This is a genomic window from Cupriavidus sp. 86D6 (genome assembly GCF_057815095.1).
In genome coordinates this window covers 622413-735499 of the sequence record NZ_JBYPSB010000002.1, presented here as the reverse complement: position 1 = coordinate 735499, position 113087 = coordinate 622413, and the positions used below count along the sequence as shown (strand labels likewise).

Below are 113087 nucleotides of genomic sequence, written 5' to 3'. Positions count from 1 at the left end.
AACTGCGCGCATTGCTCTGGAGCCTGCCGGCGGCCAGTTCCTCCGCCGTTGGATGGACGATGTCGAACCGCACCCCGTCCCATTGCCAGCCGTCGCCGCTCGCGCAAGGCTGCCAGTCGGCACCTTCGGCTCCCGCCATCAGCCGATGCCCGGGCGGTGCCGCCGTCAGGCGAGATCGGACAGGCACCGCCTGCATGACATCGCGCACGCCCCCGGCATGGTCGGCATCTTCGTGGCTGACCATCAGCGCGTCCAGCCGGCGCACCCCCGATGCGCGCAGGAACGGCACGACGACCTGTCCTCCGGCACTGGTGCCCGACACGTAGGCGGGCCCGGCGCCATACAGCAGCGCATGTCGGCGCGTTTCCACCAGCACCGCCGTGCCCTGCCCGACATCGAGCGCCGTTACGCGCATCTCGCCTTCGGCCACGGCTACGCGCCCGGCCATCAGCATCGGCACCATCAGGCCCGCGCCAACCCAGCGTGGAACCGGCCGCGCGATCTGCGGGCAGCCCTTGCGAGACCGCAGCATTTGCGGCCACACGGGCCGTCGCGGCACCAGCAACAGCCAGACCCCGCCGACGGCCAGCGCCGTGCGCCACCAGCCCGGATGCGCGGCCTCCCAGACCGCCCATGCCGGCGCGGCCAGCCACCCCAGACCGCTCACCAGCCACGCCAGCGCAGTGTGCGCCACGGCCAGCAACGGCGCGGCGAACGCGCCCGGCAGCACGGCCCCGGCCAGCGCCAGCGGCGTCACGAGCAGGCTTACCACCGGAATCGCCACCGCATTGGCCACACAGGACACCAGAGACACCTGACCAAACAGCAACAGCGTCAGCGGCACGAGCCCGATGGTCACGGCCCACTGCGTACGCGCGGCATTGACGATGCCGGCCCGCAGCCGGGCCATGCGTCCGCCGGCGCCCTTCTCCGCCGGCGTGGGCCGGCTGTCTTCCGGACCGTCGCGCGCATGGAGAAAAATCACCGCCACCGCACCGAAGGACAGCCAGAATCCCGGTGACATGACCGCCCAGGGGTCAATCGCCACCGCCATGCCGGCGGCCCATGCCAGCACCACCGACAGTGGCGTCGCCCGGCCGCTCCACAACGCCAGGGCAGCCACGACGAGCATCGCCACGGTGCGCAACGCCGGAATCTGCATGCCGGCAATCAGGCCGTAGCCGAGCGCGGCCAGCACGGTCACGGCCAGCGCCGCCTGCTGCGCCGGCCACACCAGCGGCAACGGACGGCGCAGCCGCCGCCCCAGCCCGAACGAATGCCGCCACAGCATGCGCGCCAGGGCGCCCGCCGCGCCAGCAATCATGGTGATATGCAGGCCCGAGATACTGACCAGATGCGAAATGCCGGTGCGCCGGAAGATGTCCCAGTCCGCCTGCGCAATGCCGCGCTGGTCGCCAATCACCAGCGCGATCAGCACGGCACCGTAGCGGGCGTCGGGCGGCAAGGCGGCACGCAGGCGATCGCGCAGGCCGGCGCGCCACATCGCGACGCGCACGGGCCACGGCACCGGCCCATCAGCGCCCAGCGCGGCGGCGCCGCGCACGTAGCCCGTGGCATGCACGCCTTCCCCCAGCAACCAGTACGCATAATCGAAGCCGTGCGGATTCGCCAGCCCGCGCGGACGGCGCAGGCGTACGGTCAGGCGGTACCGTCGGCCCGGCCGTAGCGCATCGATCGGCGGCGATGCGTCGCGCGCAGCGGCGTCGCCGGACGCCTCGTCGCGCCACGTCAGCAGCAGCCGCGCCGGCAGCGACTGCCGCGCCGGGCCGTCCGGCCAGTGCTCGACGCGGAACAGGAAACGTGTGCCATGCGGTACGGCATCGGGCAGCCCCGCAACGATGCCTTCCACCACCAGGTCCTTGCCCGCCATCTCCGATGGCAGCCAGCGTGCGATGCGCACGTCCGCGCGCCATGCGGACCAGCCCACGCCGATCAGCAGCGCCAGCGCGGCGCCCAGTGCCAGACGCCCCTGCGGCGCCCATCGGCCACGCCAGCGTGCCAAGGCCCATGCCGCACCGGCCAGTCCCATGGCAACCCCACCACCGGCCAGCCATTCGGCGCGGCCCGGCAGCATGCCCTGCTGTTGCAGCAGCCAGCCCCCCAACACAAACGCCAGCAACAGCAAGCGCATGAAGCCCCCGGATCGATGTCACGAAGGGGGCTTTGTACCGTGCAAAGGCAGGGGAAAACGTGTCCGAATGATGCGCCGGTGTGTCAAAACGTTAAATCTGCATCGCACCGGGCGGTGTGGCGCCAGAAATGGCGAAACAGCGATGACTATCGCGGCGCCATGAGGTCCGCGAACGCGCCCAGGCGGGGCAATGCGGCGACCGCATTGCGCCACATGATGTGCGCCAGCTCGCGCTCCGGCATGCCGCGTAATTCGGCCATGACGCGTGCCACGCCGGCCACCTCGCCGGGCGTGTTGCGTGCCTTGTGCTGTTCGCCGAACTGGTCGTCGGACAGCCATGCCGGGGCGATATCGGGCGCATCGGTTTCCAGCACGATGGCCTCGATGGGCAGCTCCGTGGCCAGGCGCCGGATCTGCCTGGCGCGCGAGAACGTCACGTTGCCGCCGAATCCAAGTTTCATGCCGTGCTCGACATAGCGGCGCGCCTGCTCGTGGCTGCCGTTGAAGGCATGCGCGATGCCCTGCCGCACGCCCGCGCGGCGCAGGCCGGCATAGACCTGATCCTGCGACTTGCGCACGTGCAGCAGCACCGGCAGGTCGAATTCGCGGGCGATCTTCAGCTGTTCGGTGTAAAGCCAGGTCTGGTGCTGGGCGTCCAGACCCGGCACGAAGAAATCGAGCCCGATCTCGCCGATGGCGACCAGGCGTGGATCATCGATCGATGCCGCCACCTGTTGGCGCAGCGCGTCGAGGTCGGCCTGCCCGGCGCCCGGCGTGCACAGCGGATGGATGCCCAGCGCGTAGACGCAGCGCGATCCCTCGCCGGCCAGCGCACGCACGGCGTCGAAGTTCGACACCGACACGGCCGGCAGCACGATGCCCGAGATGCCGGCCGCCAGCGCCGCTTCGATCACGTGCTCGCGGTCGGCGTCGAACTCGCGGGCGTCCAGATGACAATGGGTGTCGATCCACATAAGGCGGCGCGGGTCAGCGTTCCTGGTGCAGGTGCCCGTCGCGCAGCCTGAACACGCGGTCGCAACGGCCGGCCAGGTCCATGTCGTGCGTCACGATCACGAAGCTCGTGCCCAGCGTGCGCGACAGGTCGAGCATCAGGTCATAGACGCCCCCGGCGGTGTGATCGTCCAGGTTGCCGGTGGGCTCGTCGGCCAGCACGCAGGCCGGCTGCCCCACCAGCGCCCGCGCAATGGCCACGCGCTGGCGCTCGCCTCCCGACAGCTCGCCGGGACGGTGTTTCGAGCGGCCGCCCAGGCCCACGCGCTCCAGCACGGCCTGGGCCGCCTCGCGCGCCTGGCGCTCGGTCTGGCCGCGGATGCGCATCGGCATCGCCACGTTATCCAGTGCCGTGAACTCGGGCAGCAGGTGGTGGAACTGGTAGACAAAGCCCAGCGAGCGGTTGCGCACGATGTTGCGTTCCTTCTCGCGCAGCGACGTGAACGGCTTGCCCAGAAGCGCCACGCGGCCGGCGTCGGGGTTGTCGAGCCCGCCCAGCACATGCAGCAGCGTCGACTTGCCCGACCCCGATGCCCCCACGATGGCCACCTTCTCGCCGGCATTGACGCGCACGTCCACGCCGCGCAGCACCTCCACATCGAGCCCGCCCTGCTGGAACCGCTTCGTCAGCCCCTCGGCCACCAGCACCGGCGAGCCGCCGGTCTGGATCGACGCGGCAGGCACGGCCGCCACGTCCGGAATCAGCGTCGTGTCACTCATAGCGCAGTGCCTCCGCGGGATTCACGCGGGCAGCGCGCCAGCTGGGGTAGAGCGTGGCCAGCGTGGCCAGCACGAAGGAAATGATGCCGATGGTGGCGATGTCGTTCACGCGGGGGTCCGAAGGCAATTCGCTGATGAAATAGATGTCCTTGGGCAGGAACTGCACGTGCAGCACGCGTTCGATGAACGGCACGATCACGTCGATATTGGTTGCGATCAGCGTGCCGCCCAGCACGCCGAGCACCGTGCCGATGAAGCCGATGGCCACGCCCTGCACGATGAAGATCTTCATGATCGAACGCGGCTGGGCCCCCATCGTGCGCAGGATGGCGATGTCGGCCTGCTTGTCGGTCACGGTCATGACCAGCGTGGACACCAGGTTGAAGGCCGCCACGGCGATGATCAGCGTCAGGATGATGAACATCATGCGCTTTTCGGTCTGCACGGCGGCAAACCAGTTGCGGTTCTGGCGCGACCAGTCCCGCAGATACAGATCGCCGGACATGGTGGTGGACAACGCCTGCGCCACCTGCGGGGCGCGCTGCATGTCCTGCAGCTTGAGCCGCACGCCGGTCGGCCCGTTCTGGCGGAACAGCAGTTCGGCGTCTTCCATGTTGACCAGCGCCAGCGCGCTGTCGAATTCATAGTGACCCGACGAGAACACGCCCACCACGGTGAACTGCTTCAGGCGTGGCAGGATGCCCGCCGGCGTGATGGTGCCCTGCGGCGCCACCAGCGTGACCTTGTCGCCCACGCGCACGCCCAGGGCGTTGGCCAGTTCGCTGCCCAGCGCGATATCGAAGCCGCCCGGCACCAGCGCGTTCATGCTGCCGGCCCGGAACTGGCTGCCGATGTCGGATACCTTCGGTTCCTGGCTCGGGTCCACGCCGCGCAGCAGCACGCCGCGCACGGCGTCGTCGCGCGTGAGCATGGCCTGCGCCGCCACATAGGGCGCGGCGCCGATCACTTCCTGGTTGCGCTCGGCCTCGGCGGCGGTCTTCTGCCAGTCCTGCAGCGGCCCCGCCCCGATCACCTCGATGTGCGACAGCACCGACAGCATGCGGTCGCGCACCTCCTTCTGGAAACCGTTCATGACCGACAGCACGACGATCAGGGCGGCCACGCCCAGCGCGATGCCCAGCATCGAGATCATCGAGATGAACGAAATGAACGTGTTGCGGCTGGCGCGCTTGCTTGCGCGGGTGTACCGCCAGCCGATCTGCCACTCGTAAGGAAAGTTCAAGAGGAATCCTGTTGTTCTGGAACGCGTCGGCGCCAATTTTGCCACCCCGGGGTGACGGAAGACTGGCGCCGGCCAGCCGGAAGTTTACAATCTCGGCAACCATGATGACGCACCTGACCCTGATTGTGCCTTTTTCCGTCCCGCCTGGCGCCGGCGACGACGCCACGGACGATGTCGTCCCCGGCGCGCTGCTGCGCCAGTTGGAGTTGCCCGCGCTCGGAAAGTTGCTGACGCGCGCCACCCCGGGACCCCGGGAAACACACGACGACCCCTACCTGCGCACCCTGCCCCAGGAACGCTGGCTAGCCGGCCGCGCCGGCCTGGATACCGTCCAGGTGCCGACTGCGCCCTTTATGCGCCTGGCCGACCGCGCCGCCGCCGGCCTGCCCGCCGATGCCAGCCCTGACGCCGACACGGGCTGGGCCTGCCTGCAGCCGGTGCATATCCATGCCGCTCGCGATCATCTGGTGCTGATGCACCCTGACCAGCTCGACATCCGCGCCGACGAGGCCGACGCGCTGCGCGCGGCCATCGCCGAACTGCTCGATGAAACCGGCATCCGGCTGGAGGCGCCGCAGCCCGCCCGCTGGTACGTGCCGGACGGCATCTTCGGCGAACTGACGGCGACCACGCCGGTGCGCGCCACCGGCCGCAATATCGATATCTGGATGCAGGCCGGCCCGCGCGCGCGCGAATGGCGCCGGCTGCAGAACGAGATCCAGATGACGTGGCACGGCCATCCGGTCAACGATGCCCGCGAGACCACGGGCCGCCTGCCGGTCAATTCGGTCTGGCTGCATGGCGGCGGCAAGGCGGGCACCGCCCGCAAGCTGGCCGACACGGTACTGACCGGCGACCCGTTCATGGCCGGCCTGGCGCTGGCCGCCGGCAGCCGGGTTGGCCCGCCGCCGGCCCGTTTTGCCGAGGTGGCGAACGCGGAAGGCAGCGTCATGTGCCTGCTGGACAGCGCCACCGAAGCCCATATTGCATCCGACTGGGGCCTGTGGCTCGAACGGATGCATGCGCTGGACGCCGAGTGGTTCCAGCCCGTGCTCGATGCGCTGACCGCCGGTCAGATCCAGGCCGTCACGATGGTGCTGGGCGGCGAGAACCACTTTGCCGAATTCACGGTCACGCGGGCCGACCTGCGCAAGTTCTGGCGCGGCCTGGGCGCGCGCGGCGACTGGCGCGCACTGCTGTCGAACCTGGCCATGGCCGCCTAGCCGCCTGGCCGCCCGAACGCCACCGGAACGAAGATCATGACCCGGATTGCCATCCGCTCCTATTCCGACGACCACGCCAGCGTCCTGGCCGCCGCCGGCCTGCACCCCACGCTGGCGCGCATCCTGTCCGCGCGCGGCGTGCTGGACCCGGCCGAACTGGCCACCGAACTGCCCGGACTCGTGCCCCCTTCCGCCATGAAGGGCATCGACCACGCCGCCGCTTACCTGGCCGACGCCATCGCCGCCCAGCGCAAGCTGCTGATCGTGGCCGACTACGACTGCGACGGCGCGACGGCCTGCGCGGTGGGCGTGCGCGGGCTGCGCATGCTGGGCGCGCGCGTGGACTACATCGTGCCGAACCGTTTCGAGTACGGCTATGGCCTGACGCCCGAGATCGTCGAACTGGCCGCGCAGCAGCGGCCAGACGTGATCGTGACGGTCGACAACGGCATCGCCAGCGTCGATGGCGTGGCGGCCGCCAACGCGCGCGGCATCGACGTGGTGGTGACCGATCACCACCTGCCCGGCGCCGTGCTGCCCGACGCTGCCGTGATCGTGAATCCGAACCAGCCCGGCTGCGAATTCCCGAGCAAGAACCTGGCAGGCGTGGGCGTGATGTTCTACGTGCTGCTGGCGCTGCGCGCCGAACTGCGCCAGCGCGGGGTCTATACCAAGGACACCCAGCCGCCGCTGCAGACGCTGCTGGACCTCGTGGCGCTGGGCACCGTGGCCGACGTGGTGAAGCTCGACGCCAACAACCGCATCCTGGTGGCGCAAGGCCTGAAGCGCATGCGCATGGGCCGGATGCATGCCGGCGTGGCTGCCCTGTTCCGCGCCGCCGGCCGCGAAGCCCAGCGCGCCAATACGTTCGACCTGGGCTTCGGGCTGGGGCCGCGCCTGAATGCGGCGGGCCGCCTGGCCGACATGTCGCTGGGCATCGAGTGCCTGCTGACCGACGACGCCAACCGCGCCTGGGAAATCGCCCAGGAACTGGACGGCATGAACCGCGAGCGCCGCGATATCGAGGCCGGCATGCAGCAGGAGGCGCTGCAGATCCTGGAGCAGCCGCTGGCCGGGCTCGATCCGGCGTCACGCTACACGGTGAGCGTGTTCCACGAGACCTGGCACCAGGGCGTGATCGGCATTGTCGCGTCGCGGCTCAAGGAAAAATTCCACCGCCCGACCATCACCTTCGCGCCGGGCGACGAGGAGCACATCAAGGGTTCTGGCCGGTCGATCCCTGGCTTTCACCTGCGCGATGCGCTGGATCTGGTGTCCAAGCGCCATCCCGGCCTGCTGGTGAAGTTCGGCGGCCACGCCATGGCGGCCGGCCTGACCGTGCGCGCGAAGGATTTCGACACCTTCGTGGCGGCCTTCGAGGACGTCGGCCGCGAATGGCTCAACGAAGAGCAGCTGGCCCGGGTGATCGAGACCGACGGCGATATCGACGACGGCTGCTTCAGCCCCGAATTCGTGACCCTGCTCGAAGGCCAAGTGTGGGGCCAGGGGTTTCCGCCGCCCACGTTCTCGGGCGAATTCGAGGTACTGCGCCAGACCGTGCTGAAGGGCAAGCACCTCAAGCTGCAACTGGGGCGCGGCAGCCAGCGTTTCGACGCGATCTGGTTCAACCACGCCGACGCGCTGGACGGCGCCAGCGCACTGGTGGCCTACCGGCTCGACAACAACACCTTCAATGGCGTGACACGCGTGCAGCTGGTGGTGGAGCACGCCCAGTAGGCCGGGGCGACAGTCATCCGGCCCGTCCGAAGGCGGCGGGCCCCGGCCGTTATCCGCGCGGCGGCAGGTAGAGGGCCGGATTCACCGGCTTGCCGTTGCCGCGCACCTCGAAATGCAGTTCGTTGTCGCGGCTCATGGTGCCGATTTCCTGCCCGGCCGAAATCCGGTCGTTTTCCTTGACCAGGGGGCGGTCGAGATTGCCGTACACGGTCAGCCAGTCGTCGTTGTGCTTGATGATGACCAGCTGGCCATAACCGCGCAGCGTACCCACATGGATCGCCCAGCCCGGCGCCGCGGCGCGCACCTTGCCGCCAGCGGGCACTTCGATACGCAAGCCTTTTTCCGCCGGCGGCGCGAAGCTGCCGGCCACGCGCCCATCGGCAGGCCATTGCAGACGGATGGTGCTGGCGGGCGGCTTCGACGGCGTGGTGTCGGGGGCGGCGGCGCGCTGGCCGGAAGTGGCGGCGGGCTTGTCGGTGGCCTTGGCGGCCGAGATCCCGGCACCGGCCGGCGGCTTGACGCGAATCAGCTGGCCCACTTCGATCTGGCTAGAGTCCGAAATGTTGCTCCAGCGCGCCAGATCGGCCACCGAGCGGTTGTGGCGCCGGGCGATCGAATACAGCGTGTCGCCGCGCTCGACGCGGTAATAGCCCTCGGGCGCCGGCTCGCTGGGCGTGGTGCCGCAGGCGGCAAGCATGGCGGCCAGCGAGATCGCGGCCAGGCGCCCAAGTGTGCGCCGGCGCGCACCTTGCGGGCGCGGCACGTCGTGATGGACTGCGTGGATTCCTGTCATGCGTACGGGGAAACTCCTGATCGTGGCCGCTATTGTCGCCGAAGTTGGAACGGAACCTTGCGGCGATAAGCGGGGAAAGTCACGCAATAGACCGTTCGCCATGCGAACGGTTCAGCCGGGCGTAGGGCAGGCACCCAGTCCCGGCTGCAAATCCGGCTCGCACGCCGGCCGGTTTCGCGGCGCCGATCCGCTATAATTCCACGTTTTGCACGCGCAGAATTACCAGGAATATCAATGGAAGCAGAACGCCTCAACGCCATCTCCGGTGCCATCTCCGATCTCCGTTCGCGAACGGAAGATCTACGGGGGTATCTTTGACTACGATGTCAAGGAAAACCGCCTAGACGAAGTCAACGGACTTCTGGAAGACCCGGACGTCTGGAACAACCCCAAGCGTGCCCAGGACCTGGGCAAGGAAAAGAAGGCGCTCGAAGCCGTCGTGCAGACGCTGGGCAAGCTCACCGCCGACCTTACCGGCGCGGAGGAGCTGTTCGAGCTCGCGCGCGAGGAAGGTGACGACGAGACGCTGGAATCGATCGACGCCGACGTGCAGGGATTCGAGGCGATCGTCGCCGACATGGAATTCCGCCGCATGTTCTCAGGCGAGATGGACCAGGCCAACGCCTTTATCGACATCCAGGCCGGCGCCGGCGGTACCGAGGCGTGCGACTGGGCATCGATGCTGCTGCGCCAGTACCTGAAGTACTGCGAGCGCAAGGGTTTCAAGGCCGAGGTGCTGGAAGAGTCCGAGGGCGACGTGGCCGGCATCAAGAGCGCCACGATCAAGATCGAGGGCGAATACGCGTTCGGCTACCTGCGCACCGAGACCGGCGTGCACCGCCTGGTGCGCAAGTCGCCGTTCGATTCGTCGGGCGGCCGCCACACGTCGTTCTCGTCGGTGTTCGTCTACCCCGAGGTGGACGATTCGTTCGAGGTGGAAGTCAACCCGGCCGACCTGCGCGTGGATACCTATCGCGCATCGGGCGCCGGCGGCCAGCACATCAACAAGACCGATTCGGCCGTGCGGATCACGCACATCCCGACCGGCATCGTCGTGCAGTGCCAGAACGACCGTTCGCAGCACCGCAACCGCGCCGAAGCCATGTCGATGCTCAAGTCGCGCCTGTACGAGCATGAAATGCGCAAGCGCCAGGCCGAGGCCGACAAGCTCGAAGCCGGCAAGACCGATGTGGGCTGGGGCCACCAGATCCGCTCGTACGTGCTGGACCAGAGCCGCATCAAGGACCTGCGCACCAACGTTGAAATGTCCAACACGCAGAAGGTGCTCGACGGCGACCTCGACCCGTTCATCGAGGCCAGCCTGAAACAGGGCCTGTAACACCGGCAAGACTGCCACCGCAGCCGTGCCGCCATGCCCGCCCCGTGCCGGCATGGCGGCACGGCAAATACCAAGAGTCTCCATCCCGAAGTCGCCGTTTCATCGAACAAGGTCCACGTCATGACCACCGGAACGCCCCGCTCCACCCATCTCTACATCGTCACCGGCGCCTCGCGCGGCCTGGGCGCATCGCTCGTGCGTGCGCTGCTCAAGCCGGGCAACCGCATCATCGGCGTGGCGCGCAGCCGCAACACCGACCTCGAACGCGAAGCCTCGGCCAGCGGCGTGCCGGTGGCGTGGCACCTGCAGGACCTGTCGCAGCCCGGCCCGTCGGCCGGCTGGCTGTCCAGCGTGCTGGAAGCGGTCGACGATGCGCCGGCCAGCGTGACGCTGATCCTGAACGCGGGGGTGGTGGCGCCCATCGGCCCGATCACCGAACTGCACGAAAACTCGCTGGTGCCGCATCTGCAGACCAACCTGGTCACGCCGATGACGATGACCGGCGCGTTCATCGACGCCACCGCGCGCTTCGACTGCCCGCGCAAGGTGCTGGCCATCTCGTCGGGCGCCGCGCGCAACCCGGTGCCGGGCTGGAGCGCCTACTGCGCCGGCAAGGCGGGCCTGGACATGTTCATCCGCTCGGTCAATGCCGAGTACGCGGGCCTGGCCGACGATCGCGCGGTACGCGCCGTGGCGCTGGCGCCGGGCGTGGTGGACACGGGCATGCAGGAAACCATCCGCGGCGCCGATTTTGCCCAGGTGCAGCGTTTCCGCGACCTGAAGGCGAATGACCAGCTGGCGTCGCCCGACGATGTCGCGCAACGCATCGCCGCCTATCTGGAACGCGCCGACTTCGGCAAGACCGAACTCGACGACATCCGCAACTATTGAACTGAACCATCGCGCAAGGCCCCGTGGCCTGCACGACCGAAGCTGACACCATGACCGAACCGACCCGCACGCCTGCCGCCGCACCCGCCGACGCGCCTGCCGTAGACGAGAACAAGATCATTGCCGAACGGCGCGAGAAGCTGCAGGCCCTGCGCGAGCAAGGCGTGGCCTTCCCGAACGATTTCCGCCCGACGCACCAGGCCGGCGCGCTGCACGCGCAGTATGGCGAGACCGACCAGGCCGCGCTGGAAGCCAGCCCCGTGGAAGTGTCGATCGCCGGTCGCATGATGCTCAAGCGCGTGATGGGCAAGGCCAGCTTTGCCACCGTGCAGGACGGCAGCGGCCAGATCCAGTTCTACATCACGCGCGACAAGGTGGGCGAGGACGTCTACGCGGCGTTCAAGCACTGGGACCTGGGCGACATCATCAGCGCGCGCGGCGAGCTGTTCCGCACCAACAAGGGCGAGCTGTCGGTGCAGGTGCGCGAACTGCGCCTGCTGTCAAAGAGCCTGCGCCCGCTGCCGGACAAGTTCCACGGCCTGGCCGACCAGGAAATGAAGTACCGCCAGCGATATGTGGACCTGATCGTCTCGCCGGAAACGCGCGACACGTTCCGCGCCCGCACCAAGGCGATGTCGTCGCTGCGTCGCCATATGTCCGATGCCGGCTTCATGGAAGTCGAAACGCCGATGCTGCACCCGATTCCGGGCGGCGCGGCAGCCAAGCCGTTCATCACGCACCACAACGCGCTGGACATGCAGATGTTCATGCGCATCGCACCCGAGCTGTACCTGAAGCGCCTGATCGTGGGCGGCTTCGAGCGCGTGTTCGAGATCAACCGCAACTTCCGTAACGAAGGGGTGAGCCCGCGCCACAACCCCGAGTTCACGATGATGGAGTTCTACGCGGCCTACACGGACTACCGCTGGCTGATGGACTTCACCGAGAACCTGATCCGCCAGGCCGCCATCGACGCCAGCGGCAGCGCCGTGCTGAACTACCAGGGCCGCGAGCTGGACCTGTCCAAGCCGTTCCATCGCCTGACGATCTGCCAGGCGATCCAGAAATACGCCCCGGAATATACCGATGCCCAACTGGCCGACGCCGACTTCCTGCGTGCCGAGCTGAAGGGCAAATTCAAGATCAACACCAGCGCGCCGCAGTTCCTGAACGCCGGCGTGGGCACGCTGCAACTGGTGCTGTTCGAGGAAACGGCGGAGTCGCAGCTGTGGGAGCCGACCTACATCGTCGACTACCCGGTGGAAGTGTCGCCGCTGGCGCGCGCCTCGGACACGCAGCCGGGCATCACCGAGCGGTTCGAGCTGTTCATCACGGGGCGCGAGATCGCCAACGGCTTCTCGGAACTGAACGATCCGGAAGACCAGGCCGACCGCTTCCGCAAGCAGGTCGAACAGAAGGACGCCGGCGACGAGGAAGCCATGTACTTCGACGCCGACTACATCCGCGCGCTCGAATACGGCATGCCCCCGACCGGCGGCTGCGGCATTGGCATCGACCGCCTGGTCATGCTGCTGACCGACAGCCCGAACATCCGCGACGTGATCCTGTTCCCGCACCTGCGGCGCGAAGACTGATCGGCAGGCGCAGCCAGCCTGCGCCATGTCTGGTTCCCCACGCCTGCCTGGGCGTGGGGCGCTCCCAACACCTCCCGACTTGCCGGCTGTTACAGACGCCCGCGCACCTTCCCCCTACCCTCGCCGTAACCTTTTGATTTTCCGGCAGATTTGTGGCTACAGATCCTTACAAAATCAAACGGAAACAGAATCGTAATTCGGCCAGACTTTAGGTATCCACCCCTTCAGGGTGACTTGGAGAACAAGAAATGTCTGGTCGGGAAACCCTCCCCGCCCTGCCGTCGCAACGCCGCCTGAACCCGCTCGTGGGCGCGGCCGCCGTCGCACTTGTGGTGGCCAGCCTCACGGTGGTCGCAGCCGTAACGGGCGTGCTGCCGATTACCAAGGCCACACAGGCGCCGGCCGAGGCTTCGTACAGTTCGTACAGCAGCGCATCCGGGGGCTCGTACAGCGGCAATCAAACCGGCACCCAGCCCGTCATGAACGAGCCGCCGCCGCTCACGAGCCAGCCGGCACCGGGATCGACGACGCGGCCACCCGCCTATGACGCTCGCCAGGCTCAGAACAACATGGCGCCGCCGCCGGCCCAGCCGATGCAGCAGGCCCAGGCTGAAGAAAAGCCGGCCGCCCGGCCCAGCCATACGGCCGGTCATGTGACAGGCGTGCAGGTCGTGGAAGCCGAAAAGCCGACCAGCGGCCTGGGCGCCGTTGGCGGTGCCGTCGTGGGCGGCCTGCTCGGTAACCAGATCGGCTCGGGCAATGGCCGGATCCTTGGCACCGTGGCCGGCGCGGCTGCGGGCGGCTTCGGCGGTAACTACGCCGAGAAGAAGCTGAACACCAACAAGTCGTACCGCGTCAGCGTGAAGATGGACGACGGCTCGCGCCGTACGTTCACGTACCAGAATCCTCCGGGAGTCGAAGTGGGCCAGCGCGTGCATCTGGAGCGCGGCGTGCTTGTGACTGGCTGACGCCCGTCGGATTCGGTGCCGCCCAGGCGAGCCCGATCCCGACACAAACAAAAAAGCACGGCGTGACAGCCGTGCTTTTTTGCTTCATTTGCCTTGGATCAACCGGACTTATTCCGCTTCCTCGATCCACGCTTGCTGGATGGCCTCCAGGATCTTCTCGCCCGAGCGTTCCGGCAGATCGCTGAAACCGTCCAGTTCCAGCACCCACTGGCGCAATTGGGTAAAGCGCACCGTTACCGGGTCGACGTCAGGAAACTTGTCGTACAGCGCGGCGGCGATATCGTAGGTATCTGTCCATTTCATGGGAAAACTCCTCGCGCGGGCCTTAGTGGCCTTCCTTGGCGTGATTGATCGTGTACTTCGGGATTTCGACGGTCAGATCCGTGTCCGCGACGATGGCCTGGCACGACAGGCGCGAATTGGGCTCCAGGCCCCACGCCTTGTCCAGCAGGTCTTCCTCTTTTTCCTCGGCATCTTCCAGCGAGTTGAAACCTTCGCGCACCACCACGTGGCACGTGGTGCAGGCGCACGACTTCTCGCAGGCGTGCTCGATGTTGATACCGTTGTTCAGCAGCGCGTCGCAGATGCTGGTGCCGGTGCCGGCCTCGAAGACGGCGCCCTCGGGACACAATTCGACGTGGGGCAAAACGATGATCTGTGGCATGTGATTCCTGTTTTCTCTCTCTAGGCAGGTGAGCGGCGTGTGACTCAGCCGAGCTCCTGCACCTTCTTTCCGGCCAGCGCGCTCTTGATCGAGCGGTCCATGCGGCGGGCGGCAAATTCGTCGGTGCCGTGCGACAGCTGCTCGACGGCCGCCTTGATCGCGTGGTGGTTGTCACCGCGCGCGATATCGGTCACACGGGCCATCAGCGCATCCACGGCCGCGCGTTCGTCGGCCGACAGCAGGTCGCCATCGACTTCCAGCGCACGCGCGGTGGCCTCCACCAGCCTCGCGGCCTCGACGCGTTCCTCGGCCAGCGCGCGGCTCTTCATGTCGTGCTCGGCCTCGCGGAAGCTCTCCTGCAGCATGCGCGCGATATCGTCGTCGGCCAGCCCGTACGACGGCTTGACCGATACCGACGCTTCCACGCCCGAATTGGTCTCGCGTGCCGACACCGACAGCAGCCCGTCCGCATCGACCTGATAGGTCACGCGGATGCGCGCCGCGCCCGCCACCATCGGCGGAATGCCGCGCAGCTCGAAACGCGCCAGCGACCGGCAGTCGCTGGCCAGCTCGCGCTCGCCCTGCAGCACGTGAATGGCCATGGCGGTCTGGCCATCCTTGAAGGTGGTGAATTCCTGCGCACGCGCGACCGGAATCGTGCTGTTGCGCGGGATGATCTTCTCGACCAGGCCGCCCATCGTCTCCACGCCCAGCGACAGCGGGATCACGTCGAGCAGCAGCCAGTCCTCGCCCGGCGCATGGTTGCCGGCCAGCAGGTTGGCCTGCATGGCGGCGCCCAGCGCCACCACCTTGTCCGGGTCCAGGTTGGTCAGCGGCTGCTGGCCAAAATAATCGCCCACGGCCTTGCGGATGGCCGGCATGCGTGTGGCACCGCCCACCAGCACTACACCCTTGACATCTTCGGGCGTCACGCCGGCATCGCGCAGCGCCTTGCGCACCGGGGCCAGCGTCTTCTGCACCAGGTTGGCGGTGATGGCGATGAACGTTTGCGCGTCCAGCGGCAGATGCACGATCTCGCCGGTGGTCAGCACGGCGTCGATCACGGTGCTGTCGCTGGCGGACAGGGCTTCCTTGGCGGCACGGGCGCGCATCATCAGCAGGCGCGTGTCCTCGGCCGACAGCGGCTGCAGGCCGGCCTGCTCGACCACCCAGCACAGCAGGCGCTGGTCGAAGTCGTCGCCGCCCAGCGCCGAATCGCCGCCGGTGGACATCACCTCGAACACACCCTTGGTCAGCTTGAGCACCGAGATATCGAACGTGCCGCCGCCCAGGTCGTACACGGCGTAGATGCCTTCGGCGGCATTGTCCAGGCCGTAGGCAATGGCGGCTGCGGTCGGCTCGTTGAGCAGGCGCATCACCTCCAGGCCCGCCAGTTGCGCGGCATCCTTGGTGGCCTGGCGTTGCGCGTCGTCAAAGTATGCGGGCACCGTGATCACGGCACCCACCAGTTCGTCGCCCAGCGAATCCTCGGCACGCTGGCGCAGCGTGGCCAGGATCTCGGCCGACACTTCCACCGGGCTCTTGATGCCGGCCGCGGTCTTCAGCTGCACCATGCCCGGCGCATCGACAAAGTCGTACGGGCTGTGCTCGATATTGGCCACGTCACGCAGGCCACGGCCCATGAACCGCTTCACGGAAACGATCGTGTTCTTGGGGTCGCGCACGGCCTCGTCCTGGGCCTTGAAGCCGATATGCGCGTTGCCGTTGGGCAGGTAGCGCACCACCGACGGCAGCAGCGAGCGGCCATCGTCGTCGGGCAGGACTTCGGGAATGCTGTTGCGCACGGCGGCCACCAGCGAATTGGTGGTGCCAAGGTCGATGCCAACGGCCAGCCGGCGCTGGTGAGGCGCGGGCGACATGCCGGGTTCGGAAATCTGGAGCAGTGCCATGAGAATCTTCTAATCTTCGAGCCGATCGATCGCCTCGCTGGCGTCGTGTTCGATCTTCTCGATAAACATCAGCTGGCGCGCGGCGGCGCCGGCGGCTTCGTTGTCACCGGCATCGAGCAGCGCGCCGAGTGCCGCGTGGCGCTCGCGCTTTTCCTGGCGCAGGTCGCGCAACAGGCTGTCGAGCTGGTCCACGTCGCGCGCCTGCGTCGCGTCCTGCAGCGCCTCGCGCCATTCCATCTGCTGCATCAGGAATGCCGGCGCCATTGCCGTATTGCTTTCGGCCTGGATGTCCACGCCGCGCAGATGCAGCAGGTAGATGGCCCGCTTGAGCGGCTGGCGCAGCGTGCGGTATGCCTCGTTGGCATGCGCAGCCCACTGCATGGCCACGCGCCGCTCGGCATCGCCGGCATTGGCAAAGCGGTCAGGGTGCGCCTGCGACTGGACGGTGCGATAGGCCGCGTCCAGCGCGGCTTCGTCCACTTCGTATTGGGCAGGCAGCCCGAACAGCGAGAAAAAATCGTCTTTCAAAGCGCGTCTTTCCAAAACATTCACAACAAAAAGGAGCGGTCATGCCGCCCCTTGTCGTGTCGCCGCCCTCGCATCGGTTGCCGATCCGGGTGCGGCACGGGTGATCAGACCCGGAACGACTCGCCGCAGCCGCACTCGTCCTTGACGTTCGGGTTGTTGAACTTGAAGCCTTCGTTCAACCCCTCGCGTGCGAAGTCCAGTTCGGTACCGTCGATGTACGGCAGGCTCTTCGGATCGACGATCACCTTGATGCCGCGCGTCTCGAACACCTGGTCTTCCGGCTGCAGTTCGTCCACGTACTCCAGCTTGTACGCCAGGCCCGAGCAGCCGGTGGTCTTCACGCCCACGCGCAGGCCCAAGCCCTTGCCGCGGCGTTCCAGGTAGCGGGAAACGTGTTTCGCCGCCTTTTCGGTCATCGTGATCATCTTTGCCTTGCTGTCGAAACGCCGCGCGCGATACCGCACCGCACGCGGCCATACCAACCCGTCTGAAGCGGACCGCGCCGCTCAGGCAGCCTTCTGCTCGGCGCCGCCGTGCTTCTTCTTGTAATCCTCGACGGCCGCCTTGATGGCGTCTTCGGCCAGGATCGAGCAGTGGATCTTCACCGGCGGCAGCGCCAGTTCCTCGGCGATCTGGGTGTTCTTGATCTCCAGCGCCTGATCCACGGTCTTGCCCTTGACCCATTCGGTCACCAGCGACGACGACGCGATGGCCGAGCCGCAGCCGTAGGTCTTGAACTTGGCGTCTTCGATCACGCCCGCCTCGTTCACCTTGATCTGCAGCTTCATCACGTCGCCGCAGGCCGGGGCGCCGACCATGCCGGTGCCCACCGCGTCGTCGTTCTTGTCGAACGAACCGACGTTGCGCGGATTTTCATAGTGGTCGAGAACCTGGTTGCTGTAAGACATTTTGGTTACCTCTGACGAATCTTTATGGGGTTCTTGTTGTTGCCGTGGACCGCAATCAGTGCGCAGCCCACTGGATCGAATTCAGGTCGACGCCGTCCTTGAACATCTCCCACAGCGGCGACAGGTCGCGCAGCTTGCCGATCTTGTTCCTGAGCAGCTCGACGGTGTAGTCGATCTCGGCTTCGGTCGTAAAACGGCCAACCGTGAAGCGGATCGAGCTATGCGCCAGCTCGTCGTTGCGGCCCAGGGCGCGCAGCACGTACGACGGCTCCAGCGACGCCGACGTGCAGGCCGAACCCGACGACACGGCCACGTCCTTGATGGCCATGATCAGCGATTCGCCTTCGACGAAGTTGAAGCTGACATTCAGGTTGTGCGGCACCCGGTGTTCCATCGAACCGTTCAGGTACACCTCTTCCATCGACGACAGGCCATTCCACAGGCGGTCACGCAACATGCGGATGCGCTCGTTCTCGGTGGCCATTTCCTCGCGGGCCAGGCGGAACGCCTCGCCCATGCCGACGATCTGGTGCGTGGCCAGCGTGCCCGAACGCATGCCGCGCTCATGGCCGCCACCGTGCATCTGCGCCTCGATGCGCACGCGCGGCTTGCGGCGCACGTACAGCGCGCCGATGCCCTTCGGGCCGTAGGTCTTGTGGGCCGAGAACGACATCAGGTCGCACTTGAGCGTGGACAGGTCGATCGCAACCTTGCCGGTGGCCTGCGCGGCATCGCAGTGGAAAATGATGCCCTTCTCGCGGCAGATCTCGCCGATCTGCTCGACGTCCTGGATCACGCCGATCTCGTTGTTCACGAGCATCACCGACACCACGATCGTGTCCGGGCGGATCGCCTGCTTGAACACGTCCATGTCGATCAGGCCATCGTCCTTGACGTCGAGGTACGTCACCTCGAAGCCCTGGCGCTCCAGTTCGCGCGTGGTGTCCAGCACGGCCTTGTGCTCGGTCTTCACGGTGATGATGTGGCGGCCCTTGCCCGAGTAGAAATTGGCCGCGCCCTTGATGGCGAGGTTATCCGACTCGGTCGCACCCGACGTCCACACGATCTCGCGCGGATCGGCACCCACCAGCGCAGCCACCTGCTCGCGCGCCTCTTCCACCGCGCGCTCGGCATCCCAGCCGTACGCGTGGCTGCGCGACGCCGGATTGCCGAACTGCTCGCGCAGATAGGGAATCATCTTGTCCGCCACGCGCGGGTCCACCGGCGTGGTGGCCGAGTAATCCATGTAGATCGGGAAATGTGGGGTGGTGCTCATCTTATGACTGCCTTATAGGGATCACTAATCGCGTACTGCCTACCGATAGTTTAATGCAGGTGCCGCAACCTTGCTCAGGACTGCGCGAGGCTGAACACCGAGTTGACCACGCGGGCGCGCGCCGGCTTTTCCTGCTTCTCGGCCTTGCTGCGCGACACGGTGACGGGCTGCTGCGCGGCGTCTTCGCGCATGTCGTGCAGCACGGCAGGCTGCCGGGCACGTTGCTGGTCAACGAGATTCTTCAGCGATACGGAGTCCAGGTACTCGACCATCTTCTGGTTCAGCGTGGCCCACAGCTCATGGGTCATGCAGCGCCCGGATCCGTCATCTCCGTTACACTTGCCCTTCCCACCGCACTGGGTGGCATCGAGCGGCTCGTCCACGGCGATGATGATGTCTGCCACCGTCACGTCCTCGGCCTTGCGCGCGAGGCTGTAACCACCGCCCGGACCGCGTACGCTCTCGACGATCTCGTGACGGCGCAGCTTGCCAAACAGCTGCTCCAGGTACGACAGCGAGATCTTCTGGCGCTGACTGATGCCTGCCAGCGTGACAGGACCCTGATCCTGGCGCATGGCCAGGTCGATCATGGCGGTTACCGCAAAGCGGCCTTTGGTAGTCAGTCTCATGATGCTCGGGGAGAGGGAATACTTGAGAATTTCGCTCGAGTTTAAGATATCCCGACTAAATCAGTCAAGTACCCCATCCCGCAACGCACTATTCCACGCCCCATAACGATCGCGCTGGCGCAGCTTCGGAAAACGGCCATGCAAAGCCAGCCGGGTTGATTTCCCGCATGGCATATCGGGCAATTCCTGTAGCCCTGCTCACGCCAGTTGGCGCCGCAACATGTCGATCACGCCGTCGCAGGCATCCTCGATGTAGTCCAGCACGCGCTCGAAGCCGTCACCTTCGCCATAGTACGGATCCGGCACTTCCTCGACTCGATAACGCGTGGCAAAGCTCATCAGCAGGCGCAGCTTGTCGGCGCCGACCCCGGGAAGCAGCCGGCGTAGCCCGGCCATGTTCTCCAGGTCCATGGCCAGCACAAGATCGAAGCGATCGAAGTCGGCCACGTCCACCTGACGGGCCCGCAGCGCCGAAAGGTCATAGCCGCGCTGCAACGCCGCGCGCTGACTGCGGGCGTCGGGCGCCCGGCCGACGTGGTAGCCATGGGTACCGGCGGAGTCCAGTTCGACCCGGTCCGACAGGCCGGCGGCCTGAAGCTTGGCGCGCAGCACGCCCTCCGCCGTTGGAGAGCAGCAGATGTTGCCCATGCAGCACATCAGGATGGCGTATTTTTTCATCGATGCGATTTTACCGTCATGCACACCGTCGAAAACCCACGCCAGGCGATAGCGTCGCCAGCGGCTACAGCCGCTCGGCCAGCAGCTTGCCGCGCGCGAATCCGGCTGCCTCGGCGTCGGTGGGCGACTTGTAGTGCTCTGACGTCGGCGAGGTTTCCACCAGCGTGTCGGCCGCGCGAATGTTCGTGCCCTTGCGGCACACGCGAACCGTGTAGTCCCATTCGATGGGCGACCGGGGTTTCACCAGCACCTGGATCTCGTGCGTTTCGAAAACCCTCTTTTTCCATTCACTGCTATAGGACATCAGTGTCTCCTGGCGTGCCGGCCTTCTTCGGGCGTGATTGGGGGCTGATTCGGGGTTCAGCTCACCTCGCCGGCATCTATTGTCCGCATGGCTTCGGCTTCCGCCAGCGCAAGGGCTGCCTCTGGCGTATCGGCCGAGCCGGTCTCGGTTTCAAACGTGGGCCCGCCGGGTTCGCCGAACGCATCGGAAATGGTCAGTACCCCGGCGAAACCGCCGCCCGCATGCGCAACGGCACGGGCAACGACCGTATAACCACCATATTCGAACTGTGTCACCATGGCACACTCCCTGGTTCGTGATCGGGCGTCCCGCGCTGGGCGGATTGCCTAATCACTATAGGATGCCGTGGCGCACCATGCCCATCGAGGGCCGATCAGGTCTTCCCTCAGCTTGACGGCGGCAGCAGATGGTCGCCTTCGGCACCGGCCCCGAACACCTGTGCACGCAGCTTGGCCAGCTGGTCGCGCACCTGGGCCGCCTTTTCGAACTCCAGGTTCTTGGCGTGGTCGAGCATCTGCTTCTCCAGACGCTTGATTTCCTTGGCCACCTGCTTTTCGCTCATGTCCTCGTATTTCGCGCGTTCCGCGGCGGCGGTCAGCTCGGCCTTGACCTCGTCGGCGTCGTACACGCCATCGATGATGTCCTTGATCCGCTTGACCACGCCGCGCGGCGTAATGCCGTGGGCATCGTTGTGCGCGATCTGCTTGGCGCGGCGGCGCTCGGTTTCCTGGATCGCCACCCGCATCGAATCGGTCATGCGGTCGCCGTAGAGAATCGCGGTGCCATTGACGTTACGGGCGGCCCGCCCTATGGTCTGGATCAGCGATCGCTCCGCACGCAGGAAGCCTTCCTTGTCGGCATCGAGGATGGCCACCAGCGACACTTCCGGAATATCCAGGCCCTCGCGCAGCAGGTTGATCCCGACCAGGACGTCGAACGTGCCCAGGCGCAGGTCGCGGATGATTTCCACGCGCTCGACCGTATCGATGTCCGAATGCAGGTAGCGCACCTTGATGCCGTTTTCGGACAGGAACTCGGTCAGCTGCTCGGCCATGCGCTTGGTCAGCGTGGTCACCAGCACACGCTCGCCGGCCTGCAGCCGCAGGTGGATCTCGCTGAGCAGGTCGTCCACCTGCGTGGTGGCGGGCCGCACATGGATGATCGGGTCGACCAGGCCGGTCGGCCGCACCACCTGCTCCACCACTTGCCCGGCGTGCTCCTTCTCGTAGTTCGCGGGGGTGGCGGTCACGAAGACCGCCTGGCGCATCTTGCGCTCGTATTCCTCGAACTTGAGCGGCCGGTTGTCCAGCGCGGACGGCAACCGGAAGCCGTACTCCACCAGCGTGGTCTTGCGCGCCCGGTCGCCGTTGTACATGCCGTTCAACTGGCCGATCAGCACGTGCGATTCATCCAGGAACATCAGCGCGTCGGGCGGCAGGTAGTCCACCAGCGTCGGCGGCGGCTCGCCCGGCTTGGCGCCCGACAGGTGGCGCGAGTAGTTCTCGATGCCCTTGCAGAAGCCCAGCTCCGACAGCATTTCAAGGTCGAAACGCGTGCGCTGCTCCAGCCGCTGCGCCTCGACCAGGCGGTTTTCCTTGTAGAAGAAGTCGAGCCGCTCGCGGAGCTCCACCTTGATGTCCTCGATCGCCCGCAGCACGGTCTCGCGCGGCGTCACGTAGTGGCTCGACGGGTAGACGGTGAAGCGCGGAATCTTCTGACGGACGCGGCCCGTCAGCGGGTCGAAGAACTGCAGCGAATCCACCTCGTCGTCGAACAGCTCCACACGCACGGCCATCTCGGCATGCTCGGCCGGGAAGATGTCGAGCGTGTCGCCGCGCACGCGGAACGTGCCGCGCTGGAAATCGGTCTCGTTGCGCGTGTACTGCATGGCGATCAGCCGCGCGATCACGTCGCGCTGGCTCAGCTTGTCGCCGGTACGCAGCGTCAGGATCATCTGGTGGTATTCGCTCGGATTGCCGATACCGTAGATCGCCGACACCGTCGCCACGATGATCGTGTCGCGCCGCTCCAGCAGGCTCTTGGTGGCCGACAGCCGCATCTGCTCGATATGCTCGTTGATCGACGAGTCCTTTTCGATGAACAGGTCGCGCTGCGGCACATAGGCCTCAGGCTGGTAGTAGTCGTAGTAGCTGACGAAGTATTCCACCGCGTTGCGCGGGAAAAATTCACGGAATTCCGAATACAACTGCGCCGCCAGCGTCTTGTTTGGCGCAAATACGATGGCCGGCCGGCCCATCCGGGCGATCACATTGGCCATCGTGAAAGTCTTGCCCGAGCCGGTCACGCCCAGCAGCGTCTGGAACGACAGGCCGTCCTCGATGCCCTCCACCAGTTGCCGGATCGCCTCGGGCTGGTCGCCGGCGGGCGGATACGGCTGGTACAGCTGGAACGGCGAGCCCGGAAACGTGACGAATTTGTCTTCGTCCAGGGGCGGGGCGACTTCAGCGAGATTCGTCATAAACGTAGGGAAAAACCTGAGGGAAACTGGCGGGATACGCTAGAATCTGGGGGTTGCGCGGATCGGTTCAAGCCCGGTTGGCCATAGTTTGCCGAAGGGATACTGTCAGCTTCTGTCAGTAGTGACAGGAAGTCAGTCAGGAGCCCGTCGCCGGTGCCGCCGCAGCCACAGCGCAGTTCGAAGCATTCTACGCCCTCCGTTTTCTTACACAGCTGACCACGAGATCCCAAATGAGTTTGTTTTCTGCCGTCGAGATGGCCCCGCGCGACCCGATCCTGGGCCTGAATGAAGCATTCAATGCCGATACCCGCGCCACCAAGGTGAATCTGGGCGTTGGCGTGTACTTCACCGACGAAGGGAAAATTCCGCTGCTGCGCGCCGTGCAGGAAGCCGAAAAGGCCCGCCTGACCAGCGCCACCCCGCGCGGCTACCTGCCCATCGAAGGCATCGCCGCCTACGACCAGGCCGTGCAGACCCTGCTGTTCGGCAAGGATTCGGCCCTCATTACCGAAGGCCGCGTCGTGACGGCTCAGGCACTTGGCGGCACGGGCGCCCTGAAGATCGGCGCCGACTTCCTGAAGCGCCTGTACCCGGACGCATCGGTCGCCATCAGCGATCCGAGTTGGGAAAACCACCGCGCGCTGTTCGAATCCGCCGGTTTCCCGGTGGTCAACTACGCCTACTACGATGCCCCCTCGCACGGCCTGAACTTCGCCGGCATGGTGGAATCGCTGAAGTCGTACCCGGCCAACACGATCGTCGTGCTGCACGCGTGCTGCCACAACCCGACCGGCGTGGACCTGAACGACGCCCAGTGGAAGCAGGTGGTGGAACTGGTCAAGGAACGCAACCTGATCCCGTTCCTGGACATGGCCTACCAGGGCTTTGCCGAAGGCATCGAGCCGGACGGCGCCGCCGTGCGCCTGTTTGCCGAATCGGGCCTGCCGTTCTTCGTGTCGAGTTCGTTCTCGAAGAGCTTCTCGCTGTACGGCGAGCGCGTGGGCGCGCTGTCGATCGTCACCACGGGCAAGGAAGAAGCCCAGCGCGTGCTGTCGCAGATCAAGCGCGTGATCCGCACGAACTACTCCAACCCGCCGACCCACGGCGGCACCGTGGTGGCTACCGTGCTGAACAGCCCAGAACTGCGCGCCATGTGGGAGCAGGAACTGGCCGAAATGCGCGACCGCATCAAGCTGATGCGCAACGCACTGGTGGACAAGCTGGCGGCCAAGGGCGTACCGGGCGACTTCTCGTTCGTGAAGGCCCAGCGCGGCATGTTCTCGTACTCGGGCCTGACCTCGGCGCAGGTGGACCGCCTGCGCACCGAGCACGGCATCTACGCCGTCGGCACCGGCCGCATCTGCGTGGCGGCGCTGAACAGCCGCAACATCGACGCCGTGGTCAACGCCATCGCCGCCGTGTACTAAAAAGCAACACCTGACCCTGCGTCAACGGCAAAAGGCGACCTGGAGGCCACTCGGGTCGCCTTTTTTGTCATTGTCAGGCGGTGTCATCCAGATTTAGCGCCAATGTCCTATTGTCTTCCCCGCTTGCCGGCGTAACTTGGAAGCGTATGCTGCAAAGCACGATCGTTCGATTGCGGGCATAATCCGTTGCGCGACAAGCACTCGCGACAAGAAAGGCTAGACAGGTACCGGCATGCTTTACCAACTGCATGAATTCCAGCGTTCGATGCTGAACCCGCTGACCGCGTGGGCCCAGGCGACCGCCAAGACGTTTACGAATCCCCTCAGCCCCCTTTCGCTGATTCCGGGCGCGCCCCGGATGGCGGCGGGATACGAGCTGTTGTACCGGCTCGGCAAGGAATACGAGAAGCCGGAGTTCGGCATCAAGAGCGTGCGCTCGAATGGCCGCGAGATCCCCATCGTCGAACAGACCGTGCTGGAAAAGCCGTTCTGCAAGCTGGTGCGGTTCAAGCGGTATGCCGACGACCCCGAGACCATCAAGCTGCTCAAGGACGAGCCGGTGGTGCTGGTCTGCGCGCCGCTGTCGGGCCACCATGCCACGCTGCTGCGCGACACCGTGCGCACGCTGCTGCAGGACCACAAGGTCTACGTGACCGACTGGGTCGATGCCCGCATGGTGCCGGCCGAGGAAGGCGCGTTCCACCTGGCCGACTACATCTATTACATCCAGGAATTCATCCGGCATATCGGCGCCGACAAGCTGCACGTGATTTCGGTCTGCCAGCCCACCGTCCCGGTGCTGGCCGCGATCTCGCTGATGGCGTCGGCCGGCGAAAAGACGCCGCGCACGATGACGATGATGGGCGGCCCGATCGATGCGCGCAAGAGCCCGACGTCGGTCAACTCCCTGGCCACCAACAAGTCGTTCGAATGGTTCGAGAACAACGTCATCTACACGGTGCCGGCGAACTATCCGGGCCATGGCCGCAAGGTCTATCCGGGCTTCCTGCAGCACGCCGGCTTCGTGGCGATGAATCCGGACCGCCATCTGTCGTCGCACTATGACTATTACCTGAGCCTGATCGAGGGCGACGCCGACGACGCCGAAGCGCACGTGCGCTTCTACGATGAATACAACGCGGTGCTGGACATGGCCGCCGAGTACTACCTCGACACGATCCGCGAAGTGTTCCAGGAATTCCGCCTGGCCAACGGCACGTGGGAAATCGACGGCGACCCGGTGCGCCCGCAGGACATCAAGGGCACGGCGCTGCTGACCATCGAAGGCGAGCTCGACGACATCTCGGGCGCGGGCCAGACGGCCGCCGCGCACGACCTGTGCGCAGGCATCCCGAAAACGCGCAAGCAACACATCACCGCGCCGAAGTGCGGCCACTACGGGATCTTCTCGGGCCGCCGCTGGCGCGAGAATATCTACCCGGAACTGCGCGACTTCATTCGCAAGTACTGAGCGTAGCCCGGCCCCGCCCGGGGCCGGCATGGCAGAACGCCCGCGAGATCCTCGCGGGCGTTCTTGTTTCTGGCCGATCGGCTATGCCGCTGAGCGATGTCTCAGCGATTGGTCAGGTACGACAGCAGCATGTCGGTATGCAGGTCGGCAAAGCGCGCGTGTTCTTCCTCGGTGGCCACGTCGCGGCCGATGACGGCACTGATCGTGTACCGGTTCGACAGCACGTAATAGCCCAGCGCCGAAATGGTCAGGTAGAACTGCGGCACGTCGATGTTGTCGCGGAACACGCCCTGCTGCTGGCCGCGCCGGATGATGTCGGCCAGCACGTCCACCACCGGATTGATCAGCTGATGGAGCTGGGCCGACTTCTTCAGATGCCGGGCCTCATGCAGGTTCTCGCTGTTCACGAGACGGATGAACTCCGGATGCGCGTAGTACCAGTCCCAGACGAAGCGGGCCAGCGTGCGCACCCCCGCCACGGGGTCTTCGTCGGTGATATGCAGCTGCTCCTCGGCCGCGCGAAACTCGGCGTACTGTTTTTCGAGCACGGCCAGGAACAGGCCTTCCTTGCTGCCGTAGTAGTAATAGAGCATCCGCTCGTTGGTCTCGGCGCGGCGTGCGATCTGGTCGACACGGGCACCCGCCAGCCCGCCCTTGGCAAATTCCTCCGTGGCGGCGGCCATGATGCGTCGGCGCGTGCCTTCTGGGTCCCGCTTGGTTTTTGGCTCGTTCGACATGAATATCTGATCTGTCAGTTGCGCGGATTATGGCACAGCCCGCCACCTCGTCCGGGCTCCTCTTCCCGTTCGGGTGACGGCGAATCATCGCCTTTTCTGCACCGCGGCGAAATCGGGGATAATCCTTGCCGCACACACGTCCGCAGAGGCGTGCAAGATGCCAGTCGTCCCCCTGATTCCGTGTTGCCGTCGTGATCCGTTCCCCCTCGTCCATAGCCGGCGAAGCCAGCCTGGCAGACCGCCTTGAAGCCCTGCTGCCGCAAACCCAATGCACCAAATGCGGGTTCGACGGCTGCCGCCCCTATGCCGAAGCCATGGCCGCGGGCGAGGCGGCAAGCAACCGCTGCCCGCCGGGCGGCGCCGAGGGCATCGTGCGGCTGTCGGCCGTGCTGGGCGTCGCGCCCCAGCCGCTGGACCCCGAACGCGGCGTCGAACAGGCCCGTGCCGTGGCCCGTATCGACGAATCGCTATGTATCGGCTGCACGCTGTGCATCCAGGCCTGTCCGGTGGACGCCATCGTCGGTGCGGCCAAGCAGATGCATACCGTGCTGCCCGACTGGTGTACCGGCTGCGACCTCTGCGTGGCCCCCTGCCCCGTCGATTGCATCGCGATGATTCCGGTCACGGGCGCGAAGACGGGCTGGGCCGCCTGGTCGCAGGAACAGGCCGATGCCGCGTACGCCCGCTATCAGTCGCGCAAGATGCGTCTGGTGCGCGAGCGCGAGGAAAACGACGCCCGCCTGGCCGCCAAGGCCGCGGCCAAGCTGGAAGCCCTGGAGGCCGAAGCCGCGGCCAGCGAGGCGGAACAGGCCGCGCAGGCGCGCAAGAAGGCGATCATCCAGGCCGCCATCGAACGCGCGCGCCAGAAGGCGGCCGCCGTGCAGCCCCGCAACACCGACAATGTGTCGCCCGCCGTGCAGGCGCAGATCGATGCCGCCGAAGCGCGCCGCGCGAAATGGGGCCAGGCCAATCAGGCCAATCAGGCCAGTCAGGCCAATCAGGCCGACCAGCCCGGCCAGGAATGCCAAAGCCCGGACGGCAGCACCGCGCCCGGAGACCCCAGCAAGAACGACGATTCCCGCTCATGAATCCCGCCAAGCGCCTTGCCATTTTCGAAACCTTGCGTGAGGTCAATCCCACCCCGGAAACGGAGCTCGAATACAGCTCGCCGTTCGAGTTGCTGATCGCGGTGCTGCTGTCCGCCCAGGCCACCGATGTCGGCGTGAACAAGGCTACGCGCAAGCTGTTTCCGGTGGCCCATACCCCGCAGCAGATCCTCGATCTGGGCGAGCCCGGGCTGATCGAGTACATCAAGACGATCGGTCTCTACAAGACCAAGGCCAAACACGTGATGGAAACCTGCCGGATCCTTGTCGAGCAGCATGGCGGCAAGGTGCCGCCCGTGCGTGAGGCGCTGGAGGCCTTGCCGGGCGTCGGCCGCAAGACCGCCAACGTGGTCCTGAACGTGGCGTTCGGCCAGCCGACGATTGCCGTCGACACACATATCTTCCGCGTGGCCAACCGCACCGGGCTGGCGCCGGGCAAGAACCCCGATGCCGTGGAGCAGAAGCTGTTGAAGGTAACGCCGACCGAGTTCCTGCACGACGCCCACCACTGGCTGATCCTGCACGGCCGCTACGTCTGCAAGGCACGCAAGCCCGAATGCTGGCATTGCGCCATCGAGCCACTCTGCGAGTTCAGGCCGAAGACCCCGGCACCGAACGTTTAGGCAGGGTTCGGCCCCTTCAGGACCAGCGCCAGCTGCAAGGCGGTGCGCGCCACGGTATCCACGTCCGGCGTGTAGCCGTTGCGGATCCAGTACAGCGCCACATGGACGATGCCGCCCGCCACGCCGGCGGCCAGCATCGGATCCACCTTCGCCCCGGGCGGCAGCAGCGTCCGGGCCATCAGTGCGCCAAAATCGCATAGCGATACCGCCAGCGCCTCGTCCACGAGCCTGCTGACCCCGCGGATCTCCACCAGGAACACCCGCGCCGAGCGCGGCTCGCACTGCAGCGCCCCGAAATAGGCACGCAGCATCGCCAGCACGCGATGCTCGCCGCTGCCGCCCGCCTCTTCTCCTGCCCTTGCCAGCGTTTGAAGCAGGCGATGCGTGACCGTTTCATACGATGCCAGCAGCAATGCCTCGCTGTTGGCGAACGATTCGTAGAAGTAGCGTTCCGTCAGCCCGGCGGCCTCGCACACCGCCTTGACGGTGGCGTTCTGGTAGCCGCGCTCGCCGTAGACCTGCACAGCGGCGGCAATCAACTGCTCGCGCCGCTGGGCGCGGCGCTCTTCGGCCTCGGCGCCGCGGTAGCGGCGGGCGGGAGATAGCTCTGTGGTCATGGCGGCCATTATGACATTCCCTATTGTCAGATGGCTTCTGACAACCTATGTTGTCAGAATACCCACTCGCCCCCGGTAGCCGTCATGCGCCCTCAAAGTCCTGATGACGATGTTCTGGATGTCCTGATCGTTGGCGCCGGCTTGTCCGGCATCGGCGCCGCCCGGCAACTGCAGCAGCGGTGCCCGGACAAGCGTTTCGCCATCCTGGAAGCGCGCGACGCCATCGGCGGCACCTGGGACCTGTTCCGCTATCCGGGCATCCGCTCCGATTCCGACATGTACACGCTGGGCTACCGCTTCAAGCCCTGGCGCGGCGCCAAGGCTATCGCGGACGGCCCGTCGATCCTGGCCTACATCCGCGAGACGGCCGAAGAAACGGGCATTACACGTCACATCCGGTTCGGCCACAAGGTCGTGGGCGCCGCCTGGCGCAGCGACGAGGCCTGCTGGACGATAGACGCCGACCGCCGCGCCGATGGCAGCCGCCAGCGCCTGCGCGCCCGCCTGCTCTATGTCTGCGCGGGCTACTACAGCTATGCCGAAGGCCACCGTCCGGATTTTCCGGGCGAGCAGGAATTCCGCGGCCGGATGGTCCATCCGCAGTTCTGGGACCCGTCGATCGACTATGCCGGCAAGCGCGTGGTGGTGATCGGCAGCGGCGCCACGGCCGTCACGCTGGTACCGGCCATGGCCGAGACCGCCGCCCATGTGACGATGCTGCAGCGTTCGCCCACCTATATCGTGACCCGCCCCGGCGAAGACCCCATCGCGCACAAGCTGCGCCGCATGCTGCCCGAGCGCCTGGCCTACCGCGCCACGCGCTGGAAAAACGTGCTGCTTGGCATGTTCTTCTTCCAGCTGGCGCGCCGCCGGCCAGCCAAGGTAAAGGCGCGCATCGTGGGCATGGCCGCGGCGCAGCTGACGCCGGGCTTCGATGTGGGCACCCATTTCACGCCGCGCTACAACCCGTGGGACCAGCGCGTCTGCCTGGTGCCCGATGGCGACCTGTTCCGCGAAATCCGCAATGGCCGCGCGTCGGTGGTGACCGACCAGATCGACCGCTTTACCGCCGACGGCATCGTGCTGAAGTCCGGCCAGACGCTGCCTGCCGATGTGGTGGTCGTCGCCACCGGGCTGAAGCTGAACATGCTGGGCGATATCGCGCTGACCGTCGATGGCCAGGCGCGCCGCCCGTCCGAATCGCTGGCCTACAAGGGCATGATGCTGGGCAATGTGCCCAACCTGGTGCTGGCGTTCGGCTACACCAATGCGTCATGGACGCTCAAGGCCGATCTCACCGCCGAGTACGTCTGCCGTCTGCTACGGTTCATGGACCGGCGCGGCTACCGCATGGCGATGCCCGAGGTCGATCCGACCGTGCAGACCGTGCCGTTCCTGGATTTCTCGTCCGGCTACGTGCAGCGCGCGGCGTCGGTGCTGCCCCGGCAGGGCCAACGCAAGCCGTGGCGCGTGTATCAGAATTACCTGATGGACATGCTGACCATCCGGCATGGCCGCATCGACGATGGCGTACTGCGCTTCGACCGCGTGGCGGCCGCGCTGCCGACCAACGATCCGATTGCCGAGGCTCAATCTTGAACATATTTCTTGCGCTGATCGCCGTGGTGGTGGCCCTGGCCGCCGCCCTGCTCGTCCTGCTGTTCCTGTTCACCCGCCAGACGGTGCGCAAGATCGAGGCCGGACTGCCGCCCACCGGCCGCTTCGTCGATGTACCCGGCGCCCGCCTGCACGTCGTCGAGCAGGGCCAGGGCCAGCCGCTGCTGCTGGTTCACGGGCTGTCCGGCCAGCTTGCCAACTTCGCTTACGGGATGGTCGAGCCGCTGGCGCGCGATTTCCGCGTGGTGGCCGTCGACCGGCCCGCCGCAGGCTGGTCGACGCGCACGCCCGGCGCGCCGGCCGACCTGCGCGCCCAGGCCGATACGCTCGCCGCGCTGATCGACCGGCTCGGGCTCGAAAAACCGCTGGTGGTGGGCCATTCGCTCGGCGGCGCCATTGCGCTGGCGCTGGCCACCTACCATCCCGAGCGCGTGGGCGGGCTGGCGTTGATCGCCCCGCTGACCCATCCGCCCGAGGAAATCTCGCCGGTGTTCAAGGCCATGACGATTCCGAGCGCGGCCATGCGCAAGCTGATCGCCTGGACGCTGCTGATCCCCATGTCGATCCGCAATCGCGAGCAGGTCATGGATATCGTCTTCGGCCCCGATGCCGTGCCGGCCGACTTCCCCGTGCGCGGGGGCGGACTGCTGGCACTGCGGCCCGGACATTTCCTGGGCGCGTCCGAAGACCTGATCGGTGCCGCACACAGCCTGCCGCCGCTGGTGGCGCAATATGGCGACCTGCGCGTGCCGGTCAGCATCCTGTTCGGCCGCGAAGACCGGATTCTGGACTACCGCAAGAATGGCGAAGCCTTCGTCGCCAGGGTGCCCGCCGCCCGGCTGACGCTGGTGAGCGGCGGGCATATGCTGCCGGTCACCGCCATCGATGCCAGCGTCGATTTCGTGCGCAACGCGGCCGCCCGCCTGCGCGAGCCGGCAACCGCCTGACCCGCAGCCCCCACCGAAAGGACTCGCCATGGCTTCCTCCACCGGTTACAACCCCTACAGGCGCGACCTGGGCACCGCGTTCCAGGCCATCCGCAAGCTGCTGGCCGACGGCAACGACACCGAACAGGTGTTCAAGATCATGCGCGCGCTGAACGGCCCGTCGATGCCGCGCAACTTCAGCCGCCTGCTTTCCACCCCCGACGGCCGGCGCATGGCCTATCAGCGCATCGAACTGGCGGAAAAACTATCCGATCCGGACTATGTGGCCCGCTTCGCACCGGGCACGGTGGGTGCCGCGTATCGGGCCTTCCTGGAAAAAACCGGCTACAGCGCCGATGGCCTGGCCAAGGTGTCGAACCTGAACCAGGAGCCCATCGTCGAGGACGCCTATATGTGGTTTGGCCGGCGCACCCGCGACGTCCATGACATCTGGCATGTGCTGACCGGCTATCGCGCCGACGAGAGCCTGGGCGAAGCGGCGCTGGTGGCGTTCAGCTACGCGCAGACCGGCGGCAAGGGCTGGGCCTTTATCGCCATCGCGGCATCGCTGAAAAGCTGGCGCGTGACGCGCAGCCTGGCCTTCGCCCGCGCGGTGCTCGAAGGCTACCGGCACGGCCGCCGCGCCGCCTGGCTGCTGGGCGAGGACTACGAAACACTGCTGAACGAACCGTTCGACGCGGCACGTGCGCGGCTGGGCATTGCCGAGCCGGTGCGCTACCAGGCGTGCAATCCGGCGCAGGAGTGGTCGGCCTGAGCCGGCCCATCGGCACGCCGCCCCATCGGGCAACAAAAAAGCGACCCGAGGGTCGCTTTTTTGTTTGCGGGCCAACTCGCTGGAAGCCCGGATCAGACGATGCGGCAGGCTTCGTCGAACGACAGGCGCGGCAGGCGCGGATGCAGCTTGTCGGCCTCGCCATAGCCCAGGTTGATCAGGAAGTTGACCGACCACTTGCCGTCGGGGAAGAACGCGGCGTTGACCTTGCCGGCATCGAAGCCGCCCATCGGGCCGCAGTCGAGGCCCAGCGCACGGGCGGCCAGGATGAAGTAACCGCCCTGCAGCGAGCTGTTCATCAGGGCATCGCGGGCAATCTTCTCGTCGTTGCCGGCGTACCAGGACCGCGCGTCGGCGTGCGGGAACAGCTTCGGCAGCTGGTCGTGGAACGCGTTGTCGAAGGCGATGATCGCGGTGACCGGCGCCGAACGCGTCTTTTCCACGTTGCCGGCGGACACGCACTCCACCAGGCGGGCCTTCTGCTCGGCCGACTTAACGAACACGATGCGGGCCGGCGAGCTGTTCGCTGCCGTGGGGCCAAACTTCATCGCTTCGTAGACCTGCTTCAGCAGCGCATCGTCCACATGCTTGTCTTGCCACACGTTATGGGTGCGGGCTTCGGTGAACAATTGTGCGATGGCGGCCTGATCGACGGATTTCATTGCGCGTTTTCCGGGTTTTGTGAAGGAAGGAAGCGCGATTGTACCCAAGCGAGGGCCATCGGCCCACAAGCGGTTTGATGAATCCGTTCAATTCCGTTCGTCGGCCGCATCGAGCGGCGGCGTGCCGCTGGCGCGGCGGGTGAGCCAAAGGACACCCAGCAGGATCAGCCCGCCGCCCACGGCCTGCGCGGCGCCGATATGCTCGCCCAGCAGCGCGGCGGCCAGCGCCACCGTGACGACCGGTTCCAGCGTCGACAGCATCGACGCCTTCGACGCCCCCAGCTTCTGCAGGCCGGCGAAGAACGTCAGGATGGCCAGCACCGTCGACACCAGCGCGATGGCCACCAGCGCCAGCCAGCCGCCGCCCGTGGACGGAAACTGCGGCGGCACGCCGGCACCGGTGCGCAGGATGCCGACCGTCACATAGACCAGCGCCGCCGCCGAACAGATCACCGTGGTCGTGGCGATGGCATGGATGCCCGCCGTCACGCGCGCGCCCACCACGATGTAGACCGAATAGATCACGGCAGCCGCCACGCCCAGCGCGATGCCGAGCGGCTCGCCCTCGCCACCGCCCACGGTCAGGCCCGCGCCGACCGAGCACAGCACCAGCGCGATCACCGCCGCCGTGGCCAGCCGTTCCTTCAGAAACACCGCCGCCAGGATCGTCACGAACAGCGGATAGAGATAGAGCAGCAGCGCCACCAGGCTGGCTTGCGCATGGTTCAGCGCCGTGAAGAAGCAGTAGGACTGGCCGACGTAGCCGATGCCGCCCATCGCGGCCAGCGCCAGCACGCGCCGCCATGGCGGCAGGGCGATGCCGCGCGTGCGCATGACGAACGCCATGGCGATGGCCGCCACCACGAAGCGCACGGCCAGCAGGCCATAGACATCGGCACCCTGCGGCGTAGGCGAATCGCGCGAAGATGGCCATGGCGCCAAAGGCGCTGGCCGACAGCGCGATCAGCAGCACGCCGGCGAGCGTGTCGCGGGCGTGGCCCAGGGTGCCGGTGGCGGAGACGGTCATAGGGGCGAACGGAATCCGAAAGCTCGCATTCTACTCACGCGGCGGGCTGCCCCGGCAGCATTCGGACCGCTGCACTACAATAGCGGCCATCATGTTCAATCCCTCACGAGAAGAAGTCCGCCGTTTCTTCTGCGAAGCCTGGCAGAAGCGCGTCGCGGGCAATGTCCTCACGCCGCTTGAGGCCATCGCGGTCGACTGGATCGACCAGCATCCCGAATACCACGACCAGCTCGACGATGCCGAAGGCGCCGTCGCACGCGACTACACGCCCGAAGGCGGCCAGACCAACCCGTTCCTGCACCTGGCGATGCACCTGTCGATCTCCGAACAGGTGTCGATCGACCAGCCGCCCGGTATCCGCGCCGCGTACGAGGCGCTGACCCGCCGCCTGGATTCGCCGCACGCCGCCCAGCACGAGATCATGGAAGCGCTGGGCCAGATGCTCTGGAATGCCCAGCGCAACGGCATGCCGCCCGACGGACAGGCCTACGTGGACGACATCAAGCGCCGCGCTGCAGGCTGAGCGTCCGACAAACACCGACAAGCGCCTCGGGCGCCGCATGCTAACCTCTTGCGGTCGCAACTCCCGGCCATGCCCGCCCTGCCCGACCCCGTCGGTCGTGCCTTCCGGTGCGGCGTGCCGTTGTCCCATGCCATTTACCCTTCCCGTGCGCCCTGCCCGGCGGCGTGCCGCTAGCCGGCCTGTGTCTGCGCTGGTGTCCGCGCTGGCATCCTCGCTGGCATCCTCGCTGGTCATGGCGGGCGCCGTCATGGTGCCGATGGCCGCCCACGGTGCCGTGGCGCTGTTGCAGCCGCCGCGCCAGATCGACGGCACCCGGCCACTGACACTGACGCTGCTGGTCACTGCCGATGCCGATACCCGCCGCTACGCCGTGCCCGATTCGCTGCAGGTGACGGCCTCCGGGGACCTGGCCGCCCCGATCCGCATCGCACTGACGCGCGTGGGCGGGGGGCCCGCTGTGCTGAACCTGCGTCCCGGCGAATCCCGTACGATCAGCTACCGCGCCGAATGGCCGGCCGACCTGCGCGGCCAGGTGCGCCTGGACGTCACCGGCATCGACGCCGCGCCGGTTCTGGTGACGCTCAACCGCGCGCCGGTGCCGGGCCAGACGGCGCCCGCGACGTCGCAAGCGCCCCAGGCGGCCACCGCGCCTGCGGCTTCCGCCCCGGAGGGCAAGCCGCCTGTCACGCCCATCGTCACCGCGGACAACAACGCCCCGGCGCCCGCCCCTGCCGACCTGCGCGATGCCCAGCGCCTGTCGTTCAACGAGCCGATGTACCTGATGTTCGGCGCGCACGACGGCGCCAACGCCAAGTTCCAGATCAGCTTCAAGTACCGGATCTTCGAAGGCAAGGACCCGAATTCCAAGTCGGTGCTGGACAACCTCTACTTCGCCTACACGCAGTTCTCGCTCTGGGACCTGGCCGGCGACTCGCGCCCGTTCAAGGACACCAACTACCGGCCCAGCCTGTATTACTACCTGTCGGATACCGGCGTGAAGAACAGCGTGCTGAGCCGCCTGTCGGTCGCCACCGGGTTCGAGCACGAATCGAATGGCCGCTCCGGCGACGAATCGCGCGGGATCAACACGCTGTTCGTCAAGCCGACGATGTATTTCGGCGATCAGACCGACTGGCACTGGCGCGTGGCGCCCAAGCTCTACGCCTATGTGGGCAAGAGCGACAACGAGGACATCGCACACTATCGCGGCTACATGGACCTGAACATCGCCTACGGCAAGCCCGATTCCTGGGAGCTGGCCGCCACGCTGCGCAAGGGGACCCGCAAGGGCTACGGCAGCGTCGATACGCAGCTGACCTACCCGCTGGCGCGGCTGCTGCCGGGCACGGCGGGCTTCCTGATGGCCGGGTTCTTTTACGGCTACGGCGAGAGCCTGCTCTATTACAACCAGAAGACGCCGTGGCAGTTCCGCATCGGGTACGCGCTGTCGCGCTGAGCGCGCGAATTCGCCCCCGCGTGACGACGGTCAACCCGCCAGCGGCTTGCCTTCGGCCTTGAGGCGCGCATTGCCGACCGCCGCCGCGAACTGGCCGTAGCCGTGCCAGCCGGTGGCGCGCCCGAGCTTCTTGCCCCTGTGGAAGAACATGAACACGGGAATGCCATGCAGGCCGAAGCGGCGGCCCAGTTCGGGATGCGCGTAGACGTTGGTGTGCAGCCAGCGCAGGTTCAGCACGCGCAGCTTGTCGGGATCGGCCAGGATGGCCTTCTTGGCCATCTCGCAATTGAAGCAGTCCACACCCCAGAAGAAAACGCAGACCAGGTCGTCGCCTGCCCCCGCGATGGCGGCATCGATGGTGTCGGGGCCTACCGGCTGCATGCCGAGCGCATCGAAGGCCCGGTGATCGAGGTGGGGTGCGTGGTGAGGGTCTTGCGCGTCGGACATCGTTGGGGACCTCCGGAAACAACAACGCCCGGCAACCTTGCGGCCACCGGGCGTCTTTCAGACGATTACATCGAAACAGCTCAGCGCGGCGCCGAGACGGTCACCAGCGCGGGACGCAGCACGCGATCGGCAATCGTATAGCCGCGTTGCAGCACTGCCACCACGGTGTTGGGTTCCTGTTCGGACGGCACCATCGAGATGGCCTGGTGGCGATGCGGATCGAACTTCTCGCCGACCGGATTCACCTCGACGATCTTGCCGCGCTCGAAGGCCGCGGCCAGCTGACGCGCCGTCAGCTCCACGCCTTCGCGCATCTTGGCCAGGTCGCCGGTGTTGTCGGCCAGCGCAGCCTGGAGGCTGTCCATGACCGGCACCAGATTGTCGGCGAAGTTCTCGATGGCGAACTTGTGTGCCTTGGCGATCTCTTCCTGCGAACGGCGGCGGATGTTCTCGCCCTCGGCCGTGGCACGCATGAACAGGTCGTAGGTTTCCTTGACCTTGGCTTCCAGCTCGGCCACCTGCTGGGTCAAGCGTGCCACGTCGTCGGGACCGGCGGCCGCAGCCTCGGGCGCCGGCGCTGCCGCGGCGTTGGCCGCCTGCTGCGTGTTCGTATCTGGCGTCTGATTCTGTTCTTCCATGTCGATTCGTATCAAAAATGCAAAACCTCGGCCCGCAACGTCTGCGGACCGCGGGGTGGATCGGATGCCAATCGGCAAGTCTAGCCGCACATGGCGCCACGCTTCCAGTTTTTCAAGTGTGCGGGTTCAGAGACCCCGAAATACGCCGTTACAAAGGCCTGTTTGATGCAATCCCCTGTTCATTGATTTGCTGCAACGCAAACACTAAGATTCAATGCAGGAAAAAATGACAAAAATAACGGGAGCAGAAAGGTGGATCAATTTGGTGCATCTTCGGGACGCTTCGCCATGCACAAGCTACCAGTCGTGACGTTCTGTGTCGTCGCCGTTCTGTCGGCGATGACGGCCTTTATCTGTCTGTCCGAAGCGGTGGCGCCACGCGACACCGAGTATGGCAGCGGCAAGGCCGTATTCAAGCACTACCTCGTGCAGTACGTCCGTTAACCCCCGCCCTCACACCGCCCGGCCGCGGCAGCCCTGCCGTGACCGGATCGCTGACATTTCCGATTTCCTACCCTCTGAAATTGTCGATCCTGCGCCGGTCGCGCTTGGTCGGGCGCCCCTGCAGTTCCGCGGTCGGCTCCGGCTGCATGCGCCGCCGATCAGACTCCGCCTGGCGCCGGGCCTGGCTTTCCGGGGTTTCCTCATAAGTACTCTGGGCGATGGGCGCTGCGCCGCGCGACGCCGGCACGCCCTTCACCACCACCTCCCAGCGCTGCTGATGGGCTTCGAGCACCACGGTATCGCCGGGCTTCACTTCCCGTGAATTCTTGACCGGCTGCCCGTTGACCGTCACCCGGCCACGGTCCACCGCCTCGGCCGCCAGCGAGCGGGTCTTGAAGAACCGCGCGCACCACAGCCACTTGTCGATGCGCATCCGCGCACCCGCCTCGAAATCCACTTGCATCGTCAAATCCTTCCTGACGGCTTGCCCGCCGCCATGGCTTTCCTTCAGGCCGCCGCGCCGCGTGCCTGGGCACGCCCGCGCCGCGCTTCCAGTTCGTGCGGATGGGGTATGGACAGCGGCCAGCCCTGCAGATGCTGCAGGGCAATGTCGGCCAGACCGGCGATCCAGGGCTCGGCATCATTCAGGCATGGAATGAAATGGAAGTCCTGCCCGCCTGCCACCCGGAACTCGCTCTGCCCTTCCATCGCAATTTCCTCAAGCGTCTCGATGCAGTCTGCCGGAAAACCGGGGCAGAACACATCCACCCGTTGTGTGCCAACCCGGCCCAGTTCCGTCAGCGTCGGTGCGGTATAGGGTTGCAGCCATTCGGCCTTGCCAAAACGGGACTGGAACGTCACCTGGTACTGGCCCGGCTGCAGGCCCAGCGCCTCGCCAAGCAGGCGGCCGGTCTTCAGGCATTCGCAGTGATAGGGGTCGCCCAGGTCCAGCAGCCGGCGCGGCAGGCCGTGGAAGGACAGGATCAGCTTGTCGCCCCGCGCAAAGTCAGGCACGCCATGGCGGGTCCAGTACGCCCTGACCTGGGCATCCAGCGCCGCGATGTAGGCGGGATGATCGTGAAAGTGCTTGATCAGCCGCACTTCCGGCTGATTGCGCCATCCGGCCAGCACACGGAACAGCTTGTCGAACGCGGTGGCTGTGGTAGTGCCCGAGTACTGCGGATAAAGCGGCAGCACCAGGATCTGTTCGGTGCCCTGCCGGCGCAGCGCCTCCATGACCGAGCCGATCGACGGATTGCCATAGCGCATGGCGCAGGCCACGGTCACATCATGACCGAGCTTGTGCATCAGCAACTGCAGCGCATGCGCCTGGCGCTCGGTGTGGACCAGCAGCGGCGATCCGGTCATATGCGCTTCGCGCAGCCAGATCGATTCGTACTTCATGGCCGACGCCCGCGAACGGAACGGCAGGATCAGCCCATGCAGGATGGGCAGCCAGGCCAGGCGCGGGATCTCCACCACGCGCGGATCGGACAAAAACGCCTTCAGATAGCGGCCCACCGCCTTGGGCGTGGGGGCGTCGGGGGTGCCAAGGTTGATCAGCAGGATCGCGGTGCGCGGCGGCTGGCCGTGCTGGTATGCCGGTTCAGGCGAAAACGTCATGGGGTTTCCGTTTCGGATGCCGGGGCGCTGGCAATCGGGAATGGGGTCGGGAGCATGCAATGGTAGCCGGCCGGCGGTGCCCGGCCCGTAAGGACAGACACCGGCACCGCATCAGGAGTTCTGGCTCAGCGCGCTCGACAGCAGCCGGGCCGTGATGTCGACGATCGGGATCACCCGCTCGTAGGCCATCCGCGTCGGTCCGATCACGCCCAGCGTGCCGACGATCTGGCCATCGACCCCGTAGGGCGCGGTAATGACGGCCATGTCCTCCAGCGGCACCAGCTGGCTTTCGCCGCCAATGAAGATCTGCACGCCCTGCGCGTGGCTGGACACGTCCAGCAGCTGCAACAGGCTGGTCTTGTGCTCGAACACGTCGAAGAGCCGGCGCAGCTTGTCCATGCTCGACGACAGGTCTTCCACCTCCAGCAGCCGCCGCTCGCCCGAGATGACCACCTGCTCGGTATTGTCCTCGGCCATCGCGCTGCTGCCGGCCTCCACGGCGGCCTGCATCAGCGACGACATGTCTCGCCTTAGCGCCTGCAGTTCGCCGCGCAGATGGTCGCGCACGGCATTGAAGCTCATGCCCGCGTAGTGGGTGTTGAAGAAGTTGGCGGCCTCGATCAGCTGGGCCGGGGTGTACGACAGTTCGGTCTGGATGATGCGGTTCTGCACGTCGCCCTCTGGGCTGACGATGATCAGCAGGATGCGCTTGTCCGACAGCCGCATGAATTCCACCTGCCGGAACGCCTGGGCGCGCCGTGGCGTCATCACCACGCCGGCAAAGCGCGACAGGTTCGACAGCGTATGGGCCGCCGCCGTGATCATCCGCTGCGGGCCCAGTTGCTGGCTGGCCATCTGCCCCTGGATCTCGTCCTTCAGGCCGGCCAGTTCGGCGTTCAGGCCGGGCGGACCTTCCAGCGGGCGCGCCGTCAGCATCGTGTCGACGAACAGCCGGTAGCCGCGGGGCGTGGGAACCCGGCCGGCCGACGTATGCGGGCTGGCAATGAAACCCATTTCCTCGAGGTCCGACATCACATTGCGGATGGTCGCCGGCGACAGGTCCAGACCCGAGTACTTCGACAGGGTCCGCGAGCCCACGGGCTGCCCCTCGGCGATGTATCGCTCGATCAGGGTCTTGAGCAGCGTTTTAGAACGTTCGTCCATGATGCTGGGGATTTTAATCAAAACTGGCCCGTTCGGGCGTCCGCCCGCGCATGGCGGGCGCACGATCGCTGTCGGCCGGCAGGTGCCGCCGGCACCCGTTCCGGCGGCGCCGGGCCGAAGCTGGCAATGGGCATCCCGGTATGTTCTAATCCCGCCATGTCTGCCCCCTCAAAGACCAGCGCCCTGCGCGCTCCGTTCAAGACCGTCGCCCTGGTGGGCAGGCATTCGACCGCCGGTATCGAAGGCCCGCTGGAAGAACTGGCGTCCTGCATCTTGCGCAATGGCCAGGATGTGGTGTTCGAGCGCGAGACCGCCATGGCGACCGGACTGACCGGCTATCCGGTGCTGAGTCCCGACGAAATCGGCCGCGAGGCCGACGTCGCCGTGGTGCTCGGGGGCGATGGCACGCTGCTGGGCCTGGCCCGCCAGCTGGCCGGCCACGAGGTGCCGGTGATCGGTGTCAATCATGGCCGGCTGGGCTTCATGACCGACATTCCGCTCGAGGACGTCACCCGGACGCTGCCCGAAATGCTGGCCGGCCGCTACGAGGCCGAATGCCGCATGCTGCTGGAATCGCGCGTGATCCGCGACGATGCCGTCATTTTCTCGGCGCTGGCGTTCAATGACGTGGTGGTGAACCGCTCGGGCATCTCGGGCATGGTGGAACTGGCCGTCTCCGTGGACGGTTATTTCATGTACAACCAGCGTTCGGACGGCCTGATCGTGTCCACGCCCACCGGCTCCACCGCCTATGCGCTGGCCGCCGGCGGCCCGATCCTGCATCCCACGCTGTCGGGCCTGGTGCTGGTGCCGATCGCCCCGCACGCCCTGTCGAACCGGCCGATCGTGCTGCCGCACGACGCCGAAGTCACGATCGAGGTAGCCAGCGCGCGCGATGTCAGCGTCAACTTCGACATGCAGTCGCTGGCGTCGCTGCTGCCGGGCGACCGGATCGTCGTGCGCCGCTCGGCCAAGACCGTCAACCTGCTGCACCCGCTGGGCTACAACTACTACGCCACGCTGCGCAAGAAGCTGCACTGGCACGAGTATCCGACCGAAGACAACCGGCTCTGAGCCCGCCCTTCCCCGTATCCCGCCTGACGCCACCAACCGCCCAAGATGCTGCGCAGCCTGTCCATCCGCGATTTCGTCATCGTCGACACGCTCGACCTCGACTTTTCGGCCGGATTCACCGTATTTACCGGCGAAACCGGCGCCGGCAAGTCGATCCTGATCGATGCGCTGGCCCTGGTGCTGGGCGAACGCGCCGATGCCGGCGTGGTCCGTGAAGGCGCGGCGCGCGCCAGTATCAGCGCCACGTTCCTGACCCATCCCGCGCTGGATGCCTGGCTGGCCGAGCGCGAACTGGCCGGCGACGACGACACCGTGCTGCTGCGCCGCACCGTCGATGCCTCGGGCCGCGGCAAGGCGTTCATCAACGGCGCCGCCGCCACGCTGGCGCAGCTGCGCGAGGTGGGCGACCAGCTCGTGGACATCCACGGCCAGCACGCGCACCAGCAACTGCTGCGCCCGGACGCCCAGCGGCACCTGTTCGACGCCCACGCCGGGCTGACCGAGCAGGCCGGCGCGGTGGCCGAGGCCTGGCGCGCCTGGCGTGCCGCGCGCGCGCAGCGCGAAGCCGTGGAACACCAGTCGCGCGAGATGCAGCTCGAACGCGAGCGGCTCGAATGGCAGGTGGGCGAGCTCGACAAGCTCGCGCCGCAAGCCGGCGAGTGGGAAGAGATCCAGGCCGAGTACAACCGCCTGTCGCATGCGGCCGGCCTGATCGACGGCAGCCGCGCGGCGCTCGACGCGCTGTCCGAATCCGATGGCGCCGTGGCGTCGGTGCTCAACGGCGTGGTGCACCGGCTGCAGCAGCTTGCCGATGTCGATGCGGGCCTGCGCGACGTGCTGGCCGCCCTGGAACCGGCGCTGGTGCAGGTCGAGGAGGCCGCCCATTCGCTGACCCGCTACGTGGACCGGCTCGAACTCGACCCCGAGCGGCTGCAGGCCGTGGAAGAACGGATGCAGGCGCTGCACACCACGGCACGCAAGTACCGCCTGCCGCCGGAGCAGTTGCCCGACGAACTGCTGGCCCGCAAGCAGCAACTCGACGACCTGCAGGCCGCCCAGGACATCAACAAGGTGCTGGCGCGCGAAGCCGCCGCCCGCGCCGCCTACCTGACGCTGGCGCAGCATCTGTCGGCCGCCCGCAAGGTGGCCGCCGCCGCCCTGTCGGCCGCCGTCACGGATGCCATGCAGGGGCTGTCGATGGCCGGCGGCACATTCGCCGTGGCCCTGCACCCGCTCGAAGAAGGCCAGAGCCACGGGCTGGAACAGGTGGAATTCCTGGTCGCCGGCCACGCGGGCGTCACAGCGCGGCCGCTGGCACGCGTGGCATCGGGCGGCGAACTGGCCCGTATCAGCCTGGCGATCTCGGTGATCACCAGCGAGGCCGCGCCCACCCCGACCCTGATCTTCGACGAGGTCGACACCGGCATCGGCGGTGCCGTGGCCGAGGTGGTGGGCCGTCGCCTGCAGGAACTGGGCCGTTCGCGCCAGGTGCTGTGCGTGACGCATCTGCCGCAGGTGGCCGCGCAGGCCGGCGCCCATCTGCTGGTCAGCAAGGAAAGCAAGACCGACAAGGCCGGCGCGGTCACGCGTTCGCGCATCCGCCTGCTGGATGCCGAAGGCCGCGTCAGCGAGACCGCGCGCATGCTGGGCGGCGCCACGGTCACGGCCACGACGATGCAACACGCCGAAGAGATGCTGGCGCAGGGTGCCCGCGCCGCGGCGCAGGCGGCCAATGCGCCGCGCGAAGGCGGCGGCAGGAAGCCGCGCCGCGCGGCGGGCTGAGCCCCATCGCCCGTGCAAACCGGCCCCCACGCAAACCAGGACAGGAGTTTCAAACCGATGACCCATGGCAAGCTGCCATCCACCCGCCGCACCACGGTTGGCCCGGTGGTTGTACCGACCGCCGGCCGGTTCGCCCGTCACCTGGGTGCCTCCGTACTGGTGGCGCTGGGCCTGACCGCGCTGACCGCCGTGTCGGGCTGCGCTTCGGAATCGAAGTCGTTCGCGCCGCCGCGCGGCAGCATTACTGACGACCGTGCCATCGGCGACATCCTGGTCAAGTTTGCACCGCCGGAGGTCACGGCATCGGAGGATGCCGGCAAGCTGCTGGCCGAGGTGCAGGGTCCGGTGCGCTACGTCGTCAAGCGGCCGATGTCGGGCGGCGTCTGGCTGGTGACGGCGATCACGGCATCGGCCGATGTCACGCTGGATCAGGCCGTGGCCACGCTGCAGGCGGCGCCGCGCGTGGCATCGGCCACGCCCGACCGGATGCTGCGCCCGCATCGCGGCAAGCCGGTCAGCCGCGACATGCCCAACCCGTAAGCCCAAAGCCCAAGGCACCCGGCGCGCAACGCCAACCATACTGATTTATCAGCAGTTCTGTCAGCAGTCCGCATCAAACGTTCTCCACGGGAGTGCAGATGTCGTACGCAACGCTGAAATTCCGCAAAGGTTCGATCGCGCCGATCTTGCTGGCGATGGCGGCCGGCGCCCTGCTCGGCCTGCCGGGGGTCTCCCGGGCCGACGCCATGCCGGCGGCATCGGCGTCAGCATCAGCATCGGCTGCCGCGCCCGCCCCGGCCGCCTTGGCCCGCATCGGACGACCGGCGCCACGCTACACCGGCAACTACATCGTCCGCTGGCGCGACGTCGGCCAGACCATCGACACCAGCGCCGACACCACGCGCATGCGCCGCGTGGAATCCAATACCGGCCTGGCGCTGTCGGTCAGGCGGCCGATGGCCAACGCCATGCAGCTACTGACGGTCAAGGACAGCCGCGGCGACGATCCGGAAACCGTGGCCAGGCGGCTGCGCCAGGACCCGCGCGTGGCCGATGCCGTGCCCGACCGCTGGCTGCAACTGCACGACACCGTACCGAACGACACCGATTTCGCGACCCAGTCGCTCTATATGGGATCGCCCGTAGTGACGCCCGGCGCGGCCAACCTGTCGCGCGCCTGGGACCGTTCGCGGGGCAGCGCCAGCGTGGTGATCGCCGTGGTGGACACCGGCTATCTCGATCACCCCGACCTGGCGGGCCGGCTGGTTGCCGGTTATGACTTCATCAGTGCCACCTCGGTATCGGTCGATGGCGACGGACGCGACACCGACGCGCATGACCCCGGCGACTACGTGCCGTCCGGCAGCACCTGCCCCGACGGCTCCGGCGCCACGGACAGCAGCTGGCATGGCACGCGCGTGGCCAGCGTGCTGGGCGCGGCGACCAATAACGCCAGCGGTATCGCGGGGGTCGACTGGAATGCGCGCATCCAGCCGGTGCGGGTGTCGGGGCGCTGCGGCGCCCTGCTGTCCGATACGGTCGATGGCATGCGGTGGGCGGGCGGCCTGACCGTGCCCGGGGTGCCGAACAACCCCACGCCGGCCAAGGTGGTCAACGTCAGCCTGGGCGGCGGCACCTGTTCGAGCATCGAGCAGCAGGCCGTGAACGACCTGAACGCCGCAGGGGTGATCGTGGTGGCCGCCGCCGGCAATTCGGCCGGCGCGGTCGAGGCGCCGGCCGACTGCGCGGGCGTGATCGCCGTGACGGCACACGCCAACGATGGCGAAAACGCCAGCTTTGCCAACGTGGGCCCGCAAGTGACCATCAGCGCGCCCGGAGGCGGCTGCGGCAACTCCAAGGTCATCGTTTCCAACAACGTGGCGACAGGCTGCACGGGGGGCCAGTCGTTCATCCGCACGCTGTCCAACGCGGGCACGGCCGGGCCGACCACCTACAACATCATCAGCTCGCAGGGCACCAGTTTCTCGGCGCCAATGGTGTCGGGCGTGGTGGCGCTGATGCTGGCGGTCAACCCGGCGCTGACGCCCGCCCAGGTCACCGCGGTGCTGAAGAACACCGCACGCGCCCATCCGGCGGGGACGTACTGCACGCGCAGCGGCAACACCGGCAAGTGCGGCGCGGGCCTGCTCGATGCCGACGCCGCGCTGGCGGCGGCACCGAATCCGCCGTCCACCGGGTCCACATCGACCAGCACGGCCGCCGATAGCGGGGGTGGCGGTGGCGGTGGCGGTGCGTTCTCGCCGTGGAGTGCGGCGGTGCTGCTGGGGATCGGGCTGGTTGGCTTCGGCACGCGGCGGCGGGCGCTCCAGTAGACACAATCGCGACGCCAGCGCCGGCCCTCTCCCCCGCCCCTCTCCCGCGCGCGGGAGAGGGGAGAACACCCGAGGCATGCCCTGCGCCACCGGCTTGCTCCTGCGGGAGAGGGGAGAACACCCGAGGCATGCCCAGCGCCACCGATTTACTCCCCTCTCCCGCAAGGCGGGAGAGGGGCCGGGGGAGAGGGCAGGCCTGCCAATCAGCGCCGCCGCTGGCCCCAAGAGGGCCCGCCAATCAGCGCCGCCGCCCCCACCACTCCTGCAACAGCCAGCACGCCAGGCCGGCCACCGCGCCGGCCGCGTGCGCGCCGCGTACTACGCCGAAGCCCCACGATGGATCGAACACGATGGCCGCCAGCCATGACTGTTCGATCCAGACCTTGCCCAGCACGATCACGCACGTCACCACGCCGATCCCGCGCGACCACCCGGGGGCCTGCAGCAGCCGCAGTGCCGTCCAGAGCGCCAGGCCGTGCGTGGCGCCGGACAGTCCGCCGTACCAGCCCACCTCGGGCATGCGCAGCAGCGCCACCTGCACCGCCACGCCGCAGATCAGCAATACCGCCAGCATCTCGCGGACACGGGCCACGCGGCCGGCAAGCAGCAGCAGGCCCGCCGTGGCGGCCACGTCGGACAGATAGTGGCGCCAGTCCAGATGCGCCCACATCGCCGTCAGCACGCGCCACCATTGGCCGTCCAGACGCACGGCGTCACGCACATAGAGCCCGTGCGCGTGCCACCACGGCACAAAGGTGAACAGCCCGGACACGGCCGCCACGCCGGCCACGGTGGCCAGCATGGCCGGCCATCCGGGCAGGCGCGGTTGCTGAGTGGGCGATGGCCCCAATGGCGGCGGCGCGGCCGGCGACCGCTGCACGGCGCTCATCTGCGCCTCAGCGTTCGCCGAACACCGATTGCCAGAGCGCGCGCACCGACGCGGTCTGCCCGGCCACGCTGTCGGGCGCCACACGCGCCTGGTCCTGGCCGTCGAGCCGCAGCTTGTGCTGGCGCGCCCGGAACAGCCGGTAGGCATCGCCCACGGCCAGCGCCAGCCCGGCGTCGATCAGGTTCAGCACGCCGGCCATGCGCAGCAGCGCGATATTGCCCGCGTTGCGCGTCAGTTCCGGATGCGCGCCGCTGTGCAGCAGCACCAGGTATTGCACCGTGAATTCGATATCGACCATGCCGCCGCGATCGTGCTTGAGGTCGAACAGCGCGGTCGGGTTGGGATGGCCCTCGGCCACCTTCGCGCGCATCTGCACGATTTCCTCGCGCAGCGCCACGGCATCGCGCGGCTGGCGCAGGATCTCGTCGCGCAGGTCCTCGAACCGGTTGCCGATGTCGCGGTCGCCGGCGCAGAAGCGGGCCCGCGTCAGCGCCTGGTGCTCCCAGACCCATGCGGTATTGTCGCCCTCGCGCAGCTGGTAGCGCCGGAACGCGTCGAAGCTCGTCACCAGCAGCCCCGCCGCCCCGTTCGGCCGCAGCCGCGTGTCCACATCGAACAGCATGCCCGCCGCCGTATGGCTGGTCAGCCAGGTGATCAGCCGGCGCGCGTACGCGGCGTAGACGTCGGGCGCGCGTTCATGGTCGTCGTCGTACAGGAAAATCAGGTCCAGGTCCGACGCGTAGCCCAGTTCCTTGCCGCCCAGCCGGCCGTAGGCGATGACCGCGAAACGCGGCGACTCGCAATGGCGCGTGGCCAGCTGGCGCCACACCACCTGCATGGTGACCTCCAGCATGGCATCAGCCAGGTCCGACAGGCGGTCGGCCACCTGCTCCACTGTCAGCAGCCCCTGCAGGTCCTGCAGCAGGATGCGGAAGGTCTCGGCATGGTGCTCGCGGCGCAGGATGTCCATCTGCGTTTCGACCTGCCCGTCGGACGCCTGCAGCCGCTCCGACAGCCGCTGGCGGAAACCGGCCCAGTCCGGCGCGCTGGCCAGCGCATCGCTGTCCAGCAGTTCGTCGAGCAGCTGCGGATGCCGGGTCAGGTAGGTGGCCGCCCAGCGCGACGCGTGCAGCGTCTGTGCCACGCGATCCATCGCCTGCGGGTATTCGGACAGCAGCGACAGGTAAGAGGCCCGGCGGCTGATCGCATCGAGGAAGTCCAGGAAGCGCGCGATGGTGGCGTCGGCATCGTCCTGCTTGACCGCCAGGTCCAGCGCACGGTTGACCAGCAGATCGAAGCGGCCGCGGCTGGTTTCCGACAGCGCGCGATAGCGCATCGACGTGCCGATGGCCCGCAGACGGTCGTAAAGCCCGGTGCAGTCGCTGAAGCCCGCCGCCTGCAGCGCCTGGCACGGCGACGACTGCGGATCGGTCTCGTCGTCATCGTCGCCCGGGTTCGACTGCGTGGCGCGCGACGCCATTTCCTCGCGCACCAGCGCCGGCCACAGCGGCTCGTTCTGCGCCGTCTCGCCGTCGGCGAACGGATCGGCAAAGGTGGCTTCGAACTGCTGCGCCACCTGGTCCATCAGCGTGTTCATCTGCGCGACCAACGCGTCCCAGCCTGCGCAGCCCATCATCAGCGCCACGGCCTGGCGTTCGTCGTCGGACGTGGGCAGGTGATGCGTCTGGGCGTCGTCGCGGTACTGGAGCCGGTGCTCCAGCTGGCGCAGGAAGCGGTAGGCATCGGCCAGCTGCTCGGCCTGGCCAGCCGGCAGCAGGTTGCGCGCCACGGCCACGTCCAGCACTTCAAGGGTGGGTCGCACGCGCAGCGCGGGGTCTTGGCCGCCACGGATCAGCTGGAACACCTGGGCCATGAATTCGATCTCGCGGATACCGCCCCGGCCGAGCTTGATGTTGAACGATCGCTGGTTCACGCCATGGCCCGCCAGTCCGCCGCTGCGCTTGGCCGCTTCCGAACGGATCTGGGCGTGCAGCGAGCGGATGGCGGCGATCACGCCGTAGTCCAGGTAGCGGCGGAACACGAACGGCGTGGTCATGCGGCCCAGCAGCGCGGCGGCGCGCGCGGCATGCGGGGTATCGACGGTCGACACCACGCGGCCCTTGATCCATGCATAGCGTTCCCACTCGCGGCCCTGCACCACCAGGTACTCCTCGAGCATGCCGAAGCTGCAGACCAGCGGGCCGGCGTCGCCGTTCGGGCGCAGGCGCATGTCCACGCGGAACACGTAGCCGTCGCCGGTGACTTCCGACAGCAGCGTGATCAGCCGCCGGCCCAGCCGGATGAAGTATTCGTGGTTCGACAGGCTGCGCGACCCGCCGCGCGTGTCGCCATCCTCGTCGTAGAGAAAGATCAGGTCGATGTCGGACGACACGTTGAGCTCGCGCCCGCCCAGCTTGCCCATGCCGACCACCACCAGTTCCTGCACCTCGCCGCTCTGGTCGCCGGTGGGCTGGCCGAAGGTGGCCGCCAAGTCGTCGCCAAGCACGCGCAGGCCATACTGGATCGACAGTTCGGCCAGGTCGGTCATGGCGCCGGTGATCTCGGCCAGCGTGGCCAGCCCGCGCAGGTCCCGCTCGATCACCACGCACATGACTTCGGCGCGCAGGCGCCGCAGCGCCTGGCCCGCGGCGGCCTCGGCATCGGCCGATGGCGCGTGCAGGGCCTGCAGGCGGGCTTCCATCCATTCGCGCGTGATCGGGCCGGCCACGGCCTGCGCCACCACGCCAGGCAGCCCCGCGCGCGCGGCCAGCACGCGCCGCGCGTAATGCGAGTACGCCGCCGAGTACAATACGTGACCCTCGCAATCGGCGGGGGTCAGTCCCTGCGCCGTCATCGTGGCAAAGGCCCCCTGGGCCATGTTGCCGATCGGTCCGGCGGCGCCCGGCGATGCCAGGATCGAAGTGGTTCCGGCGCCATCCAGGGGGTGCTGCGGGCCAGTCGATGCCGGGGCGGTGCCCGCGGCGGAACTCGTCGGATCAGGGACAGTCATTCCAGTTACTTTGCTTTATCGGGCAGGCGCCGTAGAGACCGCGGTGGCGCTTGCGCGCACCACTTTGGAGAGCGGCTAGTATTGTCGGATAATCTGCGCATGTCCAGCCGCCCCACCGCCCCGGACGACGGTTCCGCATCCCCCCGCGCGGGCAGTGACGGTACCGCCGCGGTCGCCGCTCCCCCCGCTTCGCAACACGCCGCGCCCGGCCGTGGCCGGCGCGTGCTGGCGCGCGTGCGCAAGGGACCGGGCCTGGTCTGGCAAGGGCTGCGCGCGCTGGCGCGGCACCCGGCCTGGGGCCGGCTCTGGCGCATGCTGGTGCGTATCGTGGCCGTGCTGGCCGCGCTGGCCATCGTCGCCGTCCTGCTGATCCGTTTCGTGCTCTGGCCGCAGGCCCACACCGCGCGCCAGTGGCTGGAGCAGCAGGGGTCCGCCGCGCTGACCGCCAATCTCACCATCGGCCAGCTCGATACCTACTGGGATGGCTGGCATCCGGCGTTCCGCGCCAGCAACGTGCAGGCGGTGGACCGCGACCGCCGCATGCTGCTGTCGGCCGGCACGCTCGAAGGCAAGCTGTCCTGGCAATCGGTGCCCGCACTGACCTTGCAGTTCGCCAGCCTGACGGCAGACCGCACCGACGTGCTGATCCGTCGTACCGACAAGGGCGCGCTGCTGGTGGCCGGGGTGCCGATCGAGGCCACCAGATCGTCCAGCGAGGACGATCCGTTCCTGAACTGGCTGCTGTCGCAGGGCCGTATCGAGCTGAAAAGCGGCAAGCTGCGCTGGCTCGACGAAAAGGCGAAGCTGCCGCAGCTCGATGTGGCCGACATCCACTTCACGTCCGAACGCCACGGCGTGCAGCACGCGGTACGCCTGGAGGCACGGAGCGCATCGCTGGCGCCGCAGCCGCTGGTCTTCCAGGCCAGCCTGCGGCACGACTACCTGCATGGCGCCGGCAACTGGCGGCATTGGGCCGGCCAGGCCAGCTGGGCCTTCAACCAGTTGCAGCTGCCCGTGGTGCAGCGATACCTGGCGGTCTTCGACAATGTCAACAGCGGCGTCTTCAGCACCGACGGCACCGTGGAAATCCGCGGCGGCCATGTGCTGCGCAGCCAGCTGCGGCTGCGCGCGACGGGCGTGGACCTGCTGCTGACGGGCGCCACCGAGCCGCTCAAGCTGACCAACGCGCAGGCGCTGCTGCTGCACAAGGGCGATCGCACGGGCAACAACTCGCTGACCATCGACACGCTGCTCTGGCAGGGCGAACCGCAGGCCGGGCCGCCTTCCGCCACCGATGCGTCGTGGCGCGACGGCATGCGCAAGGTCACCATCGACTGGGCCCGCGACAACGCCGGCCAGTTGCGCAAGTTCGCGCTGCGCGCCCCGACCTTCGACCTGAACACGGTGCGCGCGCTGGCCACGTCGATGCCGATCGATACGGCCATGCTGCGCCAGTTGCGCGCGCTGCAGCCGGCCGGCCATATCGACAACCTCGACGTCACCTGGTCGCGCGAGCGGGCGGGCCTGCTGTCGCGCGGGCCCGGCGCGCCGCACTACACGGTGCAGGGCACGCTGCGCAGCGTATCGGTCAACAGCCAGCCGGCGGTGCCGGCCGTGGGCCCGGACGGCAAACCCCACACCGGCACGCCCGGCTTCAGCCGCCTGTCCGGCAATTTCAGCTTCGACGACCGCCAGGGCACGGCGCGCGTGGACAGCACCGGCGCCACGCTGAGCTTCCCCGGCGTATTCGACGACCCGCTCGTGCCGTTCGACGAACTGCGCGGCGAAGTGCGCTGGCGCCATGACACCGACAACAAGCTCGTGGTGACCACCGAAGGCATCCGATTTGCCAACGCCGACACCGCCGGCACGGTGCGCGGCAGCTGGCGCGCGGGCGGCGACGGCCATAGCGGCATTGCCGACCTGTCCGGCGAGCTGGATCGCGCACTGGCCAACCGTGTGCCGCGCTACCTGCCGTCAACCATGCCCGCCACGCGCCACTACCTGGAAGGCGCGCTGGTCGGCGGCGAGGCCTACGACGTGAAGTTCCTGGTCAAGGGCGACCTGTACCACTTTCCGTTCCACCCGCCGTTCGCCAAGGCCGGCGACTTCCGCGTGGAAGTGCCGGTACGCAACGTGAGCTACCAGATCGCCCCGCATGAGACGGGCCCGAACGTCGGCGGCACCGCCGGCGGCAACGGCGCGGGCGCCAACGCCGCCGCCGGCATGGCCTGGCCCGATTTCACCGACATCTCCGGTGACCTGCTGTTCGAGCGCAGCACGATGTCGTTCCAGGTCAAACAGGCCGGCGTACGCGGCATTCCGGGGATCGTGCTGCGCGACGTCGGCGGCAGGATCGACGACCTGAGCGACCACGGCCACCTGGCGGTCGACGGCGGCGCCACCGGCCCGGTGCAGGGCTTCCTGCGCTATGTGGCCACCACGCCGGTCAGGGGCTGGACCGCCAGCGTGACCGATAACGCGCGCGCGCCGGGCCACGGCGAACTGAAACTGAAGCTCGACCTGCCGCTGAACCATGCCGCAGGATCGAAGGTCAACGGCGAATTCCGCTTCCCCGGCAACGACGTGACGCTGTTCCCGGAGCTGCCCACGCTGTTCGGCGCCACCGGCGCGGTCGCCTTCGACGAGCACGGCTTCCAGCTGCACAATGTGCGCGGCCGCTTCCTGGGGGGCGAAACCCGCCTGACCGGCGGCACCCAGCCGGACGGCACCACCCACGTGGCCATTGGTGGCACGGCCACGGCACAGGGCCTGCGCGATGTCCTGGGCGCCGGCGCCGCGGCGCTGGGCAAGCGCATCGAGGGCAGCACGTCCTACAGCGCCGTGGTAGGCGTGCGCGACAAGCGCCTGCAGGTGCAGATGGCCTCCGATCTCAACGGGCTCGCGCTCGACCTGCCGCCCCCCCTGGCCAAGCTGGCGGGACAGGACCTGCCACTGCGCTTCGACCTGCGCCCCTCGGCCACCCGCGCCGGGCTGGACGACATGACGATCCAGTTCGGCAACAATGCCGCCGCGCGCTACGTGCTGCGCCGGGGCGACACGACCGAAGTGATCGCGGGCGGCATCGGCGTCGGCCAGCCTGCCCCACTGCCGGCCAGCGGCGTGACCGTGGCGATCAACACCGACCGGCTCGACGTGGACGCCTGGCGTTCCGTGCTCGCCCCGGCGTCGAACGACCGCCAGCCGGCCGGCGACGTGGACCGTTCGTCACCGTTCCTGCCCGAGCGCGTCAATGTGCGCACCAAATCGCTCGATGCCTTCGGCCGCGTGCTGAACGACGTGACGATCGACGCCAACCGCGAAGGCGGCGGCTGGGTCCTGCAGATGGCATCGCGCCAGATCACCGGCAACGGCCAGTGGCGGCGCGACAGCACCAATCCGGCCGGGTCGCTGACCGTGCGGCTGTCGCACCTGGACATCCCCGACGCCACCGACGACGGCCACATGACCGAGGCCATCACGCGCAGCGTCGAGGAAATGCCCGCGCTGGACCTGTCGGTCGAGCGGTTCGTGCTGCATGGCCGCGACTTCGGCAAGCTGGAGGTCAAGGCCCATACCAGCCATACCGACAACCAGCCGGTCTGGACACTGGACAGCCTGAGCATCGAGCAGCCGGGCGCCACGCTGACCGGCAGCGGCAGCTGGCGCCTGCCGCGCCGCCTGCGCGAGGCGGCGGCACAAGGCAATGTCTCGCCCACCGAAGGCCGCCGCACGCTGCTCAACTTCAAGCTCGACGTCCGCAACGCCGGCGACGTGCTGGACCGCTTCGGCCTGCCCCACACGGTGCGCGACGGCAAAGGGTCGCTGGAAGGCCGCATCGCGTGGCGCGGGTCGCCGATGTCGATCGACTACCCGACCCTGTCTGGCCGGCTGAACCTGAGCCTGGAAAACGGCCAGATCCTCAGCGTGGAACCGGGCGCGGCGCGGCTGCTGGGCGTGCTGAGCCTGCAGAGCCTGCTGCGCTTTGCCACACTCGACTTCCGCTCGCTGGCCAGCAAGGGGCTGGTGTTCGACGACATCACCGGATCGGGCACCATCGAGAACGGCGTGGGCAAGATCGACGAATTCCGCTTCAAGGGCAGCCAGGTGATGGCCTCGATGACCGGCACGGCGGACCTGCTTCATGAAACGCAGGACCTGCAGGTGGCCGTGGTGCCGCGCATCAACGCCACCACCACATCGGTGGCGGCCGCGTTCATCAACCCGGTGCTCGGCATCGGCACGCTGGCGGCCCAGTTGCTGTTCGCGGACGAGGTCTCGAAGGTCTTCACGCAGCACTATCATGTGAGCGGATCGTGGGCCGACCCCAAGGTCACCAAAGTGGAGGACAATAAGTCGCGCCAGGCGCCGGTTCAGGACCGTTCGGGCATCTTTACCCGCTGAAGCCGCGCGATCCGGTCCTCTGCCTGCCCCCACGACCCCTCCCCGCCCCCACCCGATACAGGAAGCCACGATGACCGCAGCCCATCCGTTCCGCGTCGCCGCCATCCAGACCGTGACGGGCACGTCGCTCGACGACAACCTTGCCCGCGCCGACGCGTTGATCGCGGAAGCCGCCCATGGCGGTGCCGGCCTGGTATTGCTGCCCGAATACTTCTGCATGATGGGCCGGCATGAATCGGACAAGGTAGCCATCCGCGAGCGCGACGGCGACGGCCCGGTGCAGCGATTCCTGGCCGATGCCGCGCGCCGGCACCGGATCTGGCTGGTGGGCGGCACGCTGCCGATGTGGTGCGCAGACGACAATCGCGTCTACAACGCGTCGCTGGCCTTCGACCCGCACGGGGCACGCGTGGCCCGCTATGACAAGATCCACCTGTTCGGCTTTACCAGGGGCGACGAGAATTTCGACGAATCGCGCACGATCCTGGCCGGCAAGACGCCCGTGGCGTTCGATGCGCCCTGTGGCCGCGTGGCGATGTCGATCTGCTACGACCTGCGCTTTCCCGAGCTGTATCGCGGCCTGGCAAAGGGCGGCGAAGGCGTCAGCTTGATCCTGATGCCGGCTGCCTTCACCTACACCACCGGGCAAGCCCACTGGGAAATCCTGCTGCGCGCCCGCGCCATCGAAAATCAATGTTATGTGCTGGCTGCTGCACAAGGCGGCAAGCATGAAAACGGCCGCCGCACCTGGGGGCATTCGATGCTGGTGGACCCGTGGGGCGAACTGATGGCCGTGCTGCCCGAAGGCGAAGGGGTGGTGTCGGGCGTGGTCGATCCGGCCCGGCTGGCCGAAGTGCGTCAGAACCTGCCGGCGCTGCGCCATCGCGTACTGTAGGATTCAGGGCATTACTGTTTGCATTTCCCCGTGGCCCGGGTCGCCATGGGGTTCAAGACAAGGACAATCATGAACGCCGGAGATCTCGGAATTCGCAACCTGGCCACCGCGCAACAGCTGCTGCTGGCACCGTACGGCCTTGACGAGGCCACGCTCCAGCGCGTGCTGGCCGACATCTTCACGCACAAGGTGGACTACGCCGACCTGTACTTCCAGCACACCCGCAACGAGGCGTGGAGCCTGGAGGAAGGCATCGTCAAGTCGGGCAGCTTCAGCATCGACCAGGGCGTGGGCGTGCGCGCCGTATCGGGCGACAAGACCGCCTTTGCCTATTCGGACGACATCAGCCTGGCTGCGCTGTCGCAGGCCGCCGCGGCCACGCGCACGATCGGCCGCGCCGGCAGCGGCCGCGTCAAGGTGGCCGGCAGCATGGCGTCGCATACGGGCCGCAACCTCTACGCGCCCAACGACCCGCTCGATTCGATGACGGCCACCGAAAAGGTGGCGCTGCTGGAAAAGATCGAGAAGCTGGCCCGCGCCAAGGACCCGCGCGTAGTACAGGTCATGGCCGGCCTGGCCGGTGAATACGACGTGGTGCTGGTGGCGCGCAGCGACGGCGTGATCGCCGCCGACGTGCGCCCGCTGGTGCGCGTGTCGGTCACGGTCATTGCCGAACAGAACGGCCGCCGCGAGATCGGTTCGTCCGGTGGTGGCGGCCGCTACGCGTATGGCTACTTCACCGACGACCTGCTGCGCAAGTACGTGGACGAGGCCGTGGCGTCCGCGCTGGTCAACCTGGAGGCGCGTCCCGCCCCGGCCGGCGCAATGACCGTGGTGCTGGGCCCGGGCTGGCCCGGCGTGCTGCTGCACGAAGCCGTGGGCCATGGCCTGGAAGGCGACTTCAACCGCAAGGGCTCGTCGGCCTTCGCCGGCCGGATGGGCGAGCGCGTGGCCGCCAAGGGCGTGACCGTGGTGGATGACGGCACGATCGAGAACCGCCGCGGATCGCTGAACCTGGACGACGAGGGCAACCCGACGCAGTGCACCACGCTGATCGAGGACGGCATCCTGACCGGCTTTATCCAGGACACGCTCAACGCGCGCCTGATGAAGATGCCGGTCACCGGCAACGCCCGCCGCGAAAGCTACGCCGCGCTGCCGATGCCGCGCATGACCAACACCTACATGCTGAACGGCGACCGCGACCCGCAGGAAATCATCGCCAGCGTCAAGCGTGGCCTGTATGCCGTGAACTTCGGCGGCGGCCAGGTGGACATCACCAACGGCAAGTTCGTATTCTCGGCCAGCGAGGCCTACATGATCGAGGACGGCAAGATCACGTACCCGGTCAAGGGCGCAACGCTGGTCGGCAACGGCCCCGAATCGCTGAAGGACGTGACGATGATCGGCAACGACATGCGCCTGGATTCGGGTGTGGGCGTCTGCGGCAAGGAAGGCCAGAGCGTGCCGGTCGGCGTGGGCCAGCCCACGCTGCGCATCGAGAACATGACGGTGGGCGGCACGGCCTGACTGCCCGGACAGCCTGACCTTGAGACAGCGGCCGCATCAGCGGCCGTTTTCTTTTTCCGGCGCGATATCAGGGCCTGACCTCGTACACGAGGTTGAACGGCGTCTGCGCCGCGCGCCGGAAGCCGTGGAAGCCGCCCTGCTCCGCCACGCCGCGCAGGCGCGCCTCGCCCGCCTGCGCGCCCAGGCACATCGCCCCTTCCTGCGAACGCGACCCCGGCGTGCAGATGAACGTCGACGCCGAATAGAACACGCGCCCCACGGGGTTCAGGTTGTCCTGCAGGTTGTCGTTGGCAAACGGCTCGACAATCATCCAGCAGCCGTCTGGCTTCAGGGCGTCCCGGATATGGCGCGCGGCGCCCACCGGATCGCCCATGTCGTGCAGGCAGTCGAATACCGTCACCAGATCGTAGCCGGCGCCCGGAAATTCCTTGGCCGACGCCACCTCGAAGGTCACGCGGTCGCCCACGCCGGCGCGGCGCGCGGCTTCGGCGGCATGGCGGATCGACGGCTCGTGGTAGTCGAACCCGCGAAATGTGGCCAGCGGGAAGGCCTGCGCCATGATGATCGTCGAAGCGCCATGGCCACAGCCGACATCGGCCACGGCAGCCCCGGCCGCCAGCCTGGCTTCCATGCCCGACAGCGACGGTATCCACTCGCTGACCAGATGCGCGGCATAGCCGGGCCGGAAGAACCGCTCCGTGCCATGGAACAGGGCAGGATCGTGCTCGTGCCAGCCGAGGCCACGGCCATTTCGGAAAATGTCGATCATCTTCGGGATGGCACGAAATTGCGCTACGGCAATCTGGAACGCCCCTGGAATGAAGGCCGGACTGCCCTCCTGCGCCAGCGCGAACGCCTGCTCTTCGGTCAGCGAGAACATGTCGGTGGCCGCGTCGTATTCGACATAGCCGCTGGCGGCTTGCGCCGACAGCCATTCGCGCAGGTAGCGCGGGTCGGTGCGCGTTTTTTCGGCCAGCATGGCCGCCGTCATCGGCTTTTCCGCCATGGCCTTGTACAGGCCCAGCTCGTCGCCCACCACCACCGTCGCCGCGTGCATCACGGCGCCAAGATCCTGGACGAACCGCTCCATGAAGGCGTTCAGCTTTGTTTCATCGACAGACATGATCGGCACCTCCCCTGCTCCACTTTTCTTGTTCGGTGCGCGCGGCAGCACGCAATACCAATATAGGCAGCAGGGATACTCTGCATTTGCTTAAATCTGTTGCACCTGCCGCTTGCCAGCGCCGTGGAAACGCGCTATAAAGATGCTTCGTTGTCGCGCGGGCGGCGGCTGCATCCGGCAGTTTTCGGGATTGCGGCGCAATAAAATGCCCAGCACTCTCGCGCCGCAGCATAAATTTCACGCATCAGCGTAAAACCGACACAAGCTCGCTACAGCCGATCCGATTTCCGCCATGTCCGCCAAGTTTTACTTTTACTTCTTTTGGCATCTCACACCGCTGGCGGATAGAGAGGGACAGCTGTAGGCAGCCCTGAATACAAAGAAACCGCCAGCGAACCTGGCGGTTTTTTTATGCCCGCCGGTCGCCACGCAGAACCCCAACCAGACCCACGACCTCACAAGACCCGGAGCCATCATGCTGAAGAACACCGACGACCTGCGTATTCGAGAACTCAAGGAACTGCTGCCGCCCGCGCACCTGATCCGCGAGTTCGCCTGCTCCGAGGCGGCGTCCGACGTGATCTATGGCGCCCGCCAGGCCATGCACCGGATCCTGCATGGCATGGATGACCGCCTGATCGTCATCATCGGACCGTGCTCGATCCATGACACGCGCGCGGCCCTGGAATACGCCAAGCTGCTCAAGGTGCAGCGCGACCGCTTCGCGGGCGAGCTGGAGGTCGTCATGCGCGTCTATTTCGAAAAGCCGCGTACCACGGTGGGCTGGAAGGGGCTGATCAACGATCCGCACATGGACGGCAGCTTCAAGATCAACGACGGCCTGCGCACCGCACGCGAAGTGCTGCTGAACATCAGCGAAATGGGCGTGCCGACCGGCACCGAGTACCTGGACATGATCAGCCCGCAATATATTGCCGACCTGGTCAGCTGGGGCGCCATCGGTGCGCGCACCACGGAATCGCAGGTGCACCGCGAGCTGGCGTCGGGGCTGTCGTGCCCGGTCGGCTTCAAGAACGGCACCGACGGCAACGTGAAGATCGCCGTCGATGCGATCAAGGCCGCCTCGCAGCCGCACCATTTCCTGTCGGTGACCAAGGGCGGCCACTCGGCCATCGTGTCGACGTCTGGCAACGAGGACTGCCACATCATCCTGCGCGGCGGCAAGACGCCGAACTACGACGCCGCCAGCGTGGCGGAAGCCTGCGACGCCATCTCGAAGGCCGGCCTGGCCGCGCGCCTGATGATCGATGCCTCGCACGCCAACAGCAGCAAGAAGCATGAAAACCAGTTGCCGGTCTGCGAGGACATCGGCCGCCAGGTGGCTGGCGGCGACCAGCGCATCATTGGCGTCATGGTGGAATCGCACCTGGTGGCCGGCCGCCAGGACCACGTCCAGGGCACGCCGGTGGAGAACCTGACCTATGGCCAGTCGGTCACCGACGCCTGCATCGGCTGGGACGATTCGCTGTCGATCCTGGAAACGCTGTCCAATGCGGTGAAGCAGCGCCGCCTGGCCACGGGCAGCGGCAACTGACTGGCTGTCATGCGACAAGCGGCAACGCCGACCTTCCGGTCGGCGTTGTTTTTTGGACGCGCCGCAACAAAAAACCGCCCCGGAGGGCGGCTTTCGATGGGTGCGACGGCAACCAGGCAACGTGCGGGCGCTTACTTCTTCAGGACCAGGTCGCCCTTCAGCGAACCGATATAGGCGGCGATATCCCGTAGCTCGGCGCGCGTGAACGGACGCGGCTTGCCGTCCTTGCCGGTCACGGCCGGGTTGCTGTTCACCTGACCGGCCATGATGGCATTGGTGCGGCCCACCAGCGGGTTGCCGCTGACCTGGTAGGACGCCAGCGCGTGATAGAGGTAGTCCGGATGCTGGCCAGCCAGCTTCGGATAGTCGGGCGAGATCGGCGCGTTCAGGTCCTTGCCGTGGCAGGCCACGCAGCCGCCCTTTTCCACGAGCGCCTTGCCGGCCGCGATATCGGCCGCCGAGGCGGACATGGCAGAAACGCCAAGCGCGACGGCACCCAGCACGAACGAAACAGCTTTCAGCATCTTCATGATCAGGGCCCTTTTACTTGAGCGGATTGTTCTGCGTGTCGCCCTTCTGCTGCGAGTAGTACGCAGCCACGGCGGCGATGTCCTGGTCGGACAGGCTGTCGGCAATCCCCCGCATGGTCGGATGCTTGCGATCACCCTTCTTGTAGCCGTGCAGCGCGTTCTCGATGTACTTGGCGCTCTGGCCGCCAAGCATGGGCACCTGATAGACCTCGGGGAACGACGCACGATAACCCGGAATGCCATGGCAGCCGATGCACATGGCCACTTTGTCGCGGGCGGTGTCGACATTGCCCTTGTCCTGGGCATGCGCTGCCGTTGCGGCCGCGCCCAACACTACCATCGTGAGGAGCTTTTTCATTTTCGTAGCTGATTGGGAAGTGTTAAACCGCGTGTGACCTGCCCCTGATTGGGGCGCCAGACGGCGTGCTACGAATGGGGATGGGGAGCGGATTGCCGGAGATCTGCCACGGGCGAAGCCGGTCAGACAAAGGCGCAGCCGGGGCGATATGCTGATGTGCCGCGGTGCTCTAACACCATTCTGCAACCATCTCGCGCTGTTGCCGCCTCCCGGTGATCTGCCATGTCTCTGGTGACAGAACTGCCGGGCGTGAGGAGGATATTGACTGGGGGGCGCGTCAAACCGGCGCATTGTACCGCAGCGTGCACGCGCCAGTCCACGGCGTGCGCCTTGGGGTGAGCCCCACTGAACGCGAATGTCGATCTGCTCTTATACTGGCCCATTCCGGCCGAATCTGGGGTTGTTGCCGCCCGTTGTTGCACGATTTCGGCCCAGCCGGTTGTTGTTTCCCATTGTCATTCGACCGGCCTGCCTGGCAGGCCGGCAGCGATACACCCAGGTTGCCTCATGTCCACCTCCGCCAACGCCAATCCGTCCCAGCAGGTCAAGTTCGAAGGTAGCGCCCAGTATGTGGCCACCGACGACCTGAAGCTGGCCGTCAACGCCGCGCGCACGCTGCAGCGCCCGCTGCTGATCAAGGGCGAGCCCGGCACCGGCAAGACCATGCTGGCCGAGGAAGTGGCCGCCGCGCTGGGCATGCCGCTGCTGCAGTGGCACATCAAGTCGACCACCAAGGCCCAGCAGGGCCTGTACGAATACGATGCGGTGTCGCGCCTGCGCGACTCCCAGCTTGGCGACGACCGCGTCCACGACATCAAGAACTACATCGTCAAGGGCGTGCTCTGGCAGGCCTTCGAAGCCGAGCAGCCCGTGGTGCTGCTGATCGACGAGATCGACAAGGCCGATATCGAGTTCCCGAACGACCTGCTGCGCGAACTGGACCGCATGGAGTTCTACGTCTACGAGACGCGCGAACTGATCAAGGCACGCCATCGCCCGCTGGTCATCATCACGTCGAACAACGAAAAGGAACTGCCCGACGCGTTCCTGCGCCGCTGCTTCTTCCACTACATCAAGTTCCCCGACGCCGAAACGATGCAGCAGATCGTTGACGTCCACTACCCCGGCATCAAGCGCGAGCTGGTGGCCGCGGCGCTGGAGGCGTTCTATGAGATGCGCAACCTGCCGGGCCTGAAGAAGAAGCCCAGCACGTCGGAACTGATCGACTGGCTCAAGCTGCTGATGGCCGAGGACATCCCCGCCGAGGCATTGCGCAGCCCCGACCGCAAGGCCTCCATTCCGCCGTTGCATGGCGCTTTGCTTAAAAACGAGCAGGACGTGCACCTGTTCGAGCGCCTGGTGTTCATGAACCGCGCCAACCGCTGACCGACATAGGCGAATGACGATGACGAAATTCGTCCAGCCCGTCACGCTGACCGGGCAACACGCCACGCTGGCGCCGCTGTCGGCCGGGCACCTGCCCGGCCTGCGCGAGGCCGCCGCCGACGGCGAACTGTTCCGCCTGTGGTACACCAGCGTGCCCACCCCCGAGGGCATGGCCGCCGAGATCGAGCGCCGCCTGGGCCTGCAGGCGCAGGATTCGATGCAGCCGTTCACGGTGCTCGATGCCGATGGCCGTGTGGCCGGCATGACCACGTACATGAATATCGACGGCAAGAACCGCCGCGTCGAAATCGGCTCCACGTGGTACGCCAAGCGCGTGCAACGTACCGCGCTCAACACCGAGTGCAAGCTGATGCTGCTGCGCCACGCGTTCGAGACGCTCGACTGCATCGCGGTGGAATTCCGCACGCACTGGATGAACCACCAGAGCCGCGCGGCCATCGCGCGCCTGGGCGCCAAGCAGGACGGCGTGCTGCGCAACCATCTGCGCATGCCCGATGGATCGTTGCGCGACACGGTGGTCTTCTCGATCATCGCCAGCGAATGGCCCACGGTGCGCGCGCATTTGCAATACCAGCTCGAACGTCCGCGTTGATCGGAGTCAAGCCATGCTGATCGACTTTTTCTTCTCGCTGCGCCACGCCAAGCTGCCGGTATCGGTCAAGGAATACCTGACCATGCTCGAAGCCCTGCGCGCGCAGGTCATTTCGCCGTCGATCGACGAGTTCTACTACCTGTCCCGCATGACGCTGGTCAAGGACGAGAAGCACTTCGACAAGTTCGACCAGACCTTCGCCGCGTACTTCAAGGGCGTGGAAAGCCTGGTGGACTGGAAGAGCGACATCCCGCTGGATTGGCTGCAGAAGACGCTGGAGCGTGAACTGTCCGCCGAGGAAAAGGCCAGGATCGAGGCCATGGGCGGGCTCGACAAGCTGATGGAGCGCCTGAAGCAGCTGCTGGAAGAGCAGAAGGAAAAGCACGAAGGCGGCAACAAATGGATCGGCACCGGCGGCACATCGCCGTTTGGCCATGGCGGCTACAACCCCGAGGGCATCCGCATCGGCGGGCCGTCCAAGGGCAACCGCACCGCGATCAAGGTCTGGGAATCGCGCGCCTACAAGGACTACGACGACCAGGTGGAACTGGGCACGCGCAACATCAAGGTGGCGCTGCGCCGCCTGCGCCGGTTTGCGCGCGAGGGGGCCGATACCGAGCTGGACCTCGACGACACCATCCACTCCACGGCGGCCAACGCGGGCATGCTCGACATCAAGCTGCGGCCCGAGCGCCACAACAAGGTCAAGGTGCTGATGCTGATGGATGTGGGCGGCTCGATGGACGACCACATCAAGCGCGTGGAAGAGCTGTTCTCGGCCACCAAGACCGAGTTCAAGCACCTGGAGTACTTCTACTTCCACAACTGCCTGTATGACTACGTGTGGAAGAACAACCGGCGCCGGCACGCGGAGAAGATCGCCACGTGGGATCTGATGCACAAGTACACGCCGGACTACAAGGTGATCTTCGTCGGCGACGCGACGATGAGCCCTTACGAAATCCTGCAGCCCGGTGGCTCGGTCGAATACAACAACCCCGAAGCGGGCGCGGTCTGGCTCAATCGCATGATCGAGCAGTTCCCGCGCTTTGTCTGGCTCAACCCCGAGCCCGAAGGCCTGTGGCAATACCGCCAGTCGATCACGGTCATCAACCAGATCATGAAGAACCGCATGTATCCGGTCACGCTGGCGGGGCTGGAAGAAGCGATGAAGGTGCTGTCGAAGTAATGGAAGTCATGGCCTGGTGGCGGGGGCGCGGCCGGCCGGTCACGCCACCACGTCAACGCCTTCCATCAGCCACTGCCGGAATGTCAGCAACGCCGGCAGGTGGGCCTTCTGCTCCGGATAGCACAGGTAGTAGCCCTTCCTGGCCAGCACGCGCGCCGGGTGCGCCACGGTCAGCGTGCCGGTGGCCAGTTCCTCCTCGATCAGGCAGCGCGGGATCAGCGCAATGCCCAGCCCGGACATGGCTGCCTGCGTCAGCAGCGTGAACTGGTCGAAACGCGCCCCGCTCCACGCCTGCCTTGTCGATACACCGAGTTCCGACAGCCAGTCGGGCCATGCCTCGGGCACGGTCGTATGGTGCAGCAGCGGATATCTGAGCAGCGCGGCCGGCGTCCGGGCCACGCCGTCGGGTTCGTGCCCGAGCAGCCCGGGCCGGCAGACCGGCAGCACCTCGCGGCCGGTCATGTAATCGGCCAGGCTGCCCGGCCAGACGCCGTCGCCAAAGCGGATGGCCGCATCGAGATCGGGTTGGGAAAAGTCGTAGCCCTGCGCATGGGGCACGAATTCGAGCGTGACCTCCGGATGCCTGGCGAAGAACTGCGGCAGCCTCGGAATCAGCCACTTCGCACCGAGCGTGGGCATGCTGGCGATATGCAGGATGCCGCCGCGCCCCTGGCGTGCAATCAGTTCCACGCTGGCTGCCTCGATCTCGCCAAGACTGGGCCCGATGCGCTCCAGGTAGCGCGCGCCCGCCTCGGTCAGCAATAGCCGCTGGCGCACCCGCTCGAACAATTCCACGCCCAGGAACGCCTCCAGGCTCCGCACCTGCTTGCTGACCGCGCCCTGCGTCACATGCAGTTCGCGCGCCGCCACCGTAAAACTGCTATGGCGAGCCGCTGCCTCGAAGGCCATCAGCTCGGTCATCGACGGACACAAGCGCCGCATACTGCACCCCTAACTTCAATACCAAATGGAATGAGCTAGGGATTTTAAATCGTTTGCTACGAAGTTGCATTGGCGCGCAGAATCAGGACGCACAATTTTTGCATGGCTCCTGAGTTGCACACGTTCGAGGCTTCCCATCAGGTCCGCAGAGACCGGCCTCTCTCTCCTTTCCCTTACCTTTCGACCGGATTCCTTTTCGATGCAACGCCGTCCCCTGCTCAAGATCCTGGCCGCCGCCACTGCCTTTGCTGCTGCCGGCCTGACCCTCCCTGCCTTTGCCCAAGGCACGTACCCGACCAAGCCGATCACGCTCGTCGTGCCGTTCCCGGCCGGCGGCACCACCGATATCGTCGCGCGTATCGTCGCCGACAAGCTGGGCCAGCAACTGGGCCAGGCCGTGGTCGTGGATAACCGCGGCGGCGCCGGCGGCAGCATCGGCACCGGCTACCTGGCCAAGGCCGCGCCGGACGGCTACACGCTCGGCATTGCCACCGCTTCCACGCACGGCATCAACCCGGCCGTGTACCCGCGCCTGTCGTACGACGCCACCAAGGACTTCACGACGATCACGAACCTGGCGTCGGTGCCGAACGTGATGAGCATCCACCCGGGCGTGAAGGCCACCGACATGAAGTCGTTCATCGCGCTGGCCAAGTCCGAGCCGAACAAGCTGGCCTATGGCTCGGCCGGCAACGGCAGCGTGTCGCACATGATGGGCGAGCTGTTCAAGATGAGCAGCAAGACCGAACTGCTGCACGTGCCGTACAAGGGCGTGGGCCCGGCGCTGAACGACGCGCTGGCCGGCCAGGTGCAGATCCTGTTCGACAACCTGCCGTCGTCGCTGCCGTTCATCGAAGGCGGCAAGCTGCGCGCGCTGGCCGTGGCCGCGCCCAAGCGCGTGGCCGCCCTGCCGAACGTGCCGACCTTCGCCGAACTGGGCCTGCCCGAAGTGAACGACGCCGCCTGGTTTGGCCTGATCGCCCCGGCCAAGCTGCCGGCCGATATCCAGGCCAAGCTGAACGCCGCGGCCATCAAGGTGCTGGCCATGCCCGAGGTGAAGGCCAAGCTCGAAAAGCTGGGCGCCACCCCGGTGGGCGACACGCCGCAGCACTTTGCGCAGCAGATCGCCACCGAAGTGGCCAAGAACAAGAAGGTGGCAGCCGCCGCCAAGATTTCCCTGGACTAAACCTCACCGGCAGTTCGTATGACCGAAGCAGAACGAAAGACCGCGGAAAGCCCGTACTTCCTGCACATGCCGGAAGGCGAGAGCGGCCCGCTCTTTCTTGACTCACCGCATAGCTGCACCACGTACCCGGCGGATTTCCGCTACGCCGCCAACCTGCCCCTGCCGCTGCTGCGGCAGGCGGAAGACACGTTCGTGGAACAGCTCTACGCCGATGCTCCGGCACGTGGCATCCCGCTGCTGGCCGCGGGATGCCCGCGCAGCTACCTCGACGCCAACCGCGGCCTGGAGGAAATCGACGCGGCGCTGCTGGACGCGCCCTGGCCGGGCCTGAAGAAGGAAACGTCCAAGACGCGCCTGGGCAAGGGCCTGGTCTGGCGCGTGCTGGACACGGGCGAGCCGATCTACGACCGCAAGCTGAGCGTGGCGGAGCTGCAGGCACGGATCGACAACTACTACCTGCCGTACTACGCGCAGCTGCAGAAGTTGTCGGACGCCGCCGTGGCGCGCCATGGCCGCGTGTTCCACATCAACTGCCACTCGATGCCGAGCGAGGCCGCGAAGTTCGCGACCGAGCATCCGGGCCTGCAGCATCCGGACTTCGTCGTGGGCGACCGCGACGGCACCACGTGCGACACGCGCTTCACCGATCGCGTGGAAGCGGTGCTCAAGGAGATGGGCTACGACGTGTGGCGCAATCACCCTTACAAGGGGGTGGAGATCGTGCGCGTGGTGGGCCAGCCGCAAGCCAACCGCCACAGCCTGCAGCTCGAAGTCAACCGCAAGCTCTACATGGACGAAGTGGGCCTGACCCACTCGGCCGGCTTCGACAAGCTCAAGCGCGACCTCAACGCGCTGATGGACGACCTGCTGCGCTTCGCCAGCACGTTCTGAGACACGTCCGGAACGGGCGCTGCAATGGCGCCCGGCGCCCCGGGACACGTCACTTGCGTGTCTCGGGGTTCGCCTGAGTTGCATGAGCACTGGGACATCTGCTACCGCGCACAGGTAATAGCGCCTGATGCGCGCAAGTTGTAAGCAGTTAGAACGAAGGGTAACAAGATTTAGGAACTTCGCCGGCAGGCTTTCCTCTATCATGGCAATCCTTCACCAACCCTCCTTGCTGAATCAGGCAAAGACGATCCCGTGATCAAACGAATTTCCAGACTGTTTGGCAGCCAGCTTCGCTTGCTGACTGCCGCAGTGGCAGGCGCGATCGCGCTGGCCGGCTGCGCCACCGCGCCGACCGACGACACCGCCCAGGCCGCCGCCCCGGCCACGCCGGCCGGCACGCCCGCCACCGCATCGGCCGCTCCGGCCAGCACCGCTGGCGTCAAGCCACCGCCCGTCGTCAACAAGAATCCGCCGACCACCACGGTCACGCTGCCCGACAAGGGTCGCGTGAGCCTGGCCGAGTATCGCGCGCAGATGCGCGAGCAGCTGATGAAGTCGGAGAATGCCACGGCCGACGTGGCGGACTGCGCCGCACATGCCAGCTGGGTGGTGCCGCGTTCGGCGTCCTATGACGCGCTGAAGATCCCCACCGGCGCGCTGTCGGCTGGCCAGGCCGCCGAGGAACGCTGGGAAGGCCGCTTCTCGCCTGGCAAGCAGGCGGTGCCGGTGAGTTCGGTGGTGACCTTCAATGCCACGGCCCACAAGCGCAAGGGCGAGGCCCAGTGGCAACCGGTCAAGGTGCGCTGCGGCTACAACGAGGGGATGATGCTGGCCTACGAACTGCTCGACAGCAACGGCGACACGATCACCGAGCCGGCGGCGGCCCCGGCCGTGCCCACGGCGTCGTCGTCGCACAGCAAGAAGAAGGGCAAGAGCAGCGCCAAGACATCGTCCGCGTCGAAGTCGACAACCAAATCGACGACCAAATCGACGGCAAGCGCCAAGAGCACGTCTTCCTCCTCCAAGACGAAAAAGAAGAACTGAGGCTATTGCCTGCCGCCTGTCGCGCTGCCGCCTGTCGCGCTGTCGATATCCGTATCTCTCTCCCACAGGCGGGAGTGGGATACGGAGAGGGCCTTGCCTCAGCCCAGATACTCCAGGATCGCCTGCAGCATGGCCGTGCCGAGCAGCGCGCTTTTTGCGCCGTTCCAGCCCACGGCCGCGTCGGGCAGGTCGGCGTTGTCCTTGAACGGCATTTCAAGCGTCAGCGCCAGGCAGCCGAAGGTATGGCCGATGTACTTCGAGGCCAGCTTCAGCGCGTCGGCGTTGTACTTGCTGGCGGCGTAGCCGTGCACGTCCTGGAAGTCGGGCGTGGCGCGCTTGAACGCTTCGATAAAGCGTGACTGCTGCTCGCGCTGGGCGTCGGTAAAGCCGGGCAGCATCTCGCTGCCGGCCACGAAGTTGTACGGCAGCGCCTCGTCGCCGTGGATGTCGAAGAAAAGGTCCACGCCGGTGCGCTCGATGGCGCGGCGCACATGATAGACCTCGGGGCTCGTTTCCTCGCTCGGCTGCATCCACTCGCGATTCAGGTTCGCGCCGGCCGCGTTGGTGCGCAGGTTGCCGCGCGACGAACCGTCCGGATTCATGTTCGGCACGATATGGAACACGGCGCGGTCCAGCAGCTTGCGCGCGACCGGATCGCCCTGCCACGCCCCGGTGCCGGTCAGGCGCTGCAGCACGCCTTCGCAGAACCACTCGGCCATGCTTTCGCCAGGATGCTGGCGCGCGATCATCCAGATCGTCTTCTTGCCCGGTCCCGGCTGGCCCAGCGTCACGCAGGTCAGGTCGCGGCCATCGACGGTGCTGCCCAGGTGCGTCAGCTTCGCCAGCGGCGACCGCTGGCACGTGGCCAGCAGTGCCAGGTGCCGTTCGTCGGAATACGGCTCGAAGTAGGCCAGCCACACGCTGTCGTGTTCGGGCGTGAACTCGACGGTCATCGTGGTGCCGTCGTACTGCGTCGGCACCCGGAACCAGTGCGCGCGGTCGTAGGACGCCACGGCGCGGTAGTCGCGCCAGCCGTCGGGATACGTGCACTCGCCGGCGTTCAGGAACTTCAGCCGGCACGCCTGGCCCGCAGCACCCTGCAGCCGGAAGTGGAACCACTGGCGGAAATCGGCGTGGGAATCCGCGCGGATGCGCAGGCGGATGTCGTCGGCGCGATCGATGGCTACGACTTCAATCGCGCCCGAATCGAACCGCGAGGAAACGTGGAGTGCCGAGGTAGGGAGTGCCGAGGTCATTGAATTTGTCCTTTTGTTCCTAGTCTTCCAGGCGGCGGCGGAAAACCCAGCGGGCATCGTCGGAAGCCGCCTTGTCGAACGCGTAGCCGTCTTCCTTGAACCGCTTGAGCTGCGCCGGATCGGTGACCCGGTGCGTGACCGCATAGCGGGCCATCGTACCGCGCGCGCGCTTGGCATGGAACGAAATGATCTTGTAGCGGCCGCCCTTCCAGTCCTCGAACACCGGCGTGATGACACGGGCGTCGAGCACCTTGGGGCGCACCACCTTGAAATACTCCTCGGACGCCAGGTTCACCAGCGTGGCCGCGCCCTCGTGCTTGAGGTCGGCCATGTCCTTGTTGAGCAGCTTCGTGACATCGTCGCCCCAGAACGCGTAGAGGTCGCGGCCAGCGGCGTTGTCAAGGCGGGTGCCCATTTCCAGCCGGTACGGCTGCATCCAGTCCATCGGGCGCAGCACGCCGTAGAGGCCGGACAGGATGCGAATGTGCTTCTGGGCGAACGCCAGATCGTCGGTGGACAGCGATTTGGCGTCCAGGCCATCGTAGACGTCGCCATTGAAGGCCAGCACGGCCTGCTTGCTGTTGGCGGCCGTGAATTCGGGCGACCAGTCGCCATAGCGCGTCACGTTCAGCACGGCCAGCTTGTCGGAGATATCCATCAGCGACGCCACATCCTGCGGCGCCAGCTTGCGCAGGCGCTCGATCAGCGCGGCGGAACGGTCGATAAAGCGCGGCATCGTGTGGGTCTTGACGCGCGGCGGTGTCTCGTAGTCCAGGGACTTGGCGGGAGACAGGACGATGAGCATGGCAAAATCGCGGGCAGAAACAAAGCTGAGATTGTAGCGAATGCCCACTGAAGTCACCGCCGGCGCCCTGCCCGGCACCTCCGCCCCCCGAGTCGTCCTCGATTCCAATGTCTGGGTCGACCTGCTGGTCTTCCGCGATCCGCACGTCGAGCCGATCCGCGCCGCGCTGGCGTCGGGCGCCATCGCGCCGGTCATCCGGGCCGACTGCCGCGAGGAACTGCGCCGGGTGCTGGCTTATCCGCAATTTGCCCGGTTCGCGGTCGATATCGATGCCGCGCTGGCCGAGGTAGACCGCCTGACCACGCTGGCGCCGGCGCCCGAACCGGCCGACGCCGGCACCATCCGCCTGCCCAGGTGCCGCGATACCGACGACCAGAAGTTCATCGAGCTGGCGCACTTTGCGCGGGCGGTGCTGCTGGTGTCCAAGGACAAGGCCGTCCTCAAGCTCAAGAGCCGCCTGCGCCGCACCAGCGGTGTGGATGTGCTGACGCCGCTGGCCTTTACGGGCTGGCTGGCCGCCCAGGCCGCCGCCGATGCCGCCGGCGCGCCTGAATCCGTCGCGCCCGCCCCGGCCGGCGATCCCCGCTAGAATGTCGCTCTGGTTTCCTGCCCGGCCCTATTCCGTTTCCGCCCAGTCATGTCCGAATCGACCCTCGCCCCGCTGAATCCGCTGAATCCGCCGCTGTCGCGCCTGCCCAACGTGGGCACCACGATCTTCACCGTGATGTCGGCGCTGGCCGCCGAAAAGAACGCCGTGAACCTGGGCCAGGGCTTTCCGGACTTCGATTGCGACCCGCGCATCGTCGATGCCGTGACCGGCGCGATGCGCGCGGGGCACAACCAGTACCCGCCGATGGCCGGCGTGCCGAAGCTGCGCCAGGCCATCGCAGGCAAGATCGCCAGTCTGTACGGCCATCAGTACGACTGGAACACCGAGATCACGGTCACGGCCGGCGCCACCCAGGGGCTGCTGACGGCCATCCTGTGCGCCGTGCACCCCGGCGACGAAGTCATCGTGCTGGAGCCGTGCTACGACAGCTACCTGCCGTCGATCGAACTGGCCGGCGCCAGGGCCGTGCCGGTGCGGCTGGAGGCCCCGCTGTTTCGCATCCCGTTCGACAAGCTGGCCGCCGCGATCACGCCCAAGACGCGCATGATCATGATCAACACGCCGCACAACCCCACCGGCACGATCTGGCGCGCGGAAGACATGCAGCAACTGGCCGATCTGCTGGCCGGCACCGACATCCTGCTGCTGTCCGACGAGGTCTACGAGCACATGGTCTACGACGGCCAGCAGCACGCATCGGTGTCGCGCCACCCCGAACTGGCGCGCCGCAGCTTCGTGGTGTCGAGCTTCGGCAAGACCTATCACGTCACGGGCTGGAAGGTCGGCTACGTGGCCGCGCCGGCCGCGCTGATGAACGAATTCCGCAAGGTGCACCAGTTCAACGTGTTCACGGTGAACACGCCGGTGCAGCACGGCCTGGCCGACTACATGGCCGACCCGGCGCCGTACCTGGACCTGGCCGGCTTCTACCAGGCCAAGCGCGACTACTTCCGCGCCGGGCTGGCCGATACGCGCTTCAAGCTGCTGCCTTCGGACGGCACATACTTCCAGTGCGTCGACTATTCGGCCATTTCCGATATGAGCGAGGCCGATTTCTCGATGTGGCTGACGCGCGAAATTGGCGTTGCGGCCATTCCGGTATCGGCGTTCTACTCGGAGCCGTGCGAATCGGGCGTGGTGCGCTTCTGCTTCGCCAAGAAGGAAGACACGCTCAAGCTGGCGCTGGAGCGGCTGGCCAGGCTCTGACCGGCCGGGCGGCTATAAGCGCCGCGCATCCCCGCCATGAAGAAAAGCCCCGCTGGCTTCCCGCCGCGGGGCTTTTTGCTTAATTTGGCGCGTTACTTGTTCCGGCTCAGCATCAGCTCGGTGTTGGCCTTGCGTTCGGCGTTGACCTTCTGCACGCTCGGCCGCTCTGCCATCGCCTTCAGGTAATCCTTGACCGGCAGGCCCGCCAGCAAGTCTTCGCCGTAGATGATCTTCGTGCAGGACGAGATCAGCGGCAGGTGGCACACGGCGGCGCAGTCGGCCAGCGTGAACGCGTCGCCGGCGATATATGGCGAGAACTTCGCCAGACGGCCGAACGCGGGGATGTACTTGTCCAGCAGGTTGCGCTGGCGCTCCTTGACGCGGTCACTGACCTTGCCGCCGAAGAACGCTTCGGCGTACAGCTCGCGGGCGGTCAACTCCAGGTATAGCTCCAGGAACGTGATGATTTCGCGCACCTTGCCCGCCTGGAACGGGTCCTGCGGCAGCAGCGGCGCCTGGATGTAGGTAGCTTCCAGGTACTCGACGATGGTTTCGGACTCGCACAGCGGGCCGGCATCGGTGATGATGTAGGGAACCTTGCCCAGCGGCGATGCCGACAGGTCGGTCTCGCCAATCCAGGCCAGCACTTCCTCGAACGGCAGGTTCTTTTCCAGCAGCGCCAGCTTGACCTTGTTGTAGTAGTTGCTGGCGGCAAAACCGCAGAGCTTCAGCATGTCGTCTATCTCCGGATTGGGATGGAATCTCCGGTGTCGGCCCGGGGCCGCACCGTCGCCGTCTGCCCTGCCAGACTTGGCCGATCAGCGCACGCCGCATGCGCGGCGCCTCTGTCGCGAAAGGTGCAGAAAACGTACGATCGTGCTAATTTAGCCACAACTTTTTTGGACCAACAATGAGCAATTCCACTATCCAGACGCTCGGCATCGTTGGCACTGGCGCCATGGGCCGCGGCATCGCCCAGATCGCCGCGCAGGCAGGCCTGACCGTACACCTGTTCGATACCAACGCCCAGGCCGTGGCCGCCGCGCGCCAGTATCTGCAGGATACCTTTGCCAAGCTGGCCGACAAGGGCAAGATCAGCGCCGCCGACAGCGACGCCGCGCTGGCCCGCGTGAAGGCCGCCGGCGCGCTGGAAGACCTGGCCGGCTGCGACATGGTGGTGGAAGCCATCGTCGAACGCCTGGACGTCAAGCGCGAGCTGGTGGCCAAGCTCGAAGCCATCCTGCGTGAAGACGCGGTGATCGCGTCGAACACCTCGTCGCTGTCGATCACGGCCATTGCCGTGGGCGCGAAGCAGCCGGGCCGTGTGGTCGGCTACCACTTCTTCAACCCGGTGCCGCTGATGAAGGTCGTGGAAGTGATCGATGGCCTGTCCGGCGACCCGGCCGTGGGCGACCGCCTGATGGCGCTGTCGCGCCGCATGGGCCATACGCCGGTGCGCTGCAAGGACATGCCGGGCTTTATCGTGAACCATGCCGGCCGCGGCATGAACATTGAGGGCCTGAAGGCCGCGCAGGAAGGCGTGGCCGAGTTCGTCGATATCGACAACATCATGCGCGAGCAGGCCGGTTTCCGCATGGGCCCGTTCGAGCTGATGGACCTGACCGGGCTCGACGTGTCGCACCCGGTGATGGAATCGATCTACAACCAGTTCTACCAGGAGCCGCGCTACCGCCCGTCGCCGATCACGGCGCTGCGTTCGGTGGGTGGACTGCTGGGCCGCAAGACCGGCGCCGGCTTCTATGCATACCCGGAAGGCCAGAAGCAGGTGCCCGCCGCAACGCCGGTGCCCGATGCGCGCCCGGCCAGCGTGTGGGTGAGCCGCGCCAACGCGCGTGGCAACGCCATGACCGTGAAGCTGCTGACCGCGCTGGGCGTGACCGTTGAAGCTGGCAACCAGCCTTCGGCCGACGCATTGATCGTGGTCACGCCGCTGGGCCTGGACGCCACCACCGCCGCGCTGGAAGAAGGCCTGGACGCCACGCGCGTGGTGGCCATCGACACGCTGCTGCCGTTCGAAGCCACCAAGCGCCGCACGCTGATGACCACGCCGGCCACCAGCGCCGCCGCACGCGATGCCGCCCACGGCCTGTTCGCCAGCGATGGCGTGCCCGTGACGCTGATCCGCGATTCGGCCGGCTTCATCGCCCAGCGCATCATCGGCTGCATCGTCAACATCGCCAGCGACATCGCGCAGCAGCGCATCGCCACGCCGACCGATATCGACCTGGCCGTCAACCTGGGCCTCGGCTATCCGAAGGGCCCGCTGGCACTGGGCGACACGATTGGCGCCGCTGTCATCCTGGACGTGCTGCGCAACATGAACCGCCTGACCGGCGACATGCGCTACCGTCCGAGCCCGTGGCTGTGGCGCCGCGCCGGTCTGGGCCTGTCGCTGCTGACCGAAGAAGCCTGATCGAGTGGGCGCCCCGCGAGAGACACGGGGCGCCCTTTGTGCATTTGCATCAAGAATTCGTTCCAAGATAACGAGGCTGCCATGACTGCCCAGTTGCTGTCCGAACGCGTCGACGCGACGCTCGTGCTGACCATCTCCAACCCGGAGGCGCGCAACGCGCTGCACCCAGACATCTACGCCGCTTCGCAGGAAGCGCTCGACGTGGCCACCCGCGACGACTCGATCCGCGCCGTGGTGCTGACCGGGGCCAACGGTGTGTTCTGCGCCGGCGGCAACCTGAACCGCCTGCTGGGCAACCGCTCGCAACCGCCGTCGGTGCAGGCCGAGAGCATCGAGACGCTGCATCAGTGGATCGAATCGTTCCACGCCTTTCCCAAGCCGATCATCGCTGCCGTGGAAGGTCCCGCCGCCGGCGCCGGGTTCTCGCTGGTGCTGGCCTGCGACTACGTGGTGGCCGCCAGCGACGCCAAGTTCGTGATGGCCTACGTCAAGGTTGGCCTGACCCCCGACGGCGGTGGCTCGTATGAAATCGCGCGGATGCTGCCGCGCCAGCTGGCCAGCGAAATCCTGATGGAAGGCAAGCCGGTGGACCCGGCCCGGCTGGCGCACTTCGGCATCGTCAACCGCGTGGTGCAGCCGGGCCATGCCCTGACCGAGGCATTGCGCATCGCCGAAAACCTGGCCAAGGAATCGCCCAACGCCGTGCGCGGCATGAAATCGCTGATCAACCATGCCGGCAGCGCCACGCTGACCGAACACCTGGCCGCAGAGCGCGACAGCTTCGTGGCCGCGCTCCATCACAAGGACGGCGGTGAAGGCATTACGGCGTTCCTTGAGAAGCGCAAGCCGAATTACAGGTAATCCCCACACCTGTAACGCGCCTTCGACAATGATCACAAAATAAAGACACTGCGGAGAGAGACAAAGATGAGCAGCAACGTATCGCACTTTGAAGGTACGCGCCCCGTGGCAGACCAGCAGCGTTTCGATGTGGGCGCGCTGGAAGCCTGGATGCGCGAGCATGTCGAGGGCTTTGCCGGCCCGTTGACCGTCGAGCAGTTCAAGGGCGGCCAGTCCAATCCCACGTTCAAGCTGATCACGCCGGGCCAGACCTACGTGATGCGCGCCAAGCCGGGCCCGAAATCGAAGCTGCTGCCGTCCGCCCACGCCATCGAGCGCGAATACCGCGTGATGAAGGCGCTGGCCGGCACGGACGTGCCCGTGGCCCACATGTACGCGCTGTGCGAGGACGAAGACGTGATCGGCCGCGCGTTCTACATCATGGAGTTCGTCAGCGGCCGCGTGCTGTGGGACCAGTCGCTGCCCGACATGACCACGGCCGAACGCGGTGCCATCTATGACGAGATGAACCGCGTCATCGCCGCGCTGCACTCGGTGGACTACCAGGCCATCGGCCTGGCCGACTACGGCAAGCCCGGCAACTACTTCCAGCGCCAGATCGAACGCTGGAGCAAGCAGTACAAGCTGTCGGAGACCGAATCGATCCCGGCCATGGACCAACTGATTGCCTGGCTGCCCGAGCATATTCCGCAGGAAGACCTGGACCTGACCAGCATCGTCCACGGCGACTACCGGCTCGACAACCTGATGTTCCATCCGACGGAGCCGCGCGTGCTGGCCGTGCTGGACTGGGAACTGTCCACGCTGGGGCACCCGATGGCCGACTTCGGCTACCACTGCATGAGCTGGCATATCGCGCCGGGCCAGTTCCGCGGCATCGCCGGGCTGGACCACAACGGCCTGGGCATTCCCGACGAGGCCAGCTATCGCCGCATGTACGAGCAGCGCACCGGCCGCCAGATCACTGGCGACTGGAATTTCTACCTCGCGTTCAGCATGTTCCGGATCGCGGGCATCCTGCAGGGCATCATGAAGCGCGTGGTGGACGGCACGGCATCGTCCGCGCAGGCCCTCGACGCCGGCAAGCGCGCCCGGCCGATGGCCGAGATGGGCTGGGAGTACGCGAAGAAGTCGGGGTCTTGAGCGGCCCCCTCCGCTGCCCGTCGTTGCTTCCCTTGCTCCCTTTCCCCACACGCTGGGAAGGGGAGCCAACGTCACCCTCCGCCCCATGTCATCAGACAACTGAGCACAAACCCGGAGCACATCCCGCTTTTCGCAGTGCGCCCCAGCCCCGTGCCAGCCTCCCGCCCCACCGCATTGTTGAGACATTTGGCGGCGGCTGCCTACGTGTTTTCCCGATAGACCCAATCGAAAAGCGGCCCTACACTGCGTCCATCGTTGTACGACGACTGATGATAAGTGTTGACTGGAGACACAGCATGACCTCTTCTCGCCGCCAATTCCTTGGCCAGCTTCCGGGCCTTGCGGCTCTTGGTGCCGTGGGCACGTCCGGCATCCTGGCACCCGCTACGGCCTGGGCGCAGGACAAGTGGCCAACCCGGCCGATCCGCCTGGTGGTGCCCTATCCCGCCGGCGGTTCGTCGGACATCATCGCGCGCCTGATCAGCAAGCAGCTGGGCGAAGCACTGGGCCAGCCGATCGTGGTGGACAACCGCCCGGGGGCCAACGGCAACATCGGCGCCGCCATGGTGGCGCAGGCCGGCACCGAAAACCACACGCTGCTGCTGTGCGACGTTGGCGCGCTGGCGATCACCCCCTCGGTCTATACCAAGCTCACATTCAACCCTGACAAGGATCTCAAGGGCGTGGCCATGCTGGCCTATTCGCCGCACCTGCTGGTCGTGCATCCGTCGGTACCGGCCAACAACCTCAAGGAACTGGTCGAACTGTCGCACAAGCAGTCGCTGAACTTTGCGGTCACCGCCATCGGCAGCGCACCGCATCTGGCCGGCGTGGCCGTGCAGCAGGCCACCAAGGCCGGCTGGCAGTACGTGCCCTACAAGGGCGGCGCGCAGGCGATTGCCGATACGGTTGGCGGTACCGCCCAGGTGCTGATGAACGGCATGCTGGCTACCTATCCGCACGTGCAATCGGGCAAGCTCAAGCTGCTGGCCGTGTCCAAGCGCACCCGCATGGCGCTGGTCGGCCAGACGCCGACGATTGCCGAAAGCGGCGTGCCGAATTTCGAATCGGGTACCTGGCAAGGCGTGATGGCGCCGGCCGGCATGCCCGATGCGCTGGTCCAGCGCATCAACACCGAGCTGGTGAAGATCATCCGCACGCCGGAGATCCGCGCCAACCTGGCCGGCCAGGGCGCCGAGGTCGTCACGATGTCCCCGGCCGACACCACCAAGTGGTTCCAGGCCGAGGAAAAACGCTGGGCACAGGTGGTGAAGGCGGCGGGGGTCAAGCTGGACGCATAAATCCGGCAGTCACAAGACATAGAACCGAAACGGGCGCGAATGTCGCGCCCGTTTTCCATTGCCGGCCGCCCGGGGCTGCAGCGACAGCCGCAGCCCACCGGCTCGCCACGCGACTCAGTCGCCCAGCGCCACGCCCTCCCGGCGTGGGTCCGCGCCACCGGCCCAGACTGGCTTGCCGTTGACCGTCTTGCGCATGATGGCCTGCGTGCCGCTGGTCATCTCGATCTCGGCCACCTGATGGCCCTGCTGCTTCAGCGCCTGCACCAGCTGCGGCGTGACCAGGCCACGCTCCACCTCGGTGGGGCCGTTGCGGCTGCCGAAGTTGGCCATGCCCACGGCCTGCTGCACATCCATGTCCCAATCGAGCAGGCCCACCAGCGTCTTCGACACATACTCGATGATCTGCGAGCCGCCCGGCGAACCCAGCGCGGCCACCAGCTTGCCGCTCTGGCGGTCGAACACCAGCGTCGGCGCCATCGACGAACGCGGACGCTTGCCCGGCTGCACGCGGTTGGCCACCGGCTTGCCATTTTCGGTCGGCGTGAACGAGAAGTCGGTCAGCTGGTTGTTGAGCATGAAGCCGCGCACCATGATGTGCGAGCCGAAATACGACTCGATGGTGGTCGTCATCGACAGCGCACCGCCACGATTGTCCACGGCCACGATCTGCGACGTGGAAATGCGCGGCGGCGAACGATCGGGCGCGAACGACACCTTCACGCCCGGCGGCGTGCCCGGCTGCGCCTTGCCCATGCTCTGGTCACCGATCTGCGCCGCGCGCTCGGCCAGATAGTCGGGATTGACCATCGCGGCCACGTCCACGGGCACGAAATCGGCATCGGCCACATAGAGGCCGCGGTCCGCATAGGCCAGCCGGTCGGCTTCGGCGATGGCGTGGACGGCCAGCGGATTCGGCTCCATCAGGGACGGCAGGTCCACCCTGGTCGGCTTCAGGCTGGCCAGCGCGTAGCGCGGGTCACGCTTTTCCAGCGCCTCCAGCGTGCCGAGGATCTGGGCGATGGCAATGCCGCCCGACGACGGCGGCGGCATGCCGCAGACCTTGTACTGCCGGTAGTCGGTACACACCGGCACGCGCACCTTGGCCTTGTAGCCCTTCAGGTCCGCCTCGGACAGGCTGCCCGCGTTCTGATGGCCGTTGACCTTGGCCGCGATATCGCGCGCGATCGGCCCGTTGTAGAACACGTTCGGACCGTTCTTCGCAATCTCGCGCAGCGTCTGCGCCAGTTGCGGATTCCGGATCATCGTGCCCACCGGCTTGGCCTTGCCCTGCGCGTCCAGGAAGTAGGCCGTCATCTCGGGCGACCCGCCCATGAACTTGTCGGCCGCCACCTGCGTGTAGAGCCGCTGCGACATCGGGAAGCCCTTGTCCGCCAGGCGGATGGCCGGCTGGAACAGCCGCGCCCAGGGCAGGCGCCCGTGCTCGCGATGGGCCATCTCCAGCGCGCGCAGCACGCCGGGCACACCCACCGACCGCCCGCCGATCTGGCCTTCGGAGAATTCCATCGGCTTGCCGTCGGCGCGCATGAACAGGTTCTCGGTGGCACCGGCTGGCGCGGTTTCGCGGCCGTCGTAGGCCTGCACGCGCTTGCCGTCCCAGTACATGATGAACGCGCCGCCGCCGATGCCGGTGGCCTGCGGCTCCACCAGCGTCAGGACGGCCTGCATTGCCACGGCGGCGTCGATGGCCGAACCGCCGGCCCGCAGGATTTCGCGGCCCGCCTCGGTGGCCAGCGGATTCGCGGCCGCCGCCATGTGCTTCTGCGCGAAGGTGGTGGTCATGTCGGGGCGATAGCCCGACGACACTTCGGGCGCCGGCGGCATCGCCGCCTGCGCGGGGGGCGCGGACGCCGGCGTGGCCGAGGCGGCGGGCGCGCCGGCGCCCTTGTCCGGCGTACCGCAGGCCGCCAGCAGCGCGGTCAGCGCCACGGCCAGCGCGCCACGCCAGCGCAGTGAATCGGAATGATGCGCGGTCGGGTCCGCGGAACGGGGTGCCACTGCTTCAGTCATGCCGTGTCTCCTGGTGGAAATCTCCGGCGATTGTAGCGGCGAAAAAGGCGGATGGATGTGCGAATCGTCTGAAAGCCAGCCTTGCGTTTCGGGGCAATTTTTCCTATGCGGCCGACGCCAGCCGGCCCGGCGGCACGGCATGGCCAGCGAGGCACCATATTTTGTCCATTTAACTCAACCCCATCTGTCACCCTGCTTCGTTCCATGACAGCCGCCGCCCGCCGAGCGGCAATCTATACTCGTTGCCATGACGCCTGCCAGCCCCGCCCCCGACATCGCTGCGCTGCCCGACGCCGACCTGATGCTGCTGGTGGCCGGCGGCGTCATCGAGGGCCCGATCGGCGAACTGTTCCGCCGCCACAATGGCGGCCTGTTCAACTACGTCGCCTGGCTGTGCCGGGGCGACACGGGCGAGGCCGAGGATATCGCGCAGCGGACGTGGATCCAGCTGATGACCCGCTGCGCAGACTACACGCCCACCGCCGCGTTCCGCACCTTCCTGTTCCAGATCGCACGCAATGCCTGGCTGGATCACGTGCGCAGCGCGCATGCCCGGTTGCGCGAATCGATCGACGAACACGAGCCGGCCATGCCGGTGGACGACCTGACACCCGAGACCGAGGCGCAATGGCGCGAGCATCTGGCCGGCGTGCGCCAGGCGCTGCTGCAATTGCCCGTGGCACAGCGCGAGGTGGTGGTGCTGCGCTTCTTCAGCGAGATGAGCGTCGAGGAAATCGCCGCGATGCTGGGCGAGAAATTCGAGACGGTGAAGAGCCGGCTGCGCTATGCATTTGCCCGGCTGCGCACGGTGCTGGCCGATGGCGGCATGGTGCCCGGGGAGCCCCGGCCATGACGACCCGGCCATCCGGCAATCCCGGCCACGACGCCGCTGAGCGGTTTATCGCCGGTGAAGACCGGCTGTCCGCGCTGTTGCGCGACGTGCCGCGCTTTGAAGCGCCCGCAAGCCTGGCCAGCGCCGTGGCCACCGCCGCGCGCGCGGTGCAGGCGCGCATGGCGGCCGAGGCCGAACGCGATGCGGTGCGGACATCGGCACCCCCGCCCACTTTTGGCGCACCGCCTACGCTATCCGACAGCGTGCTGCGCGAGGCCGCGCGATTGCAGGCTGCGCAGGCCGCGCGCCGCGATGTCGTGTTCGATCAGGTGTTGCAGGGCAAGCCCGCCGACGACGTACTGGGAGCGCCGGTCAGCGCGCCGACCGAGGCCTGGTTGCGGACGCAGGCCGCGCAGCACCGTGACGGCGCGGCTTCCACGGCGGCCGTCGCGCCGCCCCCCGCCCGGCGCCCCAATGCCGTGTCGCGATGGTGGCGTTCGCTGGGCGTCGCAGCCACTGCGTTTGCCGTCGCGGGCCTGGCCACCCGGATCGTGCTGAGCCAGCTTGATGACGGCACGCCAATGACGGCCTCGCTATCGTCGAATGTTGTCATCGCCGACGACGCGGGACCCGCCACGCGAGGCGCGCCGGCGCTGGCGTCCGCACCGGGGTCGGATGCCGCGCCGGCGATGGCGGCCCCGGCCGCGCAGGACGCGCCGAACATGCAAACCTCCGATGCCACGTCGGCTGCCGCCCCGGCGCGCGCGGCACCCCAGGCGGGGTCCGTACGTCGGCCGACCACGCCATCGCCCACTGGCCGCAAGGACCCCGCCCCTTCGACCGCACCGGCGGTGGCCACTGCGGAATCCACGCCTGCCGCGCCCGCAGCCCCTGCCGCACCGGCTATCCTGGCCGCGCCGCCGCCCATGGCATCGGCGCAGGTCCCGACCGACGCGGCACCGGCACCAGGGGCGGGCGCCGAAGCGCGCGCGCGGCGCGTGCCGCAGTCGGCGTACATGGCGGCGCCTGCCCCGGCGCCAGCTGAGTCGCTGGCCGCTTCAAAGGCCACGGCGCAGGCGGCTGTGCCGGAAGCGCGGAAATCGGCCACCGTCACGCTGGAGGACGATCCCGCTTCGGTCGCCATGCAGTGGCGCCCCGGCAAGGGGCTGCATGTCCGGAGCGCCGAGCCCGACAATGCGGCCGTGCGCGATTGGGTGGCCCGGCTATGGGCGGCCATGCCCGCCGATGCGCGCCCCGTGGCGCCTTACGGCATCCAGCGCGACGACGCGCTCGCGCGCGGCCAGCTGCGCATCGAACAGGGCACCGAGCCACCAGGCGTCAACTAGGCGCTGACACGAAAAACGGGAGGCAGATGCCTCCCGTCTTCCTTCCCGTGGCGCGCATCCGGCGCGATTCCGGCCCGATCGATCACGGCGTTACAGCGTGGTGAACGACCAGTTCAGATTCACGCCCTGCCCGTTCAGCGTACCGCTGACGGTGACGTTGTAGCGCGTCTTGCCGGCCAGCGGCGCGGTCGGCGTGCAGATCGCCAGCCCGCTCGCCGCGCCGGACATGCCCGACGTGCGCGCATCCACCTTCTCGCACGGCACGCCATTGCCCGCCGCATCGGTAATCGCGAACGTGTCGGCGTTGAACGCCAGCGACGTGTTCACCGCCTGCACCGTCACCGGGTAGCCCATGGTCTTGCCCGCGTAGGCAGGCGCCGGATTCGGGCTCTCGTTGTTGACCCAGCTGACCGGCACATCGGCCTGGCCGTTGTACGGATACGCCACCATCTGGTTGTCGGCGCCGCCCTGGCTGCGGTCGGCCAGGTCGATGGTCTGGAAGGCGTACGCCTGCGTGCCGCCGCTGCTGCCCGCACCCAGGCTTTCGGCAAACCCGCTGCCGGCCGATCCGTAGCTGCCCAGCAGGGCGGCGCGATGGAACGGGGCATCGACCAGGTCGATCACGAGCTGGTCCTTCGGCGTCATCGACAGGCTGGCGCCCGCTTGCGACGTCCAGCGATTGGCGCCGGCCACCACTTCGGCCGTGGCGTTGCTCGGGTACGCAGCCTGGATGCGGTCGTTCGGGGCGGCGCCGGTGTAACCGGTCTTGCCCGATTGCTCATCGTGCGTCAGCGTGTTGTTGGCCAGCATGTAGGCCGTGTGGTTCTGGGCCACGGTGTTGAGCGGGTCGCGCGCGGTCAGCGGGGCCAGGCCCACCTGCTCGCGGCGATAGTTGGCGTAGCACAGACCTGCGCTGCGCGCGTCGGCCAGCACCTTGTAGCCGGATACGCCTGTCCCGCGCGCGGGCAGCAGCGCGACGGAGCCGGTCACGGGAGCCGGTGCGGCGCCGCTGACGGTGTAGCAGGCGCGGTCGGTGCCGCTGGCGGTCGGCGCGGCGGCGGCCTGGCCGCTGGCGGCCGGCTGGGTCGCGGCGCCCGATTGGGCGGCGCTGCTACTGCTGCCGCCCGCGGCGGTTGCCGAACCGCCGCCGTCACCGCCGCCGCAAGCGGCCAGCGTCAGGGCCGCAAAGGCGGCCATGGCGCCGAGTGCCATCGGCCGTCCGTAAATGAAAGCAGTGCGCAAGAGTTTCCCTGGCATGTCGGCGTGCCTCGATGTGATAGGTCTGGATTGGGGAAACTGCCCGCATCCCGGTGTGTGGGCCGGGACGACGCCTGGGCGCTGCTGCGCCGCCAAATGAGGCGTCGGGGACAGATGGAACGCAGTGATGGTAGGGACACCCTCCATCATCGTCCATCTTTCGAACACTTTCTTACGCTGTGATCCGAGCGCGCTGCACGCGCACGGCGCGGCGCCAGGTGCGGCGCCAGTGCGGCGCCGATGCGTCAGCTTGCGGGCGCGTCCGAGACATCGCCCATGCCGCTGCCCAGCGACGTCATGACCGCCATCAACTGTTCGCGCAGCCAGCGGTTGGCGCCGTCGTTCTCGCCCCCCGCATGCCAGTACAGATGCAGTTCCAGCGACGGCACCTTGAACGGCAGCGACAGCAACCGGTTGGCATAGGGCTCGTTGGCAATGCGCGCGTAGCGCAGCGGCAGCGTGGCCAGCAGATCCGTGCAGCTGACCACGCGGCAGGCGGCCGCATAGTGCTGGCAGCGCAGCCGCACGCGGCGCGTCAGGCCCATGCGGTGCAGCGCCTGGTCCTCCAGCCCTGCCCCGCGCCGGCGCGACGATACGTGCACGTGTTCGGCTGCCAGATAGCGTTCCAGCGTCAGTTCCTTCTTCACCAGCGGATGGTCTCGCCGGGCCAGCACCACCATCGGGTCCGACATGAAGGCGCTGTGATGGATGGCCGGCGACACCGGCAGCAGGATGTCGATGGCGGTATCGAGCGTGCCGGCCAGCAGTTCGGACTCCATCTCGCGGCGGTCGAAGCGGATCGCCGCGATTTCCACGTGCGGCGCCATGGCGGTCACGCGCGCCATCAGCGGCGGCAGCAGCGTGCTTTCCAGCGCGTCGCGCATGCCGATGGTGAAGCGCCGCGTGGTGTTGGCGGGGTCGAAGTGCGGCGTGTCCTGCAGGGTCCGCGCGAACGACTGCAGCGCGCCGCGTACCTCGCTGGCCAGCGACCGCGCCAGCGGCGTGGGGGCCATGCCCTGACCGCGCCGCTCGAACAGCGGATCGTCGAACAGCGTGCGCAGCCGCCCCAGCGCGTGGCTCACGGCCGGCTGCGTCAGGTTCAGTTGCCGCGCCGCGGCCGTGATGCTGCCTTCGCTGTAGATGGCGTCGAACACCACGAAGAGATTGAGATCGATCCGGCTGAGTTGCATGGCACCTTCCTGCGCGCGTGCTTTACTGAGGCATCAATGTCGCGCATTCTGGCACGGAATGCACAATATTGATACTGACCAATCCAGAAAATTCATTTTTCTTATTAGTCACGTTCCGATACAGTAACCACAGTCGGCACGGCGTGCCCATCAAACCCCGAGGAGACCCCATGCAATTCGAATACTCGCCCAAGGTCAAGGACATGCAGGCCAGGCTGCTGGCTTTCTTCGACGAGCACATCTACCCGAACGAAAAGCGTTTCTACGCCGAGGTGCAGGCCAACCGCGAGGCCGGCAATGCATGGGTGCCGACCAAGGTCGTCGAAGAACTGAAGCCGCTGGCGCGCGAAGCAGGCCTGTGGAACCTGTTCCTGCCGCGTTCGAAGCGGGCGCCGGAAGGCCTGTCGAACCTGGAATACGCGCCGATGTGCGAGATCATGGGTCGGGTGCCCTGGTCCGCCGAGGTGTTCAACTGCGCCGCGCCGGACACCGGCAACATGGAAACGCTGGAGCGGTATGCATCGGAGGCGCTCAAGGACCAGTGGCTCGAACCGCTGCTCCGCGGCGAGATCCGGTCGGCGTTCCTGATGACCGAGCCGGCCGTGGCATCGTCGGACGCCACCAATATCGAATGCCGCATCGAGCGCGACGGCGACTATTACGTGATCAATGGCACCAAGTGGTGGTCGTCGGGTGCCGGCGACCCGCGCTGCAAGGTCTACATCGTGATGGGCAAGACCGATCCCCAGGCGGGCCGCCATGAGCAGCAGTCGATGATCGTGGTGCCGGCCGACACCCCGGGCATCACCATCAAACGCTTCCTGCCGGTGTTCGGCTACGACGACGCGCCGCACGGCCACATGGAAATCGAACTGAAGAACGTGCGCGTGCCGGCCAGCAACATCCTGCTGGGCGAAGGCCGCGGCTTCGAGATCGCACAGGGTCGCCTGGGCCCGGGCCGTATCCACCACTGCATGCGCAGTGTCGGCGTGGCCGAGCGCGCGCTGGAACTGATGTGCAAGCGCAGCCTGGAGCGCGTGGCGTTCGGCAAGGAAGTGGCCCGTCAGGGCGTGACGCAGGAGCGCATCGCCGAAGCCCGCTGCGATATCGAGATGGCCCGCCTGTTGACGCTGAAGGCGGCCTACATGATGGACACCGTGGGCAACAAGGTGGCCAAGGCCGAGATCGCGATGATCAAGGTGGTGGCACCGAACGTGGCGCTGCGCGTGATCGACTGGGCCATCCAGGTACACGGCGCCGCGGGCGTGTCCGGCGACTTCCCGCTGGCCAACTGGTGGGCGCACCAGCGCACGCTGCGCCTGGCCGACGGCCCGGACGAGGTGCACCGCAACGCCATCGCCAAGCTGGAGCTGGCCAAGCACATGAACGTCAGCGCCGACAGCATCCGGATGCCCGTGACGCGCGGCGCCTGACAGGCGCGAAAAGCCTGCCCGACCGACAAGCCCGGCCCCGTGCCGGGCTTTTTCATGTGCTGGCAGCAGGGTTATTCACTCTGTGCTTAAATGCCCCGGCCAATCTTCCATGGAGAGCGTTGCACATGATCGACGTCTACACCTGGGCCACTCCGAACGGCCACAAGGTCCATATCATGCTTGAGGAATGCGGCCTGGAATACAAGGTCCATCCCATCAATATCGGTGCCGGCGACCAGTTCGGCGCCGACTTTCTCAAGATCAGCCCCAACAACAAGATTCCGGCGATCGTCGACAGCGACGGCCCCGACGGCAAGCCGATCTCGCTGTTCGAATCGGGCGCGATCCTGCTGTACCTGGCCGGCAAGACCGGCAAGTTCCTGCCCGACGACGTGCGCGGCAAGTACGACGCGCTGCAGTGGCTGATGTTCCAGATGGGCGGCGTGGGCCCGATGCTGGGCCAGGCGCACCACTTCCGGATCTATGCGCCGGAAAAGATCGAGTATGCGGTGAACCGCTACACCAACGAGGCCAAGCGCCTGTACGGCGTGATCGACAAGCAGCTGTCGGCCCACGCCTGGCTGGCCGGCGACAGCTATTCGATCGCCGACATTGCCACGTTCCCGTGGCTGCGCAGCTGGCAAAACCAGGGCGTGGAACTGGACGACTACCCGCACCTGAAGCGCTGGTTCAACGAAATTGCCGAGCGTCCGGCCGTGAAGCGCGGCGTGGAGGTTCTGGCCAAGGAACGCAAGCCGCTGCAGTCGGACAAGGAACGCGAAATCCTGTTCGGCGCCACGCAGTACCAGCGGCGCTAGGCACGGGCGTCACCCGGACGGGTGACGTGTCCTCCACGGACTCAGGCCGGGCGTCTGGGTCCGGCCGTTGCCGGAATGACACAGAAATGAGAATCGATGCGGCCCATGGCATCGGGTGTCGGGGTCGGGTGACAACGCCTCTCCCGGCAGGGGCACGCGCATATCGGCATCGCATTTTGTTTAAATTGGAGCGTGCCCGGAGGGATGGCGGGATGCCCAATGGTCCGCGTGGCGCGGATTCCAGCCCATGGACGTGTTGTGGACCCCCTGTGGGATGGCGGTCTGTGATGACTGCCCGGCACGGCAACTGTGCCGCATTGGTGACAGGTGTATCGCTTACGATGAGGAACCGGCACCGATAGAACGACCAACTATAAGTTGTCGTTCCGCATAGATCGAGCCCTTAGTCTCGATCGACTTAGCGACTTACTATCCACACAGCAGCATATGACAGCAGACCCACTCAAGCTGTTCGGGCGACATTTGACCTGGTTGCGCAAGCAACGTGGCTGGTCTCAGGAGGCGCTGTCGCTGGAAAGCGGCCTGGCCCGATCCTACCTCAGCGGCATCGAGCGCGGCACGCGCAATGTTGCCCTGTATAACATTTGTACCCTTGCCGACACGCTCGGCGTTTCGCCTACCGAGATGCTTGACTTTTCGAAGCATCGGCCCGAAGAGGCGCAGGAAGCCCCGCGCTCGCCGTTCGACGCCGAGCAGTCTCCGTCGGTACAGGCAACGCTGCGCTATATGGCCGATCTCAACGACGTCGATCGCGATGTCGTGGCTGGCGTGGCACGGGCACTGGCGCGCCGGCACGCCCGTTGAAACGCCCCGCCCACGGCGGGGTGCCTGCAGGGCTCAGACGTTCAGCATGCCCTGCTGCTCGATAAAGGCAATCACCTGGTCCAGGCCTTGCCCTGACTTCACGCTGCCCATCACGAACGGACGATCGCCACGCATCTTGCGCGTATCGCTTTCCATGATGTCGAGCGACGCCCCCACGTAGGGCGCCAGGTCGGTCTTGTTGACCACCAGCAGGTCGGATTTCGTAATCCCCGGTCCGCCCTTGCGAGGAATCTTCTCACCCCCCGCCACATCGATCACGTAGATCGTCAGATCGGACAGTTCCGGGCTGAAGGTCGCGGCCAGATTGTCGCCGCCCGATTCGATGAACACCACGTCGGCATCCGGAAACCTGGCCAGCATGCGGTCCACGGCCTCCAGGTTGATCGAAGCGTCCTCGCGGATCGCCGTATGCGGGCAGCCGCCCGTTTCCACACCCATGATGCGCTCGGCCGGCAAGGCACCCGAGATGGTCAGCAGGCGCTGGTCTTCCTTGGTGTAGATATCGTTGGTGATGGCCACCAGGTCATAGCGGTCGCGCATGGCCTTGCAGAGCATTTCCAGCAGGGTGGTCTTGCCGGAGCCCACGGGGCCGCCCACGCCAACGCGCAGCGGAGGATTCTTCTTGGTACGGGTCATGATTCGGTCCAGGAACGCTAGGAGCGGAAAAGCCGGGAATACTGGGTCTCATGTCGCGCGGACAGCAGGCCCAGCATCGGAGAAAACGTGGAAAGCTGCGGCGGGTCGGCATCGGCGCGACGGGCCGCCTCTTCCACGGTGTCGAGCACATGGCGGTGCAGGCCGCGCAGGATCTGCTGGCCGGCCACCTGGCCCAGCGGCACCGCCTTGAGCGCGGCGGCCACCTGGTTTTCGGCCCAGTTGAAGGCGTAGGCGGCCAGCCCTTCGCGGGCATCGATATCCAGCGCCACGCACGCCGCGGCAAAGGCCGTGGGCAGGCACAGCGGCGACAGGCTGCGCAGGGTGTCGCGCAGCGCCGCATCGCCCCATTCCATCTGGCCGATCAGCCTGGCCAGCGACCAGCCCATCTGCTCGGTTTCGAGCCGCAATTCGGACGTTTCCCGGGTCACGTGGAACCAGTCGTTCCAGCGGGCGACCGCGGCCGCGTCCTGCTGCCGCCAGGCACGATGCAGCAGCAGCCAGACCGGCGCCTCGCATTGGGCCTGCACCTGCACGAGGTTGTCGCGAATCCAGTGCTCGGCCGTGCCGGCGTCACTGACCAGCCCGCAATCGATGGCCGCCTCCAGCCCCTGCGAATAGCTGAACCCGCCAATGGGCAACGCCGGCGATGCCAGGTGCAGCAGCGATATCAGTTGGGGGAGCGCGGTCATGACCAATGGCTCCGATTGCACGTTGCCGGCAACGTGGCGGGCTCGCCCTCTCCCCCAGCCCCTCTCCCGCAGGCGGGAGAGGGGAGAACACCGACTGCATTTGCTGCGCTGGTGGGAGAGGGAGCCAGCGGTTCGACCAGCCCATTGACGAGAGCAGCTTGACGAATGGCTTCCAGCACACCCTCGATCTGATCGTGGATCTCGTTGTTCCAGAAGCGGAGCACGGTGTAGCCCTGTTCCCGCAACCAGATATCGCGATCGACATCTCGAAGCGAGCCGTGCTGACCACCGTCGGCCTCGACGATCAGTTTGTGCGCCATGCAGATGAAATCGGCAATATACGGGCCGACTGGCTTCTGACGTTTGAATTTCAGGCCCAGGAAACGGCGGGCACGCAGGAAGTACCACAGGCGCTCTTCAGCTGCGGTTTGATGCGAACGTAGCTGTTTCGCGAATTCGTGGTGGGTCAGCCGCCTGCCCTCTCCCCCAGCCCCTCTCCCGCTGGCGGGAGAGGGGAGAGAACCAGCGGCATTTGCCACCTCGGTGGTGGTCTCCGCATTCCCGCACGCAGGAGAGGGGAGAAAACCCGCGGCATTTGCCACCTCGGTGGTGGTCTCCCCTCTCCCGCGCGCGGGAGAGGGGTCGGGGGAGAGGGCAAGCGCCTGATTCACGATGCCATCCGGTTAATGCTTGTGCCCGCAGTGCTCATCATGCACGTGGCCGTGGTCATGGTCGTGCGAATGACCGTGGTCGTGACCGTGACCATGCGCATGCCCGTGATGCTCGTGGAACACCGCCTGGGCCGCCGCGTAGTCTTCGGCGAACGTCGCGTCATGGCCGTGCTTGTGGCCGCCGCCGTAGGCGCCCGCTTCTGGCTCGAATGGCTGTTCGGCGCGCGCGATCTGCACGCCCAGGCGCGTCAGCATGTCGGCCAGCACCGGATCGTATTCCAGGCGCAGGTAGTCGCGCCCCACTTCCACTGGCGTGTGGCGGTTGCCCAGGTGATACGCGGCGCGCATCAGGGCCAGCGGGTCGGTGGCCGTCACCTGCAGCACCGATTCCGGCGCGGCCTGCACCTCGACGAAGGTGCCGTCTTCGGCCACCAGCAGGTCGCCGCCGCGCAGCACGGTGCCGCGCGGCAGGAACAGCGCCGCTTCGGCGCCGTTGTCGAGCGCCGCGCGCAGGCGGCTCTTGCTGCGGTCGCCGAACGGCAGGACCAGCTTGGGGGCGCGCCGCACCAGCACCGGTGCGATACCGTGCGGCGCGGGCAGGACTTTGTCGATCTTGATCACGGCTTCAGCTTCAGAACAGGAAGTAGCGTTGCGCCATCGGCAGCACCGTGGCGGGCTCGCACATCAGCAACTGGCCGTCGGCCACCACCTGGTAGGTCTCGGGGTCCACGGTCACGTGCGGCTGCCAGTCATTGTGAACCATGTCGCGCTTGTTGACCGAGCGGCATCCGCGCACGGCGGCCAGCGTCTTGGCCAGACCGTAGCGCCCGCCCACATCGGCCGCCAGTGCGGCCTGCGAGACAAAGGTCAGCGACGACTTCGGCAGCGCCCCGCCGGCCGACGCGAACATGGGCCGGTAATGCACCGGCTGCGGCGTCGGGATCGACGCATTGGGGTCGCCCATGGCCGCCGCCGCGATCATGCCGCCCTTCATGATCAGGCTCGGCTTCACACCGAAGAACGCCGGCTTCCACAGCACCAGGTCGGCCCACTTGCCCACTTCGATCGAGCCCACCTCGTGCGCGATGCCGTGCGTCAGGGCCGGGTTGATCGTGTACTTGGCGATATAGCGCCGCACGCGGAAATTATCGTGGCCACCGCGCGCGTCGTGCGGATCGCCGGGCAGCTTGCCGCGCTGGGCTGCCATCTTGTGCGCGGTCTGCCAGGTGCGGATGATGACCTCGCCCACGCGGCCCATGGCCTGGGAATCGCTGGAAATCATCGAGAACGCGCCCAGGTCGTGCAGGATGTCCTCGGCGGCGATGGTCTCGCGCCGGATGCGCGACTCGGCGAACGCAATGTCCTCGGCGATGGCCGGGTCCAGGTGATGGCAGACCATCAGCATGTCCAGGTGCTCGTCCAGCGTGTTCACCGTGTACGGCCGCGTGGGATTGGTCGACGACGGCAGCACGTTCGATTCCCCGCACACCTTGATGATGTCCGGCGCATGGCCGCCGCCCGCGCCCTCGGTGTGGTACGTATGGATCGTGCGGCCCTTGAACGCGGCGATGGTCGCCTCGACGAAGCCGCCCTCGTTCAGCGTATCGGTGTGGATGGCCACCTGCGTGTCGGTATCGTCGGCCACGGACAGGCAGGTGTCGATGGCCTGCGGCGTGGTGCCCCAGTCCTCGTGCAGCTTCAGGCCGATGGCCCCCGCTTGCACCTGCTCGGTCAGCGGCGCCGGCTGGCTGGCGTTGCCCTTGCCCAGGAAGCCGATATTCATCGGGTAGGCATCGGCGGCCTGCAGCATGCGCTCCATGTACCACGGTCCCGGCGTGACGGTGGTGGCGAAGGTGCCCGTGGCCGGGCCGGTGCCACCGCCGATCATCGTGGTCACGCCGCTCATCAGCGCCTCGTCGATCTGCTGCGGGCAGATGAAGTGGATGTGCGTGTCGATGCCGCCCGCCGTGACGATCATGCCCTCGCCCGCGATCACCTCGGTGCCAGGGCCCACGACGATGGTCACGCCCGGCTGGATGTCCGGGTTTCCGGCCTTGCCGATACCCGCGATGCGGCCGTGCTTGAGGCCGATGTCGGCCTTGACGATGCCCCAGTGGTCGATGATCAGCGCGTTGGTGATGACGGTGTCCACGCAATCCTTAGACATGCGCTGGCTCTGGCCCATGCCGTCGCGAATCACCTTGCCGCCGCCGAACTTCACCTCCTCGCCATAGATCGTGAAGTCCTTTTCCACCTCGATGACCAGGCCGGTATCGGCCAGCCGCAGGCGATCGCCGGTGGTGGGGCCGAACATCTCGGCGTAGGCCTGCCGTGAAATCTTCACGCTCATCACAGTGCTCCCATGATCTTGCCGTTGAAGCCGTAGACGATGCGGTCGCCATCGAGCGCCACCAGCTGCACCGTGCGCGACTGGCCCGGCTCGAAGCGCACCGCCGTGCCGGCCGCGATGTCGAGCCGGAAGCCGCGCGCGGCTTCGCGGTCGAACGACAGCGCCGCATTGGTTTCGTAGAAGTGGAAGTGCGACCCTACCTGCACCGGCCGGTCGCCCGTATTGGCCACGGTCACGCTGACCGTGGCGCGGCCCGCGTTCAGTTCGATCTCGCCGTCCAGCGGCATCAGTTCACCGGGAATCATCGCCTGGCTCCTTTGCGAACGTCAGGCCACCAGCAGGCCAACGCCATACAGCGCCACGCCCGCCCCGGCCACGCGTGCCATCCAGCCCGCATGGCGACGCAGGAACGCGCCAACGCCAATACCCATCACATGCAGCGTCATCGTGCTGACGGCAAAGCCGCCCACATAGGCCAGCACGCCGGGCAGCGCCGCCGCGGTGGCCGGCAGCTCCGCACCGTGCGCGTAGCCGTGGAACAGCGCAAAGCCGCCGACGATGGCCATGCCGGACAGCGCCGGCAGCTTCGCACGCATCGCCACCAGCAGGCCGATCACGAGCAGCGAGACCGCGATCATCGGCTCCACGGCCGGCAGCGTCACCCCGGCCAGCCCCAGCGCGGCGCCCACCAGCATCATCGCGACGAAGGCCAGCGGCAGGCGCAGCATGTCCAGCTTCGACGCCCCCTGGCCGAAGGCACCGTTCGGCGTGGCGATCAGTGCGCTCCAGACTCCAACGGCGGCCATCGCCAGCAGGTGGTCGGCACCGGTGAACGGGTGGGCCAGGCCGGCGAACAGGCTGGCGCCGACCGTGGCGGCGTCGTGGCCGGGGTGGGCGAAGGCGGAGACGGCGGCCAGCGAGAGCGTGGCGCCGGTCATGACGCGGGCGAAAGTCGGGCGTTGCATAGGGTTGGTCCTCTTCTTGTTGAGCGTTCGGTTCGGGCGATGGGCCGGGATGGGCCGGGGATGGGCCGGGGATGGGCTTCAGACGATCGGGTGGTGCACGGTGACCAGCTTGGTGCCGTCCGGGAACGTGGCTTCCACCTGGATTTCCGGAATCATCTCGGCCACGCCGTCCATGACGTCCTCGCGGCGCAGCACCGTGGTGCCTTCGTGCATCAGTTCGGCCACGGTGCGGCCATCCCGCGCGCCTTCCATGATGGCGGCGGTGATCAGCGCCACCGACTCGGGGTAGTTGAGCTTGAGCCCGCGCGCCCGGCGGCGCTCGGCCAGCAGGGCGGCGGTGAAGATCAGCAGCTTGTCTTTCTCGCGCGGCGTCAGTTCCATGTTGGCTTTTCCGTTCTGGTGTTCTTGTTGGCGTTCTTGCTGGCGTTCTTGTTGATGTGCCGTCAGGTGGCCCAGAGCCGCAGGGGCCGGGCCGGCACGCCGTGGATCGGCATGCGCAGGGTATTCCAGCAATCGATCATCAGGTGGCGCACCGCCTCCATGTCGCGGCCCAGCACGCGGACCAGCAGCATCGACTGGCTTGCCGGTTGCCCACGGCCTGCCAGGCAGGTCACGCCGGCCCGGAGGTCCGGGCGATACGGCAACCGTTCGGCCAGCGATTCGGCCAGTTCCTGCGTGGCGCCCTGCCCCACGGCCCACAGCGTGGCCAGGATGGGCAGGCCGTCCATGCCGGCCAGCGCGCCGCGCAATGGCGAGCCGGCGTCGAGAAGCGATTGCTCGATCCACAGCGCACCGTCCAGGCCGGCAATACGTGTATCGAGCCGCAGCGAACCGCGCACCCAATGCTCGCCCGAAGCCAGCCGGCCCAGCACCACGGCGTCCCAGCCGATGGCGCTGCCGCCGGGCGCCACCACCACGTCGGTGGCAATGCGCGCCCGGGCATCGTCGAACACGATGTTCTCCTGCGGCAGCCAGTCCAGCCGGGCCCCTTCGGCCACTTCGATACGCACCTGCTGCGCCGCGTCGCGGCCCTGCGACTTGTACCACTTGGTGGCGCCCGGCGTCGCCAGCACGGCGTGCGCGCCGGCTTCCACGGCGATGTCGATATCGAGCAGATCACCCCCTGCCACGCCGGCCGGCGGGTGCAGCACCACGCCATGACAGATGGCCCCTTCGGGGTAGAGCGGCTTCTGCACGCGCAACGGCCCCTCGTGCCGGCGCTCGACCATGGCGGTGCGGCCCGCGCGGTCTGCAAAGCGCAGGCGCAGGCTGGCGTGCCATCCAGCAGGCATGGCGAGTGACGAAGGAAAATCCGGATGACGCATGATGAAGAAGGCAGGCGCGGGCGCGCGCGGAGGTATCCCACGGATCATAGCGCGCGGCCGCCGTCACCGGAAGGCGCGGCAACGCGCGTGCCGTCGGCGGGGCATCACACCGCGATCAGTTCCCGCACGCCGTCCTGTTCCATCGTCGCCCCCGCGCCCTTGGCCACCACTTCGCCCCGGCTCATCACCACGTAATGATCGGCCAGATGGCGCGCGAATTCGTAGTACTGCTCCACCAGCAGCACGGTCATGCCGAATTCGTCCACCAGCAGGCGCAGCGCGCGGCCGATGTCCTGGATGATCGACGGCTGGATGCCCTCGGTCGGCTCGTCAAGAATCAGCAGCTGAGGCTCGCTCATCAGCGCGCGGCCGATGGCCAGCTGTTGCTGCTGCCCGCCCGACAGGTCGCCGCCCCGGCGCTGGCGCATCGTGCGCAGCACGGGAAACAGCTCGTAGATGCGGTCGGGTACGCCGGCCGGCTTGCCCCGGCTGGCGGCGCCGATCAGCAGGTTTTCCTCGACGCTCAGGCGCGGAAAGATCTCCCGGCCCTGCGGCACGTAGGCCAGCCCGGCCGATACGCGCTCATAGGGCGCCTTCTTCTCCAGCGCCTTGCCGTCCCAGCTGACGCTGCCGCTGCGCGTGGGCACCACGCCCATCAGGCATTTGAGCAGCGTGCTCTTGCCCACGCCGTTGCGGCCCAGCAGCGTCGTCAGCTTGCCGTGCGGCACCTCGAACGACACATCGCGCAGGATGTGGCTGCCGCCGTAAAACTGGTTCAGTGCATTGACCTGCAGCATGGTTATCTTCCCAGGTAGGATTCGATCACGCGCTCGTCGCGCTTGACGGCGTCGAGGGTGCCCTCGGCCAGCAAACTGCCTTCGGCCAGCACCGTCACCCGGCCGGCATCGCCCGCCAGCGCGGCCACGAACTCCATGTCGTGCTCCACGACCATCATCGAGCAGCTGCCGCGCAGGCTGTTGAGCAGCGCCGCCAGTTGCATGGTTTCCTCGTCGGTCATGCCGGCCACGGGCTCATCGAGCAGCAGCAGCTGCGGCTGCTGCATCAGCAGCATGCCGATCTCCAGCCGCTGCTTCTGGCCGTGCGACAGCAGGCCGGCGGGCCGGTAGGCCTCGTCCTCCAGGCCCGTCAGCGCCAGGGTTTCCTCGATCCGGCGGTGTCCTTCGCCGGTCAGCCGCGCCCGCAGCGACGACCACCAGCGCTTGTCGGCCTTCATCGCCAGTTCCAGGTTCTCCCATACCGCGTGCTGCTCGAACACGGTGGGCTTCTGGAACTTGCGGCCGATGCCGGTCTGGGCGATCTTCGGCTCGGTCATCCGCATCAGGTCGATGGTCTGGCCGAGGAACACGCGTCCCGTGACGTTCGCGTTGCGCGGCCCGGTCTTGCCGGTGATGACGTCCATCATGGTCGTCTTGCCGGCGCCGTTCGGGCCGATCACGCAGCGCAGTTCGCCATGGTCTATCGACAGCGACAGCTTGTTCAGCGCGCGGAAGCCGTCGAACTGCACGGTCAGGTCCTCGATATAGAGGATGGGCCCGTGCGTGGTGTCGATGACACCGGGTTCGACGATGCGGCCCAGGCCGGTGGCGTCTCCGCTCTCTGCCTGTTGCAGTCCCAGCGCGGCGTTCATGCGTTGCTCCCTTGTTGCGGCGCCACCGCCGCTTCATCGGTGGCCGCCTCGATCTTTTCCGCGGCGGTGCGCTGGCCCCGCAGGCGCCGCACCAGCCCCACCACGCCATCGGGCAGGTACAGCGTCACCAGCACGAACATCGCGCCGAGCAGGAACAGCCAGTACTCGGCAAAGTAGGCCGTGAACATGGTCTTGGCGCCGTTCACCAGGAACGCGCCGACGATGGGCCCGATCAGGGTGCCGCGGCCACCCACGGCAACCCATACGGCCATCTCGATCGAGTTCGCCGGCGACATCTCGCCCGGGTTGATGATGCCCACCTGCGGCACGTACAGCGCGCCCGCAATGCCGCACAGCACGGCCGAGAACGTCCAGACGAACAGCTTGTAGCCCAGCGGGTTGTAGCCCGAGAACATCACGCGCGTTTCGGCGTCGCGCACGGCGGTCACCACGCGGCCCAGCTTCGACGTGACGATGTAGCGGCACGCAACGAAGCCGGCCACCAGCGCCAGAAAGGTCAGCACGAACAGGGCGGCGCGGGTCTGCGGCGCGGCCACCGCGAAGCCGGCGATGCGCTTGAAGTCCGTGAAGCCGTTGTTGCCGCCGAATCCCGTCTCATTGCGGAAGAACAGCAGCATCGCGGCATAGGTCATGGCCTGCGTGATGATCGACAGGTACACGCCCTTGATGCGCGACCGGAACGCGAAGAAGCCGAACAGCCACGCCAGCACGCCGGGTACCAGCACCACCAGCAGCAGCGCATACGGCAGGTGCTCGGTGCCGTGCCAGAACCAAGGCAGTTCCTTCCAGTCCAGGAACACCATGAAGTCGGGCAGGTCGCTCTTGTAGACCCCCTCGCGGCCGATCGAGCGCATCAGGTACATGCCCATCGCATAGCCGCCCAGGGCGAAGAACAGGCCGTGGCCCAGGCTCAGGATGCCGCAGTAGCCCCACACCAGGTCCAGCGCGATGGCCGCCAGCGCAAAGCACATGATCTTGCCGAACAGCGTCAGCGCGTAGGCCGACAGGTGCAGCGGATGGGTCTCCGGCAGCACCAGCGCGCAGATGGGCACACCGATGGCCACGACCACGGTCAGCAGCACCAGCAGCGTCCATACGCGGCCCGAGAACAGCGGCTGGCGCTCCGGCACCGACAGCTTGAACGCCTTGCGGGATGAAGAGGAAAAGCTGCTCATGTCAGGCCTCCGCGCTGCGCCCCTTGAGCGCGAAAAGTCCCTGCGGCCGCTTCTGGATGAACAGCACGATCAGCACGAGGACGAAGATCTTGGCCAGCACCGCGCCGTAGAACGGCTCGATGAACTTGTTGATGATGCCCAGGCCGAATGCCCCGACGATGGTGCCGGCCAGCTGCCCCACCCCGCCCAGCACCACGACCATGAACGAATCGATGATGTACGCCTGCCCCAGGTCGGGGCCCACATTGCCGATCTGCGACAGCGCGCAGCCGCCCAGCCCGGCAATGCCGGCGCCGAACGCAAACGCGTAGCTGTCCACCTTCCACGTGCGCACGCCCACGCAGGCCGCCATGGTGCGGTTCTGCGTCGTGGCGCGCACGAACAGGCCCAGACGGGTACGGTTCAGCACGGCCCACGCCACGGCCACCACGGCCAGCGCGAACAGGATGATGACCACGCGGTTGTACGGGATCACGAGCCCGGCCATCGCATCGAAGCCGCCGCTCATCCACACCGGATTGGCCACCTCCACGTTCTGCGCGCCGAAGATCGTGCGCACGGCCTGCATCAGCAGCAGGCTGATACCGAACGTGGCCAGCAGCGTTTCCAGCGGGCGGCCGTACAGATGCCGCAGCACGATCCGCTCCAGTGCGAAGCCAACCACGCCAGCCGCCAGGAACGAGGCCGGCAGCGCCGCCACCAGATACCAGTCGAACGCATTGGGCGCATAGGCGCGGAACAGCGTCTGCACCACGTACGTGGCATAGGCGCCAATCATCAGGAATTCGCCGTGCGCCATGTTGATGACGCCGATCAGGCCATACGTGATGGCCAGGCCCAGCGCCGCCAGCAGCAGCACGCTGCCCAGACTCAGGCCGGCGAACAGGTTGCCCAGCAGTTCGGCGCGGCGCTGTTCGCTGCGCATCTGGTCGATGGCCTGCTGGGCGGCCACGCGCACGCCCTCGTCGGCTTCCTTGTATTTGCCGGCATCGTCCTTTTCCATCAGCGGCATCAGCTTCTGGCGCGACTGCGGGTTGCTGTCGCTGCCCAGGATGCGGATGGCATCGAGCCGTGCGTCGCGAGGGGCCTCGGTGCCCTGGGCCAGTACGGTATTGGCCCAGATCACGTCCAGGCGGGCACGCAGCCCGGCATCGGCCTCGGCCTTGCGGGCGGCCTCGACCGCCTCGCGCGACGCGTTCCCGGGCTGGTCGAGCAGCGTGTTGATGGCCTGCGTGCGTACCGCGATGTCCGGCGACTGCAGCAGCAGGCTGCTGGCGGCGCTGTCGACGATGGTGCGCAGGCTGTTGTTCAGCGTCAGCGATTCCAGCGCGTCGCTCTTCACGGCGACGGGCTTGCCGCTGATGGCATCGAGATACTTGTCACCCTCCTGGCGCACCATGCCGACCGATGGCTCGTACTGCAGCGCATCGTCCTGCAGTGCCTTCAGGATCGGACCGGCCTGTTCGGCCGGCGCCTGCGTGACTTTGGCAAGCGCGGCGGTCTTGGCGTCGAAGTCGTCCTCGGCCAGCGGCTTCAGGTCGGCCTGCGTGAGCGGCGTGGCGGCCCAGAGCGGGGCAGCAGCCAGCAGCAACGCGGCGAGCATGGCGCGCAGCCACGAGCGGATATTGGGTCGGTGCATTCAGGAGCCTGGTTCGCGCGATGGATCGCGTCTAGTATTGTTCTTGTCCTTGCTCCCCTCTCCCGCCTGCGGGAGAGGGGCCGGGGGTGAGGGCACGGCAGGTCAAATCGCCGCACTCGCATCTTGAGAGGTTTTACCCTCGCCCCCACCCCTCTCCCACTGCATGGGAGAGGGGAGCGCATAACAACGGTCGGCAGCGCTTAGTTTCCGCCGACCTTGTCGGCCTTGCCTTCGTTACCCGCGATGAACGGGCTCCACGGCTGCGCACGGATCGGCTTCGGCGTTTTCCAGACCACGTTGAACTGGCCGTCGCCCTTCACTTCGCCGATCATCACGGGCTTGTACAGGTGATGGTTGTCGCCCATGGTCAGCGTGAAGCCGTCCGGCGCCTTGAAGGTCTGGCCGTACATGGCGGCGCGCACCTTGTCCACGTCGGTGGTGCCGGCCTTCTTCACGGCCTGGGCCCACATGTGGATACCGACGTAGGTGGCTTCCATCGGGTCGTTGGTCACGCGCTTGTCGCCGCCGGGCAGGTTGTTGGCCTTGACCCATGCCGCCCACTGCTTCTTGAACGCGTCGTTCTCGCCGTTCTTGACCGACATGAAGTAGTTCCAGGCGGCCAGGTGGCCCACCAGCGGCTTGGTGTCGATGCCGCGCAGTTCTTCCTCGCCCACCGAGAAGGCCACCACCGGCACGTCCTTGGCCTTCAGGCCGGCGTTGCCCAGTTCCTTGTAGAACGGCACGTTGGAGTCGCCGTTGATCGTCGAGATCACGGCCGTCTTGCCGCCCTGCGAGAACTTCTTGATGTTGGCGACGATGGTCTGGTAGTCGCTATGGCCAAACGGGGTGTAGACCTCTTCGATGTCCTTGTCGGCCACGCCCTTGCTCTTCAGGAACGCGCGCAGGATCTTGTTGGTGGTGCGCGGATACACGTAGTCGGTGCCCAGCAGGAAGAAGCGCTTGGCGCCGCCGCCCTCCTTGCTCATCAGGTATTCCACGGCCGGGATGGCCTGCTGGTTCGGCGCGGCACCCGTGTAGAACACGTTCTTGGACATTTCCTCGCCTTCGTACTGCACCGGGTAGAACAGCAACGCGTTGGTCTCTTCATAGACCGGCAGCACCGACTTGCGCGACACGGACGTCCAGCAGCCGAACGTCACGGCTACCTTGTCCTTGGTGATCAGCTGGCGGGCCTTCTCGGCGAACAGCGGCCAGTTGGAAGCGGGGTCGACCACCACGGGCTCGAGCTTGCGGCCCAGCACGCCGCCGCTCTTGTTGATCTCGTCGATCGTCATCAGCGCCACGTCCTTGAGCGAAGTCTCGGAGATGGCCATGGTGCCCGACAGCGAATGCAGGATGCCGACCTTGATCGGTTCCTTCGTCTGCGCCATCAGCGGGCTGGTACCGATCATCGCCGCGGCGGCTACTGCCGACAGCTTCAGCATGTCACGTCGTTTCATTGCAGCTCCCATTCTGTCCAATTTGTCGTATGTGGTCAGGGACTACGCACCCCGGGTAACGCTTCTGCAACTTGCGTGCCAAGCCCGGCAACGACCGCAAACCGTTGCCAGGCAACGGCGGCGAGACAAATCGGATGGGACGGAGCAGGGGCGCACCAGTAAGGTGCCGGGCGGGCGAAGGGGCAGGAACGGACGCATGCACCGGCGACGTGCATCGGCCCGATGCGGTGCACGGCTGGAAGGGGATCGGTGCGCGGCGCACCAGCGGCAAGATTTCGGATGGGAGGCCCACGGCCCCACCCTCCCGCCGCGGCCTGAAGCGGCCGGGGAAAAATGCAATAAAAAACGGGGCCGCAGGGGCCCCGTTTCTTCAGATACCGGTGACGACGGTCACTTGCTCATCCACGGCATCATGTTGGCGTTCATGTTGTGCATGATCCAGAGCGAGCCGGCCAGCACGATGAACAGGATCAGGACGGTGAACAGCAGTGCCATCACGTTCCACTTCTGGCCATCCGAGCCGTCCAGGTGCAGGAAGTACTTCAGGTGCACGATGATCTGCACCACGGCCATGCCCAGGATGATCCAGAGCGTGGTGGCGCGGTCGATCGAGCCGTCCATCACGATCTTGAACGGGATCACGGTCAGGATCACCGCCAGCACGAAGCCGATCACATACGACTTGACGCTGCTGTGGCCATGCGACGCGCCATGGGCGGCGCTTGCGTGTTGCTGTGCCATTTACATTGCTCCCATCAGGTAGACCACGGTGAACACACCGATCCAGACCACGTCCAGGAAGTGCCAGAACAGGCTGAGGCAGTTCAGGCGCTTGGCCACGGCCGGGGTCAGGCCCTTCTTCGACAGCTGGTACATCAGCACGAGCATCCACAGCATGCCGCTTGCCACGTGCAGGCCGTGGGTGCCCACGAGCGTGAAGAACGACGACAGGAAGGCGCTGCGGCTCGGGCCGGCACCTTCATGGATCAGGTGCGCGAACTCGTTGATTTCCATCGCCATGAAGCCTGCGCCCAGCAGGAACGTCACGGCCAGCCAGAACATCACGCGGCCGCGCTGCTGGTTCTGCATCGACATCATGGCAAAGCCGTAGGTGATCGACGAGAACAGCAGGATTGCCGTTTCCACGAGCACGTAGTTGAGCTCGAACAGCTCCTTGCCCGACGGGCCACCCGCCACTTCGCCGCGCAGGACGGCGAACGCGGCGAACAGGCACGCGAACAGGATGCAGTCGCTCATCAGGTACAGCCAGAAACCGAAGATGGTGTTCTCGCTGGTGTCGTGATGGGCGTGGTCATGCGACTCGTCGTGCGAGTGCGCATGCGCGGGGGCTTGCGCCCCAAAGCGGTCAAGAACTTCTGTCGACATCGTTATCAGCCCTGTGCAGCCACACGCTGCTGGTAGCGGGTTTCGATCTGCTCGACCTCGGCGGCCGGCACGTAGTAGTCGATGTGGTCATCGTTGGCGCGACGGATGAACGCCACCACCATGCCGACCAGGCCAACGGCGGCAAGCCACCAGATGTGCCAGATCAGCGCGAAGCCCAGCGCCAGGCTCCAGGCACCCATGTAGAAGCCGGCAGCCGTGTTCTTCGGCATGTGGATCTGCTCGAAGCCACTGGTCGGCAGCTTCTCGCCACGGGCCTTCATGTCGGCGAACGCGTCCAGGTCACGCACCACCGGGGTGTGCGCGAAGTTGTAGAACGGCGGCGGCGACGACGTGGCCCATTCCAGCGTACGGCCACCCCACGGGTCGCCCGTCACGTCGGCCAGCTTCTTGCGGTCGCGGATCGACACGACGATCTGCAGCACCTGGAAGAAGATGCCCAGTGCCACGAAAACCACGCCCACCACGGCCAGATGCAGCCACGGCGTCCATTCCGGGTTGTTCGTGTGGTTCAGACGACGGGTCATGCCCATCAGGCCCAGCACGTACAGCGGCATGAAGGCGAAGTAGAAACCGACGATCCAGCACCAGAACGCGCACTTGCCCAGACGCTCGTTCAGCTTGAAGCCGAACGCCTTCGGCCACCAGTAGGTGATGCCGGCCAGGTAGCCGAACAGCACGCCGCCGATGATCACGTTGTGGAAGTGGGCAATCAGGAACAGACTGTTATGCAGCACGAAGTCCGCTGCGGGCACGGCCATCAGCACGCCGGTCATGCCGCCGATCACGAACGTGATCATGAAGCCCAGCGTCCACAGCACCGGCGACGTGAACTGCACGCGGCCACGGTACATCGTGAACAGCCAGTTGAAGATCTTCACGCCCGTCGGGATCGAGATGATCATCGTCGTGATGCCGAAGAACGCGTTCACGTTGGCGCCGGAGCCCATCGTGAAGAAGTGGTGCAGCCACACGATGAACGACAGCACCATGATCGCGCTCGTTGCATAAACCATCGACTTGTAGCCGAACAGCTTCTTGCCCGAGAACGTGGCGATGATTTCCGAGAAGATACCGAATGCCGGCAGCACCAGGATGTAGACCTCGGGGTGGCCCCAGATCCAGATCAGGTTCACGTACATCATGGCGTTGCCGCCGCCGTCGTTCGTGAAGAAGTGCATGTCGAAGTAACGGTCCAGACCCAGCAGGGCCAGCGACACCGTCAGCACCGGGAAGGCGGCCACGATCAGCACGTTGGTGCAGAAGACCGTCCACGTGAACACCGGCATGCGCATCAGGGTCATGCCCGGGGCGCGCATCTTCAGGATCGTCACCAGGAAGTTCACGCCGGTCAGCAGCGTGCCCAACCCTGAAATCTGCAAGGACCAGAGGTAGTAGTCCACCCCCACGCCCGGGCTGTAGTCCAGGCCCGACAGCGGCGGATAGGCCAGCCAGCCCGTACGCGCGAATTCGCCAACCCCCAGCGAGATGTTGACCAGCAGCGCGCCGGCCACGAACAGCCAGAAGCTCAGCGTGTTCAGGAACGGGAACGCCACGTCGCGCGCGCCGATCTGCAGCGGCACCACGAGGTTCATCAGGCCCGTCATCAGCGGCATGGCCACGAAGAAGATCATGATCACGCCGTGGGCCGTGAACACCTGGTCATAGTGCTCGGGCGGCAGGAAGCCGGTGGCGCCGTTGGTGGCAACCGCCAGCTGGGTACGCATCATGATGGCGTCGGCAAAGCCGCGCAGCAGCATGATCAGCGCCACCAGCGAGTACATCACGCCGATGCGCTTGTGGTCGACCGAAGTGATCCATTCGACCCACAGGTAGTTCCACTTCTTGAAATACGTGATCGCGCCGAGCAGCCCCAGCCCGCCAAGGGCCACGCAGCTCAGCGTGATCATGATGATCGGCTCATGAAACGGAATCGCCGACAAACTCAATTTGCCAAACATCATTGCTCCTAGATTTGCGCGCCCACGGCCGGCTTGGCCGGCGTGGTCATGGATACACGCTCTTCGCCAAGCGTGTTACGCGACGTGCAGACCGGACCGCCATCGAAACCTTCGCGGGCCATGGCACGGCCGTCGTGCCCCATGTATTGATGCAGGATGCCGGTAAACAGGCCGTCTTCGATCTTGCCGAAGTACGTCACCGGATCTGCTTCGCTCGGCTTGGCCAGGACCTTGTAGTCCTCGGCACCGAGCTGCTTGCTGGACGCGCGCACCTGTTCCACCCACTTGTCGAAGTCGAAGTTCGACATCGCGATGGTCTTGAACTTCATGCCCGAGAAGCCGCCGCCGCTGTAGTTGGCGGACATGCCGTCGTACGTGCCGGCTTCATTGGCGATGAGGTGCAGCTTGGTCTCCATCCCGGCCATGGCGTACACCTGGCTGCCCAGTTGCGGGATGAAGAACGAATTCATGATCGAATCCGACGTGATCTTGAAGTTCACCGGCGTGTTCACCGGCAGCGCCAGCTGGTTGACCGTCGCGATCTTCAGTTCCGGATAAATGAACAGCCATTTCCAGTTCATCGCCACGGCTTCGACCTGCACCGGCTTGACGTTCGACTCCAGCGGCTTGTAGGGATCGAGATCGTGCGACGACTTCCAGGTGATGATGCCCAGCGCGATGATGATCAGGCAGGGAATCAGCCAGACCACGACTTCGATCTTGGTCGAGTGCGACCAGTCCGGGTCGTAGGTGGCCGACGTGTTGCTGGCGCGATACTTCCACGCGAACACGATCGTCAGGATGATCACCGGCACCACGACCAGCAGCATCAGCCAGGTGGCGATCAGGATGATGCCCTTGATGTCGACGCCGACTTGCCCCTTCGGGTTCATCAGCGCGTAGTCGCAGCCGGCCAGCAGGAGCAGGCCAAGGCAAGGCAGGTACCGCATCAGGCGCGGCATTGTTGATGTGTTCATGTCACGACGGTCTGGTTGCGCCACGCCTGTGCACAAGCGAGGCACTGCCGCCTGCTGCACGAGGCAACGGGCTGGCTGGGCTGGGAAAAACCGGGGACGTGTCCAAAGCTGGCGCAAGCGTTGATGGGGCGAGCAAGCACCGGCGGACCATGCGGCCGGGCAACGCCGTGAGCGCGGCTGGACAGCAACTGACGACTGCGTGCGCGAAACGCCGGGGGCGGAAGCGTGCGCTGAGGTAACCGACTGCCTGAACTGCGATCGTTCCCGGTTCGGAGCAGCCACCGGGACAAGCGTTGTGTCACGATGCTCACGCGATTTCCGCCTGCTTTTGACCGACCCGCCAGCGCAGCGAGCACGGTCTCCGAGCGGATATCGCATTACTTAAAACATCGTTGGGCGCGAATGTACCGCAACGCAACATTGCGGGTAAACCCAAACACAACGGAAACACTGTTCTTTTAACCGGACAATGTTCTTGATGTCGCGCAAAGGAAACAGATCACGTCGTGAACGTATTTGTCATGCGATTCTTCTGGACAAAAGAAAGGGGCCGCGTTCTAGCGGCCCCGCTCCGCTGCACCCCTGCAACGGCTAGGAGTAGCGCCGGCTGATCGATTCCGCCACGCAGACGGGGCGATCGCTGCCCTCGCGTTCGATGGTGACTTCCCAGGTCGACTGAGCGCCGAGCAGGCCGTTTGGCAACGGATCGAGCCGCTCGACCTTGAGCAGCTTCACGCGCGCGCGCAGCTTGCTGCCGACCGGCACCGGCGAGGTGAACCTCACCCGGTTCAGCCCGTAGTTGACGCCCATCTTGACGCCTTCCATGTGGATGGCGTTCTGCATGAACTGCGGCAGTAGCGACAACGTCAGGAACCCATGCGCCACCGGGGCGCCGAATGGCGACTCCCGCTTGGCGCGCTCGACGTCGACGTGGATCCACTGATGATCGCCCGTCGCCTCGGCAAACAGGTTCACCTGCTGCTGCGTGATTTCGGACCAGTCGCTGACGGCCACTTCCTGGCCCTGGAGGGACTCCAGCTCTTCCAGCGATGCAATGGTGCGCATATGACTTGTCTCCTATTGTCTTGTCGTCTTGTCGCCTTGTTGCCTGGCTGCGTGGCTTCCTGCCGCGCCCGCACCGGCCTCAGGCCGGACGGCGCTTGTACATGCCCATGCCCTTGACCGTACACACCACCTCGCCCTTCTGGTTGGTGCCCACCCACTGCGTCATCACCACCCCGCGGTCGGGCTTCGTGCTGGACGGGCGCTTCTCCAGGATCTTCAGCACGGCGCTCAGCGTGTCGCCGGCATAGACCGGCTTGATCCAGCGCACCTCGTCCACGCCGGGAGACCCCATGCTGGTCGAGCGGTCGCCCATCGACTGTACCAGCAGCCGCATGATGATGCCGCAGGTCATCCAGCCGCTGGAAATCAGGCCACCGTAGATGCTGCTTTCCGCCGCGGCCTTGTCGATGTGGAACGGCTGGGGATCGTATTGGCGCGCAAACGCGAGGATCTCCTCCTCGGTAACGTGGTAGCTGCCAAGCGGGATCTCGCTGCCGACGACATAGTCTTCGAAGTACATCCTGTTGGACATCGTGGGCTCCAAAGCAAAAAACCGCGCTCGGGGTCGCCGGCGCGGTTCAGGTCAAACACTACGGTCAGGCGGCTTCCTGGAAGCCCGGCTGGCTTGCGAAGCGGCCCAGGTGATGGTCCACGTCGCCAAACGTCGTGTTGATCATGGTCAGCCGCTTGAACATGTGCGCGGCCGGCAGTTCGTCGGTCACGCCCATGCCGCCGTGAATCTGCACGGCTTCCTGACCGACCGAGCGCGCCGCCTGGCCCACCCGCGCCTTGGCAGCCGACACGTAGCGGCGGCGTTCTTCCGGCGACGATTCCTCGAAGCGGGCGGCAGCCAGCAGCGTGATCGAACGCGACTGCTCGGCATGGATGAACATTTCCACCATGCGGTGCTGCAGCGCCTGGAAGCGCGCGATCGGCACGCCGAACTGCTGGCGCGTCTTGGCGTATTCGAGCGTGGCGGCGTTCAGCGTGTCCATCACGCCGACTGCCTCGGCGCACAGCAGCACGGCGGCGTAGTCGGCCGTCGCCTCCAGCACGTCAAAGCCCTTGCCTTCGGCACCGAGCAGCGTGGCCGGCGCGTCGGTAAACGTCACGTCGGCCGCACGCAGGTTGTCGATTGTGCGGTAGTCCTTGACGCTGACGCCGGCCCCGTTCGTATCGACCAGGAACAGCGAGATGCCATCACGATCGGACTGGGCGCCGCCGGTACGGGCCGACACCACCAGCTTGTCAGCCTGCGCACCGTGGATCGCCACCACCTTGCGACCGTTGAGCTTGCCGCCCTTGGCCGTCACCGTCACGTTGTTCAGTTCGTAGCGCGCCTGCGGCTCGTTGAACGCCGTGGCCAGCTTCACCTCGCCGCCGGCCACCTGCTCCAGCACCGCCTCCTGGCCGCCGGCCAGCTTCAGCGCCTGCGCGGCCACCACGGTGGCGAAGTACGGCTCCACGATCAGGCCACGGCCCAGCTGCTCCTGCACCACCATCATGTCGACGGCCGTACCCGAGAAACCGCCCTGCGCTTCCGGCACCGGCAGCGCGGTCAGGCCCAGTTCCACCAGGGCGCCCCACGCCTGCTCACCGTAGCCTGCCTCGGTCTTGATGTTCTTCTTGCGCGATTCGAAGTCGTAGCTCTTTTCGACAAAACGGCGAATCGCGTCGGCCAGCTGCTTCTGTTCGTCGCTGAGATTGAAGTTCATGTCGCGTGTCTCCTCACAGCCCCAGAATCATCTGGCTGATGATGTTCTTTTGAATTTCGTTGGAACCACCGTAGATCGACGTCTTGCGGTAGTTGAAGTAGTAGGCGGCCAGCGGCGCGGCATCGTCGTAGCCGGTCACGGCATGGTCGTGCTCGCATTCGAGGTAGGCGGTGTCGAACGGCTGCGCGTACGGACCCACGGCCTCCACCATCAGCTCGGTCAGCATTTGCTGGATCTCGGTGCCCTTGATCTTGAGCATCGAGGCTTCCGGGCCGGGGCCCTTGCCGGCGGCTTCGCTCGACACCACGCGGAGCACCGTGATTTCCAGCGCCATCAGCTCGATTTCCAGCGCGGCCACCTTGGCGCCGAACACCGGATCGGCCAGCAGCGGCTTGCCGTTCTTCTGCTGCTGACGCGCCACGCGCTTCAGGAACCCCAGTTCGCGCTTGGAATTGCCCACGCGGGCAATGCCGGTGCGCTCGTGGCCCAGCAGGTACTTGGCGTAGGTCCAGCCGCGGTTCTCTTCGCCCACGCGGTTTTCGACCGGCACCTTCACGTTGTCGAAGAAGACTTCGTTCACCTCGTGCTCTTCGTCGAGCATGATGATCGGGCGCACGGTGATACCGGGCGTCTTCATGTCGATCAGCAGGAACGAGATGCCTTCCTGCTTCTTGGCTTCAGGATCGGTGCGCACCAGGCAGAAGATCATGTCGGCGTGCTGGCCCAGCGTGGTCCAGGTCTTCTGGCCGTTCACGATGTAGTGCTTGCCATCCGACGTCAGTTCGGCACGCGTCTTCAGCGATGCGAGGTCGGAACCCGAGCCGGGCTCCGAATAGCCCTGGCACCACCAGTCGGTGCAGTCGAGGATACGCGGCAGGTAGTACGACTTCTGCTCGGCGTTGCCGTACTTCATGATCACGGGCGCAACCATCGCCACACCGAACGGCAGGACGCCGGGTGCGCCGACGCGGGCATTTTCCTCGTCCCAGATATGGCGTTGCGTGGCGTTCCAGCCCGTACCGCCGAATTCCACCGGCCAGTGCGGCACCGACCAGCCCTTGCCGGCCAGGATCTTGTGCCAGCGCACCAGATCGTCGCGGTTGGGGCGGCGGTGGTTGAGCACCTTTTCGCTGATTTCCGCCGGCAGGTTGGCTTCGAGCCAGCTGCGCACTTCCTGACGGAAGGCGTTGTCCGCCGCCGAGTAGTTGAGATCCATGCCCGTCTCCATAGGTGGTGCCGGCGGGCGCCGGCCGATTGTTTTACCTGCGCATCGCTGCGCTGGTAAAACCGGGCACAGGATGCTTGTTCAGTGGGCCGTCTGCTTCAATGCGTCCGGCACGATGAGCGGAAAGGTGTCGATGCCCTCTTCAGCCAGCGCCTGCACATCCTCGGCGGTGGCCGAACCGCGAATGCCGCGTTCGGGCGCCTCCTCGTAATGCATGCGCCGCGCTTCCTCCACGAAGCGGTCTCCCACGTCCTCGGTCTGCGCCAGCACCTGCCGCACGGCCTTCAGGTAGTGGGCCTGCAGCGCCTGCATCATCTGCCGGGCTTCGGCCTTGCCTGGTTCGCCATCGCGGCCCTGCGTCGGCGCCGGCTTCGCGGTGGCACCCGACAGATTCAGGCGCGGCGCGCTGGGCAGGCGGCTGACCGCATGATCGCCACAGACCGGGCATTGGACGAGGTCGCGTGAAATCTGCGATTGCGCATCTTCCTCCGAGGCAAACCAGCCCTCGAAACGATGGTCTTGCGCACAGCGCAGGTCGAGCACCTTCATGATCTTTCCAGCCCGTCGGGGCAATGTTAGCCGTGAATCGAAATTTTGTGAACGGTCGTGCTAATTTTTTTGCAGCCGTTTTTGCCTGGCAGGATACGTAGGAAACACAATCCCGCCGATGGCAGCCTATTTAGGCGCCGAGCCCTTAAAAATCAAGGGAAAACCCGTGGTTCGCGCCTCGCCAAGCTTAGCAGCAAAGCGACGTTCTAGCCGGCCGACCGTGCGGTCGGGAACGGCGGTTCGGCCTGTTCGCCGGGCTGCCAGCTGCCCGAGACGATTTTCTCCAGCCAGAACGCGCCGATGATCGTCTTCACGTCGGTAATGCGGCCTTGCCGCACCCAGTCAATGACCTGTCCGACAGGTGTGACGAAGGTCTCAAGGAATTCACCGTCGTCGAGCTTCGACTCGCCGGCCGTCAGATCGCGTGCCAGGAACAGGTCGATGAACTCGGTCGAATAGGAAATGACGGGGTGGATGCGTGTCAGGTAGTCCCAGCGCGCTGCCGTGTAGCCGGTTTCTTCCAGCAGTTCGCGCTTGCCGCACACCAGCGCGCCCTCTTCCGGGTCGAGCTTGCCGGCCGGGAATTCGAGCATGACTTCGCCCACCGGATAGCGGAATTGGCGCTCCATCAGCACGGTGCCATCGTCGAACAGCGGGATCATCATGACCGCGCCCGGATGCAGCACGTACTCGCGCCCGGCCTGCTTGCCGTCGGGCAGGCGCACGATGTCTTGCTTGAGGGTCAGGAATTTCCCGCGGTGGATGGTTGCCGAAGCGACCGGCGTCTCGCGGAGATGGTCGTCCGAGACTTCGGACGACTGGGAGGAAACGGGGAGAGTCTTGTCGGTCATGCGCGCTCCGGAGATGGCACGGACCGGAGCAGGCAAGCCCTCAGGCCGTGCGATGTTTGACCAGGTATTGCCAGGTGAAGCCCGGGAAGGCAAACACCAGCATCATGCAGGCCGTGATGGCGTAGAACTGCCAGCCCTGCGGGAATGCGTTGCCAAGGCCCGCTTCCACCGCAAAGCCAGCAACACCGGCCACCACGTACCAGACGAACAGTTCCACGGCCCGCAGCCACAGCGGCTTGCGGGCCCATTTCAGGCCCACCGCCGCGAACAGGCGCTGATTGACGAACGGCAGGTTGGCACAGACCAGTGCCAGCAAAATGACAAACCAACCGCCCGCCGAGGAACTCATGTCGTCACCTTGTTATGTTACGAAGCCAGCGTGGCGCGGATGGCCTGGTAGCACAGGTTCATCAGCGCAGCCGGGAACAGGCCCAGCAGGATCACGGCCAGGCCGTTCAGGCTCAGTACCGACCGCACGCCAACCGACGCTTCCAGCGGCTCTTCGCCAGCCGGCGTGTCGAAGTACATCAGCTTCACGATGCGCAGGTAGTAGAACGCGCCGATCAGCGAGAACACCACGGCCACCACGGCCAGCCAGCTCATGCCGGCCTTGACCACGGCCGACAGCACGGCCAGCTTCGCATAGAAGCCGACGGTCGGCGGGATGCCGGCCATCGAGAACATCATCACCAGCATCAGCAGCGCAAACCACGGATGACGGCGCGACATGCCCTTCAGGTCGTCCAGCGTCTCGGCCTCGAAACCCTTGCGCGTCCGGATCAGGATCAGGCCGAACGTGCCGAGCGTGGTCAGCATGTAGGTGATCGAGTAGAACATCGACGCGCTGTAGGCATTGGCCGCGCCATCCGCCTTGTTCGCCACCACGCCGGACAGCATGCCCAGCAGGATGAAGCCCATGTGCGAGATGGTGGAATACGCCAGCATCCGCTTCAGGTTGGTCTGCACGATCGCGGTCAGGTTGCCGATCAGCAGCGACACGACCGACAGCACCACCAGCATCATCTGCCAGTCGCCGGCCAGCGGCAGCAGGCCTTCGACCAGCAGGCGCATGATCAGCGCGAACGCGGCAACCTTCGGGCCGGCAGCGATCAGCAGCGTCACCGCAGTCGGCGAGCCCTGGTAGATGTCCGGAATCCACATGTGGAACGGTGCGGCACCGAGCTTGAACGACACACCCGCGACGATGAACACCACGCCGAAGGCCAGCATCGTCGTGTTGACGCGACCCGACTCGACCACGCGGAAGACTTCACCCAGGTTCAGCGAACCAGTGGCGCCGTACATCATCGACATGCCATAGAGCAGGAAGCCCGAGGCCAGCGCACCCAGCACGAAGTACTTGATGGCCGATTCCGACGTCACGCGCGAGTCGCGGCGCAGGGCCACCAGGGCGTACGACGACAGCGACAGCAGTTCCAGGCCCAGATACAGGGTCAGGAAGTTGTTGCCGGTAATCATCACGAGCTGACCGCCGAGCGTGAACAGCGCGAGCATGTAAAACTCGCCCGCGAACATGTCGCGGTTGCTCAGGTAGGTGCGCGTGTAGATAAGCGTCAGGAACATGCCCAGCGAGCAGAACGCCGACAGCACGTTGGCCATCGGATCCACGACCACCAGGTTGGCGAACACGTAGTGCGTCTCGCCGTTCGCGGCGTCCAGTGCAAACCAGAAGGTCAGCACCAGCGTCGTCAGCAGTGCCAGCGGGTATGCCACGCTGGTGCGGCCCTTGCCGCGCGCTAGGTCGATCCAGTTGATCGCCGCGATGGCGACCGCCAGGAAAATGATTGGCGCCACCGGGGCCAGGCTAGAGGACGATTGCATGTTGGTTTCTCTCCCCCGCTTACAGCTTGGACTGTGCCACGTGGGACAGCAGGTTCACCACCGAGGCGTGCATCACATCGGTGAAGGGTTTCGGGTACAGGCCCATGTACAGCGTCAGGATCGCCAGCAGGCCGAACATCAGGAATTCGCGCTTGTTCAGGTCTACCAGTTCACGCACGTGCTGATGCACGATATCGCCAAAGATCACGCGCTTGACCATCCACAGCGAGTAGGCCGCGCCCAGGATCAGGGCCGTGGCAGCCAGCAGGCCGATCCAGAAATTGAACTTGACCGACGCCAGGATGACCATGAACTCGCCGACGAAACCAGAGGTAGCCGGCAGGCCGCAGTTTGCCATGGCGAAGAACACCGAGAATGCGGCGAACTTCGGCATCACGTTCACCACACCGCCGTAGTCGGCGATCTGGCGCGAATGCACGCGGTCGTACAGCACACCGATGCCGAGGAACATGGCGCCCGACACGAAGCCGTGCGAGATCATCTGGATGATGCCGCCTTCAACGCCCAGGTCGTTGAAAATGAAGAAGCCGAGCGTCACGAAGCCCATGTGGGCGATCGACGAATACGCCACCAGCTTCTTCATGTCGGCCTGGACCAGCGCCACGAGGCCGATGTAGATCACCGCGACCAGCGAGATCGTGATGATGAACGGTGCCATGTAGTGGCTGGCGTCCGGCGCGATCGGCAGCGAGAACCGCAGGAAACCGTAGGCGCCCAGCTTCAGCATGATCGCGGCCAGCACCACGGAACCGCCGGTCGGCGCTTCCACGTGGGCGTCCGGCAGCCAGGTGTGCACCGGCCACATCGGCACCTTCACGGCGAAGGCCATGAAGAACGCCAGGAAGATCAGGATCTGTTCTTCGAACGACAGCTTGGCCTGGTGCCAGGACAGGATGTCGAACGTACCGGTCTTGTTGTACAGGTACAGCAGGGCAACCAGCGTCAGCAGCGAGCCCAGCAGCGTGTAGAGGAAGAACTTGAACGCGGCGTACACGCGGTTCGGGCCACCCCAGACACCGATGATGATGTACATCGGGATCAGCGTGGCTTCGAAGAACACGTAGAACAGCATGCCGTCCAGCGCGCAGAACACGCCCACCATCAGACCCGAGAGGATCAGGAACGCGGCCATGTACTCGGCCACCCGTTCGGTGATCACTTCCCAGGCCGAGATCACGACGATCACGGTGATGAACGACGTCAGCACGACGAACCACATCGAGATGCCGTCAACGCCCAGGTGATAGGCAATGTTGAAGCGCTCGATCCAGTTCGCCTGCTCGACAAACTGCATTGCGGCCGTCGAGGTGTCGAAATGGAAGACCAGCGGCAGCGTCACGGCGAAGCTGGCGATGGCACCGAACAGCGCCATCCAGCGCGCGAAGCCCTTGCTGTTGTCGGAGCCGAACATCAATACCAGCAAGCCGAAGAAGATAGGCAGCCAGATTGCGAGAGACAGAACCATTTGTTTGTTTTCCTTACTCGGTGCCTATCACTTGGTGCCTATCACGCCAGTGATCGTCAGCGTCAACAGCACCAGCATGCCGAGGATCATCGCGAAAGCGTAATGGTAGATGTAGCCGGACTGCAGGTAACGGCTGGCCGCGGCAAACGACGCCACCACACGGGCCGAACCATTGACGAACAGGCCGTCGATGAAGCTCTGGTCACCACCCTTCCACAGGCCGGTACCCAGCAGGCGCGCGCCACGGGCAAACACTGCCTCGTTGATCGCGTCCATGTAGTACTTGTTCTCGAGCAGGTTGTAGAGACCCGAGCAGCGTTGCTTGATGGCGGCCGGGATGTCCGGGCGCTTCATGTAGAAGAACCACGACAGCACCACACCGGCAATTGCTAGCCACAGCACCGGGGTCGTCAGCGAGTGAATCGCCATTGGCACCCAGCCGTGGAACGCTTCCTTCAACTCTTCCATGGCGTGATGGTTCTCGCCGACGAAGATCACGTCCTTGAACGCCAGGCCATGCTTGAAGAAGTCACCGAACAGCATCGGCTCGATGGCGATGGCGCCAACGATCACCGACGGGATGGCCAGCAGCACCAGCGGCAGCGTCACTACCCACGGCGACTCGTGCGGCTTCTGGCCCGGAGCCAGACCATGGTGGTGGTCGTCGCCGTGCGATTCCTCTTCTTCCTCGTGGTGATCGTGGTGCGCGTGCGGCTTGCCGAAACGCTCTTCACCGTGGAACACCAGGAAGTACATGCGGAACGAGTAGAAGGCGGTGACGAACACGCCAGCCAGCACGGCGAAGTACGCGAAGCCCGAACCGGCCAGGTGCGACTCGGCCACGGCCTCGATGATCGAGTCCTTCGAATAGAAGCCCGAGAAGAACGGCGTGCCGATCAGCGCCAGCGAACCCACCAGCGACGTGATCCAGGTGATCGGCATGTACTTGCGCAGGCCGCCCAT

Annotated in this window: 106 protein-coding genes and 1 pseudogene (2 of these 107 cut by a window edge); 41 read left to right on the top strand and 66 right to left on the bottom strand. The window is 66.4% G+C overall.

The features are described from left to right. From AC3G88_RS08480 to AC3G88_RS08465, 4 genes are all read right to left on the bottom strand, one after another. Window positions 1-2152, bottom strand: partial view of a DNA internalization-related competence protein ComEC/Rec2 gene (locus tag AC3G88_RS08480; RefSeq protein WP_488893264.1) — the 5' portion only. The gene continues 395 nt to the left of window position 1, outside the view; only the first 2152 of its 2547 coding nucleotides appear in the window; it begins with the start codon at window positions 2150-2152; the stop codon falls past the left edge of the window. A 146-nt stretch (window positions 2153-2298) separates the two neighbouring features. Next, window positions 2299-3126, bottom strand: a complete 828-nt coding sequence (locus AC3G88_RS08475) for a TatD family hydrolase (protein ID WP_488771301.1) — start codon at window positions 3124-3126, stop codon at window positions 2299-2301. Between the two features lie 13 nt (window positions 3127-3139). After that, window positions 3140-3883: a lipoprotein-releasing ABC transporter ATP-binding protein LolD gene (lolD, locus tag AC3G88_RS08470; protein WP_254775841.1), complete on the bottom strand. Its 744-nt coding sequence runs from the start codon at window positions 3881-3883 to the stop codon at window positions 3140-3142. After that, entirely contained in the window at window positions 3876-5126 is a 1251-nt protein-coding gene (locus AC3G88_RS08465; RefSeq protein ID WP_400393403.1) for a lipoprotein-releasing ABC transporter permease subunit, read from the bottom strand. The genes lolD and AC3G88_RS08465 overlap by 8 nt, the downstream gene beginning before the upstream one ends. A gap of 101 nt (window positions 5127-5227) precedes the next feature. Between AC3G88_RS08465 and AC3G88_RS08460 the strand changes: the two genes are divergently transcribed. Further along, window positions 5228-6349, top strand: coding sequence for a hypothetical protein (locus AC3G88_RS08460; protein ID WP_488771299.1), 1122 nt, complete (start codon window positions 5228-5230; stop codon window positions 6347-6349). A gap of 36 nt (window positions 6350-6385) precedes the next feature. After that, window positions 6386-8086 carry a single-stranded-DNA-specific exonuclease RecJ gene (recJ, locus tag AC3G88_RS08455; protein ID WP_092596318.1) on the top strand — a complete coding sequence of 567 codons (1701 nt, stop codon included), beginning with the start codon at window positions 6386-6388 and terminating at the stop codon, window positions 8084-8086. A 49-nt stretch (window positions 8087-8135) separates the two neighbouring features. Here the strand turns inward: recJ and AC3G88_RS08450 are convergent, their stop codons facing one another. Next, window positions 8136-8870, bottom strand: a complete 735-nt coding sequence (locus tag AC3G88_RS08450) for a peptidoglycan DD-metalloendopeptidase family protein (protein ID WP_488771373.1) — start codon at window positions 8868-8870, stop codon at window positions 8136-8138. Between the two features lie 243 nt (window positions 8871-9113). Here AC3G88_RS08450 and prfB point away from each other — a divergent pair. From prfB to AC3G88_RS08430, 4 genes are all read left to right on the top strand, one after another. Continuing rightward, window positions 9114-10218 (top strand): peptide chain release factor 2 gene (prfB, locus tag AC3G88_RS08445; RefSeq protein ID WP_488893263.1). Its coding sequence is split into 2 segments (ribosomal slippage): window positions 9114-9194 and window positions 9196-10218, totalling 1104 coding nucleotides; the frame shifts between segments, so codons are not numbered across the junction. A gap of 120 nt (window positions 10219-10338) precedes the next feature. After that, window positions 10339-11109: an SDR family oxidoreductase gene (locus AC3G88_RS08440; protein WP_400393411.1), complete on the top strand. Its 771-nt coding sequence runs from the start codon at window positions 10339-10341 to the stop codon at window positions 11107-11109. 50 nt (window positions 11110-11159) lie between these two features. After that, a complete protein-coding gene (gene lysS, locus AC3G88_RS08435) occupies window positions 11160-12704 on the top strand; it encodes a lysine--tRNA ligase (protein WP_153948935.1) in 1545 nt (514 codons plus the stop codon). Window positions 12705-12952: 248 nt separating this feature from the next. Further along, window positions 12953-13672: a glycine zipper 2TM domain-containing protein gene (locus AC3G88_RS08430; RefSeq protein ID WP_488771296.1), complete on the top strand. Its 720-nt coding sequence runs from the start codon at window positions 12953-12955 to the stop codon at window positions 13670-13672. A gap of 108 nt (window positions 13673-13780) precedes the next feature. On the opposite strand, the gene iscX is transcribed toward AC3G88_RS08430, so the two are convergent. The 12 genes from iscX to uvrB all read right to left on the bottom strand — a co-directional run bounded on the left by iscX (window position 13781) and on the right by uvrB (window position 23048). Beyond that, entirely contained in the window at window positions 13781-13975 is a 195-nt protein-coding gene (iscX, locus tag AC3G88_RS08425; RefSeq protein ID WP_066738820.1) for a Fe-S cluster assembly protein IscX, read from the bottom strand. A 22-nt stretch (window positions 13976-13997) separates the two neighbouring features. Then, a complete protein-coding gene (gene fdx, locus AC3G88_RS08420; RefSeq protein WP_092596329.1) occupies window positions 13998-14336 on the bottom strand; it encodes an ISC system 2Fe-2S type ferredoxin in 339 nt (112 codons plus the stop codon). A gap of 44 nt (window positions 14337-14380) precedes the next feature. Beyond that, the gene (gene hscA / locus AC3G88_RS08415; protein WP_488771294.1) at window positions 14381-16246 is read right to left on the bottom strand and encodes a Fe-S protein assembly chaperone HscA; all 1866 of its coding nucleotides are present in this window, start codon (window positions 16244-16246) and stop codon (window positions 14381-14383) included. Window positions 16247-16255: 9 nt separating this feature from the next. Next, window positions 16256-16774 (bottom strand): Fe-S protein assembly co-chaperone HscB, encoded by a 519-nt coding sequence (hscB, locus tag AC3G88_RS08410; protein ID WP_488771292.1) that lies wholly within the window; start codon window positions 16772-16774, stop codon window positions 16256-16258. 104 nt (window positions 16775-16878) lie between these two features. Beyond that, window positions 16879-17199 carry an iron-sulfur cluster assembly protein IscA gene (gene iscA / locus AC3G88_RS08405; RefSeq protein WP_066738950.1) on the bottom strand — a complete coding sequence of 107 codons (321 nt, stop codon included), beginning with the start codon at window positions 17197-17199 and terminating at the stop codon, window positions 16879-16881. Between the two features lie 81 nt (window positions 17200-17280). Then, window positions 17281-17682 (bottom strand): Fe-S cluster assembly scaffold IscU, encoded by a 402-nt coding sequence (gene iscU / locus AC3G88_RS08400; RefSeq protein ID WP_066738828.1) that lies wholly within the window; start codon window positions 17680-17682, stop codon window positions 17281-17283. Window positions 17683-17737: 55 nt separating this feature from the next. Further along, window positions 17738-18958 carry an IscS subfamily cysteine desulfurase gene (locus AC3G88_RS08395; RefSeq protein WP_400392537.1) on the bottom strand — a complete coding sequence of 407 codons (1221 nt, stop codon included), beginning with the start codon at window positions 18956-18958 and terminating at the stop codon, window positions 17738-17740. 74 nt (window positions 18959-19032) lie between these two features. Further along, a complete protein-coding gene (iscR, locus tag AC3G88_RS08390) occupies window positions 19033-19587 on the bottom strand; it encodes a Fe-S cluster assembly transcriptional regulator IscR (protein WP_488771289.1) in 555 nt (184 codons plus the stop codon). Window positions 19588-19785: 198 nt separating this feature from the next. Next, window positions 19786-20265, bottom strand: a complete 480-nt coding sequence (locus AC3G88_RS08385) for a low molecular weight protein-tyrosine-phosphatase (protein WP_488893262.1) — start codon at window positions 20263-20265, stop codon at window positions 19786-19788. Between the two features lie 64 nt (window positions 20266-20329). Beyond that, the gene (locus AC3G88_RS08380) at window positions 20330-20569 is read right to left on the bottom strand and encodes a hypothetical protein (protein ID WP_153948942.1); all 240 of its coding nucleotides are present in this window, start codon (window positions 20567-20569) and stop codon (window positions 20330-20332) included. A 56-nt stretch (window positions 20570-20625) separates the two neighbouring features. Beyond that, complete coding sequence (locus tag AC3G88_RS08375; protein WP_092596350.1) at window positions 20626-20847, bottom strand: hypothetical protein; 222 nt, start codon at window positions 20845-20847, stop codon at window positions 20626-20628. Window positions 20848-20954: 107 nt separating this feature from the next. Continuing rightward, the gene (uvrB, locus tag AC3G88_RS08370) at window positions 20955-23048 is read right to left on the bottom strand and encodes an excinuclease ABC subunit UvrB (protein ID WP_488771285.1); all 2094 of its coding nucleotides are present in this window, start codon (window positions 23046-23048) and stop codon (window positions 20955-20957) included. Between the two features lie 230 nt (window positions 23049-23278). On the opposite strand from uvrB, the gene AC3G88_RS08365 reads away from it, so the two are divergent. Both AC3G88_RS08365 and AC3G88_RS08360 read left to right on the top strand, forming a co-directional pair. Next, the gene (locus AC3G88_RS08365; protein ID WP_400392545.1) at window positions 23279-24475 is read left to right on the top strand and encodes an amino acid aminotransferase; all 1197 of its coding nucleotides are present in this window, start codon (window positions 23279-23281) and stop codon (window positions 24473-24475) included. A gap of 232 nt (window positions 24476-24707) precedes the next feature. Beyond that, the gene (locus AC3G88_RS08360) at window positions 24708-25946 is read left to right on the top strand and encodes a polyhydroxyalkanoate depolymerase (RefSeq protein ID WP_153948945.1); all 1239 of its coding nucleotides are present in this window, start codon (window positions 24708-24710) and stop codon (window positions 25944-25946) included. Between the two features lie 101 nt (window positions 25947-26047). On the opposite strand, the gene AC3G88_RS08355 is transcribed toward AC3G88_RS08360, so the two are convergent. Next, the gene (locus AC3G88_RS08355; protein ID WP_153948946.1) at window positions 26048-26683 is read right to left on the bottom strand and encodes a TetR/AcrR family transcriptional regulator; all 636 of its coding nucleotides are present in this window, start codon (window positions 26681-26683) and stop codon (window positions 26048-26050) included. 194 nt (window positions 26684-26877) lie between these two features. On the opposite strand from AC3G88_RS08355, the gene rsxB reads away from it, so the two are divergent. Both rsxB and nth read left to right on the top strand, forming a co-directional pair. After that, window positions 26878-27771, top strand: a complete 894-nt coding sequence (rsxB, locus tag AC3G88_RS08350; RefSeq protein ID WP_488771372.1) for an electron transport complex subunit RsxB — start codon at window positions 26878-26880, stop codon at window positions 27769-27771. After that, window positions 27768-28412, top strand: coding sequence for an endonuclease III (nth, locus tag AC3G88_RS08345; protein ID WP_153948947.1), 645 nt, complete (start codon window positions 27768-27770; stop codon window positions 28410-28412). The genes rsxB and nth overlap by 4 nt, the downstream gene beginning before the upstream one ends. Here the strand turns inward: nth and AC3G88_RS08340 are convergent. Next, window positions 28409-29038 (bottom strand): TetR/AcrR family transcriptional regulator, encoded by a 630-nt coding sequence (locus AC3G88_RS08340; RefSeq protein ID WP_488771283.1) that lies wholly within the window; start codon window positions 29036-29038, stop codon window positions 28409-28411. The genes nth and AC3G88_RS08340 overlap by 4 nt on opposite strands. Before the next feature lie 75 nt (window positions 29039-29113). On the opposite strand from AC3G88_RS08340, the gene AC3G88_RS08335 reads away from it, so the two are divergent. Genes AC3G88_RS08335 through AC3G88_RS08325 form a run of 3 tightly spaced genes read left to right on the top strand, consistent with a single transcriptional unit; the run spans window position 29114 to window position 32347 of the window. After that, the gene (locus tag AC3G88_RS08335) at window positions 29114-30628 is read left to right on the top strand and encodes a flavin-containing monooxygenase (protein WP_488771282.1); all 1515 of its coding nucleotides are present in this window, start codon (window positions 29114-29116) and stop codon (window positions 30626-30628) included. Beyond that, complete coding sequence (locus AC3G88_RS08330; protein ID WP_488771281.1) at window positions 30625-31593, top strand: alpha/beta fold hydrolase; 969 nt, start codon at window positions 30625-30627, stop codon at window positions 31591-31593. The genes AC3G88_RS08335 and AC3G88_RS08330 overlap by 4 nt, the downstream gene beginning before the upstream one ends. 28 nt (window positions 31594-31621) lie before the next feature. After that, on the top strand, window positions 31622-32347 hold the full coding sequence (locus AC3G88_RS08325) for a Coq4 family protein (protein ID WP_488771280.1): 726 nt from the start codon (window positions 31622-31624) through the stop codon (window positions 32345-32347). Between the two features lie 92 nt (window positions 32348-32439). Here AC3G88_RS08325 and AC3G88_RS08320 read toward each other — a convergent pair whose 3' ends face one another. After that, window positions 32440-33027 (bottom strand): malonic semialdehyde reductase, encoded by a 588-nt coding sequence (locus tag AC3G88_RS08320; RefSeq protein ID WP_488771279.1) that lies wholly within the window; start codon window positions 33025-33027, stop codon window positions 32440-32442. Between the two features lie 87 nt (window positions 33028-33114). Then, a pseudogene (locus AC3G88_RS08315) lies at window positions 33115-34054 on the bottom strand (DMT family transporter). Between the two features lie 91 nt (window positions 34055-34145). Between AC3G88_RS08315 and AC3G88_RS08310 the strand changes: the two are divergent. Continuing rightward, window positions 34146-34577 (top strand): DUF1841 family protein, encoded by a 432-nt coding sequence (locus AC3G88_RS08310; RefSeq protein ID WP_153948954.1) that lies wholly within the window; start codon window positions 34146-34148, stop codon window positions 34575-34577. Window positions 34578-34704: 127 nt separating this feature from the next. After that, complete coding sequence (locus AC3G88_RS08305) at window positions 34705-36033, top strand: phospholipase A (RefSeq protein ID WP_488771276.1); 1329 nt, start codon at window positions 34705-34707, stop codon at window positions 36031-36033. Between the two features lie 30 nt (window positions 36034-36063). Here the strand turns inward: AC3G88_RS08305 and AC3G88_RS08300 are convergent, their stop codons facing one another. Both AC3G88_RS08300 and grpE read right to left on the bottom strand, forming a co-directional pair. Next, complete coding sequence (locus AC3G88_RS08300; RefSeq protein ID WP_400396125.1) at window positions 36064-36480, bottom strand: thioredoxin family protein; 417 nt, start codon at window positions 36478-36480, stop codon at window positions 36064-36066. A gap of 80 nt (window positions 36481-36560) precedes the next feature. Next, window positions 36561-37118: a nucleotide exchange factor GrpE gene (gene grpE / locus AC3G88_RS08295; RefSeq protein WP_153948957.1), complete on the bottom strand. Its 558-nt coding sequence runs from the start codon at window positions 37116-37118 to the stop codon at window positions 36561-36563. Window positions 37119-37406: 288 nt separating this feature from the next. On the opposite strand from grpE, the gene AC3G88_RS08290 reads away from it, so the two are divergent. Continuing rightward, the gene (locus AC3G88_RS08290; protein ID WP_180863143.1) at window positions 37407-37562 is read left to right on the top strand and encodes a hypothetical protein; all 156 of its coding nucleotides are present in this window, start codon (window positions 37407-37409) and stop codon (window positions 37560-37562) included. A 67-nt stretch (window positions 37563-37629) separates the two neighbouring features. On the opposite strand, the gene AC3G88_RS08285 is transcribed toward AC3G88_RS08290, so the two are convergent. From AC3G88_RS08285 to hrcA, 3 genes are all read right to left on the bottom strand, one after another. Next, window positions 37630-38025, bottom strand: coding sequence for an RNA-binding S4 domain-containing protein (locus tag AC3G88_RS08285; protein WP_153948958.1), 396 nt, complete (start codon window positions 38023-38025; stop codon window positions 37630-37632). A 44-nt stretch (window positions 38026-38069) separates the two neighbouring features. Further along, complete coding sequence (hemH, locus tag AC3G88_RS08280; protein WP_488771274.1) at window positions 38070-39185, bottom strand: ferrochelatase; 1116 nt, start codon at window positions 39183-39185, stop codon at window positions 38070-38072. 111 nt (window positions 39186-39296) lie between these two features. Further along, complete coding sequence (hrcA, locus tag AC3G88_RS08275; RefSeq protein WP_400394952.1) at window positions 39297-40349, bottom strand: heat-inducible transcriptional repressor HrcA; 1053 nt, start codon at window positions 40347-40349, stop codon at window positions 39297-39299. Window positions 40350-40505: 156 nt separating this feature from the next. On the opposite strand from hrcA, the gene AC3G88_RS08270 reads away from it, so the two are divergent. The 4 genes from AC3G88_RS08270 (at window position 40506) to mprA (ending at window position 45538) form a co-directional block, all read left to right on the top strand. Further along, window positions 40506-41423 carry an NAD kinase gene (locus AC3G88_RS08270; protein ID WP_400394951.1) on the top strand — a complete coding sequence of 306 codons (918 nt, stop codon included), beginning with the start codon at window positions 40506-40508 and terminating at the stop codon, window positions 41421-41423. Window positions 41424-41468: 45 nt separating this feature from the next. Next, complete coding sequence (recN, locus tag AC3G88_RS08265) at window positions 41469-43205, top strand: DNA repair protein RecN (protein ID WP_488771273.1); 1737 nt, start codon at window positions 41469-41471, stop codon at window positions 43203-43205. Between the two features lie 57 nt (window positions 43206-43262). Further along, window positions 43263-43745, top strand: coding sequence for a hypothetical protein (locus AC3G88_RS08260; protein WP_254775842.1), 483 nt, complete (start codon window positions 43263-43265; stop codon window positions 43743-43745). A gap of 206 nt (window positions 43746-43951) precedes the next feature. Then, window positions 43952-45538, top strand: a complete 1587-nt coding sequence (mprA, locus tag AC3G88_RS08255) for an MprA protease, GlyGly-CTERM protein-sorting domain-containing form (RefSeq protein WP_488771371.1) — start codon at window positions 43952-43954, stop codon at window positions 45536-45538. A 238-nt stretch (window positions 45539-45776) separates the two neighbouring features. On the opposite strand, the gene rrtA is transcribed toward mprA, so the two are convergent. Then, window positions 45777-46340, bottom strand: a complete 564-nt coding sequence (rrtA, locus tag AC3G88_RS08250; protein WP_488771370.1) for a rhombosortase — start codon at window positions 46338-46340, stop codon at window positions 45777-45779. 94 nt (window positions 46341-46434) lie between these two features. Next, entirely contained in the window at window positions 46435-49305 is a 2871-nt protein-coding gene (gene glnE / locus AC3G88_RS08245) for a bifunctional [glutamate--ammonia ligase]-adenylyl-L-tyrosine phosphorylase/[glutamate--ammonia-ligase] adenylyltransferase (protein WP_488771369.1), read from the bottom strand. A gap of 231 nt (window positions 49306-49536) precedes the next feature. Between glnE and AC3G88_RS08240 the strand changes: the two genes are divergently transcribed. The 3 genes from AC3G88_RS08240 (at window position 49537) to tldD (ending at window position 56266) form a co-directional block, all read left to right on the top strand. Next, window positions 49537-53841: a YhdP family protein gene (locus tag AC3G88_RS08240; RefSeq protein WP_488771272.1), complete on the top strand. Its 4305-nt coding sequence runs from the start codon at window positions 49537-49539 to the stop codon at window positions 53839-53841. Between the two features lie 70 nt (window positions 53842-53911). After that, complete coding sequence (locus tag AC3G88_RS08235) at window positions 53912-54736, top strand: carbon-nitrogen hydrolase family protein (RefSeq protein WP_488771271.1); 825 nt, start codon at window positions 53912-53914, stop codon at window positions 54734-54736. Window positions 54737-54805: 69 nt separating this feature from the next. Continuing rightward, entirely contained in the window at window positions 54806-56266 is a 1461-nt protein-coding gene (tldD, locus tag AC3G88_RS08230) for a metalloprotease TldD (protein WP_153947635.1), read from the top strand. A gap of 67 nt (window positions 56267-56333) precedes the next feature. Here the strand turns inward: tldD and AC3G88_RS08225 are convergent, their stop codons facing one another. Further along, the gene (locus tag AC3G88_RS08225) at window positions 56334-57389 is read right to left on the bottom strand and encodes a class I SAM-dependent methyltransferase (protein ID WP_488771269.1); all 1056 of its coding nucleotides are present in this window, start codon (window positions 57387-57389) and stop codon (window positions 56334-56336) included. Between the two features lie 475 nt (window positions 57390-57864). Here AC3G88_RS08225 and aroG point away from each other — a divergent pair, with 475 nt between their 5' ends. Continuing rightward, entirely contained in the window at window positions 57865-58944 is a 1080-nt protein-coding gene (gene aroG, locus AC3G88_RS08220; RefSeq protein ID WP_153947633.1) for a 3-deoxy-7-phosphoheptulonate synthase AroG, read from the top strand. A gap of 131 nt (window positions 58945-59075) precedes the next feature. Here aroG and AC3G88_RS08215 read toward each other — a convergent pair whose 3' ends face one another. Together AC3G88_RS08215 and AC3G88_RS08210 are read right to left on the bottom strand one after the other, a co-directional pair. After that, window positions 59076-59474 carry a c-type cytochrome gene (locus AC3G88_RS08215; RefSeq protein WP_488771267.1) on the bottom strand — a complete coding sequence of 133 codons (399 nt, stop codon included), beginning with the start codon at window positions 59472-59474 and terminating at the stop codon, window positions 59076-59078. Window positions 59475-59487: 13 nt separating this feature from the next. Continuing rightward, window positions 59488-59832 carry a c-type cytochrome gene (locus tag AC3G88_RS08210; protein WP_066738862.1) on the bottom strand — a complete coding sequence of 115 codons (345 nt, stop codon included), beginning with the start codon at window positions 59830-59832 and terminating at the stop codon, window positions 59488-59490. A gap of 507 nt (window positions 59833-60339) precedes the next feature. Between AC3G88_RS08210 and AC3G88_RS08205 the strand changes: the two genes are divergently transcribed. From AC3G88_RS08205 to AC3G88_RS08195, 3 genes are read left to right on the top strand one after another with little or no spacing between them, the layout of a single operon-like run. Further along, window positions 60340-61218, top strand: a complete 879-nt coding sequence (locus AC3G88_RS08205; RefSeq protein ID WP_488771266.1) for an AAA family ATPase — start codon at window positions 60340-60342, stop codon at window positions 61216-61218. A 19-nt stretch (window positions 61219-61237) separates the two neighbouring features. Next, window positions 61238-61831: a GNAT family N-acetyltransferase gene (locus tag AC3G88_RS08200; protein ID WP_488771265.1), complete on the top strand. Its 594-nt coding sequence runs from the start codon at window positions 61238-61240 to the stop codon at window positions 61829-61831. A 13-nt stretch (window positions 61832-61844) separates the two neighbouring features. Beyond that, window positions 61845-63020 carry a vWA domain-containing protein gene (locus AC3G88_RS08195; RefSeq protein WP_066738865.1) on the top strand — a complete coding sequence of 392 codons (1176 nt, stop codon included), beginning with the start codon at window positions 61845-61847 and terminating at the stop codon, window positions 63018-63020. A gap of 39 nt (window positions 63021-63059) precedes the next feature. Here the strand turns inward: AC3G88_RS08195 and AC3G88_RS08190 are convergent, their stop codons facing one another. Further along, a complete protein-coding gene (locus tag AC3G88_RS08190) occupies window positions 63060-63962 on the bottom strand; it encodes a LysR family transcriptional regulator (RefSeq protein WP_153947628.1) in 903 nt (300 codons plus the stop codon). A 199-nt stretch (window positions 63963-64161) separates the two neighbouring features. Between AC3G88_RS08190 and AC3G88_RS08185 the strand changes: the two genes are divergently transcribed. The 3 genes from AC3G88_RS08185 to AC3G88_RS08175 all read left to right on the top strand — a co-directional run bounded on the left by AC3G88_RS08185 (window position 64162) and on the right by AC3G88_RS08175 (window position 67083). Beyond that, entirely contained in the window at window positions 64162-65148 is a 987-nt protein-coding gene (locus AC3G88_RS08185; protein WP_029051364.1) for a Bug family tripartite tricarboxylate transporter substrate binding protein, read from the top strand. 18 nt (window positions 65149-65166) lie between these two features. Then, entirely contained in the window at window positions 65167-66039 is an 873-nt protein-coding gene (locus AC3G88_RS08180) for an N-formylglutamate amidohydrolase (RefSeq protein WP_488771264.1), read from the top strand. Window positions 66040-66291: 252 nt separating this feature from the next. Continuing rightward, window positions 66292-67083, top strand: a complete 792-nt coding sequence (locus AC3G88_RS08175) for a BspC domain-containing protein (RefSeq protein ID WP_488771263.1) — start codon at window positions 66292-66294, stop codon at window positions 67081-67083. Between the two features lie 98 nt (window positions 67084-67181). Here AC3G88_RS08175 and AC3G88_RS08170 read toward each other — a convergent pair whose 3' ends face one another. Together AC3G88_RS08170 and yaaA are read right to left on the bottom strand one after the other, a co-directional pair. After that, the gene (locus tag AC3G88_RS08170; RefSeq protein ID WP_488771262.1) at window positions 67182-68339 is read right to left on the bottom strand and encodes a M14 family metallopeptidase; all 1158 of its coding nucleotides are present in this window, start codon (window positions 68337-68339) and stop codon (window positions 67182-67184) included. A gap of 19 nt (window positions 68340-68358) precedes the next feature. Further along, window positions 68359-69144 carry a peroxide stress protein YaaA gene (gene yaaA, locus AC3G88_RS08165; protein WP_488893261.1) on the bottom strand — a complete coding sequence of 262 codons (786 nt, stop codon included), beginning with the start codon at window positions 69142-69144 and terminating at the stop codon, window positions 68359-68361. Window positions 69145-69184: 40 nt separating this feature from the next. Between yaaA and AC3G88_RS08160 the strand changes: the two genes are divergently transcribed. Then, window positions 69185-69733, top strand: a complete 549-nt coding sequence (locus AC3G88_RS08160) for a putative toxin-antitoxin system toxin component, PIN family (RefSeq protein ID WP_488771259.1) — start codon at window positions 69185-69187, stop codon at window positions 69731-69733. A 48-nt stretch (window positions 69734-69781) separates the two neighbouring features. Then, window positions 69782-70960 (top strand): pyridoxal phosphate-dependent aminotransferase, encoded by a 1179-nt coding sequence (locus AC3G88_RS08155; protein ID WP_488771258.1) that lies wholly within the window; start codon window positions 69782-69784, stop codon window positions 70958-70960. 92 nt (window positions 70961-71052) lie between these two features. Here the strand turns inward: AC3G88_RS08155 and AC3G88_RS08150 are convergent, their stop codons facing one another. Continuing rightward, window positions 71053-71694 (bottom strand): glutathione S-transferase, encoded by a 642-nt coding sequence (locus AC3G88_RS08150; protein WP_488771257.1) that lies wholly within the window; start codon window positions 71692-71694, stop codon window positions 71053-71055. A 176-nt stretch (window positions 71695-71870) separates the two neighbouring features. On the opposite strand from AC3G88_RS08150, the gene AC3G88_RS08145 reads away from it, so the two are divergent. From AC3G88_RS08145 to AC3G88_RS08130, 4 genes are all read left to right on the top strand, one after another. Continuing rightward, the gene (locus AC3G88_RS08145) at window positions 71871-73394 is read left to right on the top strand and encodes a 3-hydroxyacyl-CoA dehydrogenase (RefSeq protein WP_488771256.1); all 1524 of its coding nucleotides are present in this window, start codon (window positions 71871-71873) and stop codon (window positions 73392-73394) included. Window positions 73395-73475: 81 nt separating this feature from the next. Then, the gene (locus AC3G88_RS08140; protein ID WP_400394097.1) at window positions 73476-74255 is read left to right on the top strand and encodes an oxepin-CoA hydrolase, alternative type; all 780 of its coding nucleotides are present in this window, start codon (window positions 73476-73478) and stop codon (window positions 74253-74255) included. A 66-nt stretch (window positions 74256-74321) separates the two neighbouring features. Then, window positions 74322-75398 (top strand): phosphotransferase, encoded by a 1077-nt coding sequence (locus tag AC3G88_RS08135; RefSeq protein WP_488771255.1) that lies wholly within the window; start codon window positions 74322-74324, stop codon window positions 75396-75398. A gap of 296 nt (window positions 75399-75694) precedes the next feature. Further along, window positions 75695-76699, top strand: coding sequence for a Bug family tripartite tricarboxylate transporter substrate binding protein (locus AC3G88_RS08130; RefSeq protein WP_488771254.1), 1005 nt, complete (start codon window positions 75695-75697; stop codon window positions 76697-76699). A 114-nt stretch (window positions 76700-76813) separates the two neighbouring features. Here the strand turns inward: AC3G88_RS08130 and ggt are convergent, their stop codons facing one another. Beyond that, window positions 76814-78727: a gamma-glutamyltransferase gene (gene ggt / locus AC3G88_RS08125; RefSeq protein WP_488893260.1), complete on the bottom strand. Its 1914-nt coding sequence runs from the start codon at window positions 78725-78727 to the stop codon at window positions 76814-76816. 247 nt (window positions 78728-78974) lie between these two features. Here ggt and AC3G88_RS08120 point away from each other — a divergent pair, with 247 nt between their 5' ends. Continuing rightward, on the top strand, window positions 78975-79580 hold the full coding sequence (locus AC3G88_RS08120; protein WP_488771251.1) for an RNA polymerase sigma factor: 606 nt from the start codon (window positions 78975-78977) through the stop codon (window positions 79578-79580). Further along, window positions 79577-80905, top strand: a complete 1329-nt coding sequence (locus AC3G88_RS08115) for a hypothetical protein (protein WP_488893259.1) — start codon at window positions 79577-79579, stop codon at window positions 80903-80905. The genes AC3G88_RS08120 and AC3G88_RS08115 overlap by 4 nt, the downstream gene beginning before the upstream one ends. A 90-nt stretch (window positions 80906-80995) precedes the next feature. Here AC3G88_RS08115 and AC3G88_RS08110 read toward each other — a convergent pair whose 3' ends face one another. Beyond that, window positions 80996-82117, bottom strand: a complete 1122-nt coding sequence (locus tag AC3G88_RS08110; RefSeq protein ID WP_488771249.1) for a CAP domain-containing protein — start codon at window positions 82115-82117, stop codon at window positions 80996-80998. A gap of 290 nt (window positions 82118-82407) precedes the next feature. Continuing rightward, on the bottom strand, window positions 82408-83352 hold the full coding sequence (locus AC3G88_RS08105) for a LysR family transcriptional regulator (protein ID WP_488771248.1): 945 nt from the start codon (window positions 83350-83352) through the stop codon (window positions 82408-82410). 170 nt (window positions 83353-83522) lie between these two features. Here AC3G88_RS08105 and AC3G88_RS08100 point away from each other — a divergent pair, with 170 nt between their 5' ends. The 3 genes from AC3G88_RS08100 to AC3G88_RS08090 all read left to right on the top strand — a co-directional run bounded on the left by AC3G88_RS08100 (window position 83523) and on the right by AC3G88_RS08090 (window position 86428). Next, a complete protein-coding gene (locus tag AC3G88_RS08100; protein WP_488771247.1) occupies window positions 83523-84785 on the top strand; it encodes an acyl-CoA dehydrogenase family protein in 1263 nt (420 codons plus the stop codon). A 125-nt stretch (window positions 84786-84910) separates the two neighbouring features. Next, window positions 84911-85603 (top strand): glutathione binding-like protein, encoded by a 693-nt coding sequence (locus AC3G88_RS08095; RefSeq protein ID WP_488771245.1) that lies wholly within the window; start codon window positions 84911-84913, stop codon window positions 85601-85603. Between the two features lie 447 nt (window positions 85604-86050). Continuing rightward, window positions 86051-86428 carry a helix-turn-helix domain-containing protein gene (locus AC3G88_RS08090; RefSeq protein ID WP_400397103.1) on the top strand — a complete coding sequence of 126 codons (378 nt, stop codon included), beginning with the start codon at window positions 86051-86053 and terminating at the stop codon, window positions 86426-86428. Between the two features lie 33 nt (window positions 86429-86461). Here AC3G88_RS08090 and ureG read toward each other — a convergent pair whose 3' ends face one another. The 28 genes from ureG to nuoL form a co-directional block, all read right to left on the bottom strand. Next, entirely contained in the window at window positions 86462-87085 is a 624-nt protein-coding gene (ureG, locus tag AC3G88_RS08085; RefSeq protein WP_092594629.1) for an urease accessory protein UreG, read from the bottom strand. A 17-nt stretch (window positions 87086-87102) separates the two neighbouring features. Beyond that, entirely contained in the window at window positions 87103-87795 is a 693-nt protein-coding gene (locus AC3G88_RS08080; protein ID WP_488771244.1) for an urease accessory protein UreF, read from the bottom strand. Further along, window positions 87792-88334, bottom strand: a complete 543-nt coding sequence (locus tag AC3G88_RS08075; protein ID WP_488771368.1) for an endonuclease domain-containing protein — start codon at window positions 88332-88334, stop codon at window positions 87792-87794. The genes AC3G88_RS08080 and AC3G88_RS08075 overlap by 4 nt, the downstream gene beginning before the upstream one ends. 144 nt (window positions 88335-88478) lie before the next feature. After that, the gene (ureE, locus tag AC3G88_RS08070; RefSeq protein ID WP_488771243.1) at window positions 88479-89087 is read right to left on the bottom strand and encodes an urease accessory protein UreE; all 609 of its coding nucleotides are present in this window, start codon (window positions 89085-89087) and stop codon (window positions 88479-88481) included. A 10-nt stretch (window positions 89088-89097) separates the two neighbouring features. Continuing rightward, window positions 89098-90816, bottom strand: a complete 1719-nt coding sequence (gene ureC, locus AC3G88_RS08065; RefSeq protein WP_488771242.1) for an urease subunit alpha — start codon at window positions 90814-90816, stop codon at window positions 89098-89100. Continuing rightward, window positions 90816-91121, bottom strand: a complete 306-nt coding sequence (locus tag AC3G88_RS08060; RefSeq protein ID WP_092594635.1) for an urease subunit beta — start codon at window positions 91119-91121, stop codon at window positions 90816-90818. The genes ureC and AC3G88_RS08060 overlap by 1 nt, the downstream gene beginning before the upstream one ends. Window positions 91122-91142: 21 nt before the next feature. Beyond that, window positions 91143-91781, bottom strand: a complete 639-nt coding sequence (locus tag AC3G88_RS08055) for a HupE/UreJ family protein (RefSeq protein ID WP_488771241.1) — start codon at window positions 91779-91781, stop codon at window positions 91143-91145. Between the two features lie 78 nt (window positions 91782-91859). After that, window positions 91860-92162: an urease subunit gamma gene (locus AC3G88_RS08050; RefSeq protein ID WP_092594639.1), complete on the bottom strand. Its 303-nt coding sequence runs from the start codon at window positions 92160-92162 to the stop codon at window positions 91860-91862. 62 nt (window positions 92163-92224) lie between these two features. Beyond that, window positions 92225-93106: an urease accessory protein UreD gene (locus AC3G88_RS08045; RefSeq protein WP_488771240.1), complete on the bottom strand. Its 882-nt coding sequence runs from the start codon at window positions 93104-93106 to the stop codon at window positions 92225-92227. A 104-nt stretch (window positions 93107-93210) separates the two neighbouring features. After that, window positions 93211-93903 carry an urea ABC transporter ATP-binding subunit UrtE gene (gene urtE, locus AC3G88_RS08040; protein ID WP_153947602.1) on the bottom strand — a complete coding sequence of 231 codons (693 nt, stop codon included), beginning with the start codon at window positions 93901-93903 and terminating at the stop codon, window positions 93211-93213. 2 nt (window positions 93904-93905) lie between these two features. Next, complete coding sequence (urtD, locus tag AC3G88_RS08035) at window positions 93906-94754, bottom strand: urea ABC transporter ATP-binding protein UrtD (RefSeq protein WP_092594643.1); 849 nt, start codon at window positions 94752-94754, stop codon at window positions 93906-93908. Then, complete coding sequence (gene urtC / locus AC3G88_RS08030; RefSeq protein WP_488771239.1) at window positions 94751-95950, bottom strand: urea ABC transporter permease subunit UrtC; 1200 nt, start codon at window positions 95948-95950, stop codon at window positions 94751-94753. The genes urtD and urtC overlap by 4 nt, the downstream gene beginning before the upstream one ends. Window position 95951: 1 nt before the next feature. Further along, window positions 95952-97589, bottom strand: coding sequence for an urea ABC transporter permease subunit UrtB (gene urtB, locus AC3G88_RS08025; protein ID WP_488771237.1), 1638 nt, complete (start codon window positions 97587-97589; stop codon window positions 95952-95954). 200 nt (window positions 97590-97789) lie between these two features. Then, window positions 97790-99049, bottom strand: coding sequence for an urea ABC transporter substrate-binding protein (gene urtA / locus AC3G88_RS08020; protein WP_400391175.1), 1260 nt, complete (start codon window positions 99047-99049; stop codon window positions 97790-97792). A 390-nt stretch (window positions 99050-99439) separates the two neighbouring features. Beyond that, window positions 99440-99790: a cytochrome o ubiquinol oxidase subunit IV gene (cyoD, locus tag AC3G88_RS08015; protein WP_092594651.1), complete on the bottom strand. Its 351-nt coding sequence runs from the start codon at window positions 99788-99790 to the stop codon at window positions 99440-99442. Continuing rightward, entirely contained in the window at window positions 99791-100435 is a 645-nt protein-coding gene (gene cyoC / locus AC3G88_RS08010; protein ID WP_488771236.1) for a cytochrome o ubiquinol oxidase subunit III, read from the bottom strand. Between the two features lie 5 nt (window positions 100436-100440). Continuing rightward, window positions 100441-102414, bottom strand: a complete 1974-nt coding sequence (cyoB, locus tag AC3G88_RS08005; protein ID WP_092594655.1) for a cytochrome o ubiquinol oxidase subunit I — start codon at window positions 102412-102414, stop codon at window positions 100441-100443. 8 nt (window positions 102415-102422) lie between these two features. Continuing rightward, window positions 102423-103391, bottom strand: coding sequence for a ubiquinol oxidase subunit II (gene cyoA, locus AC3G88_RS08000; protein WP_029050831.1), 969 nt, complete (start codon window positions 103389-103391; stop codon window positions 102423-102425). A 591-nt stretch (window positions 103392-103982) separates the two neighbouring features. Beyond that, window positions 103983-104456, bottom strand: coding sequence for a MaoC family dehydratase (locus AC3G88_RS07995; protein ID WP_029050832.1), 474 nt, complete (start codon window positions 104454-104456; stop codon window positions 103983-103985). A 79-nt stretch (window positions 104457-104535) separates the two neighbouring features. Beyond that, entirely contained in the window at window positions 104536-104988 is a 453-nt protein-coding gene (locus AC3G88_RS07990) for a MaoC family dehydratase (protein WP_488893258.1), read from the bottom strand. A gap of 64 nt (window positions 104989-105052) precedes the next feature. Next, window positions 105053-106171 (bottom strand): acyl-CoA dehydrogenase family protein, encoded by a 1119-nt coding sequence (locus AC3G88_RS07985; RefSeq protein ID WP_488771233.1) that lies wholly within the window; start codon window positions 106169-106171, stop codon window positions 105053-105055. A gap of 13 nt (window positions 106172-106184) precedes the next feature. Further along, the gene (locus tag AC3G88_RS07980; protein ID WP_092594657.1) at window positions 106185-107387 is read right to left on the bottom strand and encodes an acyl-CoA dehydrogenase family protein; all 1203 of its coding nucleotides are present in this window, start codon (window positions 107385-107387) and stop codon (window positions 106185-106187) included. Window positions 107388-107477: 90 nt separating this feature from the next. Further along, window positions 107478-107945: a DUF1178 family protein gene (locus AC3G88_RS07975; RefSeq protein ID WP_066738969.1), complete on the bottom strand. Its 468-nt coding sequence runs from the start codon at window positions 107943-107945 to the stop codon at window positions 107478-107480. A 206-nt stretch (window positions 107946-108151) separates the two neighbouring features. Then, complete coding sequence (locus AC3G88_RS07970) at window positions 108152-108796, bottom strand: NUDIX domain-containing protein (protein WP_488771232.1); 645 nt, start codon at window positions 108794-108796, stop codon at window positions 108152-108154. Window positions 108797-108836: 40 nt separating this feature from the next. After that, window positions 108837-109145: a DUF2818 family protein gene (locus AC3G88_RS07965; RefSeq protein ID WP_029050838.1), complete on the bottom strand. Its 309-nt coding sequence runs from the start codon at window positions 109143-109145 to the stop codon at window positions 108837-108839. A gap of 17 nt (window positions 109146-109162) precedes the next feature. Continuing rightward, window positions 109163-110638, bottom strand: a complete 1476-nt coding sequence (gene nuoN / locus AC3G88_RS07960) for an NADH-quinone oxidoreductase subunit NuoN (protein ID WP_153947592.1) — start codon at window positions 110636-110638, stop codon at window positions 109163-109165. A 19-nt stretch (window positions 110639-110657) separates the two neighbouring features. Then, on the bottom strand, window positions 110658-112124 hold the full coding sequence (locus tag AC3G88_RS07955) for an NADH-quinone oxidoreductase subunit M (protein WP_488771230.1): 1467 nt from the start codon (window positions 112122-112124) through the stop codon (window positions 110658-110660). Window positions 112125-112151: 27 nt separating this feature from the next. Next, window positions 112152-113087: the 3' portion of an NADH-quinone oxidoreductase subunit L gene (gene nuoL / locus AC3G88_RS07950; RefSeq protein ID WP_488771229.1), read on the bottom strand. 1149 nt of this gene lie beyond the right edge of the window; only the last 936 of its 2085 coding nucleotides appear in the window; the start codon falls outside the window, past its right edge; its stop codon occupies window positions 112152-112154.

Excerpts from the sequence above, each read along its gene's own strand:
- urtD (WP_092594643.1), bottom strand. The coding sequence starts at position 94,754 with ATGAACGCCGCGCTGGGACTGCAACAGGCAGAGAGCGGAGACGCCACC.
- AC3G88_RS08045 (WP_488771240.1), bottom strand. The coding sequence starts at position 93,106 with ATGCGTCATCCGGATTTTCCTTCGTCACTCGCCATGCCTGCTGGATGG.
- AC3G88_RS08080 (WP_488771244.1), bottom strand. The coding sequence starts at position 87,795 with ATGACCGCGCTCCCCCAACTGATATCGCTGCTGCACCTGGCATCGCCG.
- AC3G88_RS08145 (WP_488771256.1), top strand. The coding sequence starts at position 71,871 with ATGAGCAATTCCACTATCCAGACGCTCGGCATCGTTGGCACTGGCGCC.
- AC3G88_RS08335 (WP_488771282.1), top strand. The coding sequence starts at position 29,114 with ATGCGCCCTCAAAGTCCTGATGACGATGTTCTGGATGTCCTGATCGTT.
- AC3G88_RS08290 (WP_180863143.1), top strand. The coding sequence starts at position 37,407 with ATGCACAAGCTACCAGTCGTGACGTTCTGTGTCGTCGCCGTTCTGTCG.
- AC3G88_RS08310 (WP_153948954.1), top strand. The coding sequence starts at position 34,146 with ATGTTCAATCCCTCACGAGAAGAAGTCCGCCGTTTCTTCTGCGAAGCC.
- AC3G88_RS08120 (WP_488771251.1), top strand. The coding sequence starts at position 78,975 with ATGACGCCTGCCAGCCCCGCCCCCGACATCGCTGCGCTGCCCGACGCC.
- AC3G88_RS08305 (WP_488771276.1), top strand. The coding sequence starts at position 34,705 with ATGCCATTTACCCTTCCCGTGCGCCCTGCCCGGCGGCGTGCCGCTAGC.
- AC3G88_RS08210 (WP_066738862.1), bottom strand. The coding sequence starts at position 59,832 with ATGAAAAAGCTCCTCACGATGGTAGTGTTGGGCGCGGCCGCAACGGCA.
- iscA (WP_066738950.1), bottom strand. The coding sequence starts at position 17,199 with ATGATCACGATGACCGAAAAGGCGGCGAAACACGTTTCCCGCTACCTG.
- AC3G88_RS07965 (WP_029050838.1), bottom strand. The coding sequence starts at position 109,145 with ATGAGTTCCTCGGCGGGCGGTTGGTTTGTCATTTTGCTGGCACTGGTC.
- iscX (WP_066738820.1), bottom strand. The coding sequence starts at position 13,975 with ATGAAATGGACAGATACCTACGATATCGCCGCCGCGCTGTACGACAAG.
- AC3G88_RS08090 (WP_400397103.1), top strand. The coding sequence starts at position 86,051 with ATGACAGCAGACCCACTCAAGCTGTTCGGGCGACATTTGACCTGGTTG.
- AC3G88_RS08160 (WP_488771259.1), top strand. The coding sequence starts at position 69,185 with ATGCCCACTGAAGTCACCGCCGGCGCCCTGCCCGGCACCTCCGCCCCC.
- nth (WP_153948947.1), top strand. The coding sequence starts at position 27,768 with ATGAATCCCGCCAAGCGCCTTGCCATTTTCGAAACCTTGCGTGAGGTC.
- fdx (WP_092596329.1), bottom strand. The coding sequence starts at position 14,336 with ATGCCACAGATCATCGTTTTGCCCCACGTCGAATTGTGTCCCGAGGGC.
- hscA (WP_488771294.1), bottom strand. The coding sequence starts at position 16,246 with ATGGCACTGCTCCAGATTTCCGAACCCGGCATGTCGCCCGCGCCTCAC.
- AC3G88_RS08050 (WP_092594639.1), bottom strand. The coding sequence starts at position 92,162 with ATGGAACTGACGCCGCGCGAGAAAGACAAGCTGCTGATCTTCACCGCC.
- nuoN (WP_153947592.1), bottom strand. The coding sequence starts at position 110,638 with ATGCAATCGTCCTCTAGCCTGGCCCCGGTGGCGCCAATCATTTTCCTG.
- AC3G88_RS08190 (WP_153947628.1), bottom strand. The coding sequence starts at position 63,962 with ATGCGGCGCTTGTGTCCGTCGATGACCGAGCTGATGGCCTTCGAGGCA.
- AC3G88_RS08285 (WP_153948958.1), bottom strand. The coding sequence starts at position 38,025 with ATGCAAGTGGATTTCGAGGCGGGTGCGCGGATGCGCATCGACAAGTGG.
- AC3G88_RS08100 (WP_488771247.1), top strand. The coding sequence starts at position 83,523 with ATGCAATTCGAATACTCGCCCAAGGTCAAGGACATGCAGGCCAGGCTG.
- AC3G88_RS08195 (WP_066738865.1), top strand. The coding sequence starts at position 61,845 with ATGCTGATCGACTTTTTCTTCTCGCTGCGCCACGCCAAGCTGCCGGTA.
- glnE (WP_488771369.1), bottom strand. The coding sequence starts at position 49,305 with ATGGCCCAGGGGGCCTTTGCCACGATGACGGCGCAGGGACTGACCCCC.
- iscR (WP_488771289.1), bottom strand. The coding sequence starts at position 19,587 with ATGAGACTGACTACCAAAGGCCGCTTTGCGGTAACCGCCATGATCGAC.
- AC3G88_RS08150 (WP_488771257.1), bottom strand. The coding sequence starts at position 71,694 with ATGCTGAAGCTCTGCGGTTTTGCCGCCAGCAACTACTACAACAAGGTC.
- cyoC (WP_488771236.1), bottom strand. The coding sequence starts at position 100,435 with ATGTCGACAGAAGTTCTTGACCGCTTTGGGGCGCAAGCCCCCGCGCAT.
- AC3G88_RS08155 (WP_488771258.1), top strand. The coding sequence starts at position 69,782 with ATGTCCGAATCGACCCTCGCCCCGCTGAATCCGCTGAATCCGCCGCTG.
- cyoD (WP_092594651.1), bottom strand. The coding sequence starts at position 99,790 with ATGGCACAGCAACACGCAAGCGCCGCCCATGGCGCGTCGCATGGCCAC.
- AC3G88_RS08360 (WP_153948945.1), top strand. The coding sequence starts at position 24,708 with ATGCTTTACCAACTGCATGAATTCCAGCGTTCGATGCTGAACCCGCTG.
- urtE (WP_153947602.1), bottom strand. The coding sequence starts at position 93,903 with ATGCTGCAGGTCAATGCACTGAACCAGTTTTACGGCGGCAGCCACATC.
- AC3G88_RS08260 (WP_254775842.1), top strand. The coding sequence starts at position 43,263 with ATGACCCATGGCAAGCTGCCATCCACCCGCCGCACCACGGTTGGCCCG.
- recN (WP_488771273.1), top strand. The coding sequence starts at position 41,469 with ATGCTGCGCAGCCTGTCCATCCGCGATTTCGTCATCGTCGACACGCTC.
- urtA (WP_400391175.1), bottom strand. The coding sequence starts at position 99,049 with ATGAAACGACGTGACATGCTGAAGCTGTCGGCAGTAGCCGCCGCGGCG.
- rrtA (WP_488771370.1), bottom strand. The coding sequence starts at position 46,340 with ATGCTGGCCACCGTGGCCGGCGTGGCGGCCGTGTCCGGGCTGTTCACC.
- AC3G88_RS08325 (WP_488771280.1), top strand. The coding sequence starts at position 31,622 with ATGGCTTCCTCCACCGGTTACAACCCCTACAGGCGCGACCTGGGCACC.
- AC3G88_RS08180 (WP_488771264.1), top strand. The coding sequence starts at position 65,167 with ATGACCGAAGCAGAACGAAAGACCGCGGAAAGCCCGTACTTCCTGCAC.
- AC3G88_RS07980 (WP_092594657.1), bottom strand. The coding sequence starts at position 107,387 with ATGGATCTCAACTACTCGGCGGCGGACAACGCCTTCCGTCAGGAAGTG.
- ureG (WP_092594629.1), bottom strand. The coding sequence starts at position 87,085 with ATGACCCGTACCAAGAAGAATCCTCCGCTGCGCGTTGGCGTGGGCGGC.
- AC3G88_RS08225 (WP_488771269.1), bottom strand. The coding sequence starts at position 57,389 with ATGTCTGTCGATGAAACAAAGCTGAACGCCTTCATGGAGCGGTTCGTC.
- AC3G88_RS08365 (WP_400392545.1), top strand. The coding sequence starts at position 23,279 with ATGAGTTTGTTTTCTGCCGTCGAGATGGCCCCGCGCGACCCGATCCTG.
- lysS (WP_153948935.1), top strand. The coding sequence starts at position 11,160 with ATGACCGAACCGACCCGCACGCCTGCCGCCGCACCCGCCGACGCGCCT.
- AC3G88_RS07995 (WP_029050832.1), bottom strand. The coding sequence starts at position 104,456 with ATGCGCACCATTGCATCGCTGGAAGAGCTGGAGTCCCTCCAGGGCCAG.
- recJ (WP_092596318.1), top strand. The coding sequence starts at position 6,386 with ATGACCCGGATTGCCATCCGCTCCTATTCCGACGACCACGCCAGCGTC.
- AC3G88_RS08215 (WP_488771267.1), bottom strand. The coding sequence starts at position 59,474 with ATGAAGATGCTGAAAGCTGTTTCGTTCGTGCTGGGTGCCGTCGCGCTT.
- AC3G88_RS08095 (WP_488771245.1), top strand. The coding sequence starts at position 84,911 with ATGATCGACGTCTACACCTGGGCCACTCCGAACGGCCACAAGGTCCAT.
- AC3G88_RS08185 (WP_029051364.1), top strand. The coding sequence starts at position 64,162 with ATGCAACGCCGTCCCCTGCTCAAGATCCTGGCCGCCGCCACTGCCTTT.
- AC3G88_RS07970 (WP_488771232.1), bottom strand. The coding sequence starts at position 108,796 with ATGACCGACAAGACTCTCCCCGTTTCCTCCCAGTCGTCCGAAGTCTCG.
- AC3G88_RS08475 (WP_488771301.1), bottom strand. The coding sequence starts at position 3,126 with ATGTGGATCGACACCCATTGTCATCTGGACGCCCGCGAGTTCGACGCC.
- AC3G88_RS08205 (WP_488771266.1), top strand. The coding sequence starts at position 60,340 with ATGTCCACCTCCGCCAACGCCAATCCGTCCCAGCAGGTCAAGTTCGAA.
- AC3G88_RS08355 (WP_153948946.1), bottom strand. The coding sequence starts at position 26,683 with ATGTCGAACGAGCCAAAAACCAAGCGGGACCCAGAAGGCACGCGCCGA.
- AC3G88_RS08240 (WP_488771272.1), top strand. The coding sequence starts at position 49,537 with ATGTCCAGCCGCCCCACCGCCCCGGACGACGGTTCCGCATCCCCCCGC.
- cyoA (WP_029050831.1), bottom strand. The coding sequence starts at position 103,391 with ATGAACACATCAACAATGCCGCGCCTGATGCGGTACCTGCCTTGCCTT.
- AC3G88_RS08055 (WP_488771241.1), bottom strand. The coding sequence starts at position 91,781 with ATGCAACGCCCGACTTTCGCCCGCGTCATGACCGGCGCCACGCTCTCG.
- AC3G88_RS08130 (WP_488771254.1), top strand. The coding sequence starts at position 75,695 with ATGACCTCTTCTCGCCGCCAATTCCTTGGCCAGCTTCCGGGCCTTGCG.
- cyoB (WP_092594655.1), bottom strand. The coding sequence starts at position 102,414 with ATGTTTGGCAAATTGAGTTTGTCGGCGATTCCGTTTCATGAGCCGATC.
- AC3G88_RS08135 (WP_488771255.1), top strand. The coding sequence starts at position 74,322 with ATGAGCAGCAACGTATCGCACTTTGAAGGTACGCGCCCCGTGGCAGAC.
- AC3G88_RS08060 (WP_092594635.1), bottom strand. The coding sequence starts at position 91,121 with ATGATTCCCGGTGAACTGATGCCGCTGGACGGCGAGATCGAACTGAAC.
- AC3G88_RS08235 (WP_488771271.1), top strand. The coding sequence starts at position 53,912 with ATGACCGCAGCCCATCCGTTCCGCGTCGCCGCCATCCAGACCGTGACG.
- AC3G88_RS08395 (WP_400392537.1), bottom strand. The coding sequence starts at position 18,958 with ATGAGCACCACCCCACATTTCCCGATCTACATGGATTACTCGGCCACC.
- ureC (WP_488771242.1), bottom strand. The coding sequence starts at position 90,816 with ATGAGCGTGAAGATTTCACGGCAGGCCTACGCCGAGATGTTCGGCCCC.
- AC3G88_RS08430 (WP_488771296.1), top strand. The coding sequence starts at position 12,953 with ATGTCTGGTCGGGAAACCCTCCCCGCCCTGCCGTCGCAACGCCGCCTG.
- AC3G88_RS07985 (WP_488771233.1), bottom strand. The coding sequence starts at position 106,171 with ATGAACTTCAATCTCAGCGACGAACAGAAGCAGCTGGCCGACGCGATT.
- AC3G88_RS07955 (WP_488771230.1), bottom strand. The coding sequence starts at position 112,124 with ATGGTTCTGTCTCTCGCAATCTGGCTGCCTATCTTCTTCGGCTTGCTG.
- hemH (WP_488771274.1), bottom strand. The coding sequence starts at position 39,185 with ATGACGTTTTCGCCTGAACCGGCATACCAGCACGGCCAGCCGCCGCGC.
- mprA (WP_488771371.1), top strand. The coding sequence starts at position 43,952 with ATGCCGGCGGCATCGGCGTCAGCATCAGCATCGGCTGCCGCGCCCGCC.
- AC3G88_RS08170 (WP_488771262.1), bottom strand. The coding sequence starts at position 68,339 with ATGACCTCGGCACTCCCTACCTCGGCACTCCACGTTTCCTCGCGGTTC.
- AC3G88_RS08270 (WP_400394951.1), top strand. The coding sequence starts at position 40,506 with ATGTCTGCCCCCTCAAAGACCAGCGCCCTGCGCGCTCCGTTCAAGACC.
- AC3G88_RS08380 (WP_153948942.1), bottom strand. The coding sequence starts at position 20,569 with ATGTCCTATAGCAGTGAATGGAAAAAGAGGGTTTTCGAAACGCACGAG.
- AC3G88_RS08320 (WP_488771279.1), bottom strand. The coding sequence starts at position 33,027 with ATGAAATCCGTCGATCAGGCCGCCATCGCACAATTGTTCACCGAAGCC.
- AC3G88_RS08115 (WP_488893259.1), top strand. The coding sequence starts at position 79,577 with ATGACGACCCGGCCATCCGGCAATCCCGGCCACGACGCCGCTGAGCGG.
- aroG (WP_153947633.1), top strand. The coding sequence starts at position 57,865 with ATGCTGAAGAACACCGACGACCTGCGTATTCGAGAACTCAAGGAACTG.
- uvrB (WP_488771285.1), bottom strand. The coding sequence starts at position 23,048 with ATGACGAATCTCGCTGAAGTCGCCCCGCCCCTGGACGAAGACAAATTC.
- AC3G88_RS08140 (WP_400394097.1), top strand. The coding sequence starts at position 73,476 with ATGACTGCCCAGTTGCTGTCCGAACGCGTCGACGCGACGCTCGTGCTG.
- AC3G88_RS08375 (WP_092596350.1), bottom strand. The coding sequence starts at position 20,847 with ATGGTGACACAGTTCGAATATGGTGGTTATACGGTCGTTGCCCGTGCC.
- urtC (WP_488771239.1), bottom strand. The coding sequence starts at position 95,950 with ATGAGCAGCTTTTCCTCTTCATCCCGCAAGGCGTTCAAGCTGTCGGTG.
- AC3G88_RS07990 (WP_488893258.1), bottom strand. The coding sequence starts at position 104,988 with ATGTCCAACAGGATGTACTTCGAAGACTATGTCGTCGGCAGCGAGATC.
- AC3G88_RS08340 (WP_488771283.1), bottom strand. The coding sequence starts at position 29,038 with ATGGCCGCCATGACCACAGAGCTATCTCCCGCCCGCCGCTACCGCGGC.
- iscU (WP_066738828.1), bottom strand. The coding sequence starts at position 17,682 with ATGTCTTACAGCAACCAGGTTCTCGACCACTATGAAAATCCGCGCAAC.
- lolD (WP_254775841.1), bottom strand. The coding sequence starts at position 3,883 with ATGAGTGACACGACGCTGATTCCGGACGTGGCGGCCGTGCCTGCCGCG.
- ggt (WP_488893260.1), bottom strand. The coding sequence starts at position 78,727 with ATGACTGAAGCAGTGGCACCCCGTTCCGCGGACCCGACCGCGCATCAT.
- AC3G88_RS07975 (WP_066738969.1), bottom strand. The coding sequence starts at position 107,945 with ATGAAGGTGCTCGACCTGCGCTGTGCGCAAGACCATCGTTTCGAGGGC.
- AC3G88_RS08105 (WP_488771248.1), bottom strand. The coding sequence starts at position 83,352 with ATGCAACTCAGCCGGATCGATCTCAATCTCTTCGTGGTGTTCGACGCC.
- yaaA (WP_488893261.1), bottom strand. The coding sequence starts at position 69,144 with ATGCTCATCGTCCTGTCTCCCGCCAAGTCCCTGGACTACGAGACACCG.
- AC3G88_RS08110 (WP_488771249.1), bottom strand. The coding sequence starts at position 82,117 with ATGGCACTCGGCGCCATGGCCGCCTTTGCGGCCCTGACGCTGGCCGCT.
- AC3G88_RS08200 (WP_488771265.1), top strand. The coding sequence starts at position 61,238 with ATGACGAAATTCGTCCAGCCCGTCACGCTGACCGGGCAACACGCCACG.
- urtB (WP_488771237.1), bottom strand. The coding sequence starts at position 97,589 with ATGCACCGACCCAATATCCGCTCGTGGCTGCGCGCCATGCTCGCCGCG.
- tldD (WP_153947635.1), top strand. The coding sequence starts at position 54,806 with ATGAACGCCGGAGATCTCGGAATTCGCAACCTGGCCACCGCGCAACAG.
- grpE (WP_153948957.1), bottom strand. The coding sequence starts at position 37,118 with ATGGAAGAACAGAATCAGACGCCAGATACGAACACGCAGCAGGCGGCC.
- AC3G88_RS08300 (WP_400396125.1), bottom strand. The coding sequence starts at position 36,480 with ATGTCCGACGCGCAAGACCCTCACCACGCACCCCACCTCGATCACCGG.
- AC3G88_RS08440 (WP_400393411.1), top strand. The coding sequence starts at position 10,339 with ATGACCACCGGAACGCCCCGCTCCACCCATCTCTACATCGTCACCGGC.
- hrcA (WP_400394952.1), bottom strand. The coding sequence starts at position 40,349 with ATGGACGAACGTTCTAAAACGCTGCTCAAGACCCTGATCGAGCGATAC.
- AC3G88_RS08385 (WP_488893262.1), bottom strand. The coding sequence starts at position 20,265 with ATGAAAAAATACGCCATCCTGATGTGCTGCATGGGCAACATCTGCTGC.
- AC3G88_RS08460 (WP_488771299.1), top strand. The coding sequence starts at position 5,228 with ATGATGACGCACCTGACCCTGATTGTGCCTTTTTCCGTCCCGCCTGGC.